The organism is Actinosynnema sp. NPDC050801, from assembly GCF_040673975.1.
Taxonomy (GTDB): Bacteria; Actinomycetota; Actinomycetes; order Mycobacteriales; family Pseudonocardiaceae; genus Actinosynnema.
In genome coordinates, this window is the sequence record NZ_JBFAQZ010000006.1 from 1 (window position 1) to 114,051 (window position 114,051).

Below are 114,051 nucleotides of genomic sequence, written 5' to 3' on the forward strand. Positions count from 1 at the left end.
CGAACGGGCGCATGGTGCCGCAGTTCAGGTGGTGCACCTTCATGGTCTCGGCCTTCCGAGGAGTGCGCCCAGCCGGGCGGCGACAGCGTGCGACGATCGAAGAGCGTGATCGCCGGGAAATGAGGACGCGAACGACCGACGCGACCTCGCATGGTGGTCCCGTAGTAGAACCGCAGGCCGCAGGTTGCAGGTTGCAGGTCGCAGGCCTTGGACCGCAGGACTCAGGCGGTGGGGACGGGGGCGGGGTCGCGGGTGATGCCGATGTCGCCCTTGGTCATGGTGGCGAAGACGAGCACGGCCAGGGTCGTGGCGGCCGCCATGACGGTCACCATCGGCAGCACGCTGGCCGAGCCGCCGGCGCCGACCAGCGGTGCCATGAGGCCGCCCACCAGGAACGTCAGCACGCCCAGCACCGCCGACGCGCTGCCCGCCGCCTCCGGGTGCCGGGACATCGCCAACGCGCCGGCGTTCGGCATGAGCAGGCCGACGCTCATCGTGAGCACGAACAGGGGCGGCAGGAACGTCGCCAGCCCACCACCGACCAGGCCACCGACGAGCAACCCGACGCCGCCGACCGAGGCGCCCGCCAACCCGATCTTGAGCAGCGGACGGGGCATGATCCGGCCGGTGAGCCTGGTGTTGAGCAGGCCGGCCAGGACGATCGCCACCGAGTTCGCGCCGAACACCAGGCTGAACTGCTGCGGCGTCAGCCCGTACACGCCCTGGAGCACGAACGACGCCCCCGCCACGTAGCCGAACAGCGAGCCGAGGGCCAGCGCGGACGCCAGGGCGTAGCCGAGGAACTTGCGGTCGGCCAGCAGCCCGCCGAACACCTTGACCGTGAGCAGCAGGTTCGCCGGCCGCCGCTTGGCCTTGGGCAACGTCTCCGGCAGACCGACGGCCAGCGCGACCAGCAGGGCCGCCCCGACCACGGCGAGCGCGACGAACGTGCCGCGCCAGCTGGTGAACCGCAGCAGCTGCCCGCCCAGCACCGGGGCCACCACCGGCCCCAGGCTGTTGACCAGCATCATCAGCGACATGAACCGCGCCATCGCCAGGCCTTCGAACCGGTCGCGCGCGACCGCCATCGCCACCACGAACCCGGCCGCCACGCCGAGCCCCTGGAGCAGGCGCAGGCCGGACAGCGCGAGGGCGCTCGGCGCGACCGCGCAGAAGAGCGACACCACGACGTAGCTCGCGATGCCGAACAGCAGCGGCCGCCGCCTGCCCCACGAGTCCGACAGCGGGCCCACCAGCAGCTGCCCGACCGACAGCCCGATGATGAACGTGGTCAACGACAACTGGATCTGCGACTCGGTCGAGCCGAACTCGCCCGCGATGGCGGGGAACGCGGGCAGGTACGTGTCGATCGAGAGCGGTCCGAGCAGGCACAGCGTGCCCAGTAGTGCCACCAGTCGGGTTCTGCTGTCCATCCGCCATCCCCCAGGCTCGTCTGTCAAAAGCTTCGCAAGACAAACGACCGGGGGAAAGCGATATGGCACACATCACGCGCCAAGCGCAAGACTTGCGCGAAAATCCGTCAGTAACCCTCGGCCCGCAACAGTTCCAGGGCGCTGGAGAGGTCGTCCGGGTACTCGCTGGTGTAGGACACCCACTGGCCGTCGGCCGGGTGGTGGAAGCCCAACGTCCTGGCGTGCAGCCACTGCCGGGTGACGCCGAGGCGCTTGGCCAGCACGGGGTCGGCGCCGTAGGTCAGGTCCCCGACGCACGGGTGCCGCAGCGCGGAGAAGTGGACCCGGATCTGGTGCGTGCGGCCGGTTTCGAGGTGCACGTCGAGCAGTGACGCGGCCCGGAAGGCCTCGACCACCTCGTAGTGCGTGATGCTCGGCTTGCCGTTGGCCATCACGGCGAACTTGTAGTCGTGCTTGGGGTGCCGGTCGATCGGGGCGTCGATGGTGCCCTTGATCGGGTCCGGGTGGCCCTGCACGAGCGCGTGGTAGAGCTTGTCGACCGTGCGCTCCTTGAAGGCGTGCTTCAACGCCGAGTAGGCGCTCTCGCTCTTCGCCACCACCATGACGCCGGTCGTGCCGACGTCCAGCCGGTGCACGACGCCCTGCCGCTCGGCGGCGCCGGACGTGGCGATCCGGATGCCGGCCGCGGCCAGGCCGCCCACCACGGTCGGACCGGTCCAGCCGGGGCTGGGGTGCACGGCCACGCCGACCGGCTTGTCGACCACGATCACGTCGTCGTCCTCGTGCAGGACGATCAGGCCCTCCACGGGCACCGCCTGCACCTGCACCGGGCGTTCGGGCTCGGGGAGGGTGACCTCCAGCACGGAACCCGCGATCAGGCGGTCCGACTTGCCCGCAGGTTGCCCGTCGAGCACGACGTCACCCGATTCGGTCAGCGCGGCGACGACCGTGCGGGACAGGCCGAGGAGCTTGGCCAGGCCGGCGTCGACCCGCATCCCGTCCAAGCCGTCCGGCACGGGCAGGGTCCGGTAGTCGCCGGTCATGCGCCCGCCTTCTTCTCTGACTGGGATCCGGGCTTCTTCTCCACGCGGGTGCCGTCGTAGTCGCGCTGGAGCAGCGCCATCAGCACGATCACGCCGCCGCCCACGCAGATGGCCGAGTCGGCCAGGTTGAACACCGGGAAGAAGTTGCCCCAGGGGTCGAGCACCGAGATGAAGTCGACCACGCCGCCGCGCAGCGGGCCGGGACCGCGGAAGATCCGGTCCACCAGGTTGCCCATCGCGCCGCCCAGGACCAGGCCCAGGCCGATGGCCCAGCCGACCGACCGCAGCCGGCGCGCGATCCACAGGATGAACACGACGACACCGGACGCGATCAGGGCGAGGATCACCGTCCAGCCCTCGGCCAGGCCGAACGCGGCGCCGGTGTTGCGGATCAGCGGCAGGTAGAGCAGGCCGCCGAGCAGCTCGACCGGCTCACGCCCCTCCAGGTGCTCCACCGCGAGGATCTTGGTGACCAGGTCGAGCGCCAACACGAGCGGCGCGATGACGGCCAGCAGGAGGACCCGTCGCTTCGGCAGCGGCTGGTCCGGCTGGTCCGGCGTGTCCGGCTCGGTGTTGGGATCGGTGCTCACCGGGCCATTGTCCAGCATCGGGGTCAGCGCAGGAACGGCGGGAGCGCGCGCTGGTCGTCCAGCGGCACCCAACGGCCGTCGCGCTGCTCGTACTCCCACCGCGAACCCTCGACGACGAGCGCGCGCAGCGCGGCCACGAAGCGGTCCACGTGCTCCTCGGTGGTGCCCAGGCCGATCGACGCACGCAGCGCCCGTTCGCCGTGGGCGAGGCGGTGCACGGCCACGTGGGCGCAGAACGCGCCGTCGCGCACACCGATGCCGTGCTCGGCGCTCAGCGCCGCTGCCAGGTAGCCGGCGTCCTGACCGCCGACGGTGAAGCTCACCACGCCCACCCGGTCCTGGTCCGGGCCGAACAACGTCAGCTCGTGCACGCCCGGCACGGTCCGCAGGCCCGCCCGCAGCCTGGCCAGCAGCACCCGCTCGTGCTCGGTGGTCTGCTCCCAGTGCCTGCCCAGCACGTCGCACGCCACGGCCAGCGCGTGCACGCCCACCACGTTCGGGGTGCCGGCCTCGTGCCGCTCGGGCACCGCCGACCAGGCCACGCCGAGCCGGTCGCCGTGGTCGGTGACGCGGGCCGTCGCACCGCCGCCCACCAGGTACGGCTCGGCGGCCTGCAACCAGTCCGACCGGCCGACCAGCACGCCCGCGCCGAACGGCGCGTAGACCTTGTGCCCGGACAGCACGGTGTAGTCGACGTCGAGCGCGCGCACGTCCACCGGCCGGTGCGGCGCGAGCTGGGCGGCGTCCAGGGCGATCCGGGCGCCGTGCCTGCGGGCGACGCGCGCCAGTTCGGCCACCGGCCAGAGCTCGCCGGTCACGTTGGACGCCCCCGTGACCACGACCAGGCGCGGGCCGACCGGCGCCTCGCGCAGCGCCCGGTCCAGCTCCAGCACCGCCTGGGCGGGCGACGCGGGGGTGCGCAGGCGGCGCACGTTCGGGCCGCGCCACGGCAGCAGCGCGGCGTGGTGCTCGGTGTCGAACAGGGTCACGGCCGTGTGCTTCGGCAGGCTCCTGGCCAGCAGGTTCAGCGCGTCGGTGGTGTTGCGGGTGAAGACGACGGCGTCGGTGCCGCGGGCGTTGAGGAACCGGCGGACCGACGTGCGGGCCTGCTCGTAGACGCGGGTGCTGACCTGCGAGGCGAAGCCCGCGCCCCGGTGCACGCTGGCGTACCAGGGCAGCACCTCGTCCACCGCGTCGCGGACCTGCTCCAGGCACGGCGCGCTGGCCGCGTGGTCGAGGTTGGCGTACTCGACGCGCTCACCGGTGACCAGCGGCACGCGCAGCGACGCGCCGACCACGCGGGGCAGTGCCGGCTTCTCCGGCCGGACGACGGTGCTGGTGAGGGGAACTGCGATGGTCATGACGCCCTCCGGGGTCCGGGACCCCACCGGAGGGGGAGCCCGCGCTTGCCGGACGCCCTGCGCGCCGGCCAGGTCCTCACCAGGGGCACCCCACCGCGGTAGGAGGGTTGCCGGCCAGCGAGCCTGGGCTTCGCGCTGGCACTCATGACCTTCGGTTCGAAGTTAACCCGGACCGCGCCCCCGCGTCGAGTCCGGTTCACATCCTGGGAGCGTCACGGCAGGCCGACGTCGCCCTTCCAGCGGGCGAACCGGCCCGCCCGGTCGACCGCCCGGATGCGCTGCTCGGTCGCCGTGCGCATGGCCTCGGTGCACACCACCAGCAGCTGGTCGTGCTCCTGCAACCGGGTCGTCGGCTGCGGGGTGAAGCCGTTGTCGTCACGCACCACGAGGCTGACCGACGAGCCGGGCGGCAGCCGCAGCTCCGACAGGTACACGCCGTGCAGCTTGGAGCCGGGCTGGATGCGGACCTGGAGGAGTTCCGCACCCAGCTCGTCCAGCGCCGACGAGTCGACCTGCACCTCCTGCGCCTCCCCGGACTTGACCAGCCCGAGCCACTTGGCCAGCCACGGCAGGCTCGTGCCCTGCACCACGGTCAGCACCACCACCAGCACGAACACCGCGTCCACCAGCCGCTGCGCACCCGGCACGCCCTGGATCAGCGGGATCAGCGCGAACACGATCGGCACCGCGCCGCGCAGCCCCGACCACGAGATGAACACCTGTTCGCGCCACGGCACCCGGAACGGCAGCGCCGCGCTGAGCACCGACAGCGGCCTGGCCAGCAGCACCAGCACCGCGCCCGCGACCAGCGCGGGCACCAGCACGTCGAGCAGGCGTCCCGGTGAGGCGTACAGGCCGAGCAGCACGAACAGCCCGATCTGCGCGATCCAGCCCAACCCCTCGGCGAACGACAGGGTGTCCGCCCGGTGCGGCAGGCGGGCGTTGCCGAGCACGAGGGCGGCGATGTAGACGGCGAGGAAGCCGGACGCGTGCGCGAGGTCGCCGACCGTGTAGGCGAGCAGGCACACGGCGACCGTGGCCAGCGGGTACAGGCCGGTGGCGGGCAGCGCGGCCCGGCGCAGCCCCACGCCGCCGACCCAGCCGAGCACGATCCCGATCACCCCGCCCGCGACGAGCTCGTAGGCCATCAGCAACGGCGCGGTCCACGTGATCGGGTCGGGGGCGGCGAGCAGCACGACGGCGATGTACACCGGCGCGTCGTTGATGCCGGACTCCAGTTCGAGCGCGCCGATGAGCCGCTTGCGCACCCCCACCCCGCGCAGCACGCTGAACACGGCCGCCGCGTCGGTGGACGACAGCACCGCGCCCCACAGCAGGGCCGTGCGCCAGTCCATGTCGAGCAGGAAGTGCAGCGCGAACCCGGTGACCGCGATGCTCACGCCGACGGCCACCGTGGACAACGCGATGCCCAGGCCCAGCGCGGGCTTCACCGCGCTCCACCGGGTGGTCAGCCCGCCCTCGGTGAGGATCAGCACGAGCGCGACGGTGCCCAGCGAACGGGTCAGGTCGGCGTCCTCGAACTGGATGCCGAGCACGGCCTCACCGAGCAGCAGGCCGATGCCCAGGTAGAGCAGGAGGGATGGCAGACCGAGCCTGATCGACACCCGAACCGCGATGACCGAGAGCAGCAGAACGCCGGCGGCGATGCCCAGGTAGCCCGTCACACCGCCCACTCGACCTCCAGGCCGTCGTTCCCGCTACATCACTCGACGGGGTCATTCTCCCTGGCGACACCGAAATGGACGAATCCGGCAACCCCCGCGGCGTCACCAGCCGAACGCCCCTAGCGCGAACGACGTCGAACCGTGCATGTTGACGAACGGGTCCGCCGCCCCGGTCACCTCCACACCCTGCGGGAGAAACCGTGAAGCTGCGAACGATCTCCGTCGCGCTGGTCACGACCGGCGCGCTCCTGGGCTCCGGCCCCGGCTCGGCCACCGCCGCGCCACCTCACGTCCTGGCCGGGCCGGACATCCCGGTGTCCGCCGTCCAGGCCGACCTCGACCAGTTCCAGAGCATTGCGAACGCCAACGGCGGCAACCGGGCGCACGGCCGTCCCGGTTACCTGGCCTCGGTGAACTGGGTCAAGTCCAAGTTGGACGCCGCCGGGTTCACCACCCGGGTGCAGTCGTTCAGCCGCAACGGCGCCACCGGCTACAACCTGATCGCCGACTGGCCCGGCGGCGACCCCGACAACGTGGTCATGGCCGGCGGGCACCTCGACAGCGTGTCGGCCGGCCCGGGCATCAACGACAACGGCACCGGCTCGGCCGGGCTGCTCGAAGTCGCGCTGGCCGTGCGGTCCACCGGCTTCCGCCCCACCAAGCACCTGCGCTTCGCCTGGTGGGGCGCGGAGGAACTGGGCCTGGTCGGCTCGACGCACTACGTGAACTCGCTGTCCACAACGGACCGCTCGCGGATCGACGCCTACCTCAACTTCGACATGATCGGCTCGCCGAACCCGGGCTACTTCGTCTACAGCGCGTCCGGGCAGCCGTCCGGCTCGTCGGCGCTCCAGCAGGTGCTCCAGGGCTACTTCGGCTCGATCGGCGTGCCGACCGAGCTGACCAGCGTGGGCGGTCGGTCCGACCACGCGGCGTTCGCGCGGGCGGGCATCCCGGTCGGCGGCACGTTCACCGGCGCGGAGGGCACCAAGACCTCCGCGCAGGCGCATAAGTGGGGCGGCACGGCCGGCACCGCGTTCGACCGCTGCTACCACCGCTCGTGCGACACCAGGTCGAACGTGAACGCGACCGCGTTGGACCGCAACACCGACGCCATCGCGCACGCCGTGTGGACGCTGGCGGCCTAACCGTCCAGCAGCCGCGCCAGCACCTCGGGTGCGCCGGCCGGGGCGGGGTCGACCTGCACGACCTTGTCCCGGCCGCGCTCGCCCGCGACCACCTCGACGTCCTGCCTGCGCACGTCGAACGCCTTGGCCAGCGCCTTGCGGACGGCCTCGTTCGCCTTGCCCTCCACGGCGGGCGCGGCGACGGCGACGACCAGCGCGCCGTCACCCCACCGGCCGCCGACGGCCTCGCGCTTCGCGCCCGGCTTGACCCGGATCGCGAACCGGAACGCGTCAGGCACGGCACACCACCGCGGTCAGCGTCTCCTCCAACAACTGGCGGCGCGCCTTGACCACGTGCGGGGTGGACGACAGCAGCTGCGCCTGCCCCAGGTAGACGGAGTAGGCGAGCACGGCCCGCTGGTGCGCCACGTCGGCGTCGAACCCGAGTTCGGCGAACAGCTCCTCCAGGTAGCCGATGCGGCGGTCGGTGACGCGGCGCAGCACCGGCTCGACCGCCGGGTCGTCCTTGGCCGCGAGCATGGCCAGCTCGACCGCGCTGTCCTCGACGTGCTCCAGCACGGTGGCGAACAGCAGGCGCAGCTTGTCCAGCGGCTCGGGCACCGACTCGACGATCTCGATGACGGCCTCGGTGTGCTCGCGCTCCCAGCGTTCGAGGGTGGCCTTGAGCAGGGCTTCCCGGTTGGGGAAGTGCCAGTAGGCGCTGCCCTTGGTCGCACCGAGCCTGGCCGCGAGCGGTTCCACGGCGACGGCCGCCACCCCGCCCTCGGCCAGCGCCCGCAGGGCGACCCCGGTCCAGTCGTCGCGCGTCCGCCGTGCCATGACTCCGTACGCTACCGTACGGTAATGGACCATACGGTCCCGTATGGAGGTCGTGATGATCGAGAACGTGCACACCCGGCCGATCCCCGACGCCGCCGGCCTGGTCGACCGGGTGGTGGAGCTCTGGCCCGCCGACCGGTGGCCACCACTGGTGCTCGACCGGCCGCTCGGCGTCGGCGCGGAGGGCGGTCACTCGTTCGTGCGCTACCGCTGCACCGGCCACCTGCCCGGCCGGCGGGCCGAGTTCACCTTCGCGCCCGGCGTCGGCCTGGTCGGCACCCACGTGCTGGAAGCGGTACCGGGCGGGTTGCGGCACACTCTGACCGGTCGGCCGCGCGGCCTGATGCGGTTGTGGTGGCCACTGGCCGTCCGGTGGTTGCACGACGCGCTCGTCGAAGACCTGCTCGACAACGCGGCGCACGCCGCCGGACACCCACCCGTTCACCCGGCCAGGTGGTCGGTCCGGGTGCGGCTGCTGCGCGCGGGTCTCCGGAGGGGCGCCCGGCGACCCGCCTGACCGGATTTCCTCCACAACCACCGGTCTGGTCCGTCTACCCGTTACCGGGACCAGAGGGGGGAGGGTTCGTGACGCCGGACGACCCCGACGACCACGCGGCCACCTTCAGCGACTTCTACCACCGGGAGCGGATCCGGCTGTTCCGCTTCGCCGCCGTGATGTCACCGCACCTGGACCACGAGTCCGCGGTGCAGGAGGCGTTCGTCAGCGCGTGGCGGCACTGGCCGGTGATCACCCCGGAGGCCAGGCGTGCTTGGCTGGTGAAGACGATCCGCAACCTGCTGGTGGACCAGGCCCGCCGGCGGGAGCGGCCGGGCGACCTGACCGACGAGGTCGTGGCCCGGCAGCGCGGCACGTACCGGATCCTGGTGCCCAAGCAGCGGGACGCCGAGACGTGGCACGAGCTGGTCAGCACGCTGGCGGCGGTCGCGAACCTGCCCGACCACCTGCGCACCGCGCTGGTGCTGCGGTTCTGGGACTTCGACGACGACGAGATCGCCGACGTGCTGGGCTGCCGGCGGGCGTCCGTGCGGCGGTACGTGTCGGAGGCGCGGGCGAAGGTCAGCGAGCAGGTCGGCAACGAGGAGCGACGGGTGCGCGGCTCGCAGCGCGGGAAGGGGACGTCATGACCGACGAGCTGGACCCTCGGCTGGACCACCTGCGCGCCGAGTTGGCCGAGGCCATCCCGGAGGATCCCGGTGCGGACGACCTCGGCGTGGCGGCGATCATGGCGCAGGCGTCGCGGTACGACCGGCAGGCGGCCCTGGTCGAGGCCGCGCGGTCCGGTTCGCGGGAGGCGCTGGAGTCGCTGGTCGCCGAGCTGACCCCGTTGGTGTGGCACGTGGCCAGGGGCAACGGCCTGGACCAGGCCACCGCGGAGGACGTCGTGCAGACCGTGTGGCTCAGCCTGCTGCGCCACCTCGACCGCCTGGCCGAGCCGCGGGCCGTGGCCGGCTGGCTGATCGTCGCCACCCGCCGCGAGGCGCAACGGGCCTGGCGCGACCTCAACGGCCGCCCGGCGCTGTCCACCGACTCCGCCGTCGACATGCCCGACGACCGCTGGCTGCCGGAACCGGAGGCCCTGCGCGACGACCGCGACCGCCGCCTCTGGCGCGCGTTCAACTCCATGTCCCGCCGCTGCCAGGAACTGCTGCGGCTGACCGTGCTGGCCGGCCGGGCCGAGTACCGGGCCGTGGCCGAGGCCCTCTCCATGCCGCGCGGCTCGATCGGTCCGACCCGCGGGCGTTGCCTGACCCGGCTCAAGGCCCGGCTGGAAGAGGACGACGTGCGCTGACCGGCTGGCCGGCCGGGGTGCACGATGCCCAGCCCGTGGGTGGCTCTGGTCATGGAGACGTACAGGTCGTTGTGGCCCACGACGAGGCGCCTGCCGGGTTCCCGGTCTGGGCGAGGTCCCCGACGATGGTCATCGACCTGGTGCGTCGACGATCAGTGCCGTCGAGCGTGCACGGCGGCGGCGGGGAAGAACAGTCTTGTCCTTCCCCGCCGCCTCAGCCGCCCGCATCAGGTCGCGGGCGGTGGCCCGCGACCCTCCGGCGCGGCGTCAGACCTTGGTGACCGCGACGCGGACCTTCCGGCCCTCGCCGACCACGCCCTCCGAACCCTCGGTGACCTCGCCGTAGGACACCGACTCGGCCAGCGTCTCCTCCTTCAGGAACGCCTCGAACCGGCGCACCGCGTCCTCCACGTCCGCCGGCAGCTGGAGCGTCAACGCGATCCGGTCCGACACGTCCAGCCCGGCGTCCTTGCGCGCCTGCTGCACCACGCGCACCAAGTCCCGCGCGACGCCCTCGGCGGCCAGCTCCTCCGTCACCGCCGTATCCAGCACGACCAGCCCGCCGCTGTTCGGCAGCGCCGCCGTCGCGCCCTGGTCGGTGGCGACCAGCCGCTGCTCGTACTCCTCCGGGAACAGCTCGATCCCGGCGGCGACGACGCGGCCATCCACCTCCTGCCAGTCACCGGCCTTCACGGCCTTGATGACCTTCTGCACGTCCGGACCCAGGCGCGGTCCGGCGGCACGGGCGTTGACCGCCAGCTGGAAGTGGCCGTGCGCGTCCACGTCCGTGGTCAGCTCGACCTCCTTGACGTTCACCTCGTCCCGCAGGACCTCGGTGAACGCCGCCAGCGGCGCGACGTCGGCCGCGGCGATGACGAGCTTCGCCAGCGGCAGCCGCACCCGCAGCTTGTTCGACTTGCGCAGCGACAACGCGGTCGACGCCACCTGCCGCACCTGGTCCATCGCGGCCACCAGGGCGTCGTCCGCGGGCAGGTCCGCGGCGACCGGGTAGTCGGTCAGGTGCACCGAACGGCCACCGGTCAGCCCACGCCAGACCGACTCGGTGGTCAGCGGCAGCAGCGGCGCGACCACCCGGCACACGACCTCCAGCACGGTGTGCAGTGTGTCGATCGCGTCCTGGTCGCCGGACCAGAACCGGTCGCGCGAACGCCGCACGTACCAGTTGGTCAGCACCTCCAGGAACTCCCGGATCGACGCGCACGCGCCCGAGATGTCGTAGTTGTCCAGCTGCGCGGTCACGCCGGCCACCAGGTCGTGCGTCTTCGCCAGCACGTACCGGTCCAGCACGTGCTGCGACGAGGTCCGCCACGTCCCCTCGACCCCGTCCGCGTTGGCGTACAGGGCCAGGAAGTACCAGGAGTTCCACAGCGGCAGCACGGCCTGCCGCACCGCGTCGCGGATGCCGCGCTCGGTCACCACCAGGTCGCCGCCGCGCAGGATCGGCGACGCCATCAGGAACCAGCGCATCGCGTCCGAGCCGTCCCGCTCGAACACCTCGTTCACGTTCGGGTAGTTCTTGCGCGACTTGGACATCTTCTGCCCGTCGTCGCCCAGCACGATCCCGTGCGCCACGCAGTTGCGGAACGCCGGCCGGTCGAACAGGGCCGTGGCCAGCACGTGCATGGTGTAGAACCAGCCGCGCGTCTGGCCGTTGTACTCGACGATGAAGTCACCCGGGTAGTGGTCCTCGAACCACTGCGCGTTGTCGAACGGGTAGTGCACCTGGGCGAACGACATCGAGCCGGACTCGAACCAGCAGTCCAGCACCTCCGGCACCCGCCGCATCACCGAGCGACCCGTGGGGTCGTCCGGGTTCGGCCTGGTCAGCGTGTCGATGACGGGCCGGTGCAGGTCGGTCGGGCGCACGCCGAAGTCGCGTTCCAGCTCGTCCAGCGAGCCGTAGACGTCCACCCGCGGGTACTCCGGGTCGTCCGACACCCACACCGGGATCGGCGAGCCCCAGAACCGGTTGCGGGAGATGTTCCAGTCGCGGGCGTTCTCCAGCCACTTGCCGAACTGGCCGTCCTTTATGTGCTCGGGCACCCAGTTGATCTGCTGGTTCAGCTCGACCATGCGGTCCTTGAACTTCGAGACCGCGACGAACCAGGACGACACGGCGCGCTGGATCAACGCGTTGTCGCACCGCCAGCAGTGCGGGTACGGGTGGTCGTAGGTCTCGTGGCGCAGCAGCAGACCCGCTTGCTTCAGGTCGCGGATGATCGCCTTGTTCGCCTCGAAGACCTGCTGACCCTCGTACGGCGGCACCTCGGCGGTGAACCGGCCGTGCGCGTCGACCGGCACGACGACCTCGATGCCCGCCGCGTCGGTGACGACCTTGTCGTCCTCACCGAAGGCGGGGGCGATGTGCACCAGGCCCGTGCCGTCCTCGGTGGTGACGTAGTCGGCGGCCAGCACCTGGTGCGCGTTCTCCCGTCCGACGAAGAAGTCGAACGGCGGCGCGTACCGGCGCCCGACCAGGTCGGCGCCCTTGCAGCGGGCCACCACCGACGGCTCCTCGCCCAGCTCGCGCGCGTACGCCGGGACGCGGGCCTCGGCGAGCAGGTAGCGCTCGCCGTTCGCCTCGACCGTCACGTAGTCGACGTCCGGGTGCACGGCGGCGGCCAGGTTGGACGGCAGCGTCCACGGCGTGGTCGTCCACACCAGGGCCAGCTCGCCGGTCTCCAGCCGCAGGCCGACGGTCACCGCCGGGTCCTGCCGGTCCCGGTAGGTGTCGTCCATCTTGGTCTCGGTGTTGGACAGCGGCGTCTCGCAGCGCCAGCAGTACCAGAGCACCCGGAAGCCCTCGTAGACCAGGCCCTTGTCCCACAGGGTCTTGAAGGCCCACATGACGCTTTCCATGTAGTCCAGGTCGAGGGTCTTGTAGTCGTTGTCGAAGTCCACCCAGCGGGCCTGCCGGGTCACGTAGTCGCGCCACTGGTCGGTGTAGCGCAGCACCGACGTGCGGCAGGCGTCGTTGAACTTCTCGATGCCGAACGCCTCGATCTCGCTCTTGGACGAGAACCCGAGCTGCTTCTCCGCCTCGACCTCGGCGGGCAGGCCGTGGGTGTCCCAGCCGAAGCGGCGTTCGACGTGCTTGCCGCGCATGGTCTGGTAGCGCGGGACGACGTCCTTGACGTAGCCGGTGAGCAGGTGGCCGTAGTGCGGCAGGCCGTTGGCGAACGGCGGGCCGTCGTAGAACACGAACTCGTTCGACCCGTTGTCCCCCGCCGGGCGGGACTCGATCGACGCCTGGAACGTCCGGTCGGACTCCCAGAAGCCGAGCACGCCCTCCTCGAGGGCGGGGAAGGACGGCTGGGAGGGAACGGACCCCTCGCCTGCCTTCGGGTAGGCCATCGTGCAGCTCCTCGCGTGCGTCAACCGGCTCACGGGGACGACACGCCGGTCAGGCGCACCGCGGTACCACCCCGCTTGCCAGGGCGCGAAGGCTCTGGCCTCTCTTGTCGACGGCTGTGACGGGCCGCTCCCGTCCGGTTCTACTGAGGCGTGTCCCACCGGGGCACGCGCCCGTTCTTCCGGAGGCTCCCCGGTGATGGCCGGATCAACGCCGTGCTGCCACCCAGGGTAGCCGAACCGCGCAAACCACTTTGAGCAGTTCCCCCACGCGGCTCGTCCGAGCCCGGCCAGGCGGAACCGCGCGGCTAGGCGGGTTCGGAGTGGTCCGCGGCCCGCTTGCGGGCCGCCAGGCCGGCGTCCGGGCGGCACGCCGCGCACGGCGTGAAGCCCAGTTGGCGTGCCTCGTCGACGGGCAGGCCCAACGACGTGCGGGCGGTGAGCACGGAGCAGTCCGCCAGGTGGTAGCGCGGACGTTCGTCCAGCACCCGCACCTCGTCGGTGAGCTCGCTCACGATCAAGGCGTCGGCCGCGTCGGTGTCCTCCTCGCCAGGCTCGACATCCGCCTGATCGGGTGGACCGCTCGGCGCGTCGTCCTCGGCGCCCGCAACCGGGGCCGGTCGAACAGCCGCGTCCGGCTGGTGCCCGACGACTGCGGCGCCGGCAGCCCTGGGACCCGACCGGCGGCGGAGCCACCAGTCGAGCACCAGGACCACGGCAGCGGCCCCGCTCGTCCCCACGGACAACCAGGCCCAGTGGGTCTGGGCGCTGGTCAGCGCGGGCACGAGCAACCCCAGGGCTGCCAGCACCAACAGCAGGACTATGTAGAGCACGTGCAGCAGACTAGATCAGCAACGCCGATCAGCCGGCCTCGGCGCGCGCCCCGAACGAGTACCCGCCCTGCTGGCGGCTGTCGGACGGCGCGGCGGGGCCGCGGTCCTGCAGGTCGCGCAACGAGGACTCCAGCATCGTCTTGAGCCGGGTGCGGTACTCGCGCTCGAAGGTCTGCAGCTTGTCGATCTGCTTCTCGAGCGTGTTCTTCTCCTGGGTGATGTTGCCCATCACCTCGGCGTGCTTGCGCTGCGCGTCGCGGTCGAGCGCGCTGGCCTTCTCACGGGCCTGCCGCTCCAGCGTCTCGGCGCGGGTTCGTGCGTCGTTGAGCATGGTCTCGGCACGCGTGCGCGCCTCGTTGACCATCGTGTCGGCCTTGGACCGAGCCTCGGACAACAGCTGCTCGGACTTGGTCCGGGCCTCCGAGAGCATCCCGTCGGCCTCGGCCTTGGCCTCGCCGGTGAGCCGGTCGGCCATCTCCTGCGCCAGACCGAGCACCTTGGCCGCCTGGACGTGGTGGTCACCACCACCGCCGGGCGAGGTCTGCTCCAGCGCCGAAGGGGGCGGCACCGGTGCGAGCCTGCGGGGCTCGTCCACGACGCGGCTCGGGCCGACGCCTGCGGCAACCTTCGCCCGGGCATCTTCGAGGTCGGCACGCGCGGTCTCGACCTGCTGGTCGAGCTGCTCGACCTGCTGACGCAGGTCGTTGTTCTCCTCGATCAGGCGGGCCAGTTCGCCCTCAACCAGGTCGAGGAACGCGTCCACTTCGTCCTCGTTGTAGCCCCGCTTGCCAATCGGCGGCTTGCTGAACGCGACGTTGTGCACGTCCGCGGGGGTCAACGGCATCAGATCACCTCACGCACTCCTGGGCTGTGGACATCCCTGGTCCCCTCACCTGGGATCGGCTACTCGCATCAGAATGATAACGACCAGCAACAGCACAATAATGGACAAGTCCAGTCCGATGCCGCCGATCCGCACGGTCGGGATGATCCGACGCAGCAAGCGGACCGGAGGATCGGTCACGGTGTATACGGTCTCAAGCGCCACCGCGACCCCACCCGCAGGCCGCCATCCCCTGGCGAAACTACGGACGAGCTCCACGACGACACGCGCCGTGAGCAGCAGCCAGAACGAGAACAACACGTAGTAGACCACGAGCCAGAGGGCATCCACACGTTCAACTGTGCCACCACTCAGCCCTGGCTGAGGAACCCGCCCTCCGCGAGTCGCCTCCGGTCCTCGGCCGTGACGTCGATGTTGGGCGGTGAGAGAAGGAACACCTTGTTGGTGACCTTGTCGATCGAGCCCCTCAGCGCGAACGCCAGACCGGCCGCGAAGTCGACCAGCCGCTTGGCGTCCGCGTCGTTCATGTCGGTGAGGTTCATGATCACCGGGGTGCCGTCGCGGTAGTGCTCTCCGATGGTCCGCGCCTCGTTGTAGCTGCGCGGGTGCAGCGTGGTGATGCGGGCCAGCGGGTTGCTCGCGGGCTCGGGGGCGGGCCGCAGCCTGCCCACGGGCTCGCGCTGCGGCTCCACGGCCAGCGTGCCGTGCGTCTCCGGGTTCCACGGCCGGCGCGGGCGGGAGGCGCGTTCCGGCTCGTAGTCGCCCGCGTCGTCCAGCTCGGCGCGGTAGCCGTTGACCGGGCGACGACGCGCGGTGCGCTGCTCCGGGTACGGTTCGTAGTCGTCCGGGTCGGCGTACTCGGACCGGTAGTCCGCGTAGCGCCGGTCGTCGTCGTAGGCGGCCGGGTCGTCGGCGTACTCGGCGGGAACCATCCCGAAGTAGGCCTTCAGCTTGTGAAACCCGCTCATGGCTCGAGCCCTTCCTCCGCCGAGATCCCTACCCGCAAGGACGTCGCGGCCGTCCCAGAGGTTCCGGACAGTTACGGCGAGGCTAGTCTCCGGCTGCCCAGCAACGCTGTTCCGACACGCACGCACGTCGATCCGTGCGCTATCGCATCCTCCAGGTCACCGCTCATCCCCGCCGAGATCACGGTGGCACCGGGATGATCGGCTCGCAAGCGGGTTACCGCTTCGTATAGAGCGGCAAACGCCTGCTGTGGAGACATCCCGAGGGGTGCGACGGTCATCACACCTCGAAGAATAAGTTCACTCGATCGTGCTACGTGATCGGCCAGTCGCGGAAGGTCACCGATCGGGTGGCCGCCGCGGGTCTCGTCGCCGTCGATGCTGACCTGGAGCAGCACCTCGGTCGGTTCGGTCGCGGCCTTGGCGACGGCGTCGGCGAGCCGGGTCGAGTCGACCGTGTCGATCCGGTCGGCCCAGCGCAGGACGGACTTGGCCTTGTTGCGCTGGAGTGAGCCGACCATGTGCCACCTGGCCGCGGCGTCGGGGCGGAGCTCGGCGAACTCGGCGGTCTTGCGGTTCGCCTCCTGGTCCCGGTTCTCGGCGAACGCGGTGAGCCCGAGGTCGCTCAGGATCGCCACGTCCTCGGCCGGGAAGGTCTTGGTGACGGCCAGCAGCTCCACCTCGTCCCGCGACCGGCCCGCGGCGGCGCAGGCCTCGGCGATGCGCTCGGTGACCTCGGCCAGCGACAGGGCCAGCTCCTCGTGCCGGTTCACGGCTCCATCCAGACGACGCCCGCCAGCCGTCCCGTGCCCGGGTCGCGGCGGTGGCTGAACAGCGACCTCTCCTCGACCGTGCAGCGCGGGTCGATGCCGATCCTGCCCACGCCCGCGTCGGCGAGCTGCTGCCAGATGCCGGCGCGCAGGTCCAGGGCGGGCTTGCCGGACCGGGTCTTGGACGCGCTGCCGGGGAGGTGCTTCTCGACGTCGTCGCGCATGGCGGCGGGCACCTCGTAGCACTGGCCGCAGACGGACGGGCCGAGCAGGACCTCGACCCGGTCCTTGGCCGCGCCCAGTTCGACCATGCGGTCCAGGGCCGCCGGGACGACGCCGACCCGTGCGCCGACGCGGCCGGCGTGGACGGCGGCGATCACGCCCGCCTCCGGGTCGCCGAGCAGCACCGGCACGCAGTCCGCGGTCAGCACGACCAGCCCCAGCCGCTCGCGCGCCGTGACGACGGCGTCCGTGGCCTCCAGCGGCTCGCTCACCGGCCCGTCCACGACGCCGACCGTCCGGCCGTGCACCTGTTCCATCCAGACCAGCCGGTCCGGGCTCAGCCCGATGCCCTCCGCCAGCCGACGCCGGTTGGCGGCGACGGCGGCCGGGTCGTCACCGACGTGGTCACCGAGGTTGAAGGAGTCGTAGGGAGCTTTCGACACGCCGCCTTCGCGGGTGGTCAGGACACGACGGATGCGCACCCCCCAAGCTTCCCAGACCCCGCGAGTCGAACCTCCAGGTCCCGCGAGTCGAACCCTCAAGCCCCGCGAGTCGAACCCTCAAGACCCGCGAGTCGAACCCTCAGGACCCGCGAGTCGAACCTTCGCGTACCCCGAGTTCAACGCTCAGAACTGCGACTCGCCGTCCTGAGCGTTGAACTCGGGGGTCCTGAGCGTTCGACTCGCGGGAGCTGGAGGTTCGACTCGCGAGAGGGGGGAAGTAGAGCGCCGCGCCGTCCCGGGGGACGGCGCGGCGCGGGTAAGGCCGGCGGAGGTCAGCGCCGCATGAACGGCGGCACGTCGACCTCGTCGTCCGGGTCGTCCGTCACCGGCACGGCCCGGTTCGGCAACGACCCGCCGGTGTTCCCCGGCACGCCCGGCGACAGCGACCTCGGCATGGTCGGCTGCGGCGCGGCGTACGGGGACTGACCGTTGCCCGGGCCGGTCTGCGGCTGCTGCGGCACGGTCGGCCGCGGCACGACCGGCTGCTCCACCTGCTGCACGGGCTGCGGCTGGTGCTGCACCGGCTGCGGCTGCGGCACCTGCTGCACCGGCTGGGGCTGCGGGGTGTGGTTCACCTGACCCGCGGTGGCCGAGGCCACGGGCGTGCCACGCGGCGGGCTGGACAGAGCCTGCGGCTCCAACTTCTTGTGTGTCGGCCCGCCACTGTCAAAACCCGCCGCGATCACCGTGACCCGGACCTCGTCGCCGAGGGAGTCGTCGATCACCGTTCCGAAGATGATGTTCGCGTCGGGGTGGGCGGCCTCCTGCACCAGCGAGGCCGACTCGTTGATCTCGAACAGCCCGAGGTCGCTGCCACCGGCGATCGAGAGCAGCACGCCGTGCGCGCCCTCCATCGAGGCTTCCAGCAACGGCGAGTTGATCGCCTTCTGGGCGGCTTGCACCGCTCTGCCCTCGCCACGCGCCGAGCCGATGCCCATCAACGCGCTGCCCGCGCCGGACATGACCGACTTGACGTCGGCGAAGTCGAGGTTGATCAGACCGGGGGTGGTGATCAGGTCGGTGATGCCCTGGACACCGGACAGCAGCACCTCGTCCGCGGAGCGGAACGCGTCCATCAGCGAGACGCCGATGTCGCCGAGCTGCAGCAGCCGGTCGTTGGGGATCACGATGAGGGTGTCGCACTCGTTGCGCAGGGCCTGGATGCCGTCCTCGGCCTGCTTGGCGCGGCGCTTGCCCTCGAACGAGAACGGTCGCGTGACCACACCGATGGTCAACGCGCCGAGCTTGCGGGCGATCGAGGCGACCACGGGCGCGCCACCGGTGCCCGTGCCACCGCCCTCGCCGGCGGTCACGAACACCATGTCCGCGCCCTTGAGGACTTCCTCGATCTCCTCGCGGTGGTCTTCGGCGGCCTTGTGGCCGACTTCGGGATTGGCGCCGGCTCCCAGGCCGCGGGTGAGTTCGCGGCCGATGTCGAGCTTCACGTCGGCATCCGACATGAGCAGCGCCTGGGCGTCGGTGTTCACCGCGATGAACTCGACGCCCTTGAGCCCGACCTCGATCATGCGGTTGACGGCGTTGACACCGCCACCGCCGATGCCGACGACCTTTATCACCGCGAGGTAGTTGTGCGGGGGCGTCATCGGTCCGCCTTCCTGATCGTGTCCGTGCTCATGTGCTGGAGTGGATGACCACCGGTGTCACAGCCCGGACGGATCTCCACCCGGATTGAAACTCTCAACCAGAGGTTCAGAGTTATGTCAACCCCGTATGTTCCTGCTGGACGTTATGCATCGCGAATGCCTCGGTCCAGCAGCCACGCCGTGTTGTGTCCTGACCGGGTGAGCGGTCTTTACTCGCCGGTCACCCCGTCGAGCAGTTCCCGCACCACGTCCAGGTGCCCCGCGTGCCGACCCGTCTCCTCGATCATGTGGATCAGCACCCAGCGCACGGAAAGCTGCTTGTCGCCGCGGAACGCCACCTCGTGGTCGAGGTCGAGGCCCGCGACGAGTTCGCGACTCGCCCTGCACTGCGCAGCGTAGTCGGCGAGCAATCCCGAGATCGTCTCACCCGGCTCGACGCGCCAATCGGCGTCCGGGTCCTCCTTGGTGTAGGGGGCCTTCGACGGCCCTCCGGCCAGGGCCACCTCGAACCAGTAGTGCTCGACCCAGCGCAGGTGCTTGACGATGCCCGCGGCCGTGTTGAGCTGCGACGGGAGCACCGATCGGGCGGCGTCGGCGTCGGACAGCCCGGCGCACTTCAGCTCGATCGTGCCGCGCAGGAAATCGAGGAAACCGCTCAGCAGGACGCGTTCGTCGCCGGTGTAGGGCAGTTCGATCCGGTTGTCCACCGGCGTCTGGGTCATACCCGAAGTATCACCGCGGGAAGGGTCGTGGACGACGGACTTTCCCGGATACGTCCTGTGGCGGGTTTCACCACCTCGCCGGGTTTGCAGGTTTACGAGACGGTCGGCAGCTCGGGGCTGGACACGTCGAACACGCTGCCCTTGCGGGTCAGCAGGACGGCCAGCACGGCGGCCTTGCGGTCGGTCTCGGCCGAAGATCCCCAACGGGCCTCGCGGCCGCCGCTCAGGGACAGCCGCACGTCCGACGGCGAGTCCGCCGTGACGGTCCGCACGTCCTTGCGCAACGCCTCGGGGATCCGGGTCAGCACCTCCACCGCGGCGACGACCGCGTCCTGCGACACCTTCAGCTCCGGCAGCCCGTCCGGCGGCTGCACGACGGTCGCGTAGTCCTTGCCGGTCACGTCGACCAGGTGCGCGCCGTCGGGCACGATGATCACGCCGACCGGCTCCCGCTCGTCCACGGTGAGCCGCACGGTGCCGGGCACGACCCGTTCGACCACGACCCCGGCGACCCGGGGCAGCTCGCGGACCCGCCCGGCGACCGCGTCGACGTCCAGCCGCACCAGCGGCGTGCCGGACTCGACCGCAGCGGCCGCGCGCACCTCGTCGGCGCTCAGGTCGACGGTGCCGCGCACCTGCACCTCGCGGACACCCAGCACCGGCGTGAACCAGACCGTGCAGACCACGATGGTCACCACGGACATGGCGAGGATCGCGCCGAGCCGGCGGCGCACCACCTTGCGCCGGTACAGGCCGGCGCGCGACGGGCGACGTGGCGCGCCGCGGGGTCGACGGCGCGCCGCCGACCGCGAGCCGGGGCCGCCGGCCGCGGCCGGGCGACGACGCGCCTGGGTGGTCATGCCCGGTCCAGCTCGCCGACGATCTCCGGCCCGAGCATGGTCACGTCGCCCGCGCCCATCGTCACGACCACGTCGCCCTCCTCGACCATGCTCGCGACCAGCGCGGGCACCCGGTCGAACGACGGCTCGTAGACCACCTTGCCGACCTCCAGCGACACCAGGCCCGAGACCAGCGCGCCGCTCACGCCCGGCTCCGGCTCCTCGCGCGCGCCGTAGACGTCGAGCACCACCACCGCGTCGGCCAGGCCGAGCGCGGCGGCGAACTCCTCGGCGAACAGCCGGGTCCGCGAGTACAGGTGCGGCTGGAACACCACGACCAGCCTGCCGTCGCCCGCGACCGGGCGGGCGGCGGTGATCTGGGCGGCCACCTCGGTGGGGTGGTGGGCGTAGTCGTCGTACACCCGCACGCCCCGCGCCTGGCCCTTGAACTCGAACCGCCTGCGGACGCCGCCGAACGCGGCCAGGCCGACCAGCACGTCCTCGCGGTCCGCACCCAGTTCCAGGGCGGCGATCAGGGCGGCGATCGCGTTGCCCGCCATGTGCTCGCCGGGCACCGCCACGCGCACGTCCAGCACCTCGTTGCCGTCTTCCCCGGCAGGTGCGTCGCCGGTCGCCTCGCCGGCCAGCTCCACCCTGGCCACGCCACCGGAGTCGGCGGGCCGGTAGTCGATCAGGCGCACCGAGCCGGGACCGGTGGCCGTGCGGCCGTACGCGCGGACCCGGATGCCGAGCTTCGCGGCCCGTTCGGCCAGCGCCGCCGAGCCCGGGTCGTCCGCGCACGCGATCAGCACGCCGTCGGGCTGGATGCGCTCCAGGAACGAGTCGAACACCGCCACGTACGCCTCGACCGTGCCGTGGTGGTCGAGGTGGTCGGCCTCGACGTTGGTCACCACCGCGACCGAGGGCGAGAAGAAGAGGAACGAACCGTCGCTCTCGTCGGCCTCGGCGACGAACACGCCGCCGGTGCCCTGGTGGGCGTTGGCGCCGGACTCGTTGAGGTCGCCGCCGATCGCGAACGACGGGTCCATCCGGCAGTGCTGCAGGGCGACCGTGAGCATGGAGGTGGTGGACGTCTTGCCGTGCGTGCCGGCGACGCAGGCCACCCGGTGGTCGAGCATCAGCGCGGCCAGCGCCTCGGCGCGCCGCAGCACGACCGTGCCGCGTGCGCGGGCCTCCACCAGCTCGGGGTTGTCCTCGCGGATCGCGGTGGACACCACGACCGCCGTGGGGCCGCCGGACAGCTGGTCGAGGTTCGCGCCGGCGTGGCCGACCGCGATCGCCGCGCCCTGCGCCCGCAGCGCGAGCACGGTGCGCGAGTCCTTGGCGTCCGAGCCGGACACCTGCGCGCCGCGGGCGAGCAGGATCCGCGCGATGCCGCTCATGCCCGCGCCGCCGATGCCGACGAGGTGCACCCGGTCCAGGACGTCGCTCACTTCTCGACCACCTCCAGCACCATGCGGGCCAGCACCTCGTCGGCCTCGCGGTGGCCGGTGCTCAGCGTGGCCGTGGTCATCGCGGCCAGCCGGTTGCGGTCGGCGACCAGCGGGACCACGTTCGCCGAGATCCACTCCGGCGTCAGCTGGTCGTCCGGCACCAGGATGCCGCCGCCCGCGGCCACCACGGTGCTCGCGTTGAGCGCCTGCTCGCCGTTGCCGTGCGGCAGCGGCACGAACACCGCGGGCAGGCCCACGGCGGACACCTCGGCCACCGTCATCGCGCCGGACCGGCACAGCACCGCGTCCGCCGCCGCGTAGGCGAGGTCCATCCGGTCCAGGTACGGCACCGGCACGTACGGGGCCGCACCGGGCACCGACTGCACCGCGACGGTGTTCTTGGGCCCGTGCGCGTGCAGCACCGCGATCCCGGCCTGCGCGAACGCGGACGCGGCGCCGGACACCGCGTTGTTGATCGACCGGGCGCCCTGCGAGCCGCCGAACACCAGCAGCGTGGGCGCGGTCGGGTGCAGGCCGAAGTGGGCGCGGGCCTGCTGGCGCAGCTCGGCGCGCTTGAGCGAGGTGATCGAGTAGCGCAGCGGGATGCCGATGATCTCGGCGTCGGTCAGGCCCGAGTCGGGCACGGCCGCGGCGACCCGTTCGGCGAACTTCGCGCCGACCTTGTTGGCGAGCCCGGCCTTGGCGTTGGCCTCGTGCACCACGATCGGCACCCGGTTGCGGGCGGCGAGGTACGCGGGCAGCGCGACGTAGCCGCCGAAGCCGACCACGACGTCCGCGCCGACCCGTTCCAGCACCTCACGCGTGTGGCGGACGGCGCCGCGCACCCGCAGCGGCAGCTTCAGCAGGTCCGTCGTCGGCTTGCGCGGCATCGGCACCGGCGGGATCAGCTCCAGCGGGTAACCGCGGGCAGGCACGAGTCTGCTCTCCAGACCGCGCTCGGTGCCGAGCGCGACCACGCGCGCGTCGGGCCGCAGCCGCATGACCGCGTCGGCCAGGGCCAGGGCCGGCTCGATGTGCCCGGCGGTGCCGCCTCCGGCGACCACCACACACGGACCGGCCTGCTGGGGAACCCCGGTCACGCACTCCTCCTCGCGTCGTTTACCGCTTGTAGTGGCTAGCGCCCGTCACGCCGCCTGGACCTCACGTCCCGGTCCTGGCCGGCCTTTCGGGATTCGCGACGACGGTACTCCGACGGCGGAGCGTGACGACCGGCCATCCTCCGCTCGTCCACGGGCGGCGGCGCGGCCTTGCGACCGCGCGGCGGCGGTGAGGGCCGCACGGGACGGCGCTTCGGCGGCGGCTTGTACACCTCGGGCGCCGGCAGTTTCAGCACCCCGCCGACCCGGCCGGGGCCGAGCGACCGCAGCGCCGAGACCGCTTCCGGCTCGTGACGTGCGCAGTTGGCCAGGATGCCGAACACGAACATGGTCGTGACGACCGACGTGCCGCCGGAGGAGATCATCGGCAACGTGATGCCCGTGACCGGCAGCAACTGCACGACGTAACCGATGTTGATCGCGGCCTGCGCGACCAGCCAGACGGTCAGCGTCGCCGCCACCATGCGGATCCACGGGTCGGTGTTGCGCGCCGCGATCCGCAGGCCCACCACGGTGAGCAGCACGAACAGGCCGAGCACCAGCACGCAGCCGATGAACCCGAGCTCCTCGCCGATCACGGCGAAGATGAAGTCGCTGTGCACGTTGGGCAGGTAGCGCCACTTCGAGCTGCCGTTGGTGAGGCCCTTGCCGAAGAACCCGCCCTCCGCCAACGCGTACAGCGCCTGCAACGCCTGGAGCCCGTCACCCTGCGGATCCGCCGCCGGGTTGAGGAACGTGTGCACGCGCTTGAAGCGGTAGTCCGAGCCGAGCGCGAGCACCAGCGCGCCGGTCACCGCGCCGATCGTGATGATCCCGAAGATCCGCATGGGCGCGCCGACGAACCACAGCAGGCTCATCAGCACGACACCGAGCGTGATCGTGCCGCCGAGGTCGGGTTGGAGCATCACGAGCGCGAACACCAGCATCGCCACCGGCACGACCGGGACCAGCAGGTGCCGGTACTGGTCCAGCAGGGCGCGCTTGGTGACCAGGACGTGCGCGCCCCAGAGCGCGAGCGCGAGCTTCGCCGGTTCGATCGGCTGGAACGAGATCGGCCCGACGGTGAACCACGACTGCGCGCCGCCCAGGACCGAGCCGAGCGGGGTGAGCACCAGGACCAGCAGGATCACGGAGACCAGCATCGCCATCGTGCTGCCGTGCCGGATCGTGCGCAGCGGTATGCGCAGGACGACCAGGAAGACGATCGCGCCGACGCCCACGTACAGCAGTTGCTTCTTGAACACGCTGTAGGCCGACGCGCCCTCCGCCACCTCGCCCGGGGCGGACGCGGACAGCACCATGATCAGGCCGAGCACGGTCAGCAGGCCGAAGATCGCCAGCAGCAGGTGGAAGTCCGCCAGCGGACGACCGAGCCAAGCGGTCAGCGAAGTCCGCACCGCGACCACCCGCTTGGTGCGCCGTGCCGCTCTTGGCGGTCGCTCCACCGGGGTCCGGTCCACCGCAGTCATGCACCCATCGTCTCCCGCGCGGGTCGGTGAAACCCGCCAATCGACCGCGTGTCGCGCGACGCGACCGTGATCACTGCCAAGCACCCGCTCGGCACTGCGGATGGCCCCAGCGTGAGTTTTAAGGTAGTTTGCAACTATGTCCACCGGAGTTACGGAGATCAACTTCAGCGATCTGTCGAACAAGCCGGCCGACTCCGTCCGGAAGCTCCAGGAGTCGCCGAGCCGGACGCTGCTCGTGCACCGTCGCGGTGACGAAGAAGACCTGGTGCTCACGACAGCCAGCAGGGCGCAGGAGGTGCGCGAGGTCGTATCGACCACGACAGCCCTCTTCGTAGCGCTGATGCAGCACAGCGAGGGTGTCCGGGACCTGGTGACCGATGTGCTGCCCACAGCGCTTCCGTGGGTCCGGTTCCTGCCCCGCGAGGACGTGCAGGCGTTCGTCGTGGAACTCGTGCAGACCCTGGAGGCCGCCGACTCGCTGGGCACTCCGGCCCCGGTCGTGCGGCTCATCAGCGAGTGGCAGCACACGGCTGAGGTCCACGCCGATCCTCGACTTCTCGCGATCCTCCAACAGGACGGCGAGGACTTGGGTGACGTTGCCGAACCTGGAGCGGCTACCGCGTGAGCCCGAAGAAAGGCGACGCGGTCGCACCGCCGACCGTGGGCACGGAGTGGCGCATTCGCTACTGCACCAACGAGGCGATCAAGGGTTGGCAGGACCTGGAATCCCGAGCGGCGGAGAACTTGCGCAAGGCCTGGGAGGTCATGCGCAACGACCCCGGACCCGGACCCGGCAAGCCAAGCAACCGCCACCACCAGCTCAGGGGCAGTTTGGGCAGCGGCACACACGGCGGACATGCGTTGCCCCGCTGGCAGATCGAAGTCACCGGCGGCGACCGCATCTGGTACCTGTTGGACGTGGACAAGCACACCGTGTGGGTCCAGTACGCCGGCGCCCATCCCAAGGCCACCGACTAGACCTTCGAACGCTGGACGGCGTCCCGCTTGACACCCGCCAGGAAGATCTCCACGGAACGCCCGCTGAGCTCCGGCGCGGGGCCGGAGGTGTACTTGTTGTCCCGAGCCCGGAACGCGTCAGCTGACGAAGCCACCTCGACGCAGTTGCCGCCCACCCTCTCGAAGACCACGACCGGTCCTTGAGGATCACTCGCCGCGGGGGCCGACCAGTTCCAGCACGGCGTCGGTGAACGCCTGCCCGCGATGCGCGTAGTCGGTGAACATGTCCATCGACGCCGCCGCCGGCGCCAGCACGACCGCGTCCCCGTCCCGCGCCATCGAACGAGCGGCCCGCACCGCGTCCTGCATCGTGGCGTCGGCCAACACCGCCACGGGCACCGACGGCGCGTACCTCGACAGCGCCGAAGCGATCACCTCGCGGTCCGCCCCGATCAACACCGCCCCGCGCAACCGGTGGCCCTCGTCGCGCACCAGCTCGTCCACCGAAGCGCCCTTGAGCAACCCGCCGGCCACCCACACCACGCTCTCGTGCGACCGCAACGACGCCGCCGCGGCGTGCGGGTTGGTGGCCTTGGAGTCGTTGACGTACGAAACCCCACCGGCCGTGGCCACCGGCACCGCCCGGTGCGCCCCGGGCCGGAACGCGCGCAACCCCCGGGCCACCGCCGAGGCCGGCACGCCGTGCGCACGGGCCAGGGCCGCCGCCGCCAACGCGTCCGCGATCCCCGGCGGCCCGCCCGGCTGGACGTCGGCGACCGGCAGCAGCACCTCGTCCGCGGACCCGAACGCCCGGTCCACCAGCCGGCCGTCGTGCACGCCGAGCTGCCCCTCCTCCGGCGACCCGAGCGTGAAACCGACGTGCGCGGCCGCCGGCGACGAGGCCAGGAGCCCCGCCACGACGGGATCGTCCACCCCGCCGACGGCGACCTCGCCGGTCAGCACACCGGCCTTCGCCCCGGCGTACGCCTCGAACGTGCCATGCCAGTCCAGGTGGTCCTCGGCCAGGTTCAACAACACCCCGGCGAACGGCCGCACGGACGGCGACCAGTGCAGCTGGAAGCTCGACAGCTCCACCGCCAGCACCCGGCGACCGGCCAGCAGCGCGTCCACCACGGGCAGGCCCACGTTGCCGCACGCCACCGCGTCGATGCCGGCCGCGAGCAGGATCGACTCCAGCATCCCGACGGTCGTGGTCTTGCCGTTCGTCCCGGTCACCGCGAGCCACGTCGGCGGGTCGGCCAGTTCCAGCCCCATCCGCCAGGCCAGCTCGACCTCGCCGATCACCTCGATCCCGGCCGCCGTCGCCGCCTCCAGCAACGGGCTGGACGGACGCCACCCCGGGCTGGTCACGACGAGGTCCGTGCCGGACGGCGGTTCCACCAGGCCGGGCGTCAGCGTCACACCGGGCAGCAGCTGCTCCAGCGCGGCGAGGCGATCCGCCGAACCGTCGGTCACGGTGACGACCGCGTCGGCCGCCAGCAAGGCCTCCGCCGCGGACCGACCGGTCACCCCGGCGCCCGCTACGAGAACGCGACGACCTTCGAGGAATCCCATGGTCAGCTCTCTACCGCGGTCAGCCACTCACTGTAGAACAGGCCGAGCCCGAGCATGCAGCACATGCCCGCGAGCAGCCAGAACCGGATGATCACCGTGGTTTCCGCCCACCCGGCGAGTTCGAAGTGGTGGTGGAACGGCGCCATGCGGAACAACCGGCGCCGCGACGTGCGGAAGACCGCGACCTGCAGCACCACCGACAGGGCCTCGACCACGAACAGACCGCCGATGACGACCATCAGCAGCTCGGTGCGCGTGGTGATGGACAGGCCGGCGACCAGGCCGCCCAGCGCGAGGGAGCCCGTGTCACCCATGAAGATCTTGGCGGGCGCGGCGTTCCACCACAGGAAGCCGATGCAGCCGGCCATCGCGGCGGCGGCGACCAGCGCCAGGTCCAGCGGGTCGCGCACGTCGTAGCAGCCGGCCACGAGCAGGTTCGAGCAGTTGTAGCGGAACTGCCAGAAGCTGATCACCACGTAGGTGCCGAGCACCATCGCGGACGTGCCGCCGGCCAGGCCGTCCAGGCCGTCGGTCAGGTTCACCGCGTTGGACCAGGCGCTGATCGCGGCGTAGCAGAACACCACGAACCCGACGACGCCGAACGACACCACGGCGATGTCGCGCACGAACGACAGGTTCACCGAGGCGGGGGTGATCCCCTCCTTGTTCGGGAACTGCATGACCAGGACCGCGAAGATGATCGTGGCCACGAACTGGCCGACCAGCTTCGCGGTCTTGTTCAGGCCCAGGTTGCGCTGCTTGCGGATCTTGATGAAGTCGTCCAGGAAGCCGACGACGCCCAGCGACGTGGTCAGCATCAGCACCAGCAGGCCGGACGCGCTGGGCGTCTGGTCCTGGGCGGACGCCGACATGGAGTTCACCAGGTGCGCGCCGAGGTAGCCCGCCCACATCGCGACCAGGATCGCCACGCCGCCCATGGTGGGCGTGCCGCGCTTGGTCTTGTGGCTCTGCGGTCCCTCTTCGCGGATCTCCTGGCCGAAGCCCTGCCGGGAGAAGATCTTGATCAGGTACGGCGTCAGCATGATCGACGCGATCAGCGCGATGGCCGCCGCGATGAGGATGCTCTTCACTTGCTGACCGCCTCCAGGAGAGCCTCGGCAACCCGCCACAGGCCGTATGAGTTGGATGCCTTCACCAGGACGACGTCACCGGGCCGCACCTGGTCGCGCAGCAGCTCGACGGCCGCCGCCACGTCGGGCACCAAGATCGCTTCTTCGCCCCAAGATCCTTCCAGGTGCGCCCCTTGGTGCATAGCGCGGGCGTCCTGACCGACCACGACCAGCTTGTTGATGTCCAAGCGGACCGCGAGCCGGCCGATCTCGTCGTGCGCGCGGATCGAGTCCGCACCCAGTTCGGCCATCGGGCCCAGCACCGCCCAGCTCCGGCGGGCGGGCGTGGTGGCCCGGGAGATGGTGGCCAGCGACTTCAGCGCCGCACGCACCGACTCCGGGTTGGCGTTGTACGCGTCGTTGACGATCGTCACACCGTCAGGACGTTCGGAGACCGCCATGCGATGCGCGGAGACCCGTTCGGCGTTGCCGAGGCTGTGCGCGATCTGCTCGGGGGTCGAGCCGAGTTCGAGCGCGATCGCGGCGGCGGTGAGGGCGTTGCCGACCTGGTGCGGCCCGTGCACGGCCAGCCGCACGGCTGCCTCGCCTTGCGGCGTGACCAGCGTGAAGCGGGCGCGGGCCTGCTCGTCCAGCTCGACGTCCCTCGCGCGGACCTGCGCGTTCGCCTTCTCGCCGACGAGCACGACCTTGGCCCTGGTGCGGTCGGCCATGCCCGCGACGAGCGGGTCGTCGGCGTTGAGGACCGCGATGCCGTCCTCGGGCAGGGCCTCGACCAGCTCGCCCTTGGCCTGGGCGATGCCCTGGCGGGAGCCGAACTCGCCGAGGTGGGCGCTGCCGACGTTCAGCACGGCGCCGACGCGGGGCACGGCGACCTCGCACAGCTCGGCGATGTGCCCGACGCCGCGGGCGCTGAGCTCCAGGACCAGGAAGCGGGTGCTCTCGTCGGCCCGCAACGCCGTCCACGGGTGGCCCAGTTCGTTGTTGAACGACCCGGGCGGCGCGATGGTCGGCCCGAGCGGGGCCAGCACCTGGGCGATGAGGTCCTTGGTGGACGTCTTGCCGGACGAGCCGGTCACGCCGATGACGGTCAGGTTCTCTAGCCGGTCCGTGACGTGCCGGGCGAGCTTCGCCAGCGCCGCCAGCACCGCCGCGCCCGCGCCGTCGGTGTCGCCGGACAGCACGTAGGCGTTGCCCTCGGCCCTGTCGACGGGTGGCGCGATGACGGCGGGCGCGTCGACCGCACGGCCCGCCAGCACGCCGACCGCGCCCTGCGCGACGGCCTGGGCGGCGAAGTCGTGGCCGTCGACCCGTTCGCCGGGCAGCGCCAGGAACAGGCCGCCGGGGGTGAGCTTCCGGGTGTCGAACTCGACGCTGCCGGTGACCACCTCGGCGCCGGTGGCGTGGTGCAGCTTGCCGCCGACGACCTCGGCGATCTCGGCGAGGCTGAGCTTGATCACCGGGTGGCTCCTCTGATCGCTTCGGTCAGTGCGTCCACGTCGGAGAACGGGTGCACGACGCCCGCGACCTCCTGGCCGGTCTCGTGGCCCTTGCCCGCGACCACGACGACGTCGCCGGTGCGCGCGAGGGACACCGCGTGCTCGATGGCGCGGCGGCGGTCGCCGACCTCCACGACCTCGCCGCGCTCGTCGTCCGCCACGGCCAGCGCGCCGTCCAGCATCGCGGCCCGGATCACGGCCGGGTCCTCGCTGCGCGGGTTGTCGTCGGTGACGATCAGGACGTCGCTGCGACGTGCGGCCTCCTCGCCCATGAGGGGCCGCTTCGCGGTGTCCCGGTCGCCACCGCAGCCCAGGACCGTGATGACGCGGCCGGTGGCGCGGGCGCGGACCGCGTCCAGGGCGAGCGCGACGGCGGCGGGCTTGTGCGAGTAGTCCACGACGGCGGTGAAGTCCTGGCCCTCGTCCACGCGCTGCATGCGGCCGGGCACCTGGACGTCGCGCAGGCCGTCGCCGATGGCGTCCAGCCCGATGCCCCGCACGTGCAGGCAGGCGATGGCAAGCAGGGCGTTGGCGACGTTGAAGTCGCCGGGCAGGCTGAGCTCGACGTCGAGCCGCAGGCCGTCCGGGCCGTGCGCGGTGAACCTCTGCTCGCCCGTGGCCGACACCGTGACGTCGGTGGCCGTCCAGTCCGCGGGCTTGGTGGTCGCCACCGTGACGGTGTGGTCCTTGACCAGGCGCGGACCCCACTCGCCGTCCACGCAGACCACCTCGGTGCGGGCCCGGCCGTCGAACAGCTCGGCCTTGGTCCGGAAGTAGTCCTCCATGTCGGGGTGGAAGTCCAGGTGGTCCTGGGAGAGGTTGGTGAACGCGCCGACCCCGAACGCGACGCCGCCCACGCGGCCCAGCCGCAGCGCGTGGCTGGAGACCTCCATGACGACGTCCGTGGTGCCGCACTCGACCATCACGGCCAGCAGTGCTTGCAGGTCAGGGGCCTCGGGGGTGGTGAGGGCGCTGTCGAGCCTGCGGCCCGCGACCCGCGTCTCGACCGTGCCGATGAGCCCGGTGGCGCGTCCGGCCGCGCGCAGCGCCGACTCGATCATGTAGCTGGTGGTGGTCTTGCCGGACGTGCCGGTCACCCCCCACACCGCCAGCCTGGTCGACGGGTAGCCGTAGACGCAGGCGGCCAGCAGGCCGAGCGCGGCGCGCGGGTCCGGGTGGACCAGCACGGGCACGCCGTGGACCTTCTCCGCGCCCTCGGCGTCGGTCAGCACGGCCACCGCGCCGTTCGCCACGGCCTGGGCGGCGAAGTCGGCGCCGTGCACCCGCGTGCCCGGCAGCGCGGCGAACAGGTCCCCCGGCCGCACGTGCTGGGCGCGCAACGTCACGCCGCTGACCTGGACGTGAGCCCGGTCGGGGGCGGTCAGGTGCGCGTCGACGGTCGTGGCGAGCTCGGACACGGCTACGGGCTGGGTGCGGGAAGGGCGAGGCGGAGCGGTCGCGACCTTGCCCTCTAGCTTGGCAGGCACGCGCGGAAGGCTACCGGCGCACGGAGAGTGTTCGTCCGGCACGTCCACTCCGGACCGGCTCACCGCACTCCTCCACTCCTGGAACCCGCATGGCCCACGTCTGGAACCCGAACGGCCCACGCCTGAAACCTGAATGGATTACACATAAGGGGACGTCCGGGGTGGACCCAACCCGCGCCGGCCCGGACGGCGACCGCGCGGGCGAAGGCGTTGGCGGGAACCCGGACTTCAGAGCACCAGCGGCACGGTCGGGCTCTGCTCCGCCGACATCGGGACCTGGTAGCGCTGCGACAGGTACGAGGCGACGTCGCGGAACAGCGGCGCGGCCGACTGCGGGCTCTCGGTCGGGTTGTCCAGCATGATGCCGACCACGAACCGGGGGTTGTCGGCGGGCAGGATGCCGGCGAACGTGATCCAGTAGTCCGAGCTGCTGTAGCAGCCGCACTTGGGGTCGATCTGCTGCGCGGTCCCCGTCTTGCCGCTGATCTGGTAGCCCGGCAGCGCCGCCGGCGTCCCGGTCCCGCTCTGCACCAGCGCATCCGGCCCCGACGCGTTCTGCATCACCGAGCGGAACATGTCGCGCACCGTCTTGGCCGTCTGCGGCGACACCACCCGCTCGCCGTCGGGCGGGCTCATCTCCTTGCGTCCGCCGTCGTCGGACACCTCGGCGCGCACGATCCGCGGCGGGATGCGCACGCCGTCGTTCGCGATCGCCTGGTACATGCTGGTCATCTGCAACAACGTCATGTTCAGGCCCTGCCCGATCGGCAGGTTGCCGAACGTCGACCCGGACCACTGGTTGAGCGGCGGCACGTACCCCGGCTCCTCGCCGGGCAGCCCGGACTGGGTGCGCTTGCCCAGCCCGAACTTGCGCAGCATGTCGGAGTACCGGTCCTGGCCGATCTTCTGCGCGGTCAGCAGCGTGCCCACGTTGGACGACTTGGCGAACACCCCGGTGAACGTCATGTCCAGCGGACCGTGCTGCCACCAGTCGCTGATGGTCCGGTCGGCGACCTTGATCCGGCCGTCGACCTCCAGCACGCTGTCCGGCTGGTAGATGCCGTCCTCGATGGCGGCCGCCGCGGTCACCACCTTGTTCACCGAGCCCGGCTCGAACACCGACGTGACGGCGATGTTGCGCAGCTGGTCCTCGGTCGCCTTGCCGAAGTCGTTCGGGTCGAACGTCTTGTCGTTGGCCATCGCGAGGATCTCGCCGGTCCGGACGTCGAGCACCACCGCCGACCCGCTGCGGGCCTTGGTCTTCTTCGTGTACTCGGTGACCATGCCCTGCAACGCGTACTGCGTGTCCACGTCCAGGGTCAGTTCGAGGCTCTTGCCCGGGATGGCGGCGGCCAGCTCGCGCGACCGGTTCGGGCCGGGGATGACGACGTTGTCGTTGCCCTGCATGGTGTCCACGATCCGCTGCCCGTTGCTGCCGGCGAGCAGGTTGTCCTGCGCGATCTCCAGGCCGAGCAGGCCGCGCGTGGCGGGAGGGTCCTCGTTCTTGCGCCAGTTCGCCGCGCCGATGATGTTCGACGCCAGCTCGCCGTTCGGGTACACGCGCACGGCCCGGTACTCGGAGCCGACGTTGTTGTACTTCTCGGTGATGACGGCGGCCTTGCCCGGGTCGACGTTGTCGACCAGCTCCACGTAGGTGGTGTCCAGGGACAGCTTGGCGAGCATGGTGTCGCGGTCGGTCTTCTGCCCGGCGACCTCCTTGCCCAGCGTCTGCTCGATGAACGCGGCGATGTCGGCGATGCGGTCCTCGAAGCTGCCGATGTCCGGGTCGGCCGCGAGCGCCGTCGCCCACTCCTCGCGCATCCGCGGCGGCACGACGTAGAGCGCGCGCGCCTCCACGCTGAACGCCAGCTGGTTGCCGTTGCGGTCCAGGATCGAACCGCGCGGCGCCGGGATGTCGATCTCCGTGGCGCGTTGCCGCTCGGCCTGCGCGGACAACGCCTCCGCCTGGAAGCCCTGGACCTGCACCAGCTTGACACCGGCCAGCAGCAGCGCGCCCACGAGCAGCAGCCGGCCCACCGCGAGGCGGACCCGGCTGTTGCCACCGCGCCGACGCCCGGGAGCGGGCCCCCGGACGGACAACGGGCGTCGCACGGGTCTGCCCCGACTGGGCCCCGGCATCACTGACCTCCTGGTACCGGTTGGTGCACGGTTCGTGTCCGAGCCTGGTCCGTCGCTAGCCCTGCGGGGGCTGTTGCCCGGCTTGGCCTTCGGTGGGCGGCGGCGTGGTCTGCCCCGGCGCGGTCTCCGGCGCGGCTTGGCCTTGCGCGGTCTGCCCCTGAGCCGCCTGGTCCTGCGTCGTCTGGTCCTGCGTCGTCTGGTCCTGCGTCGTCTGGTCCTGCGTCGTCTGGTCCTGCGTCGTCTGGCCTTGCGTCGTTTGGCCCTGCGCCTGGGCGGGCGGTGGCCCGGCGGACGTCGAGGTGGAAGGGCTGGGCGGCGGCTGGACCGCGGACGGCTTGCCGTAGATCTCGACCGACCCGTCCGGGAGCTGGCGCAACCGGGCCGGGTCGCCCGCCGGGATCAGGCCGAGCTTCGCCGCGGCCTCGGCCAGGCTCAGCGGCGACTCGGCCAGCGCGACCTCCCGCCGCAGCTGGTCGACCTGCCGCGCGAGCCGGGTCTCCTCGGCACGCGCGTCCTGCAGCCGGTACGAGTCCGCGGTCGCCTGGGTGGACAGCCACATGATCGCCGCGATGCCCACGCCGAGCACGACCATCACCATCACCACGAACGGCGCCTTGGGCGCCACCGCCGGCTGCCGGGTGACCGCCGGTCCGCGCTTGGACGACGTGCGCTGGGCCCGCCGGGCGTAGGCGCGCTCGGCCGCGGCGGAGCGACGACGCTCCGGCGGCACGGCCTTCAGCGCGCGCTCGCCCGGCTTGGAGGGCCTGGCCGGGGACGGCACGCCGCCGCCGGTCCGTGCCGGCGCGGTCATGTCGCCTCCCGGATGCGTTCCGCCGCTCTCAGTCGCACCGAGGCGGCCCTGGGGTTCTCTTCGATCTCCTGCTCGTTCGCCTGCTCCGCGCCCCTGGTCACCAGCCGCAGCTGGGGACCGTGCCCGGGCAGTTCGACCGGCAGGTCCTGCGGTGAGGTCGACGTGGCCAGCGCGGCGAACACCCGCTTGACCATCCGGTCCTCCAGCGACTGGTAGGCCTCCACGACGATCCGGCCACCGACGGCCAGCACCGACAGCGCGGCGGGCAGCGCCAGGCGCAGCGACTCCAGCTCCTGGTTCACCTCGATGCGCAACGCCTGGAACGTCCGCTTCGCCGGGTGGCCGCCCGTCCTGCGGGTCGCCGCGGGCACCACGTCGTACAGGAGCTCCACCAGCCGACCGCTGGTGGTGAACGGCTCGCGCTCCCGTTCCCGGGCCACCGCGCCCGCGATCTTGCGGGCGAACCGCTCCTCGCCGTAGTCGCGCAGGATCCGGGTCAGGTCGTCCACCGAGTAGGTGTTGAGCACGTCGGCCGCCGTCGTCCCCGTGCCCGCGCTCATCCGCATGTCCAACGGCGCGTCCTTGGAGTAGGCGAACCCGCGTTCCTCCGCGTCCAGCTGGAGCGAGGACACCCCGAGGTCCATCAGGATCCCGTCGACCTTCGCGCCGCCGACCGCCGAGGCGATCCCGTCGTACGTGGTCTGCACGAACTCCACGCGGTCGCCGAACGGCGCCAACCGCCGCCGGGACAGCTCGATGGCCTGCGGGTCGCGGTCCAACCCGATCAGCCGCAGCCGCGGGTGCGCCCGCAACACCGCCTCCGAGTGCCCGCCCAGACCGAGCGTGCAGTCCACGAACACGGCGTCCCGATCGGCCAACGCGGGGGCCAGCAGGGCCAGGACGCGGTCGAGCAACACCGGCACGTGCCGCGCCTGCTCCACCATGTCCCCTCCCTCGATGGTCACCCCTCACAAATGAAGAAATTCGGGTGTCGTCAGGTCCCCGCCCGCCCGTCGGACCTGGCGCCGGGGAAGGTGCGCCAGGGCCGAAAGCCGAGCGGACCGAGGCCTCACGGCACCCGAAACCTCGAAACAAACGGCCGATCCAGCCGGTCTAGAAGACGCCGGGCAGCACCTCCTCGCGCGCCGTGGCGTAGCTGTCCTCGTGTTCGTCGAGGTAGCGCTGCCACGCCTGCGCGTCCCAGATCTCCAGGCGGTTGATCGCGCCGATGACCACGCACTCCTTGGTCAACCCCGCGTACCGCCGCAGCTCCGGTGCGATCGACACCCGGCCCTGGCCGTCCGGCCGCTGCTCGTCGGTCCCCGCGAACAGGTAGCGCTGGTAGGCGCGGACCGCCTCGTTGGTGAAAGGAGCCTCCGCCACCTTGCGCGCCATCTGCTCGAACTCGGCCCGCGGGAACACGTAGAGGCAGTGGTCCTGGCCCTTGGTGACCATCAGACCCCCCGCTAGCGCGTCCCGGAACTTCGCAGGCAGCGTCAGTCGGCCCTTGTCGTCCAGCCTCGGGTAGTGCGTGCCCAAGAACACGGCGCCCACCTCCCGACGCCGGAAGATTCACTTCCGACCGGCAGTGGAGCCCCCGTCTGCCCCACCGGCCGCCACAGTACCCCACTTTTCACCACAGTCAACGCTGAAACGGGTGGTTGCACGCACCGCGCCGGGACGTTTACGCAGGTAGAACGAAGATGGCTGGGCTGGAGCGTGGTGGGGGACGCCCGCCGTGACCACCTCTGCGGGTGAGTCGAACCGGCCCGAAGTCCACCCGGATGGCGCAGCGAAAACGGGCAAAACCGGTTCACCGGAGCCGGTGGTGGGGAATCGTGGTGAGGTGGGGTGAACCGGCCGGGCTCCCGGGTCGTGGCCACCACGGGTCCGAAACTGTTCAATCGGGTGTAGGGCGCTTCGCCCTGGTTTGACACACTGCGTGAAACGCTCACCGCCACCGCGAACCGGTCGCGGTAGGGCCGCGCCCTGCTCCAGGAGGTCGAGTGACTCCGAGTACACAGCCCGCCGCGCTGCCAGAACACTCCTACGGGGGCGGCGTGCCTGCGGTCAACCAGGGGAACCCCGCCGTCAACCAGGGGAACGCCGTCGGCGGGGCCGACAACCGCGCCACCGCGCACGTCAACAACGGGGGTCACACCCGGCCGGAGGAAGCGCTCGCGGAGCTGCACGCCGTGGTCGGGCGGATCGCCGCCAACGTCGAGAAGGTCATCGTCGGCAAGCCGGACGTCGTCCGGGTCTCGCTGGTCACCCTGCTGGCCGAGGGCCACCTGCTGGTCGAGGACGTGCCGGGCGTGGGCAAGACGTCGCTGGCCAAGGCGCTGGCCAGGTCCATCGACTGCACGGTGAGCCGCATCCAGTTCACCCCCGACCTGCTGCCCAGCGACATCACCGGTGTGTCCATCTACAACCGGCAGGACAACGACTTCGAGTTCCGGCCCGGCCCGGTGTTCGCCAACATCGTGGTGGGCGACGAGATCAACCGCGCCTCGCCGAAGACCCAGTCGGCGCTGCTGGAGTGCATGGAGGAGCGCCAGGTCACCGTCGACGGGCAGACGTACCCGCTCGGCGCGCCGTTCATGGTGATCGCCACGCAGAACCCGATCGAGATGGAGGGCACTTACGCCCTGCCCGAGGCGCAGCGCGACCGGTTCACCGCGCGGGTCTCCATCGGGTACCCGGACCCGGCGGCCGAGCTGGCGATGGTGGACGAGCACGCGGGCCACGACCCGATGGCCGACCTGCGCCCGGTGTCCGACGCCGAGCAGGTGCTGAGGCTGGTCCAGGTCGTGCGGCGGGTGCACCTGTCGCAGGAGATCCGCCGGTACGCGGTGGAGCTGGTCGGCGCCACCCGGCGGCTGCCGGAGCTGCGGCTGGGCGCGTCACCGCGCTCGACGTTGCAGCTCGTGCGGTCGGCCCGGGCGCAGGCCGCGCTGGCGGGCCGCGACTTCGTGGTGCCCGACGACATCCACGCGGTGGCCGTGCCGGTGCTGGCGCACCGCCTGGTGATGACCGCGGAGGCGCAGGCCGCCCGCCGGTCGTCGGCCGACCTGGTGCGCAACCTGCTCCAGCGGGTGCCGGTGCCGCACGCGGCGCTGGACCCGAGCGGGCAGTTCCTGCACAACATCAACCCGAACAACCACCGCTGACATGCGCGCAGCGCTGTCCGGGCTGACCACCCGCGGCCGGTGCCTGCTGGCCGCGGGGTTCGCGGCCGGTTTGTGCGCGATCGTGCTCAACGAGCGCGACCTGCTGCGGGTGGCGGCGTTCGTGGTGGCCCTGCCGCTGCTCGCGGCCTGGCTGGCGCAGCGGGCCCGGGTCGGCCTGCACGCGAACCGGCTCCTGCACCCCAGCCGCGTCCAGGTGGGCACCGCCACGGACGTGCGGGTGGAGCTGCGCAGCGCCGGACGACTGCCGACCGGTGGGCTGCTGCTGGAGGACGCGGTGCCGTACGCGCTGGGCGCGCGCCCGCGGTTCGTGGTGGAACGGCTGCCGCGCAACATCGTGACCGTGCTGCGGTACCCGCTCAAGCCGGTGATGCGCGGCGTGCAGCAGGTGGGTCCGCTGATGGCGCGGATCACCGACCCGTTCGGCCTGGCCGAGTTCGACCGCGAGATGGCGGGCCGCAGCCGGCTGGTCGTGGTGCCGCGGGTGGTGGCGCTGACCGGCCTGCCCAGCGGTTCGGGCATGGGCTCCGGCGACGACGGCTCGATCCGGCTGCGCGCCGGTCAGGGCGAGGACGACGCGGTGGTCCGCCCCTACCGGCACGGCGACGACCTGCGGAAGGTGCACTGGCGCTCGACCGCGCGGCGCGACGAGCTGATGGTGCGGGTCGAGGAACGGCCGTGGCGCGGCGGCACGACCGTGCTGCTGGACCACCGGCTGGTCGCGCACCGGGGCAGCGGTCCCGGCGCGAGCCTGGAGTGGGCGGTGTCGATGGCCGCGTCGATCTGCCTGCACCTGCACCGGTACGGCCACCAGGTGCGGCTGGTCGGCGACGACGGCCGGGTGCTGGCGGGCGGACCGGGTGACAGCGGGTACAACGACTCGGTGGTGCTGGACGCGCTGGCCGCGTTGCCACCGTCGCACCGCCGCGAGCCCGCCACCGGGTTGGACCCCGGCGCGGGCCAGGAGGTCGTCGCGATCCTCGGCGGCAGCACGCCCGCCGTGGTCGACTCGTTGATCCGCAACCGGCCGCGCGGGATGCGCAGCCTCGCGATCGTGATGGACGTCCGCGCGTGGGCGTCCGCGTCGGAGGACCCGGCGCCCGACCCCGCCGACGCCCAGCGGTTGCTGAGCGGCGCGGGCTGGGGCGTGGTCGTGGCGCGGCCGTCGACGCCGATGGGGCAGGTCTGGCAGGAGCTGTGCCACAGCGCGGGCAACCGCGGCCCGGTGGTGCGCACGGAGGTGGGCTGAGTGACCGGCAGAACGGCCGCGGCGGGCAACGGCAACTGGGTGGTGAGCGCGACACCCGCGGTCGCCGGCCTGGCCACGCTGTGCGCGGCGACGGCGTTGTCCAGCGTGCTCGACGGCGTGCTGTGGCTGGTGTACCTGGCCGTGGCGATCGCGGTGGTCGGCGGCGCGGGCGTGCTGCTGCGGGCGACCCGGGTGCCTCCGCTGGTGGTGGCCCTCGGCCAGGTGCTGGCGTTGACGTGCCTGCTGGTGACGATCTTCACCCGCAGCGGTGTGCTGGTCGTGCTGCCCGGTCCGCAGTCGTTGCAGGACCTGCTGGCGGTCCTGGGCGACGCGATGACCGAGGTGCAGACCGGTGTGCCGCCGGTGCCGGACAGCCCCGCCATGCGGTGCCTGGTGATGGTGGCGATCGGGCTGGTCGCGATCCTGGTGGACACCCTGGCGGTCGGCCTGGCCGCGCCCGCGGCGTCGGGGCTGGTGCTGCTGTGCGTGTTCGCGGTGCCCGCGTCGCTGGCCGACGAGATGCTGCCGCTGTGGACGTTCGTGTTCGGCGCGGGCGCGTTCGCGCTGCTGCTGGCCGTGGACGGGCAGCACCGGCACGAGGCGTGGCGCGGGAGGTTGGCGGGCAGCGGGCAGAGCGGGTCCGGACCGGCGGCGACCGCGGTGGCCGGCTTGGCGGTGGTGGTGGCGCTGGTGGCCGGGGCGAGCCTCACCCTCGTGGGCACGGTGGGTCGGCTGCCGGGCACCGGTGACGAGATCGGCGGGGGCACGGGCGGGCTGGGCATCGACCCGATGACCCAGCTGCGCGGCATGCTCAACCAGGGCGCGCCGCGCGAGCTGTTCCGGGTGCGGAACATGCCGAAGACCTCGGCGTACCTGCGCGCGATGACGTTGCGCCAGTACGTGCCGGACAAGGGCTGGGAGCTGGGCGGGAGCATGCCGGAGGGCGTGCCCGCCGGCGGTGCGCTGCCCCCGCAGCCGGGCGACCCCGGCGGTGGCGAGGTCGTCGACATCCGGATCGAGCCGGTGAACTGGGTGGACAACTGGCTGCCCGTCTACGGTCGGCCGCGCGGTGTCGAGGAGGTCGGCGACAACTGGAGGTTCGACCCGGGTCGCGGGATGATCTACAGCGTGCGGCCGCGCAAGTCGGAGCCGTACACGTTGGAGACGGTGTTCGACACGCCCTCGGCGGACACGCTGCGCAAGGCCTTCGGCCAGGTGGACGTCGACCAGGAGTACCTGGACGCGCCGGGTGTCGAAGGGCGGGTCGCCGCGTTGGCGCGGCAGATCGTCTCGGGGCACGACAACCAGTTCGACCGGGCGACCGCGCTGTACCGGTACTTCACCGACGGCACGCAGGGGTTCGACTACACGACGCAGACCTCGACCACGAGCACGTCCGTGGACGCGTTGGAAGACTTCGTGTTCAACGGCAAGAAGGGGTTCTGCGAGCAGTACGCGTCCGCGATGGCGATCATGGCGCGGTCGGTCGGCATGGCTTCGCGGGTGGCGTTGGGCTTCACGGCCGGGTACGCGACCGGGGAAGTGCAGACGATCACGTCGCAGGACGCGCACGCGTGGGTCGAGATCTACTTCCCCGGCTACGGCTGGATGACCTTCGACCCGACGCCGCTGTCGGACGGGCGCGGCGTGACCCCGCCGTACATCTCCGGTCTCGACGCCGACGACGAGGAGGACGGCTCCAGCACGGGTGCGACGACCACCACGACCACCACGGCGGCGCCGGGCACGTCGGCGTCCGCGTCGGCGGTGCCGGACGCGCAGGGCCAGGACGGGACGACGACCGAAGCGGAGCCGACGCCCACGTGGCACCTGGTGACGCTCGGGGTGCTGGCGCTGCTCGCGCTGCTGGCGACGTTGGCGGTGTTGTTCGGCGGTGCGCGGCTGGAACGGCCGGCGTGGCTGCGTTCGGCGGCCCTGGCGGCCGCGGCGGTGGCGTGGGCGGTCGTGCTGGCGTTGGCGGTGGCGCTGCTGTCGTGGTGGTTGGCGGTGGCGTTGCTGGTGCTGGTGGTGACGGCGGCGCCGGCGGTCCTGCGGACGTGGCGGCGGCAGCAGCGGCTGCGGGCGGTGGCCGGGTTGGGGCCGGACGCGGCGAGCGCGGCGTGGCAGGAGCTGGTCGCGGAGTCCGTGGACCGGGGCACGCGGGTGCCGCGCACGGAGACCGTGCGGGTGGCCGCGCGGCGGCTGGTCCGGGCGCACAACCTGGACGAGCAGGGCCGGGACGGGCTGCGCGCGGTGGTCGGGGCGGTGGAGCGGTCCTGGTACAGCACCCAGGCGGCGGCGGACCCGTCGCTGCCGGGTGCGGTGGACGACGTGCGCGAGAGCCTGAACCGCAACGCGCCGCTGGCGCTGAAGGCGAAGGTCCTGCCCCGGTCGGTGCTCCAGCCGAAGCCGCCGTCGGAGGACGACCCGCAGGAGTGACGGCGCAGGAGTTACGGCACCGCGCTGGGCGCTGGGCACGGGGTGCTGCTCAGCGGTGGGCACGGGGTGCTGCCCAGCGGTGGTGTGGGACTCGGTGGGACAAGCACACGGCCCGCCCCGGAGGAACCGGGGCGGGCCGTGTGCGTTGTTCGGTCGTGCGGTTGGGCTGTCGCGCGGACTACTCGTCCTCGAAACGGCGACGGAAACGTTCTTCCATCTTCTGTGAGAACGAGCTGCGGCTGGGCCGGCTTCCCTCTTCGCTGGGCTCTTCGGCACCCTGGTCACCACGACGCAGCGTCGTCACGGTGAGCAGTACGCCGAAGAACATCAACAGGAAGCCGACCACGCTCACCACCGGGATACCAGCGAGCTTCGGCAACATCACACCCGTGACCAGCAGTGCCACACCCACGGCGAACAACGCGATGCCTTGGATGCGACGCCGTCGGGACGGCTTGCGCAGCTTGGCGCCGCGCACAGTGGATGCGAACTTCGGGTCCTCGGCGTAGAGCGCGCGCTCGATCTGGTCGAGCAGTCGCTGCTCGTGCTCGGAGAGTGGCATGGCTCCTCCTCCGGCACAGCGGTCGCGGGCGCCGGGTAATCACGGTTGCCGCCGGTCCCGGCGGACGCCCCGCCCTGGGGGCGTCACAACCAGGATACGATTCGGGAGGCTCGCCGACTACCCAGTCCGTGCCCCTAAGCGGTTCGTTCTGTCACCATCATCCTCACGGGTCAACGGTCAGGCCACCGTGAGGTCGGGCAAGCCGCCTCAGGGGCAACTGTCAAGACCTGCGAAAGCTCCGCCGTTCACTCCCCCGAGGGGGTGATCGAAGGGCCGTGACTACCGGACTGTCGCCCGTAAGGCGGCGGTAACCCTCGATTCACCTCATCCAGTTCAAAGATCGAGCTGACGCGCCTACGGACAGTGATCGAACCCGTACGCCACCCAGGGCCGCCTTTCGAGACCGAGATCACAATTGAGCCCGCGCCCAGCCGATCGCCCGAACCCTGGCACCGGCGGCCCCGGTCAGGCCGAGTTCGGGACCACGAAGCCCGACCCCCGACTCGACCACGGCTCGACCCACCACCCCGGTCGACCAGCCCACGGTCCCCGTGCCCGGCCGACACTGAACTCACGCCCGATCCGGCGCCCAGCCCAACACCGAACCCCCGGCACCTGCTCCGGGCCAGGCCCCCGGCCGCGCCAGTTTTGGCAGTCGAGGCCTGCCCCATCGGCACCCCACCCCGGACCGCTCGTACATCGACTCGGCCCGCGCATCAGGCTCGGTGGTCCAGGCCTGACCCACCGCCACACCACCCCGGGCCGCCCGGCGATCGGCTCGGCTCGGCTCGCACACCATCCCCTGCGGTCTCGGCCTGACCTACTGGCGCGCCAGGCCCGACCGCCCGGCGATCGGCTCGGCCCGCACACCATGCTCGGTGGTCGAGCCCTCACCCGCCGGCACACCATCCGCGGATCGCCCGAAGATCGGCTCAGCCGCACACCACGCCCTGCGGTCTAGGCCCGAGCTACCACCCCGGACGGCCCGCAGATCGGCCCCGCCCACACACCAGACCCGGCGCCCGGAACCCGCACACCGGCGCACCGGGCTCGGTGGTGGAGGCGTGACCTGGCAGCCGCCAGGCCCGACCGACCGAAGATCGGCTTGGCTGGCGCCCGGGCTCGGTGGTCGAGGGTCGGCTCGAACCGCGCTCGGTGGCCCTGCCGAGGGTGGTTGGGGTGGGGGCAGGGGCGGTCGGGATTGGTGAGGGCGGTCAGGGGTAGGCGGAGGTTGGTTGCCTGCTGGGGGCAGGCCGGCGGGTGGCGGGGTTGATCGGGGGCCTTGGGCGGTCGGTGGCTTGGGTGGCGGCTCGCAGGAGGTCTCGGGCGACGGCTGTCGGGGATTGGCGCAGCCGGGCCGGGGCGGTGTGCAGGACCACGGCACCGGCCGCGTGCAGGAGGTCCGCGCGGGGTCTCGGGGTGGTGAACTGCCAGGCCAGGGCCAGGTGGTCCCACCAGGCGTCGGCCGTGCCCAGGGGGCGGCCCTCGGCGGATTTCAGGGGGACGTCCCACACCGGCGCGGGCAGGGGCAGGTCGTCGAGCACCGCCCTGGCCCAGGCCTGGGGCACCGAACGGATGCCGTCGGACAGTTCGGCCAGGACCTGCCTGGCCGGTTCGCCCGCACGGGCCAGGCCCGGTCCGAGGTCGGCCACGGCGACCCCGCCGTGGCGGACCACCTCGGTCAGCACGGCTCGCACGTCGTCACGCGAGCGCAGCGCCTTGGCGGCGTCGACGGCCGCTTTGGCCAGCGGCGCGGTCAGGAACCCCCGGCGCAGCACCGGGTCCGGTGCACTGCGGGTGCGGGTGATGCGGACACCGGCGGCCGGTTCGACCGGGCGGTCGACCAGGATCTGCACCGGGCCGGTGGCGGGCAGCGCGCGCATGCCGTGCAGTTGCAGCGCGTCCAAGCCGGTCAGCAGGGCTTCCGGCCCGCCGTAGCGCAACGCCGCCCGCACCAGTTGCGCACGGCTCGGCGGTGTTCGGGCCAGCAGCAGGATGCCCGGCAGCACGTGCTGCCACGGGCCGCGCGGTCGGCAGCGGACGACCAGTTCCTCGCTCGGCAGACCGAGGCCGAGCAGTTCCGACGTGGTGGCGACGCGGTGCGGGAAGAGGCCGCCCAGGGCGTCCAGGTCGATGGTGGTGCGGCTGGAGGTGTGCATGTGTCCACGATCGGCGGTTCGCCGAGGTCGGTCGACGGCGAGAGCGCGAACTGTGGACAACTGGTCGGGCTGTGGACAACTCACGCGAAAATGAGGCCTTCCGCAGACCCGACCCGTCTGCGGAAGGCCTCGGCGGACGACGACCACCCCTCGTTGGCCGTCGCGTGGCCTCTAGAGCCGGACGAGGTCCTCGCGGATCTCCAGGTCCAGCTCTCGGCGGACGGAGCGGACCTCGCGCCAGGCGTCGTACACGGCGACCAGACCGCCGGCGAGCACGAAGGAGACGGCGAGCGCGACCACACCGTCGAAGTCGGACTTGATGATCACCACGACGGCCGCCCACACCATCACGGCGGTGAACACGAGGGTGCTGGCGAGGCGCTCGGTGAACCGGCGGCGGGACTTGGCCTGCTCGTCGTTGTGGTTCATGACTCCCCCTCTGAACTCGGCTGATGCCTCATTTGTAGGAGGTTCGAGCGGCGAGTTCTGCGTCAGATGACGCACAAGGGGAAATCAGGCGGTGAAGTCGTAGAGCCGGCTCACCCGATGAATGTCGATCTTGCGACGCCCCGTGCTGATGATGCCCTCCTCGCGCAGTGCGCGCAGCACCCGCACGAGCGATTCGCGCGACGTGCCCGCGATGCTCGCGAGGTCCTCCTGGCTCAACGCGATCGCGCCCTGGTCGGCGATCCCGCGCTGCAACGCCATGTCGATGAGGACGGCGGCGACGCGCTGGGTGGCCGTACCGCTGATCTGCACGCGCTGGCGGTCGGTGTCGCGTTGCCGCGTCACCACGACGATCAGCACGGACCACGCGATGCGCGGGTACCGCTGGCACAGACCGGCGAACGACCCGGCGGACAGCACCAGGGCCCGCACCTCGCCCAGCGCCCGCACCGTCGCCGAACGCGGCCGCCCGTCCACCGCGGAGCGCTCACCGACGATGTCCCCCGCCCCACGCACCGCCAGCACCTTCTCGCTGCCGTTGGCGGTGGTCGCGGTCACCCGCAGCAGACCGCGCCGGACGACCAGCACGTGCCGGGTGACCTCGCCCTCGTGGCAGATCACCGAGCCGTGCGGGTAGTCGCGCTCGACACCCGTCGCCGCGAGCACCTCGTGCTCGGAGGGTGTGAGCAGGCCCCAGAACCGATCCACGCCACCACTGTGCCGGGTGATCCACCCGCGCCGCCCGGATCAGGCCGGTGACCACCCGAACGGCTCGACCCCGAGGCCGGGAACCCGAACGCCGCCGGTCACGACCCGCGGTCGGGCTTGGGCTCGTCGGCCCCCGACCGGGCAGGCCCCTGGGTCAGCAGCGACGCCGGGCGGATCGCCGCCGTGCCGAACCTCGACCGCGCCTGGTCGGCCGCCTGCTCCGCCTCGCGCCAGCCCCGCTCCGGCGCGTCGAACATCAGCTGCTCGCCGTCGTCGCCCTCGACCAGCTGCTCGATCCGGACCCCGATCAACCGCACCGCCCCCGGCGGCACCTGCTCGTCCAGCAGGGTCGACGCGGTCTTGTAGACCTCCTGCGTCACGTCCGTCGCCACCCGCAGCGTCTTCGACCGGGTGATGGTGGTGAAGTCGGAGAACCGCACCTTGATCGACACCGTGCGCCCGCGCAGGCCGCGTGACCGCAGCGTCGCCGCCGAACGCTCCGACAGCCGCAGCAGCTCCCGGCGCAGCAGCTCCCGGTCGAAGTGGTCGACCTCGAACGTCTCCTCCGCGCCGATCGACTTCTCCCGCGTGGACGGCACCACCGGCCGGTCGTCGTGACCCTGCGCCAGCGCGTGCAGGTGCTCGGCCAACGCCACCCCGATCAGCCTGCGCAAGCGCGGCAACGGCGTCGCGGCCACGTCGGCCACCGTCTCCAGCCCGACCCGGTCCAGGTGCTCGGCCGTCCGCTGCCCCACGCCCCACAGCGCCGACACCGGCAACGGGTGCAGGAACGACAGCACCTGATCGCGCGGCACGACCATGAGGCCGTCCGGTTTGCACATCCCCGACGCGAGCTTGGCCAGGAACTTCGTCGGCGCCACGCCGACCGAGCAGGTGATTCCGTGCGCCCGCTCCACCTGCGCCCGGACGAGCTGCGCGATCTGCGCCGGGCTGGACCGCATCCGCCGCAACGCGCCGCTCACGTCCAGGAAGGCCTCGTCCAGGCTCAACGGCTCCACCAGCGGCGTGATGTCGCGGAAGATCGCCATCACGCCGCGCGAGACCTCCTGGTACCGGGAGAAGTTCGGCGACACGAACACCGCGTGCGGCGCGAGCCTGCGCGCGTGGGAGGTCGGCATGGCGGAGCGCACGCCGAACTCGCGGGCCAGGTAGTTGGCCGACGCGACCACGCCCCGGTTCGCCGTCCCGCCCACGACCACCGGTCTGCCCGCCAACTCCGGCCGGTCGCGGATCTCGACCGACGCGTAGAAGGCGTCCATGTCCACGTGCAGCATCGAGCAGCCGGTGTCGTCCGGCCAGACGTCGCCGCGGGCGCGGAAGCGATCGACCAGACCGCGCGGCAGGTTTGCGCTGCGGCCCACGACCACCCCCGTTCAGCCGAACACCTGTTCGACACTCTACGACAACCGGTAGACCCGGTGCGCGTTCTCCCACCCGATCAGGCGAGCGATCCGTTCCGCGTCCGCCACCGCGAGAGCATGCGCCCGCAGCCCGGCCGAGAGGAAGTCCGACAACGCGCGCCGGAAGAACAGCGTGCCCAGGTAGTACAGCTCGACCAGCGCGAACGCGTCGGTGGAGAACAGGAACTTCCCGAACGGCACGATCTCCAGCGCCTCCGCCAGCACCCGGCTCGCCTGGTGCGCCACCGAGTGCGTGGCCAGCCCCAGGTCCACGAACACGTGCGGGAAGACCTGCGCCAGGTACCCGGCGGTGCGGTGGAACGGGTAGTTGTGCAGCAGCAGGATCGGCACGCCGAGCGGCGCGGTCGCCCGCAGCAGGCCGGTGAGCAGCGACGGGTCGCACTCGTGCAGCGAGAGGTCGGCGTCGCCGTAGCCGACGTGGAACTGCACGGGCAGCCCGCGGTCCAGCGCCTCCCACACCAGGAACCGGCTGATCACCTCGTCCGCGCACCGGGTCGAACCGGACGTCAGCCACCGATCGGCCGCCGCCACTACCTCCGCGTCCGACGGCCGCGCCGGGTCGAGTGCCAGCCCCACCCGGTAGGCCGCGACCGACTTCGCCGCGACCGCCGACGACGAGTCCAGCGCCGCCCGCACCCGCGCCGGGAACCCCGTGGCGCCCTCGGGCACGATGTCCTCCGCCAACCGCTCCAGCCGCAGCACCGCGAGTTCACGCGAACCGGTGAACTCGGCGGGACCCACGAAGCCCTCCGGCCACGTGCCGCCGTCCACCAGGAACGTCGCGATCTCCGTCGCCGACAGCAACGACCGGTTCACCTCGGCCGCGCCCAGCGACCGCCGCCGCGCCAGGTACTCCTCGGCGGGCGCCAGCGGCGGCAGGTCCAGCAACGGCGCACACCAGCGCCGCACCGCGAGCCCCAGCGACGAGTCGAACAACGACGTGCCCAAGGGCGACCGCGACTCGGCCTCGGTCAGGTTCGACTCGAAGCCGTCCCGGTCCAGGTCGGTGCCCAGCACGCCGTGGCAGTGGTGGTCCACCAGGCGCAACGACGCCACGAACGGCAGCAACGGGTCCACTTGTTGAACAGTAGTGACCTGGTGTAACCACGCACGATGGACACAGCCGAGCGGGAGCACCGACGTGCGCTGGCCACCGACCTGGTGGACGACCTGCTGGAGCAGGACGTGGTGGCGGTCGCGCTGACGTGGGTCGACCACAGCGGCATCACCAGGGTGAAGTCCGTGCCGCTCGCGGGCCTGCCCAGGGCCGCCGCGGACGGGGTGGGCGCGTCTCCCGTGTTCGACGCGTTCCTGCTGGACGACACGATCATCACCGGGCGGCACGCGGGCGGCCCGGTCGGCGACCTGCGCCTGCACCCGGACCTGGACCGGCTCACCGTGCTGGCGGGCCAGCCCGGGTGGGCGTGGGCCCCGGCCGACCGCTTCGACCAGCACGGTGAGCCGCACCCGCAGGACGAGCGGGGGCTGGCGCGGGCGGTGGCCGACCGGCTGACCGTGCACGGCTACGAGGTCCAGGCGGGTTTCGAGGTGGAGTGGGTGGTCGGGCAGGGCGACACCGACGAGTTCCGACCCGCCACCACCGGCCCCGCCTACGGTCACGCCCGCCAGGTCGAGCTGTCCGACTACGCCGCCGACCTGCTGTCGGCGTTGGCCGAGCAGGACGTCGAGGTGCTCCAGTTCCACCCCGAGTACGCGCCGGGCCAGTTCGAGGTGTCCACCGCGCCCGAGGACCCGGTGCACGCGGCCGACACGTCGGTGCTGGTGCGCGAGACGATCCGGGCCATCAGCCGGCGGCACGGCCTGCGCGCGTCGTTCTCGCCGAAGGTCACCGCGGAGGGCGTCGGCAACGGCGGTCACCTGCACCTGAGCCTATGGCGCGACGGCCGCAACCTGTTCGGCGGCGGCGAGGGCTGGTTCGGGTTGACCGACGACGCGGAGGCGTTCACGGCGGGTGTGCTGGGGCGGCTGCCCGCGCTGTGCGCGATCGGCGCCCCGTCGGTGGCCAGCTACCTGCGCTTGGTGCCGCGGCACTGGTCGGGGGCGTTCGCCGAGTGGGGCCTGGAGAACCGGGAGGCGGCGTTGCGCCTGATCGCGGCCCGCGACCTGGAGATCAAGTGCTACGACCTGTCGGCGAACCCGTACCTCGCGGTGGCGGCCACGATGGCGGCCGGTCTGGCCGGGATCGTGGACCGGGCGCGGCTGCCCGAGCCGGTCGGGGTCGACCCGGCCGCGCTGCCGGGGGCCGAGCGCCTGCCCACCTGCCTGGAGGAGGCCGTGGCGGCGTTCGAGGCCGACGAGGTGCTGACGGAGGCGTTCGGCGCCGAGTTCGCCGCGACCATCGTCGATGTGCGGCGCGGCGAGATCGCCCGGTTCGCCGACTGCTCACCGGAGGAGATCGCCGCGCTGACCCGCTGGCGGCACTGAGCGCCTCAGGCGCGGTGCCGGGCTTCGTCCAACGCCTTGCGCAACCGCGCCAACGCCCGGTGCTGGGCCACCCGCACCGCGCCGGGCGTCGAGCCGACCGCCTCCGCGGTCTCCTCGGCGGACAGGCCGAGGACGATGCGCATCACCAGGATCTCGCGCTGCCGGTCCGGCAGGACGCCCAGCAGCTGTCCCATCCGGTCGGACAACTCGCCCTGCAACGCCCGCAGCTCCGGGCCCGGCTCGGCGCCCGCGCTGTCCGGCAGCTCCGGCACGCACTCGGCCCGGTTGCGCGCCGACGCACGGTGCGCGTCCGCGACCTTGTGCGCCGCGATGCCGTACACGAACGCCAGGAACGGCCGGCCCTGCTCCCGGTAGTTGGGCAGCGCCTTCAGCACCGCGAGGCAGACCTCCTGGGCCACGTCCTCCGCCGACGCCGACGACCGCTGACCACGCCCGATCCTGGCCCGGCAGTACTTCACGACCACCGGTCTGATCTCGGCCAGCAACGCCTCGACCGCCCGCCGGTCACCGCGGACCGCCGCGGATACGTACGACTCCGGCCCTCCCTCCGCACGTGCCGGCGAGGAGGACGGGACGTCCTCGCTCCGCACGGGCACCACCGTCCTCACCGCGTTACCGCGAAGTACCGGCAAGATTGAAAACCCGACCACCACTGCTGTCATCGCGAGCTCCTCGGCGTCCGCGCGCTGGACGACTCTCGGGGGCACATGCGAACGCGACGCCGGCCCTACGCGGTGATGACGCCGGTCACAGAAAGTTACTCCAAATGGATGCGTTTGTTCCCCGTTTGGGTGAACAAGCGCCTCATTGAATGCGCGGAGTAACCAAGGATCGCTCGATTTCCCGTCTCAGCCGGGTCAGCGCCCGGTGCTGCGCCACTCGGACGGCGCCGGGCGAGGCGTCGACCGCGTCGGCGGTCTGGTCGGCCGAGAGTCCGACCACCACCCGCAGCACCACGATCTCCCGCTGCTTGTCCGGCAGCAGCCTCAGCAACTCGCCGATCCGCTGCGACAGCTCCACCCGCAGCGCCGACTGCTCCGGGCCCGCCTGCTCGTCGTCCGGTGCGTCGGGCAGCTCCGGCACCGGCTCCGCGCGGTTGCGCAACGCCGCGCGGTGCGCGTCGGCCACCTTGTGCGCGGCGATCCCGTACACGAACGCCAGGAACGGCCGGCCGTGGTCCTTGTAGGTGGGCAACGCGGTCAGCAGCGCCAGGCACACCTCCTGGGCCACGTCGTCCGCCGAGGTGAACGAGCGCTCCTGCCTGCCCACGCGGGCACGGCAGTAGCGCACCACCAGGGGGCGGACGGTGCCCAGCACCGAGGCGATCGCCCGGCGGTCACCGACGACGGCCGCGCGCACCACGTCGTCCAGGTCTTCGGGCGCGGGTCCGGCCATCAGCCGGCCCCGGCTAAGTGCGGGTCTCCCATGACGGGTCCTCTGCGATAGGCGGCGGAACCTCCGTTCTACCGCACTCAGGCAGGCTTTCGGCCCAGTACGTGCAACCGGGCCGCCACATCGCGCAAGGGAGACCGGGTCGAGGCGGCCAGTTCCAGCTCGGCCAACGCCTCGGCGGCACCGGGATTCGCCTCCAGCACCGCGCCCGGCACCAGGTCCGACACCACGCCGTGCCCCTGCACCAGCTCCACCTTCAAGCCCGCCGCCAGCACCAGTGCCTCCAGCCCGGCCACGTCGAACCGGCGCAGCAGCGGGTCGCGGGTGCCGGCGAGCTGACCGGCCTCGTCGTCCAGCAGCCGCCGCGCGTCGACCAGCCGGCCGGCGATCGCCCGGTGCAGCACCGCCGCGTACCGGTTCGCCACCAGCAACGACACCGCCCCGCCGGGGGTCACCGCGGCGGCCAGCGCGGCCAGCGCGGCAGCCGCGTCGTCCACGACCTCCAGCAGCCCGTGCCCGAGCACCAGGTCCGCCGAGCCGTCCCGGTCCAACGCGTCCGTGTCGCCCTGAACAGCGGTGATCCGGTCCAGCACGCCCTCGTCGGCGGCACGGCGGTGCAACGTGGCCAGCGCGTCCGGGCTCGGGTCCACCACGGTGACCGAACACCCGGCCACGGCCAGCGGCACGGCCCACACGCCGCTACCACCGCCGACGTCGAGCACCCGCGGCGGTTCACCGCCCCGGCGGTCCCGCGCGGCGGCCAGCTCGGCGTCGAGCACCCTGTGTACGGCGTCCGGTCGCATGGACGTAGAGCGTAAGGGCCGTAGGCTGCACTACGTGCATACGGTGGCGGTGCTCAGCCTCAAGGGTGGCGTTGGGAAGACGACGGTCGCGCTCGGTCTCGCGTCGGCGGCGCTGCGGCGTGGCGTCCGGACGCTGGTCATCGACCTCGATCCACAGTGCAACGCCACCTCGACGCTGGAACCCGAGGACACCGAGGCCAGCATCTACGACGTCCTCCAGGACCCGAGCGAGGACACGCTGCGCAAGGCGATCGCCCCCAGCACGTGGGGTGACGGCGTGGACGTGTTGGCCGGCTCGGAGGACGCGGAGTCGCTGAACCACCCCGACCCGGGCGAGACGCGGCTGGGCAGGCTGCGCGAGGCGCTGCGGCTGTTGCGGGACGACGAGGAGCCCTACCAGCTGGTGCTGCTGGACTGCCCGCCGTCGCTGGGTCAGCTGACCCGGTCGGCGCTGGTCGCGGCGGACCGGGCGCTGCTGGTGACCGAGCCCACCATGTTCGCGGTGGCCGGTGTGCAGCGGGCGTTCGAGGCGGTGCAGGCCGAGCGGGAGCACAACGAGGAGTTGCAGCCGCTGGGCGTGGTGGTGAACCGGGTGCGGCCGAGGTCGCACGAGCACCAGTTCCGCATCGACGAGCTGCGCGACATCTTCGGTCCGCTGGTGATGCCGGTGGCGTTGCCCGACCGGCTCGCGGTGCAGCAGGCGCAGGGCGCGTGCATGCCGATCCACGAGTGGGGCACGCCGGGCGCGCGCGAGGTCGCGTTGGCGTTCAACCTGCTGCTGGCGCGGATACTGCGCATCAGCCGGAGCAGACGCAGGGCGGTCCACCACGACTTCAACGACGAGGAGATCGAGGAAGCGGTGGACGCGTGAGCGAGCTCGCGGGCGAACCGTTCACCACAGTGCTCCGCGCTCCCGCCACACCGAGCGCCGGCGAGGCGTGCACGTGAGCGCGACCGCCCTCCTGGCGTTCACCGCCGCGGCGGTGCTGCTCACGATCACGCCCGGCCTGGACACCATGATGCTGTTGCGGATGGTGCTGGGCGGCGGGCGCAAGGCCGGCCTGTTCGGCGGGTTCGGCACCACGCTCGGCTGCCTGGTGTGGGGCGCGGCGAGCATCGCCGGGTTGACCGCGCTGCTGGTGGCGTCCCAACTGGCCTACGACGTGGTGCGCTACGCGGGCGCGGCGTACCTGCTGTGGCTCGGCGGTTCGGCGCTGTGGAAGTCGTGGCGCGGCACGTACGACCGGCCGGGCGACGTGCTGGCGATCACGCCGGCGCAGGCGCTGCGGACCGGGTTCACCACGAACCTGCTCAACCCCAAGATCGGTGTGTTCTACCTGAGCCTGCTCCCCCAGTTCCTGCCCTCCGACCAGGCGTCGGCCGGGTGGGGCGCGCTGCTGGTCGGCGTGCACGTGGGCATCGGGCAGGTGTGGCAGATCGTCGTGGTGTGGCTCGCCGGGCGTGCGGTGGTCGTGCTGACGAAGCCCGCGGTGCGGCGGTGGACCGAGCGGCTGACCGCGTCCGTGCTGGTCGGGTTCGGCCTGAAGATGGCGTTCGACAGCGGTGCCCGAGGGTGACACGGTCTTCCTGGCCGGCCGTCGCCTGGACGAGGCGCTGGCCGGCCGCCGGCTCGTGCGCGGTGAGCTCCGCCACCCGAAGTGGTCCACCGCGGACCTGAGCGGGCGGGACGTGCTGGCGGTGCGTTCGGTCGGCAAGCACCTGTTCACCCGGTTCTCCGGCGACCTGAGCCTGCACAGCCACTTCCGGATGGACGGCGCGTGGCACCTCTACCGGCCCGGCGAGCGCTGGCAGCGGCCGGGCCACCAGGTGCGGGCGCTGCTGGAGGTGCCGGACCGGGTCGCGGTCGGGTTCGCGCTGCACGACCTGGAACTGCTGCCGACCGACCAGGAGTCGCGGCTGGTCGGGCACCTGGGGCCGGACCTGCTGGGCGACTGGGACGACGACCGGGCCGCCGAGGGCGCCGCCAGGCTGGCCGCGGACCCGGACCGGGAACTGGGTCTGGCCATGCTGGACCAGCGGGTCGTGGCCGGCGTCGGGAACCTCTACAAGGCCGAGGTGTGCTTCCTGCTCGGCGTCTCGCCGTGGAGCCCGGTGTCGGCGGTGGACCCGGCGGAGGCGGTGCGGCTGGCGCGCAAGCTCCTGCTGGCCAACGCGTGGCGGCCGGAGCAGAGCACGACCGGTCTGATGGGGCGCGGGCGGCAGCACTGGGTGTTCGAACGGGGTGGCCGGCCGTGCCTGCGCTGCGGGACGAAGGTGCGCGTCGGCGGTCAGGGCGCGGGGGTGCTGGAGCGTCCCGCGTACTGGTGCCCGCGCTGCCAGCCAGGGCCGATCGCTTAGGGTTACCGCCGTGGTCTACAAGAGCGTGGTGCGCAAGGCGTTGTTCCGGATGCACGGCGGTGACGCGGAGCGGGTCCACGAGACCACCCTCGGCGTGCTGGAGAAGCTGACCCCGGCGGCGAGGCTGGTGCGGCGCAAGCCCGCGTCGGCGCGCACGGTGTTCGGCGTGCGGTTCCCCAACCCGGTCGGCCTGGCCGCGGGGCTGGACAAGAACGGCCGGGCGCTGCCCGCGTGGGGCGCGCTCGGGTTCGGGTTCGTCGAGGTCGGCACGGTCACCCGGCACGCGCAGCCGGGCAACCCCAGGCCGCGCCTGTTCCGGCTGCGCGACAGCGAGGCGATCATCAACCGGATGGGCTTCAACAACGACGGCGCGCTGGAGCTGGCCAACCGGCTCGACCGCCTCGGCCCGCTGCCCGTGCCGCTGGGCATCAGCCTGGGCAAGTCCAAGGTCACGCCGGTCGAGGACGCGGTGGAGGACTACCGGACGTCCCTGCGCGCGCTCTACCGGCACGGCGACTACTTCGCGATCAACATCAGCTCGCCCAACACGCCAGGCCTGCGCAGCCTCCAGGACCGCGGCGCGCTGACCGAACTGCTGTCCGCGCTCAACGTGACCGCGCGGGAGCTGGCCGGGTCCGAGCCGCGCAAGCCGATCCTGGTCAAGATCGCGCCCGACCTGACCGAGCAGGCCATCGCCGAGCTGCTGGAGGTGTGCGCCGCGCACGAGGTCAGCGGGCTGATCGCGACCAACACGACGTTGTCGCGCGACGGCTTGGCCCCCGCCGACCAACGGCTGGCGCACGAGGCGGGCGGGCTGAGCGGCCGGCCGTTGACCGCCCGTGCCCGCGAGGTGGTGCGGTTCGTCAGCCGGGAGACCGACGGCAGGCTGCCGATCATCGGCGTCGGCGGCATCGCGAGCCCGGACGACGCCGCGCGGATGCTGGACGCGGGCGCGAGCCTGCTCCAGGTGTACACCGGGTTCATCTACGAAGGCCCCGGTCTGGTCCACCGGATCAACCGGGGGTTGAGGCACGCGGCGCCGACTCCGGCCTCGCGGGGCTAGACCTTCCGGGCGGTCCGGAGCCAGCGCAGGATCGGGTGCAGGATCACGACCAGCAGCGAGCCCCAGACCAGGCCGCCCAGCTCCATGTCGCCCAGTTGCAGCGTCAGGTCGCCCACGCCGGCGACCAGGGCGGCGCCGCCGACCAGCGCGTTGCCCGGGTTGGTCAGGTCGACCCGGTTCTCCATCCACACCCGCACGCCGACCAGGCTGATCAGGCCGAACAGCACCAGGGTCGCGCCGCCGACCACGCCCGCCGGGATGGTCGCGAGCACGGCGGTGACCTTCGGCGAGAACGCCATCAGCGCCGCGGCGGCCCCGGTCACGGCGTACGCGGCGGTGGAGAAGACCTTGGTCACACCCATCACGCCGATGTTCTCGGAGTACGTCGTGGTGCCCGATCCGCCGCCCAGACCCGCCAGGGCGGTGGACACGCCGTTGGCGATGATCGAGTCGCCGACGTTGCCGTCGAGGTTGCGGCCGGTCAGCGCGCCGACCGCCTTGACGTGCCCGACGTTCTCCGCGACCAGCACGATCACCACCGGCAGCACCAGCAGGGTGACCGACGGCCGCAGTTCCGGCGCGTGGAACTCGGGCAGGCCGAACCAGGCGGCACGACCTATGGCGGCCGTGTCGACCAGGCCCAGCCAGAAGCCGAGCGCCCACCCGACGACCACGCCGATGAGCACGGAGAACCGGAACGACACGCCGCGGCCGAGCACGCCGCACAGCAGGATGATGCCCATGGTCACCGCGGCGGGCAGCGGTTGCTCGCCGAACGAGTCGGTGGCCCGGTGCGACAGGTTCAGCCCGATCAGCACGACCACCGCCCCGGTCACCACCGGCGGCATCACGGCCTCCAGCAGCCGCACGCCCAGCGCCTTGACCGCGACCCCGATGATGACCACCAGCAGGCCGGCCGCGAGCACGCCGCCGAGTTGCGCGGCGATGCCCTCGTCACGGGCGACGGACAGCGGTGCGATGAACGCGAACGACGCGCCGAGGTAGCTGGGCACCCGGTTGCGGGTGATCACGAGGAACAGCAGGGTGCCGACACCGGAGAAGAGCAGCGTGGTGCTCACCGGGAGACCCGTGGTGGCGGGGACGAGGATGGTGGCGCCTGCCATCGCGACCAGGTGCTGGACGCCGAACCCGACGGTGCGCGGCCAGCTCAGCCGTTCCTGCGGCGCGATGGCGTCACCGTCGGTGGGGCGGCCATCACCGCGCACGGTCCACAACGCCACTCAATGACCTCCCCGGCGACCAGGACGGACCGCGCTGTCCGACCCAGGGATCCTGCCACGCCATGTAGTGGCTGCGGCTATATAACGGTCTGATAATCACACGATCGCAGCAGCGTACGCCACCATGGCCGCGAGTTCAGCCCAACTCTGCTACGCAACGTGACCTAATCCGCGTTCGTGCAGATGGCCGCGCGGGTCCGTGCCGTGATCCGCCGCGAGGTGTCGGAGCGGTCGTTCAGCGCGACAGGTCGCGCAGCCCGGACGCCAGACCCGCCAGGTGGTCCGTCGCGTCACCCAGCACCTGCCGGGGGTTGGACGCGGTGCTCTCGGCGAGCACCCGGCCCGCCGCGGCGACCAGGCCGCAGTAGCCGTCCACGCCCTCGTCCAGCTGGGCCCGCAGTCTTCGCACGCCCTCCACGAGCGGGGCGCGGTCCAGCGGCGGCGCGGTGTCGCGCGCGCGTTCGACGGCCTGCAACTGGCGGGACACGGCCCGGATCGCGGACGAGGCCTCGACGCCGGTGGCGCGGGCCTGCTCGACCGAGTCGGTCGGGATGGAGGTCAACGCCGCCGAGTCGAGCTGGCGCAGCAGCTCCCGCAACGTGTCCTCGGCCTCGTCCAGCCGTTCCATCGGCTGGCGCGCCGCCGAGGAGCGGGCGGGCATCGGCTCGCGCACCGGGGCGACCTCCAGCTGCCGCCGCTGGGCGTCGATGCCCCTCATCCTGATGTTCGTGCGCACGGCCAGCACGGACGTGCCGGCGAAGCCCAGGGCCGCACCGACCCCGACACCCGCGGCGAGCGTGCCGACGATGGCCAGCGTGCCGACCACCGCGAGCAGGGCCAGCACGATCAACCAGAAGGTGAGCACGCGGCTCGACCGGCGGTACCGCCGGTCGAGCTTCGCGCGCGGGTCGTTCCAAGCGGCGTAACGCCGCTTCACCTGGTCCGCGAGTTGCCCTTGAAGCTGACCACCGATGATCTGGACGATCTCACCGGCCGCCTTCCGCCGGGGTTCCATCGCGGACACCATCCCCTCAGCCCTGGCTCGCCGGCGGGTTCTGCTGCATCTGCTGGGTCGGCTGCGCCTGCGTCTGCTGCACCCGTTGCTGGATCTCCTGCTGGATGCTCGCGCTCGCACTGGCGGGCTGACCGCTGGTCACCTCGCCGGCCACCTTGCCGCCGCCCATCGAGGCGCGGATCTGCTCCAGCCGCGAGTGGCCCGCCATCTCGGTGGTCGACTGCTGGACCTCCAGCATCCGGCCCTGCACCGAGTTCTGCGCCAGCTCCGCGGAACCGAGCGCGGTGGTGTACCGCTTCTCGATCTTGTCGCGGACCTCCTCCAGCGAAGGCGTGTTGCCCGGCGCGGCCAGCTCGGTCATCTGGCGCAGCGAGTGGGAGACCTGCTCCTGCATCTTCGCCTGCTCCAGCTGGCTGAGCAGCTTGGTGCGCTCGGCGAGCTTGGTCTGCAGGACCATCGCGTTGCGCTCGACGGCCTGCTTCGCCTGCGTCGCCGCCTGCAACGCCTGGTCGTGCAGCGTCTTGAGGTCCTCGATGCTCTGCTCGGCGGTCACCAGCTGGGTGGCGAAGCCCTGCGCGGCGGTCTCGAACTGCGTCGCCCGCTGGTCGTCGCCCTTGCCCCGGGCCTCGTCGGCCAGCACGAGCGCCTGGCGTGCGGACGCCTGGAGCTTCTCCACCTCGCCGAGCTGGCGGTTGAGCTTCATCTCGAGCTGGCGCTGGTTGCCGATCACCGCGGCGGCCTGCTGCGACAGCGCCTGGTGCTGCCGCTGCGCCTCCTCGATGGCCTGCTGGATCTGCACCTTCGGGTCGGCGTGCTCATCGATCTTCGATGAAAAAGCCGCCATGAAGTACTTCCATGCCTTCACGAAAGGGTTGGCCATCTCCTACGCCTGCCTTCTCCGCACTTCCCTGGCTCGCGCTCGTGATTGGCAACGACCCGGTGCCGGTGTTGGTTCCATCGTGTCAGTTGTCCCGCGCTGCTTCCACCGACCTGGGGAGATATCCGGGATCACCCTGAGTCACCCCCGACTTTCGTCGGCATGGTCATCCTGCCCGCCCGCCCCGGAGGGGACGCGGCGACCCCGTGGGGGGTTGCCAAGTCGTTGCACGCCCAAGCCCGCCGTGAACGCCGAAAGCCGAGCCGGTCGGACCGGCTCGGCTTCGGCACGTGTGCGCTGGGGTTACGCCGCCACCACCGCGTTGCGCGGCTTGCTGATCGAGGTCGACAGCCGGTGCGTGAGCACGGGCTGCAACCGCAGGTCGGACAGGTCGTTGCCGATCACCGCGGGCACCATGGTGCCGCCCTCCAGACCGGATGGCGCGGGCGCGCCGGTCCGCTCGGCGAGCTCCGCGGGCGTCGGCACCGGCTGCTGGACCGCGCCGATGTCCGAGGCGACCAGGTGCAGCAACTCCCACAGGGGCAGGTCCAACGCCTCGCAGATCGCGGCCAACAGCTCGCTGGAGGCCTCCTTGCGGCCACGCTCCACCTCGGAGAGGTACCCCAGGCTGACGCGGGCGGTCCTGGAGACCTCGCGCAGCGTGCGGCGTTGGGTGGTGCGGGCATGGCGGAGCCGATCACCGATCGCCTCGCGTAGCAGCACGGTCATCGCGCGCCTCCTTCCGGCCGGCCGTGCCACCACGTTACCGACCCGTCCCGTCGACGGGCAGTCACTTCGGTGCACGTCCGCCAAGGGCGAACGAGTGAACTGCCGGGTAAGTTCCCGCGTGCGTGTTCGGATGTGACCGAAAACGCGCAGCTCACGTCACTCGACGGGGATCTTGAGGTGGGCTCGCAGGAGGTTCAGAACCGCTGTTGTGGAACTCGTGCGCACTTGGTCACGGTCACCACCCAGAGTGAGCGATCGAACAAGTGATCCGGACGGACCGGACAAACCGAGGTGGACGGTGCCCGGCGGGACGCCGTCCTGCGGGTCCGGGCCGGCCACTCCCGTCAGCCCGAGGCCCCACGTGGCGCCGCAGCGCTCGCGTGCGCCGACGGCGAGCTGCCGGGCCACCTCGGGGTGCACCGCGCCGTGCTCGGCCAGCAGCGCGGCGTCCACGCCCGCGAGCGTGTGCTTGAGGTCCGTCGCGTAGACGACCAGCCCGCCGCGCACCACGGCGCTGGAGCCGGGCACGGAGGTCAGCTCGGCGGTCACCAGGCCCGCGGTGAGCGACTCGGCCGTGGCGACCGTCTCACCGCGTTCCCTGAGGGCTCGGACGACGTCTTCGGCGCTCACGCGCCCGCCACCGCGCGCTTGCCCCTGGCGCGCAGCCGGAAGGCGCGGATGACGTAGTCGACGCCCGTGACGACGGTCAGCACGACGGCCGCGCCCATGGTGACCACCGAGAGCGCGTCCAACCAGGCCGGCAGCGGCAGCACGTACAGGCCGATGGCGACGATCTGCACGAGCGTCTTGGCCTTGCCGCCGCGGCTGGCCGGGATCACGCCGTGCCGGATGACCCAGAAGCGCAGCAGCGTCACGCCGAGCTCGCGGACCGCGATGACGACCGTCACCCACCACGGCAGCTCGCCCAGCAGGCTCAGGCCCACCAGCGCGGCGCCGGTCAGCGCCTTGTCCGCGATCGGGTCGGCGATCTTGCCGAAGTCGGTGATCAGGCCGTGCTTGCGGGCCAGGTTGCCGTCCACGTGGTCGGTGACCGACGCCACGGCGAACACCCCGAACGCGGCCAGCCGCCACCAGGGCTGGTGGCCGTCCTCGGCGAACAGGAAGTAGAGGAACACCGGCACGAGCGCCAGCCGGGACATCGTCAGCACGTTGGCGATGTTCAGCACCGGCACGCGCGCGGGTTCGGTCACCTCGGGAGCACCTCGATCGCTGTCACGACCAGGTCGACGCCCTCGGACTCGTCGACCCGGCAGCGCACCATGTCGCCGACCTCCAGGCCGTCGGCGTTGGTGATGACGCACTCGCCGTCGACCTCGGGCGCCTGGTGGGCGGCGCGGCCGACGCAGTCGTTCTCGTCGTCCTCCGCGGTCTCGACCAGGACGACGACCTCGTCGCCGACGCGCTCCTCGGCGCGCTGCGAGGTCAGCTCCTCGACCAGGTTGGAGATGCGGGCGACGCGCTCGGCGATCGTGTCGGCGTCCAGCTTGTCCGGCAGGCCCTCCGCCTCGGTGCCGTCCTCGTCGGAGTAGCCGAACACGCCCACCGCGTCCAGCCGGGCGGCGGTGAGGAAGCGCTCCAGCTCGGCCACGTCCTGCTCGGTCTCGCCCGGGAAGCCGACGATGACGTTGCTGCGGATACCCGCACGCGGCGCGAGGGAGCGGATCTGCTCGACCAGGCCGAGGAACGACTCGGTGGACCCGAACCGCCGCATCCGGCGCAGCACGGGCTCGCTGGAGTGCTGGAAGGACATGTCGAAGTAGTCGGCCACGCCCTCGGTGGTGGCGATGGCCTTGACCAGGGTGGGCTTGGTCTCCGCGGGCTGCAGGTAGGACACCCGGACGCGGTCGATGCCGGGCACCGCGGCGAGCCGCTGGACGAGCAGTTCGAGGCCGCCCAGCTCGCGGGGCAGGTCCTTGGCGTAGGAGGTGGAGTTCTCCGAGACCAGGAACACCTCGCGCACGCCCTGCTCGGCCAGCCACATCGCCTCGGCCACCACCTCGTCCGGGTGGCGTGACACGAACGCGCCGCGGAACGACGGGATGGCGCAGAACGAGCAGCGGCGGTCGCAGCCGGAGGCGATCTTCAGCGGCGCCACGGGGGTGTCGGCGAGGCGGGTGCGCAGCACGCGCGGCCCCCAGCCGTGGCCCGGGACCTGCACGTCCTCGGCGGCCTTGGGCCGCTGCACGGGGGTGAGCGGCAGCAGGGTGCGCCGGTCGACCGGCTTGTGCGACTCGATGGCCTCGCCGGCGAGGACGTCGTCCAGCCGGTCGGCGAGGTCGGCGTAGTGGTCGAACCCGAGGACGGCGTTCGCCTCGGGCAGGCTGTCGGCCAGCTCGGCGCCGTAGCGCTCGGCCATGCACCCGACCGCGACCACCTTCGCGCCGCTGTCGGCGGCGGCGAGGAGGGTGTCCACGGAGTCCTTCTTGGCGGACTCGACGAAGCCGCACGTGTTGACCACGACCACGTCGGCCTCGTCGTCGACCAGCTCCCAGCCACCGGCGGTGAGCCGGCCGGCGAGCTCTTCGGAGTCGACTTCGTTGCGGGCGCACCCGAGGGTCAGCATGGCGACGCGCTTGGACGTGGTGGGGGAAGACACGGTGCTCAGCGTAACCGGCGCTGCCCCCCTCCCCGTCCGCCCGTGCGGTGAAGCGGTCCAGGTCAGCTGCCGAGCGGTGCCGCGCGAACCACCGCGCGTCCGGCGCCGGGGGCCGAACCCGGCGTGGTCCGGCTTCCTGCCGTGGCGGGGAACGGGCCGGGCGTGCGTTCGGCGACCACAACCGCCAGGTCGGACCGCTCCCCGCGGCACCGCGGGGAGAGCTTCGCCACGTCGGCTGCCGAGTGGGGGCCGGCCGTGGCCGGAGGTTACGTTTGCACCGTGAACGACCCGATCAACGTGCGTCGCGCCCGCACCGGCGACGTGCGGGCGATGAAGGCCCTCATCGACGCCTACGCCGGCAAGGTGCTGCTGGCCAAGCCGCTCGTGACCCTGTTCGAGGACATGCAGGAGTTCTGGGTCGCCGAAGAGGACGGCGTGGTCCTCGGGTGCGGTGCGCTGCACGTGCTGTGGGAGGACCTGGCCGAGATCCGCACGGTGGCGGTGTCGCCGACGGCGCTGGGGCGGGGCATCGGCCACCGGATCGTGCACCGGTTGATCGAGACGGCCCGCGAGCTGCAGCTGGAACGGCTGTTCGTGCTGACCTTCGAGACCGACTTCTTCGGCAAGCACGGCTTCGTGGAGATCGACGGCACGCCGGTGTCCCCCGAGGTCTACGAGGAGATCATGCGATCGGCCGACGAGGGCGTGGCGGAGTTCCTCGACCTCTCGTACGTGAAGCCGAACACCCTGGGCAACTCGCGCATGCTGCTCCATCTCTGACTCTTCGAGTATTCACTCGAAGAGTCTTGACTCCGCGAACGTCCACCCGCCAAGATCGACCTCGTGGAGCAGTTGACGGTCGACGAGCTGGCGGTCCGCGTGGGCCTGCCCGGCAGCACCATCCGCATGTACCAGACCAAGGGAGTGCTGCACCCGCCCCGCAGGCAGGGCCGCGTCGCCTACTACGACGCCTCCCACCTGGAACGCCTCACGCTCGTCCAACGCCTGCAGTCCCGCGGCTTCTCGCTGCCCGCCATCGCCGAACTGGTGAAGGCCCGCGAGAAGGGCGCGAGCGTCGCGGCCGTCCTGGGCGTCGGCGACGCGGAGGGCCCGGACGACTGGGTCCGGATCAAGGTCCGCGACATCAGCCGCCTCGTCCCGCTCGGCGACGTCCGGCCGCGCGTCCTGCGCCGCGCGATGCAGCTCGGCCTGGTCCGCTGGCGACGCGGGTGGCCGCACGTCCGCCGCTGGGCGCTGGAGGCGGGCAACCGGCTCGCCGCGCTGAGCGTGCCCAGCGACGACGTGCTGGACAAGTTCGCGAACCTGCGCACGGCCACCGACGGCATCGCGGCCGACTTCGTGGAGGTGTTCGAGCGCAGGCTCTGGCCGCAGCTGGCGGACAACGCCGACCAGGACGACCAGCTCGACCGGGTGCGCGCGCTGCTCGTGGAGCTGACCTACACCGCCGAGACGGTGGTCATCGGCACGCTGCGCGAGTCCATCCGCGAGGCGGCCGAGCAGTTCGCCCGCCGCCACCAGCTGCTGCCCGGCGACGACTTCCAGCCCGCCTGGGTGGAGGAACCGGTGCCCATCGCGGAACGTCTCATCAAGACCGATGAGGACGACGAGTTCCCCGACGAGCCGGCGATCCAGCGGTTCCTCGACCGGGGCGACGACCACGACGAGCCGGGCCGGTGACCGGGCTCGTGCCGGACCCGGCCTGGCACGTCCAGGTGCAGGACGAGGGTCTGGTCGTGCACGCGGGAGCGGACCTCGCCTACCTCCTCTCTGATGTGCCCAGCGCCGAAGCGCGGCTGCTGGTCGAGTTGTTCGAGCCGGTGCGGAGGGGTACGGCTCGCCCGCTCGACCCGGAACGGCTCAGCGGGCCGGTCCGCGCGCAACTGCGGTCGTTGGGCGCGCTGCGCCCGGCGGGCCTGCCCGTGCCGGACGAGCCGCTGAACGTCGGCGTGCGCGTCGTCGGCACGGCACCCGCCGGGCTCGGCGACCACTTCCCGCCCCACGGGGGCGAAGCCGACGTGGTGCTCGTCGTGCGCACCAACGGCACGCTGGCCGACCTGGCCGCGTTGCGGGAGCCCAAGCCGCACCTGCTGCTGGACCTGGCCTACCACCACACGGCGTCGCTCGGCCCGTTCGTGGTGCCGGGCGCAAGCGCTTGCCTGGGTTGCCTGGCCGTGCGCGCACGGCACCGCTGGGGCGATCCGCGACCGCCCCAGCGGCCCGCCGCGACGACCGCCGACTTCCCGTTGCGCTGGGCGAAGCACGCGATCACGAGGCTGGCCGCCGGTTCGCTGGCCCTGCTGGACCGCGTCGTGACGCTGCACCTGGACGAGTTCACCACCACCGCCGAGGACGTGCTGCCGGCGGCGGACTGCGAAGCGTGCCCCCGGTTCGAAGTGGGCCGGGTAGACCTGCCGTGGGGGAAGATCCATGACGACCGCTCTGCGCCTGCCTGATCCATTCACGCCCGACACGACGGCCGCCACCGCCGCCACGCCGACGTGCAGCTGTTGTTGTTGCTGCTGCGCGGTGTCCGCGGTCGGCGGGGCGATCGCGTTGCCGTCCGGCCTGGCCAACGACCTCGCCGAGGCCCGTCAGCCGCGCCGCAAGGCGCTCTGGGTGCTGCCCGCGACGCTCTTCCTGCCCTGGGTGCTGGCCTCGCCGTTCCTGGAACCCGGGGAACGCTGGCCGCTCTACGCCCTCGCGGGTGCGGTCTGCACGCTGCTCTGGACGTTCTTCGCGGCGAAGCTCACCGGCGCCGCCGGTCCCGCGCGGGGGTTGGGGCGCCTGGGGATCTGGGTGGCGCTGTTCGCCGCCGAACTGGTGGTGTCCCTGCCGCTGCTCGGCGCGCTCGGCGCGCTCGGCGCACCGGTCGCGGTCCTCGGCTACGCGCTGCTGGTGGGCCTCGCCGGCCGGCAGGTCCACCGCTACTACTCGCGGCGGGCGCCCGCGTGATCACCCCCGCGTCCGCGCTGCTGCCGCGGGCCGTCGGCTGGCGGCAGGGCGTGGTGGCCCGCCTGCACCCGGTGCCGCGCACGCTGTCCGACGTGGACGTTCACGGCTTCGCCGCGGTGCCCGGGCCGTTCGCGACCGGCGGCACGTCCGGTGGTGCGGCGTTCGAGCCGGAACAGGCGAAGCTGGCCGCGATCGCCGAGGCGGTGGAGCGGTACTCCGCCTCCCGCAGTCCACTGGAGACCGTCGGCGAACCGGACGGGCCGTGCTGGCGGTTGGACGACTTCAGCCTCCACACGCCGGCCCAGCGGGCGCGCCCGGACTTCCGGTACCGGTACGCCGAACCGCGCTACACCAAGGCGTGGACGCTGCCGGACAACGAGCCTGTGTGGGTGCCCGCCGGCCTGGTCGGGTTGCGCGAGGAGTTCGGCCTGCCGGCCACGTCGTCCGGCCTGGCCGCGGGCCCTTCGGCGGTGAACGCGCTGCTGCGCGCGACGCAGGAGCTGGTCGAGCGGGACGCGTTCACCACCACGTGGCTGCACGGCCTCGCCCCGCCCCGGCTGTCCTTGCTGGCCGAGCTGCGGACCGGCGACGTGCGGGCGTTCGACCTCACCCCCGCCTACAGCCCGCACCCGGTGGTGGCGGTCGCGGGCACGCTGCCGCTCGCGGGTCGACCGCGGCCGACGCTCGGGCTGGCGTGCCGGGCGACGGTGGCCGAGGCCATCGGCAAGGCGTGGTTGGAGTGGACGCAGGGCACGGTCTTCATCGCGGCGCGGTCGACCGACGAGGTCCACCGACCGGACGAGGTCACCGACTTCGACCGGCACGCCCTGTACTACGCCGATCACCTGGACGAGTGGCACGCGCTGCCGTGGTGGCGGGGCGTGCCGGGGCCACCTCCGCGCGGCTCCACCGCCCGCAGCGACGCCGCCCAGCTCGAAGAGCTCGTGCGCGCGCTCGGCGTGCGCCTGGCCTACCGGGAGCTGACCACGCCCGAGGCGGCGGCGGTGGGACTGCGGTGCGTGCGCGTGCTGTCCCCCGACCTCACGCCGCTGCACGCCGACCACCGGTGGCCGCACCTGGGCGGTCGCGCGGCGGACGTGGCGTGGCGCTACCCGGGCCGCTCGGGCCGGTTCCCCAATCCCGCACCGCATCCGCTGGGGTGAGCATGACGCCGTTCGACGACTTCTGGACCGCCAGCGGCTACTCCGCGCTGCACCAACGCCGACTGGGTGAACGACTGCGCGAGTTCCGACCGGACCAGGTGGCCGGGGGCCGGGTGACGGCGGACCCGTTCGAGCTGCCGGGCGCGCCGCAGTTCCTGGACCGGCCGCGCGACCGGCTGCAACGGCTGTTCCGCGCCCGCCGCAGCACGCGCGAGTTCAGCCCTCGGCCGTTGTCGGCACGGCGGTTCGGCGCGGTGCTGGCCGCGTTGGCCGACGAGGACGGCCGCGCGTACCCGTCGGCGGGCGGGCTGCACCCGGTGCGCGCCTACGCGTTCCTGCGCAACGTCGAGCACGGGTTGAACGGGCGGGTGGTCCGGTACGACGCGCGGCGGCACGCCGTGCAGGACGTCGGGCCGGCGCCGGACTGGGTGCGGCTGCGCGAAGTGCTGGCCGCCGACGCCGAACCGGCGGTGGTGCTGGTGCTCGTGCTGGCGGACCAACCGGTGTTGGCCAAGTACGGGCAGCGCGCTGGGCGGTTCGGCCTGGTCGAAGCGGGCGCGGCGGCGCAGTCGGTCTGCCTGCGGATGGCCCAGCAGCGGCTCGGCGGGTACCTGCTCGGCGGCGCGGCGGACGCCGAGGTGTTGGCGTTGCTGGGACTGCGCGGTCAGCCGGTCCGGCTGGCGGCGGTGATCGCGTTCGGCCCGACGTTCACCCGTCGTTGACGTGGTATGAGCCGATCGGGGCTGTTGTGCGTTGATCACGGGCCGGTAAGAACCCCCTCAAGCCCGAAAACCGAGGGGAAGAACAGTGCTCGCGAAATCCCTGCGCAACGCGTTCGCCGTCGTGGTCGCCTCGCTCGCCCTGCTGGCCGGCGCCGGCGTCGGCCAGGCGGCCATCAACGCGCCCGCCGTGACCGACGACTACGTCTTCAGCAAGTCCCTGTCGCAGTTCAGCTCGCTGCGCGCGCAGCGACCCTACAGCGACCAGCTCGACTGGTCGTCGGACGGCTGCTCCTGGTCGCCGGACAACCCGTTCGGGTTCAAGTTCCTGCCGGCCTGCCACCGGCACGACTTCGGCTACCGCAACTACAAGCGGCAGGGCCGGTTCACCGAGTCGACCCGGCTGACGATCGACAACAAGTTCAAGTCCGACCTCTACAACCAGTGCGCGGGCAACTGGGCGTGCAACCGCACCGCGGACCTGTACTACCAGGCCGTGCGCGAGTTCGGCGCCAGCTGACCGGTGGGCGGCAGGGGTCCTCGACCGGGGGATCCCTCGCCGCTTTCCGGTTGACGTGTCCGGCAGGGTTGATCGACGTGGGACACGACGAGATCGCCGCGCTGCGCCGGATGGCCGACCTGATCACACCGATGGCCTTGCGGGTGGCGGTGACCCTGGGACTGCCCGACCGGCTGCTCGGCGAGGGCGCCGCGGTCGACCGGCTCGCCCCCGAGCTCGACGCCTCGCCGATCGCGCTGGAGATGCTGCTGAGCCACCTCGCCACGGTCGGGGTGGTCGAGCGCACGGCCGTCGGCTACCGGACCACGGCGTTCGGCGCGAACCTCTGCTCCGACGCGGGCAACGGCCTGACCACCAGCCTCCTGCACCTGGACCACGCGGGTGGCCGCGCGGACCTCGCGTTCGTGGAGCTGGCGCACAGCATCGCCACCGGCGAGGCCGCCTACCCGCGCCGCTACGGCCGGGACTTCTACGACGACCTGGCCGCCCACCCGCACCTGCGCGAGTCGTTCGACCGGCAGATGACCCAGCGGTTCGGCGAGCAGGTGCCCCGGCTCGTCGGCGGCGTCGACTGGGCCCGCTTCCCCACCGTCGTGGACGTCGGCGGCGGCAACGGCACCTTGCTGGCCGCCGTACTGAAGGCCAACCCCGGGGTGCGCGGCCACGTGGTCGAGCTGGCGCCGACCGCCGCCGAAGCCGACCGCGCGTTCCGCGCCGAAGGGCTCGCCGAACGGGCGCGGGTCACCGCCGGCAGCTTCTTCGACCCCTTGCCGCCTGGGGCGGACGCCTACCTGCTGTGCGACGTCCTGCACAACTGGGACGACGACCGCGCCGGCCGGATCGTGGGCCGCTGCGCCGAGGCCGCGGCGCCCACGAGCCGCGTGCTGGTCATCGAGCTGGTCGGCGGCCGGCACGCGACCAGCGCGATCGACCTGTCCATGCTGGCGATCTTCGGCGGCCGGGAGCGCCGGGTCGAGGAGTTCCGCGAGCTGGCCGCGCCCCACGGCCTGGTCCTGGAGGCGGTGACGGAGCTGACCGAGGAGCGCAGCCTGCTGGAGTTCAAGCCCGGCCCGTGACCGCGCCCGACCGGCTCAGACCTCGTCGTCCCCGTCGTCGACCGGCCCGGAACCGCCGCGGATCAGGTAGACGACCGAGTCCAGCTCGTCCGGCTTGATCAGCACCTCGCGGGCCTTCGAGCCCTCCGACGGTCCGACCACGCCGCGCGTCTCCAGCAGGTCCATGAGCCGACCGGCCTTGGCGAAACCGACCCGCAGCTTGCGCTGCAGCATCGAGGTCGAGCCGAACTGCGAGGTGACGATCAGCTCGGCCGCCTGGATCAGCAGTTCGAGGTCATCGCCGATGTCGGCGTCGACCTCCTTCTTCTCGGCCGCCTTCGCCGCCGTGACGCCGTCGGTGTACTCCGGCTGCGCCTGGTCCTTGGTGAAGTTGACGATCTCGGAGATCTCGTCGTCCCCGACGTACGCGCCCTGGACCCGCACCGGCTTGGAAGCGCCCATCGGCAGGTAGAGGCCGTCGCCCATGCCGATCAGCTTCTCCGCGCCCGGCTGGTCCAGGATGACCCGCGAGTCGGTCAACGACGACGTGGCGAACGCCAGCCGGGACGGCACGTTCGTCTTGATCAGACCCGTCACCACGTCCACCGAGGGCCGCTGCGTCGCGAGCACCAGGTGGATGCCCGCCGCACGCGCCTTCTGCGTGATCCGGACGATCGCGTCCTCCACGTCGCGCGGCGCGGTCATCATCAGGTCGGCCAGCTCGTCCACGATCGCCATGATGTAGGGGTACGGCCGGTAGACCCGTTCGCTGCCCGGCGGCGCGCTGATCTCGCCCGACTTGACCTTGCGGTTGAAGTCGTCGATGTGCCGCACCCGGTTGACCTGCATGTCCTGGTAGCGCTGCTCCATCTCCTCGACCAGCCAGGCCAGCGCGGCGGCGGCCTTCTTCGGCTGGGTGATGATGGGCGTGATCAGGTGCGGGATGCCCTCGTACGGGGTGAGCTCGACCATCTTCGGGTCGATCAGGATCATCCGGACCTCGTCCGGGGTGGCGCGCGCCAGCAGCGACACCAGCATCGAGTTCACGAAGCTCGACTTGCCCGAACCCGTGGAGCCCGCGACCAGCAGGTGCGGCATCTTGGTCAGGTTCGCGGTGACGAAGTGGCCCTCGATGTCCTTGCCCAGCCCGATCACCATCGGGTGGTTGTCCTTGACCGTGGACGGCGAGCGCAGCACGTCGCCCAGCCGCACCATCTCGCGGTCGCTGTTGGGCACCTCGATGCCGACCGCGGACTTGCCGGGGATCGGGGCGAGCAGCCGCACGTTGTCCGTGGCGACCGCGTAGGCGATGTTCTTGGTCAGCGCGGTGATCTTCTCGACCTTCACGCCCGGGCCGAGCTCGACCTCGTACCGGGTGACCGTCGGGCCGCGGGTGAAGCCGGTGACCTGCGCGTCGATGGAGAACTGGTCGAGCACGCCGGAGATGGCCTCGATCATCAGGTCGTTGGCCTTGCTCCGGGCCTTGGGCGCGTCGCCGTCCTTGAGGATCGTCGGCGGGGGCAGGCGGTAGTCGCCCTCGACCGCGCGCACGGCGATGGCGGCGGGCTTCGGGGTCTCCGGGGTCGCCTTGGGCTTGGGCGCGGGCTTGGGCGGTGGCGGCGGCTCCTCGTCCAGCGGCAGTTCGGGCTGCTCGTCGTCGGCGACGGCGGCGACGGCCTGGCGGCGGCCGCGGGACGGGCGGCGCAGCTTGGCCGGCTGCTCCTCGACGTCCGGGACCGGCGCGGCGTCCTCGTCGCCGAAACCGTCGAGCTGGTCGGGCTTGCGGTGCAGCAGGGCGCCGAGCTTGGCGGGCACCTCGCGGACCGGCACGTGCACCAGCAGCAGCACGCCGTAGCCGAAGATCAGCACGAGCAGCGGCCCGGCGACCCACGGCGTGAGGCCCTGGGCGAGGAACCCGCCGGAGAGGTAGCCGAGCGCGCCACCGGCGTCACGACGGGCGAGCGGGTCCATCGGCAGGCCGCCGGCGAGGTGGAACATGCCGAGGAACCCGACCGCGACCAGGGCGGCGCCGATCACCAGGCGGGGTCGTGCCTCGGGGGTGGGGTCGGTGCGCATCAGCGCCACGCCGATCGCCAGCAGCACCACGGGCACGATCACCGCCGGGCCGCCGACGGAGCTGCGCACGGCCACGTCGACCCACTGGCCGACCGGTCCGCCTGCCTGCCACCACACGCCCGCGGCGGTGATCACGGCCAGCGAGATGAGCACCAGCGCCAAGCCGTCACGGCGGTGCGCCGGGTCGAGCTCCTTGCCCCTTCCGACCGCGCGGACGACCGACCCGACACCGCGGCCGAGCAGGCCCCAGAGCTTGCGGACCGAGCCGGAGGACTTCTTCGCGGGAGCGCGCTTGGCGGGAGGACGTTTCGCGGCCGGTCGGGACGCGCCGGACCGGGCCTTCGACCCGGATCCGGTGCTGCGGGTCGTGCCCTTGCGCGAAGTCCCAGGTCGGCCGGCCATGGTGCATACGGTAGTCCCTCTGACCACAGCCGCCCCAACGTTCACGGTGGACGTGACGTGCGCTGCCCGGTGCGTGCGGATGCCCGGAAGCCGGTGCGGTGACGGGTCGGCACACCGTAGCCTGCCGTCGTGTCCACACCACTGCTGTGGCGCGTGCTGACCGCAGTCGACCAAGGGGTCGTCGGCCTCAGCGGACGACTCGAAGTCACCGGTGACATCCCGGCGGACCTCAGGGGACGTCCCCTGCTGCTCGCGTCCAACCACATCGGCAACCTCGACCCCTTCGTGCTGATCGCGGCGTGCCGCAGGATCGGTGTCGCGCCGCGCTTCCTGCTCGCGGGCGGGTTGCTCGACGCGCCGGTCCTCGGGCCGCTGCTGAAGGCGTCCGGCCACGTGCGCGTCGACCGCTCGGCGGCGGACGTCGGCGACGCCTACCACCGCACCGTCGAGGTGCTGCAACGCGGCGGCGACCCGATCGCCATGTACCCGGAGGGGCGGATCAGCCTCGACCCGGGCCTGTGGCCGGAGCGGGGCAAGACCGGTGCGGCGAGGCTCGCGCTCAGCGGCGGCATCCCGGTGGTCCCGGTGAGCCAGTGGGGCGCGCACGAAGCCGTGTACTGGGGCAACACCGGGGTCAGCGGGTGGGCCGACGCCAAGCCCTACCTGACCTCGTACGTGCGCGGGCTGCGGAAGCGGCCGACGTTCAAGGTGCACTTCGGCAAGCCGGTGGACCTGTCCGGGCTGGAGGACGGCAAGCCGGGCGACGCGCGGCGGGCGCACGAGCGGATCATGCGCGCCATCACCGCGGGCCTGGTGCCGTTGCGACTGGACGAGCCGGACCTGCCGAAGTTCCACGACCCCACCCGGCCCACGACGGGCAAGAGCCCGTGGCGCCCGCCGACCGGCGAGGACGGCATGCCGTGACCGGCGACGAGCCGTTCCCGGTGCCGCTCGGGCACGTGCTGGACGGACCGCCACGCCTCTGAGACGCCGCCGAACGAACCGGCGACCATGGGCATGCCCGCGCGGCGGCCGAGGATCAGTTCAGGAACGCGAGCACGCGCTCCATCAGCAGCACCGCCGCCACCTCGTCGTAGGACGACAGGCTCTGGTCGGCGAACAGGTGCCGGTCGCCGGGGTAGAGGAACAGCTCCCCGTCCGCCGCGCCCGCCACCAGGGCACGCGCGGCGTCGAGGTCGCCGTCGTCCACGAACAGCTCGTCGGCCGCCATGGCGTGGACCTGCACCGGCACGCTCGCGGGCCACGCCGGGCCGAACTCCGACACCGGCACGCACGCGCTGAACAGCAGCGCGCCGGCCGCGCCCGGCTTGGTCTGCGCCAGCATCTGCGCGGGCAGCACGCCGAGCGAGAACCCCGCGTACACGACGTCCGAGGGCAGCCCCTCGGCGGCGACGAGGCCGCGTTCGGCGATCGTGCCGAACCCGACCTGCTCGGCGTAGTCCAGGCCGTCACCCAGGTCGACGAACACCCGGCCCTCGTACAGGTCCGGCACGTGCACGGTGTGCCCGGCCTGCGCCAACTGCTCGGCGAAGGCCGCGACACCGGGCGTCAACCCGTGCGCGTGGTGGAACAGCAGCACCTCGGCCACGTCAGGTCCTCCCAGCCACGCGCATCACGGGCGGTCAGTTCACGGGGATGATGGTCGGCACGATCATCGGTCGCCTGCGGTAGGTCTCGGCGACCCAGCGGCCCACCACGCGGCGCACGGCCTGGGCGATGCGGTGCGAGTCGGTGATCCCCTCGGCCTCCGTGCGGGACAGCTCCATCTCCACCAGGGAGATGGCCTGGTCCAGGGCCTTCGGGTCGTCGGAGAACCCGCGGCCGGACACGGTCGGCGGTGCGACCGCGCGCCCGTTGTTGGAGTCCACCGCCACCGTGATGGCGATGAACCCGCCCTCGCCGAGCACGAGCCGGTCGGACAGGGTCGACTCGCCGACGTCGCCCACGGACAGGCCGTCGACGTAGACGTGGCCGACCTCGACCTTGCCGCTGATCGCCGCCTTGCCGTCGACCAGGTCGACCACCACGCCGTCCTCGGCGATGACGACCCGCTCCGCGTCCACGCCCGTCGCCACGGCCAGCGCCGCGTTCGCCCGCAGGTGCCGCCACTCGCCGTGCACCGGCATCACGTTCGACGGCCGCACGGCGTTGTAGAGGAACAACAGCTCACCGGCCGGCGAGTGCCCGGAGACGTGCACCTTGGCGTTGCCCTGGTGGACGACCGTCGCGCCGAGCCGCGCCAGGCCGTTGACCACGCCGAACACCGCGTTCTCGTTGCCCGGGATCAGCGACGAGGCCAGCACGATCGTGTCACCGGCCTTGATCGAGATCTGCCGGTGCTCGCCGCGCGCCATCCGCGACAACGCCGACAGCGGCTCGCCCTGCGACCCGGTCGACACGAACATCACCTGGTCCTCGGGCATCTCCATGGCCTCGTTGAGGTCCACGAACAACCCCTCCGGCACGTTCAGGTAGCCCAGTTCCGCCGCGATGCCCATGTTGCGCACCATCGACCGGCCGACCAGCGCGACCCGCCGCCGGTACTGCACGGCCACGTCCAGGACCTGCTGCACGCGGTGCACGTGGGAGGCGAAGCACGCCACGATCACGCGCTGGTTGGCCTTGCGGACCACGTTCTCCAGCACCGGGCCGATCTCGCGCTCCGGCGCGACGAACCCCGGCACCTCGGCGTTGGTCGAGTCGACCAGGAACAGGTCGACGCCCTCGTCGCCGAGCCGGGAGAACCCGGCCAGGTCGGTGAGCCTGCCGTCCAGCGGCAGCTGGTCGAGCTTGATGTCGCCGGTGTGCAGCACCAGCCCGGCGGTCGTGCGGATGGCCACCGCGACCGCGTCCGGGATGGAGTGGTTGACCGCGAAGAACTCCAGGTCGTACGGCCCGTACGAGCGGCGCTCGCCGTCGGTGATCTCGAACAGCCGGGGCGTCTGGCGGTGCTCCTTGCACTTCGCCGCGAGCAGCGCCAGCGTGAACCGCGAGCCCACCACCGGCAGGTCGGGGCGCAGCTTCAGCAGGAACGGCACCGCGCCGATGTGGTCCTCGTGCCCGTGCGTGAGCACCAGCGCCTCGATGTCGTCCAACCGGTCCTCGATGGCCCGGAAGTCCGGCAGGATCAGGTCGACGCCCGGCTGGTCGTCCTCGGGGAAGAGCACGCCGCAGTCCACGACGAGCAGCCGGCCGGCGTGCTCGAACACCGTCATGTTGCGGCCGATCTCGCCAATTCCGCCCAGTGCGACGACGCGCAGACCTCCGTCGGGCAGTGCGAGCGGGGGTGAGTTCGGGTTGATCACGCGTTGACTCCCAATTCGGCCTCGACGGCCTTGATGTCCTCGGTTGAAGCGGGTACCAGCGGCAGCCTCGGGTCGCCCACGTCCAGACCGCGCAGCCGGAGCGCGGTCTTGGCGTAGGTGACGCCGGGCATCCGGCTGAAGGGCCGCAGCAGCGGCAACAGCGACTGGTGGATCGCGGTCGCGCCGGCGACGTCGCCGGAGGAGAACGCGTCGAGCATGTCGCGCAGCCGGTCCGCGGCGATGTGCGAGATGACGCTGACGAAGCCGACCGCGCCGACCGACAACCACGGCAGGTTCAGCGGGTCGTCACCGGAGTAGTAGGCCAGGTCGGTGGCCGCGATGACCTTGCTGCCCGCGAGCAGGTCGCCCTTGGCGTCCTTCACCGCGACGATGCGCGGGTGCTCGGCGAGCCGCAGCAGGGTCTCCACCTCGATGGGGATCACGGTGCGCGGCGGGATGTCGTACAGCATCACGGGCACGCCGACCTGGTCGGCGACGGTGGTGAAGTGCGCGTGCACGCCCTCCTGGGTGGGCCGCGAGTAGTACGGGGTGACCAGCAGCAGGCCGTGCGCGCCCGCCGCCTCGGCCTGCTTGGCCAGGTGCACGCTGTGCGCGGTGTCGTACGTGCCCGCGCCGCTGACCACGGTCGCGCGGTCGCCGACCGCCTCGACCACGGCGCGGATCAGGTCGGCCTTCTCCGCGTCGCTGGTGGTCGGGCTCTCACCGGTGGTCCCGTTGACCACGAGACCGTCGTTGCCCAGCTCGACCAGGTGTTCGGCGAGCTGCCGCGCCTTGTCCAGGTCCACCGCCCCCTCCGCGTCGAACGGGGTGACCATGGCGGTGAGCACGCGCCCGAAGGGGCGGCCGGGCGAGGCGGTAGGACTTCCGGTCATATGCGGAAATCTACCGCGTCACCCTCGGCAAGCTGCGACTACATGCTCCGGTCGAGGGCACGCACCAGCCGCACCGCTTCGTCCGCGCCGTCGTACTCCACCCGTGCGGCGGCCCGGCCGAACACGTGCACCAGCAATTCCGAGACCTGCCCGGTCAGCACCACGGGGTTCGCGCCACGCCTGGCCACGACCACCTCGCCGTCCGGGCGGCGCAGCACGACCCCTACCGGGCTCTTGCGGTACATCAGCCGGGCGGTGGGCGCGAGCCGCCGCCAGAGCACCGCGTCTCGTACCGGATCGGGTGAACGGGGCTCCCAGTCGGGGCGGGCCCGGCGCACGTCCTCGTGGTGCACGAAGTACTCGACGGAGTTGACCAGCTCGTCGACCAGCGCGTACGGCGAGAACCGGGGCGGGCCGACGCGGACCAGTCCCACCAGCTCGTCCCACGGCCTGGCCGCGTAGGCGTCCTGGACCCGCCGGGTGTGCGCGGCCAGCGGCTTGGCCAGGATGCCCGCCGCCGCGTCCGGGCGGCGTTCCCGCAGCACCAGGTGCGCGGCCAGGTCACGGGTGCGCCACGGGTCGCACAACGTGGGCGCGTCCGGCCCCACCTCGGCGAACAACTCGGTCAACAGCCTGCGTTCGTCCTGCGCGACGCCCATGGGGCCACGTTACTTGGCGTACACCTGGTCCTTCAGCGCGGTGCCGTCCTTGTTCCACAGCACGCAGACCACGTCGCGGAACTGCTTGCCCGACGACGAGGAGGACGACGGGTCCTCCGCCCAGATGCCCGAGGTGGGCACGACGGCGAGGTAGCGCAGCGTGGACTGCTTGTCCTCCACCGGGACGCGCTCGGACATGAAGTACATCGTGCAGAAGTCCTCGGCGTAGTTGCGCAGCCACTGGTCACCCGGGTAGGGCATCTTGTCCGACCCGAACGGCTCGGCCGCCGCGAAGACCTCGACCCGGTGCGGCTCGTCGCAGTCGGTGTAGTTGACCGTCGTGTTGGGGTCGACCAGGTTGTCGCCGCACTGCCCGCTGCCCGGCTTGAACTGGGCGGCCTCGATCGTGCCGCCGGGACCGTAGGTGACCGTCTGGGCCATCGCGGCGGGCGGCTGGTCGGTGAACAGCCACCGGCCGAGGAACACGCCGCCGACCAGCAGCACCACCGCCGCGATCGCCGTGGCGGTGATCAGCAGGCCCTTCAGCCACGGCTTCCGCACCGCGGTCGGCTGGGTGTAGTGCATGGTCGGGTTCTGCGGCGGCACGCCGAAACCGGTCGGCGGCGTCGGCTGGGCGACGGCGCGTTCCAGCATGGCGCGCGCCTGGGGACCGGTCAGCCTGGCGTTCGGGTCGGGCATCAGCAGGCCGGTGATCACCGCGCCGAGCACGCCGTGCGCCCTGGTCACCCGCGGCATCTCGTTCATGATCGCGTGCAGGGTGGACGCGGTGGTCGAGCGCTCGTAGGGGTTCGCGCCCTCCACGGCGTAGCAGAGCGTCGCGCCCAGCGCCCACAGGTCGGAGGCGGGCGAGGCCTCGTTGCCGTGGATGCGCTCCGGCGACATGTAGGCGGGCGAGCCGATCAGGCTGCCGCTGGTGGTCAGCCGCGGGTCGTCCACGGCCTGGGCGATGCCGAAGTCGGTGAGCTTCACCCGGCCGTTGGGCGTGATCATGAGGTTGCCGGGCTTGACGTCGCGGTGCACGATCCCGGCCTGGTGCGCGGAGTCCAGGGCGGACAGCGCCTGGACGGCCATCGAGACGACCCGGTCCTGCGGCATCGGGCCGTGCGCGCTGACGAGGGTGGACAGCGTGGCCGCCTCGACCAGCTCCATCACGATGTAGGTCATGCCGCCCTCGGCGACCACGTCGAACACCGTGACCACACTTGGGTCGTTCAACCGGCCCGCGGTGCGCGCCTCGCGGAGCACCCGCTCCTCCAGCACCCGGCGCTCCTCCAGCGCGATGCCGTCGGGCAGGTGCAGCTCCTTGATGGCCACCTGGCGGCCGATCACGTTGTCCTGCGCGCGCCAGACGACGCCCATGCCACCGCGCCCCAGCTCGGCGAGCAGGGTGTACCTGCCCGCGATCACTCGGGGTCGGTCGCTCACACCTTGCGTCGGACCAGTCACCGTCACTCCTCGAAACCCCGACCGCGGACCGGCGGAACGCTACTTCAGACCCCGCGTCGCCCGATCCGGTTTCACGGTTTCGTGACTTCGTGGCCCGAGGCGCGCAACGCCTGCACGGCACGGGCCAGGTCACCGGTCTTCACCAGCAGGTGGTCGGTGTCGTAAGTGGACAGGGCGAACAGGCTCACGCCCGCCGCGGCCAGTTCGCCGGACAGGGCGGCCATGATGCCCGTGAGCGTGAACTCCAGCGGACCGCGCACGGTCAGCAACCGCCAGCCCGGCTGCGCGGTCTCCGACCGCGGCGCGTGCTCGACCGGGCACACGATCGACAGCTCGTCGGGCGTCCTGGTCACCGAGACCAGGCCGGGCACGTCGAGCAGCCCGGCCGGGACCGGTGCGTCGGCGGGCAGCCGCGCGACCGCGTACTCGCCGGGCTGGACGTCGACGATCAGCCGCTTCACCGGCCGTCAGCCTTCGGTGACCAGCGGGCTGGACGCGACCTCGGTGCCGTCGGACAGCGTCGAGATGGTGAAGTCGGCGAACACGTTGGCCGCCGCCTTCTGCAGCTCGCGCAGGCACTCCACGGCCAGGGCGCGGATCTCCACGTCGGCGTGCTCGGTGGCGCGCATGGCGATGAAGTGCCGCCACGCCCGGTAGTTGCCGGTGACCACGATGCGGGTCTCGGTGGCGTTGGGCAGGATCGCGCGGGCCGCCTGACGGGCCTGCTTGCGCCGCAGGGTCGCGCTGGGCACGTCGGAGAACTTCTCCTCCAGGCCCTTGAGCAGCTCGTTGTAGGCGTCGACGCTGGCCTGGGCGGCGGCGAGGAACTTCTCGTGCAGCTCGGGATCGTCGGCGATGACGTCCGGCTCGACCATGGCGGCGTTGCGCTCGGGCACGTACCGCTGGGACAGCTGCGAGTACGAGAAGTGGCGGTGCCGGATCAGCTCGTGGGTCAGCGACCGGGAGATGCCGGTCAGGTAGAAGCTGACCGAGCCGTGCTCCAGCACGGACAGGTGGCCGACCTCGATGATGTGCTTGATGTAGCCGGCGTTGGTGGCGGTGGCCGGGTTCGGCTTGGTCCACGACTGGTAGCAGGCGCGGCCGGCGAACTCCGCCAGCGCCTCGCCGCCGTCGGCGTCGGTGGACCACGGGACGCCGTCCGGGGGGAAGAACTCCGTCTTCGCGATCAACTGCACCTTCGGCGCCACCGTCTCAGCCATGGCCCGAACCCTAACCGAAGCCGGTGGCCGCGCTCCTCGACGACCGACCGTTCGGCCCTGTGACCTGCGCCCGTTCGCCGTGCCGCCACGGTGCCACCGCGATGCTGTCAAGAACGACATCATGAATTCCTTGACTGATGTCAGATTTGACGTCATGGTGGTGTCATGGATCTGTCGCCGTACATCGCAGCGCTGCGCGAGGACCTCGCGACGGCCGCGTCCGCCGGGGACGACAACACCCGGCGCACCGCGGCCCTGCTGTCCGCAGCTTTGGAGCCCGCCGCGCGGCTCGCACTCATGAACGCACTGTCCGACCTGGCCGCGGAGGTCACCGCGGCCCTCGACGGCCCCGTGGTCGACGTGCGGTTGGACGGACGGGATGTGCAGGTGGTCGTCACCGGCGCGGCCGCTCGGGAAGAACACGAACCGGAGCCGCGGGAAGTTCCCCGGCCCTCCGCGGGCGACGCCACGCGCGTCACCCTGCGGCTGCTGGACGAGCTGAAGGCCAAGGCCGAACAGGCCGCCGCGGCCCAGGGCATGTCGTTGAACACGTTCGTCGCCCAGGCCGTGCAGGGCGCGGTCGGCGGTCGGCGCGGTGGCGGCCACAAGCACTGGGGACCGCCGAAGGACCAGTCGGGCGGCGACTCGTCGTCGTCCTCCCGCGTCCGCGGCTGGGTGCAGGGCTGAGGGGGGATCATGGAATCGGATGTCGTGCGGCAGCAGAGCTTCGAGGTCGAGGGTGTCGTCGAGATCGACGTGGCGCTGCTCGCCGGTCGGGTGCGGGTGCACCTGCTGGACGAGCCGGGCGTGCACGTCGAGGTCAAGCACGACCCCTCGGCGGGCGAGTCCTGGACGGCAGGCCTGTCCGGACTGCTGAGCTGGGTGAACGACCAGTTCGGCAACGGGAAGGGACAGCCCGCCGGTCCGGCGGAGGCGGTGCGGGACGCGCGGCTGGAGCTGTCCGGCACGCGGGTGGCGGTGCACTCCTCCAAGGCGCTGCCGCTGCGCGCGGTGCCGCTGAGCGTGACCGTGCGGGCGCCGGTCGGCTCGCACGTGATCACCAAGGCGGGGTCGGCGGACGTGACGGTGACCGGCGCGGCGGGACGGCTGGAGGTCCAGACCGGCACCGGTGACGTGACCGCGGACCGGGCCGACGCGTCGTCCCAGGTCAACTCGGGCTCGGGCAAGCTGAGGCTCGGGCCGATGCTCGGCGGGCTGCGGGCGAAGACCGGCAGCGGCGACATCGAGGTGTCGTCGGTCGGCGGGAACACCGTGGTCTACACCGGCACCGGCGACGTGTGGCTCGGCGCCGTGCAGGACGACGTGCAGGTGCGGACGGGCAGCGGTGACGTCACCGTGGCCGACGCCGCGTCGGGCCGGCTCCAACTGGGCACCGGCTCGGGCGACGTCCGCGTGGGCGTGCGGCCCGGTGTGGCGGCGCGGGTCGACCTGGCCTCCAGCTCGGGCGCGGCGCGCAGCGACCTCGACGTCTCCGACACCCCGCCGGAGACCGAGCCGTCGCTCGTCATCACCGGCCGGACCAGCAGCGGCACGGCCCTGGTCACCACCGCGACCACCACCTGACCGACCGGCGTCCCCGAACCAGCCGCGGCGTGCGCACCCCCGATGCGCGCGCCGCGGTGCTCATTCCAGGAGGCGCCGGATCCGCTTGGTGAGGGCGTCGTCGGGTCCGTACAGGGCGGTGGCGGCCTCCATGCTCACGCGGTACAACTCCACCGCACGACCATCCGGGTACTTGGTGTGCGACACCGCGGCCAACAGGTGCGACACCAATGGCGGCGTCCCCGTCAGGTCGAACAACAACATTTTCAAGGCCGTCTCGGCGAACAAGTGGGGGTCGTGAACGGCCCCCTCGGTCAGGTTGCGGAGCGCGGCTTGCAGGAGACGGTGCATCGAAATCGTGTCGCCGGTCCGCCGGACCAGTCCGTACTTGACCAACAGGCCGATGACGCGCGTCCACCGCACCGGATCGGCCGCCGCGTCGACGAACATCGGGACGTTCCGACGGAGGTACTCCCTCAACCGGTCGAGCGGTATGTCATCGGGGGCGAGGTAGGCGCTGATGCCGACCACGGCCATGGTCGCGGGCTCCTGTCGCGCCAACCGCTCCAGCGACAGCGACCAGACCGTGGTGACAGTGTGCGGGTGGTCGGGCACGTCGCCCTCGGCCAACAGGGCGGACTCGTGCGTGTCGAGCAAGGTCAGGTACTCCTCGACGGGGAGCGCCGTCTCCTCCAGGTACGCGGCGGCTTGGGCCAGTCCGAGCGGCAGGTCGCCCAGCACGTCCGCCAATCGGCGCGCCTGGTCGGCGGTCATCGCGGGCACCCGCCCGCGCAGGAAGTCCACCGACTCCGGGCGGTCCAGCGTGTCCAGCTCGACCGTGCGGCCGAGGCTGCCGAACCCCGTGTTGCGGGTGGTGATCAGCACGTGGCCGCCCACGGGCAGGTGGCCGTGGAGGTCGCCCGGGTGGTCGGCGTTGTCGAAGATGAGCAACCACCCCGGTTCGTTGCCCAGCACCGAGCGCAGATCGGCCGTCGCGGGCAGGCCGAGCGCCGCCCTGAGGCGCTCGAAGTGAGCCGGGATGACCTCGGGCTGCTCGGCGGGGATCCAGAACGCCCACCGGTAGTCCGCCCGGTGGCGGTACGCGTACTCGATCGCGGTCTGGGACTTGCCCACCCCGCCCAAGCCGTGCAGTGAGTGCACGGACACGACGCTCTTCGACAGGCCGTCTCGGATCCGGGTCAGGACCTCCTCGCGACCGGTGAAGTTCGGGTTGCGCGGCGGGAGGTTCCAGATCAGAGGAGCGGCCGGGACGGGCAGGGGCGGCGAGTGGACGATGATGTCGCGCCCGGCTTGGTAGAGCCGGCTGCCGTCGCTCGCCTCGGCCCGCTGCCCTTCGGTCACCGTCCGGACTGTAGACCCGCCACCAGCAGGGAAACCACGGCGTCGAACGCCGCGTCGGCGTCCGGGGCGGACCAGTCGCCGGCGTGGGCCGGGTCGTGGAAGCGAGCGGTGGCGTCGAACACGGCCTTGGCGCTCACGGCCGGGTCGGGGGTGGTGAAGTCGCCGGACGCGACGCCTTCGGCGACGATCCTGGTCAGTTCCGCCACCATGTCCGCGATGTGCTGGGCGACCACGGAGCTGTTCTCCTTCACCAGCACGGAGAACGTGGCGAACAGCTCCGGGTCGCCCAGCGCCTTCTTGCGCTTGGCCTCGAAGAGCGCCGCCAGCCAGTCGCGCAGGCGTTGCGGCGCGGGCGTGCCAGCGGCGGCCACCTCGGCCAGGCCCGCGTGGGCCCGGTCGAGCCAGCGCTGGGTGACGGCCTCGCGCAGCGCCGTCTTGGTGGGGAAGTGCCGGTAGACGCTGCCGTGGCTCACGCCCAGCGCCCGGGCCACGTCCACGACCGTCGCCTTGGCCGGGCCGTAGCGGCGCAGGACGTCCTCGGTGGTGCCGAGGATGACCTCCGCGGTCAGCGCTTCCGCCACGTGGTGCTCCCCTGGTGTCGCCGGCTGGTCCGGTCCATTGTGCGCGCACCGGCCGCCGGCGCGGCCCGAGGTCAGTGCTCGCTGTCCAGGTGCGCCATCTGGGCCGGCGCGTACCGCTCGCCCGCCACCGCGTCGGCGGGGACCGCCGACTGGATCCGGGTCAGGTCGGGCTCGGTGAGGGTGACGTCCAGCGCGCCGAGCGCCTCGGTCAGGCGGTCACGGCGGCGGGCGCCCACCAGCGGGACGATGTCGTCGCCCTGGGCCAGGACCCAGGCGATGGCCAGCTGCGCGACCGTGACGCCCTTCTCGGCGGCGACCGCGCGCAGGGCCTCCACCAGCGCCAGGTTGCGGTCGAGGTTGTCGCCCTGGAAGCGCGGCGAGACGGCGCGGAAGTCGGCGACCTGCCTCGACGCCGTCCAGTGGCCCGAGATCAGGCCGCGCGACAGCACGCCGTACGCGGTGATGCCGATGCCCAGCTCGCGGGCGGCCGGGAGGATCACCTTCTCGATGCCGCGGGAGATCAGCGAGTACTCGATCTGGAGGTCGACGATCGGGTGGACCGCGTGCGCCCGGCGCAGCGTGTCCGCGCCGACCTCGGAGAGGCCGATGTGGCGGACGCGGCCCTTCTCGACCTCCTCCTTGATCGCGCCGACCGTCTCCTCGATCGGGACGGCCGGGTCGAGGCGGGCCGGGCGGTAGACGTCGACGTGGTCGGTGCCCAGCCTGCGCAGCGTGTAGGCGAGGAAGTTGCGCACGGCCTCGGGGCGGTTGTCGTTGCCGTGCCAGCCGCCGTCCGCGTCGCGCAGCGCGCCGAACTTGACGCTGATCGCCACGTCGTCGCGGTTGCGGTCGCGCAGGGCCTGGCGGATCAGCAGCTCGTTGTGGCCCATGCCGTAGAAGTCGCCGGTGTCGAGCAGGGTGACGCCCGCGTCGATGGCGGCGTGGACGGTGGCCACGCTCTCGGCCTCGTCGGCCGGGCCGTACAGGTCGGACATGCCCATGCAGCCGAGGCCGAGCGCGGACACCTCGGGGCCGGTCGAGCCCAGGACGCGGCGACGGGTCACGCGGTTGGTGGAGTTCGTCATGACTCCACTATGCGTGTTGGACTGACAGATTTCAACTTCTGTCAGTCCACCGGGTGGCCGACGTCACCGCGCCACCGCCGTCAACACGGGTGCGAGATCGCCCTTGGGCACGACTTCCACGTGGTCCAGCTCCAGCCAGTCGGCCATGTGCCGCAGCTCGGCGGCCAGCTCGACCGCGACCCGGCCCACGTCCGCGGTCGGCTCCGAGTACGCCGCCTGCACCCGCAGCACGCCGGCGGCCCGGTCCGCCTTCAGGTCCACCCGCCCGACCAGCTCGCCGTCCAGCAGGAACGGGAACACGTAGTACCCGTGCACCCGCTTCGGCGCGGGCACGTAGATCTCGATCCGGTAGAAGAAGTCGAAGATCCGCTCCGTCCGGGCCCGTTCCCAGATCAGCGGGTCGAACGGGCACAGCAGCGCGCGGCCGGTGATCCGGCGCGGCACGCGCGCCTCGACGTGCCGGTACGCGGGCACGCCCCAGCCCTGCACCTCGACCGGCTCCAGCACGCCGGCCTCCACCAGCTCCGCCACGGCCTGCCGACTGCGGCCCGGCTGCAGGCGGTAGTAGTCGCGCAGGTCCGGCTCCGTCGCCACGCCCAGCGCCGTCGCCGCACGGGTGACCAGCTCGCGCGCGCCCTCCTCCGCCGAGATCGACGTCCGACCGGCGAGCACCTCGGGTGGCAGCACGCGTTCGCTCAGGTCGTACAGCCGCTCGAAGCCGCGCCGCGACCCGGTCGTCAGGACGCCCTCGCCGAACAGGTACTCGCACACCTTCTTGACCTCGGACCAGTTCCAGCCCCAGTGCTCCTTGGCCCGCGGCCCGCCACCGGCCAACGCCTTCTCGATCGCGCCCGCGCCGACCGGCCCCAGCTCCTTCACCACCGCCAGGATGTCGTCCACGAGCTGCGGCGAACCCTCGGCGATCGCCGTGTAGTTCTTCCACCAGCCCGCGCGCTTGGCCCCGGAGTGCAGCAGCGCCCAGTCCTCCACGGGCACCAAACTCGCCTCGTGCGCCCAGTACTCCACCAGCAGCCGCGGCTTGCGGGGGCTGTGCGACCACGCGGCGTCGTCGACCAAGGACGGCGCGTAGGCGCCGAGCCTGCTGAACAACGGCATGTAGTGCGCGCGGACGGCGACGTTCACCGAGTCCAGCTGGAGCAGCCGCACCCGGGACAGCACCTTCTGCAGGTGCCGCCGGGTCGGCGCGGAAGCCGGCCGCGGATCGGCGAAACCCTGTGCCGCCAGCGCGATGCGGCGGGCGACGTCTGCGCTCATCTTCTGCACGGCTGGATACTCCCACTCAGGTCCGACACTCCAGCTCCGCCTGCTCGGCGCGCTCGGCCCGGTCGGCCCGCACGACCAGCACCACCGCCACGACCACCAGCAGACCGCCGAGCAGCTGGAACGGCCCGAACGCCTCGTCGGCCAGCCACACCCCGAGCACCACCGCGATCACCGGGTTCACGTACGCGTAGGTCGCGACCGTGGACACCGGCAACTGGCCGAGCACGTACACGTACGAGCTGAACGCCAGCAACGACCCGAACACCACCAGGTACCCCCAGGCCACCCACGACGACGTGGTGATCGAGCCGAACGACACCCGTTCCCCGGCGACCAGCCCCACCACCGTCAACGCCGCCCCACCGGCCAGCATCTCCACCGCCGACAGGGCGAACGGGTTCGCGGGCGTGTCCAGCCGACTGCTCAGGAACGACCCCAGCGCCCACCCGAACGCCGCCAGCAGCACCACCCACGGCCCCCACCACGACGACTCGCCCATGTCGTCCAGCAACAGGGCGGCCAGCCCGACCAACCCGATGGCCACGCCGGCGTACGTCACCGCCCGCGGGCGCTCACCGGCGAACCGCCGCATCAGCACCACGTACAGCGGCACGGACGCCACCAGCAGCGCCGCCAACCCCGACGCCACGGACTGCTCGGCCAGCACCACCAGACCGTTGCCCCAGGCGGGCAGCAGCAACCCGAGCAGCACCGCCGACCCGAACTGCCGCCGCGTCATCCGCAGCCCGCCCCGCCAGGCCACCAGCAGCGCCAGCACCGCGCCGGCTATGAGGAACCGCGTCCCTCCCGACAACAGCGGTGGCATCGACTCGATGCTGAACTTGATGGCCAGGTAGGTCGAACCCCAGACCACGTACACGACGCCCAACGCTGCCCAACGCACGACGCCACGCTTTCACGCCACACCGGGCGGAATCACGCGGGTTTCCGCCGCTAGGGTTCCGACATGGCCGACGCCACAGTGCGCACCGCGCAGCCCGACGACGTGGCGGAGATCGCCCGCATCCACCGCGACACCTGGCGCACCGCCTACCAGGACCTCCTGCCCGCCGAGGTGCTCCAGGCGATCGACGTGGACGAGACCGCGCCGGCGTGGGCCGAGGCGGTCGGCCGCGGTCAGGTGTTCGTCGCCACCGAGGCCACCTGGACGGTCGGCTTCTGCGTCGCCGGGATCGCGCCCGAGGAGGAGCTGGCGCACGCGGACGGCTCGCTGCCCGCCGACGCGGCGACGACGGCGCTGGTGAGCGTGCTGGTGGAACCGCGCTGGGGACGGCGCGGGCACGGCGGCAGGCTGCTCGCCACGGCCGCCCACCACCTGCGCGAAGCCGGCGCCACGAGGGGCATCGCGTGGGTGCCCGAAGCGGACCAGGCCTCGATCGGCTTCTACGGCAAGGCGGACTGGGCCGCCGACGGCACGGTGCGCACCCTGGACGCCGGTGGGCGACCGGTGCGGGAAATAAGGGTTACCGGGGGGTTGTCCCTACTGCTCGAACCTTGACCGCGGAGGTAGCCTCGCCGGGTGCTCGGGTGGTTGTGCCTCACGTTCGGCGTTGCCTTCGGCTCCGCGCTGTTACCCCTGATCAGCATCGAGGTCTTCGTGATCGGGCTGGTGACCCAGCAGCCGGGCATCTCGTGGTGGTGGATCGGGCTCGCGGTGGCCGTGGGCCAGGTGCTGGGCAAGATGTTCTACTTCCTGGCCGCGCGCGGCTCGCTGCGCCTGCCCGCGATCATGAAGCGCAAGGAGAAGCAGGCCAAGCCGTTGTCACCGTGGCGGCAGAAGTGGCGCACCCGGTTGGAATGGGTGCGCGTGCGCTGCCACCGGCACCCGCACTGGATGTTCGGCACGCACGCGGTGAGCTCGGTGGTCGGCCTGCCGCCGTTCATGTTCACCACGGTGCTCGCGGGTCTGGCGGGCATGTCGTCCTGGCTGTTCATCTCCACCGGCATGGTCGGCCGGTTCGCCCGGTTCAGCGTGCTCGCCGCCTCGCCTGCCGCGGTGGCCGGCTGGTGGGTGCACTGACACCGGTCGGCGCGCCGGCATCGCGCTGGTGGAGCACCAGGCGCTGCTCGGGCAGCGTCAGCCCGTAGTGGTCGTGCAGCTCGGCCTGCTCGGCCTCGGACAGCTCCCGGTCGCCGACCTTCGGCGCGTCCTCGACCTCCCGCTCCTCCACCGGCACCACGAGCCTGCGGTCGCGCACCTGGGCGCCGCGGATGGGCACGAGGGTGGTCCCGGTGTCCCGGCGCACGGAGGCCCACAGCGGCCGACCACCGGCCAGCCACAGCCCCGCGACCGGCCCGATGGGCCGGCCGTGCCGATCCAGCACGTCACAGTCGTAGAGGCGGTCGACCGCCACTGCACGATCCATGCCTCATCGGCTACCCGGCCATCTGGGTGATCGCACGCTGAACCACCCGGTCGTGTGACCGCCTAGGGTTGGCGACCGGCCTCGTCACCCACTCGTCGGAGATGGCGGCGCACGACGAGCAGCACGGCGAGGCCCACCGTCCCCACGAGCGCGCTGATGACCAGCCCCAGGCGCAGCGCGTCCACCCCGCTCTCCGGGCTCACGTCGGCCGACAGCACGACCGCCGGCTTCGGCGACGCCGTCGGCCAGTCGAACGTGCCGGACGCCGCCGCCGACGACGACGTGGACGGCTTGGTCGTGGTCGCCGACGAGGACGCGGCCGACGACGTCGTGGTGGCGGTGGTCGTAGTGGTGGTCGTGGCGGACGGTGCGGTGGTGGGCGACGGCGTGGACGGTTGCGCCGGCGCACCGCCCGTCGTCGTGGCGGCCACGGGCGCGCCGGTGCACGGCACGCCGTCGACGGTGAACGACGTGGGCGCGGGGTTGGCGCCCGACCAGGTGCCGTTGAAGCCGACCGTCACCGACCGGCCCGTGCCCACCGCGCCGTTGTAGCCGGTGTTCCTGACCCGCACGGTGCTGCCGGACTGGGTGAACACGCCGTTCCACGTCTCGGAGGTGACCCGCTGCCCGGCGGTGAACGCCCACTCCAGGGTCCAGCCCGACAGCGGGTCGCCCAGGTTGGTCATGGTGACCCGCGCGCCGAACCCGCTCCGCCACTGGTCGGTGACCTCGTAGTCGACGTCGCAGCCCACCGCGGCGCCCGCCGTGGCCGTCGGGGTGACGAGGCCGACCGCGACCAGGGCGGTGGCGACGGCGAGAGCCACCCGGACGATCCGAGCGAGGTGCATGGGGACTCCTGGGGACGTGCGGCGGGTCGCCTGATTCTTCCCCAGGAGGTGCGCGTGGTCAGCCGAGTGCGAGCGCGACGCCCACGGCGGTCGCGATGACCACGCAGGCGACGGTCAGCCTCATGTTCTCGCAGGTTTTAGCCACATCACCCACGGTAACGACGCTCACCGAAAGATCCAAGGCAAGAAGACGTTAATACCGGATGAATCGCATCTCACTCAGCGTCTTGCGCACGATTCGTCGGCGACTGGAATAGGTCGATGGCCTGGCGCATGGTCTCCCGCGCCCGACCCCGGTCCCCGGCCAGGTCGTAGGCCTGCGCCAGCAGGAACCACGCCCGCCAGTCCTCGCGACGCGCCTCGACGTCGGCCAGGCGCTGCTCGAACCACGCGTCGGCCGCGTCCCGGTCCACCCGCCCCGACGGACGACGCGGCAACCCGGACGTGTCGAGGAGACCGCCCTCGGCGTCGAGCTGCCGCGCCATCCGCTCGGTGGTGAAGCCGAACCTCAGGTTCGTCCACGCGATCCACGCGCCGATCAGCGGGAGCACCAGCACGCCGACGCCCAGGCCGATGCCGACCGGGTCGCCGGTGCCCAGCAGCACCACGGCCCGCCCGCCCAGCAGCACGAAGTACACCGCCAGCGCGGCGGTGATCAGGAACGCGACGGTGCGGGTCGTCATCGGCTCGCGGACCCGCTCAGAGGCTCATGTACTTGTCGAGCCCCACGGACAGCCCGGGGTGCCCCGCGATCGACCGCACGGCCAGCAGCACGCCCGGCATGAACGACTTGCGGTCCAGCGAGTCGTGCCGCAGCGTCAGCGTCTCGCCCTCCGTGCCGAACACGACCTCCTGGTGCGCGATCAACCCGGCCACCCGCAGCGAGTGCACGCGGACGTCGCCCACGAGCGTGCCCCGCGCGCCGGGGGCCTCCTGCGTCGTCGCGTCCGGCATCGGACCGAGGCCCGCCGCCTCGCGCGCCTGCGAGATCAGCCGGGCGGTGTGCGCGGCGGTGCCGGAGGGCGCGTCCACCTTGCGCGGGTGGTGCAGCTCGACGACCTCGACCGACTCGTAGTACGGGGCGGCCAGCTCGGCGAACCGCATGGACAGCACCGCGCCGATGGCGAAGTTCGGCGCGACCAGCACACCCAGCTCCGGCTTCGGCTCCAGCCACTCCGCGACCGTGCCCAGCCGCTGCGCGTCGAACCCGGAGGTGCCGACGACGGCGTGGATGTCGTTGTCGACGCAGAACCGGATGTTGTCCATCACCACCTCGGGGCTGGTGAAGTCGACCGCGACCTCGGCCCCGGCGTCGGCCAGGTTGAACAGCCAGTCGCCCGCGTCGACCATGGCGACGACCTCCATGTCCGGCGCGGCCTCGACCGCCCGGCACACCTCGGCGCCCATGCGGCCCCTGGCGCCGATGACGGCCACGCGGAGGGGTTCGGACCTGCTCGCGGGGTCGGGCGAAGATGCCGAGGACTTGCTCGCGGGGTCGGGCGGGGACTGGGAACTCAAGAGATCACCTCGTGCACCTGGGACGGCAGATCGTCGGCGTGAGCGTAGGGCCCGACCACGGCGGCGGCGATGGGGCGTCGCAGCAGGTCCCGCGCCAACGTCGCGACGTCCGCCGCGGTGACCTCGTCGATGCGCGCCAACGTCTGCTCGACCGACAGGTAGTCGCCGTAGTTCAGCTCGCCCTTGCCGATGCGCGACATCCGCGAGCTGGTGTCCTCCAGGCCCAGCACGAGCCCGCCGCGCAGCTGACCCTTGCCGCGGGCCACCTCCGCGTCGCCCAGCCCGTCACGGGCCACCGTGGACAGCACGTCGCGCACCACGCCGGCCACGTCGCCGAGCCGGTCCGGCTGGCAACCCGCGTACACCGACAACGTGCCCGCGTCCGCGTAGAGACCCACCGACGAGTACACCTGGTACGCCAGGCCACGCCGTTCCCGGACCTCCTGGAACAGCCGCGAGCTCATGCCGCCGCCCAGCGCGGCGTTGAGCACGTTCAACGCGAACCGGCGCTCGTCGTGCCGGTCGAGCCCGCGCACGCCCAGCATCAGGTGCGCCTGCTCGGTGTCGTCGGAGTGCAGCACCAGCTTGCTGGAACCGGGGATGCGGGCCCGGCCGGCGCGCGGTGCGACGGGCGTGCCGACGCGGTCGAGCCGGTCGCCGATCTGCTTGCGCGCCAAGCGCATCACGTGCGCGTGGTCGATGTTGCCCGCCACCGCGAGCACCATCCGCGGCAGCGTGTAGCGCCTCTTGTAGAAGCCGAACAGCGCGTCGCGGTCCATGTCGCCGATGGACTGCTCGGTGCCCAGCACCGGCCGCCCCAGCGCGTGCTCGCCCAACAGGGCGTCGAGGAACGCGTCGTGCAGCAGGTCTTCCGGGTCGTCGTCGCGCATCGCGATCTCTTCGAGCACCACGCCGCGCTCGGTCTCGAAGTCGCGCCGCTCGCACAGCGCGTCGAACACCACGTCGCACACCAGGTCCATCGCCAACGGCAGGTCCTCGTCCAGGACGTGCGCGTAGTAGCAGGTGTGCTCCTTGGCGGTGAAGGCGTTCAGCTCGCCGCCGACCGCGTCGATCTCCTCGGCGATCTGCGCCGCCGTGCGGTTCGCCGTGCCCTTGAACAGCAGGTGCTCCAGGTAGTGCGCGGCGCCCGCGACCTCGACCCGCTCGTCGCGCGACCCGACCTGCACCCACAGGCCGACCGACGCCGAACGGACACCGGGGATGCGCTCGGTGATGACCCGCAGCCCGGACGGCAGCAGGCTGCGGCGCACGGCCACGCCGCCGTCACCACGTTCCAGCGCCACCGTGCTGCCGGGCTTCTGGAGGTGCCCGAGCCTGCGCGCAAGCGGACGGCCGCGGGTGCCGGAAGCACCCGCGGCCGTCCCGTTGACGCTCGTCGTCACTGCGCCGGGGCCTCGGAGACCTCGGCGGGTGCGGCGTCCTGCGCGGGGTTGTCGGCGGCCGGGGCCGACTCCGCGTCCTCGTTCACCAGCACCAGGCTGATCTTGCCGCGCTGGTCGATGTCCGCGATCTCCACGCGGAGCTTGTCGCCGACGTTGACCACGTCCTCGACCTTGTTGATGCGCTTGCCGTTGCCCAGCTTGGAGATGTGGATCAGGCCGTCCTTGCCCGGGAGCAGGGACACGAACGCGCCGAACGCCGCGGTCTTCACCACGGTGCCCAGGAAGCGCTCGCCCACCTTCGGCAGCTGCGGGTTCGCGATCGCGTTGATCAGGTCGATCGCGGCCTCGGCCGACGGGCCGTCCGCCGCGCCGACGTAGATCGTGCCGTCGTCCTCGATGGAGATGTCGGCACCGGTCTGCTCGGTGATCGAGTTGATCATCTTGCCCTTCGGGCCGATGACCTCGCCGATCTTGTCGGTCGGGATCTTGACCGACGTCACGCGCGGCGCGAACGGGCTCATCTCGTCCGGGCTGTCGATGGCCTCGGCCATGACCTCCAGGATGGTCAGGCGCGCGTCACGCGCCTGACCCAGGGCGCCCGCCAGCACGTCGGACGGGATGCCGTCCAGCTTGGTGTCGAGCTGGAGCGCGGTGACGAACTCCTTGGTGCCGGCGACCTTGAAGTCCATGTCGCCGAACGCGTCCTCGGCGCCCAGGATGTCGGTCAGCGCGACGTACTCCGTCTTGCCGTCGACCTCGTCGGACACCAGGCCCATCGCGATGCCCGAGACCGGCGCCTTGAGCGGCACGCCGGCGTTGAGCAGCGACATCGTGGACGCGCAGACCGAGCCCATCGACGTCGAGCCGTTGGAGCTCAGCGCCTCGGACACCTGGCGGATCGCGTAGGGGAACTCCTCGCGCTTGGGCAGCACGGGCATGAGCGCCCGCTCCGCCAGCGCGCCGTGGCCGATCTCGCGGCGCTTGGGCGAGCCCACGCGGCCGGTCTCACCGGTGGAGAACGGCGGGAAGTTGTAGTGGTGCAGGTAGCGCTTGTGCGTCTCCGGGGACAGCGAGTCGATCTGCTGCTCCATGCGCAGCATGTTCAGCGTGGTGACACCCAGGATCTGGGTCTCGCCGCGCTCGAACAGCGCCGAGCCGTGCGCCCGCGGGATCAGCTCGACCTCGGCCGACAGCGACCGGATCTCGGTGAGGCCGCGGCCGTCGATGCGCACCTTGTCGCGCAGGATGCGCTGGCGCACGAGCTTCTTGGTCAGCGAGCGGAACGCCGCGCCGACCTCCTTCTCGCGACCCTCGAACTGCTCGGCCAGCTTCTCCAGCACCGACGCCTTGATCTCGTCGATGCGGGACTCGCGCTCCTGCTTGCCGCCGATGCTCATCGCCTGCGCCAGCTCGCCGGACGCGGCCTGCTCGACGGCCTCGAAGGCGTCGGCCTGGTAGGCCGGGTAGGTCGGGAACTCGCCGGTGGCCTTCGCGGCGACCTGCGCCAGCTGGGCCTGCGCGTCGCACAGCACCTTGATGAACGGCTTGGCCGCCTCCAGGCCCGCGGCCACGACCTCTTCGGTCGGCGCCTGCGCGCCGTCGCCGATCAGGTCGATGACGTTCTCGGTGGCCTCGGCCTCGACCATCATGATCGCGACGTCGTCACCGACGACACGGCCGGCGACGACCATGTCGAACACGGCCTTCTCCAGCTGCTCGTGGGTCGGGAACGCCACCCACTGGCCCTCGATCAGCGCCACCCGGACGCCGCCGATGGGGCCGGAGAACGGCAGGCCCGCGAGCTGCGTGGACGCGGACGCGGCGTTGATCGCCACGACGTCGTACAGGTCCTGCGGGTTCAGGCTCATCACCGTGATGACGACCTGGATCTCGTTGCGCAGACCGTCCACGAAGGACGGGCGCAGCGGCCGGTCGATGAGCCGGCAGGTCAGGATCGCGTCGGTCGACGGGCGACCTTCGCGGCGGAAGAACGAGCCGGGGATGCGGCCCGCGGCGTACATCCGCTCCTCGACGTCCACCGTGAGGGGGAAGAAGTCGAAGTGCTCCTTGGGGTGCTTCGACGCGGTCGTCGCCGACAGCAGCATCGTCTCGTCGTCCAGGTAGGCGACGACCGAACCCGCCGCCTGGCGGGCCAGGCGACCGGTCTCGAAGCGGATGGTGCGCGTGCCGAACCGACCGTTGTCGATCGTGGCTGAAGTCTCGTGGACCTCGATGTCCGTCATATGTGGTACTCCTCGTCATGCGGGTCACAGCGCGCTCAGGGCGCGGGATCGCGGTTCGGACGAGGCCGGTCTTCGATCGAAGTCCCCTGGGTTTCGTCTACCAGGGGGCCACTACCGAGGACCGGCGAACTGTCGTCCCGGGCGCCGCGCGTGCTTCCCTCGTCTTTGTTTGTGCGAATAACGCCGAAGGGGAGTGACCGTGGTGGTCACTCCCCCTCGGCACGTCTCACCTGCGCAGGCCGAGCCGACCGATCAGGTCGCGGTAGCGCTGGATGTCCACCTTCGAGAGGTAGTTGAGCAGCCGGCGACGCCGGCCGACCAGCAGCAGCAGGCCACGACGCGAGTGGTGGTCGTGCTTGTGCGTCTGGAGGTGCCTCGTCAGGTCGGCGATGCGCTTGCTCAGCAGCGCGACCTGGGCCTCGGCGGAACCGGTGTCCGTGTCGTGGACGCCGTACTCGGCGAGGATGGTCTTCTTTTGCTCGGTGGTCAGTGCCACGTGCTCGTTACTCCTTGTACTGGTTAAGTCCCGTGCGGCCCCGCGTGAGCGGGGTAGTCGGTACTGGCCGCCACGGACCGCAGCCAGACCCAAATGTCGAGGTTACCAGCAGTGGCCGCGCGCTACGCGTTTGACGTGCGCAAGGGCACTCGGTCGAGCACGGTGTAGCCCTCGGCCGGGTCGCTGCGCACCAGTGCGACCTCCGTGGCGGTCCACTCACGGCCGGTGAAGTCCACGAGCGGCAGCGCGGTGCCGCGGGCCACGGTGAGGTGCGGTCGCCAGTCGGGCGGCACGCGTGCCGCCTCGCCCAACTCGTGCAGGTCACCGTCCACGCCGATCCACAGCACCTGCCGGAACGTGCCGCTGCCGCGCAGCCGGAGCACCGGCGCGGCCACGCGGTCGAGGCCGTCGAGCGGGTCGGCGGGCGCGGTCTCGCCGAAGAAGCGGACGGTGACGTGCCAGCGGGCCGGGTGCTGCCAGCGCAACCGGGGGTGGGCCCGGCGCAGCGGGCGCAGCGCGTCGTGCAGCTCGTCGACGGCGTCGGGGGGCGGGAAGACGGCGGAGAAGAGGCTCACCGGTCAGGCTTCGGGGACCTTGCCCGCACGGCGGAGCAGCTCGGCCAGGGCGGGGAAGTCCTCGCCCAGCACGTCCGCGGCCTGCGACAGCTCACGGCGGTCGGCCAGGCGGCGCAGGAACGGGAACACCACGGCCTCGGCGTCGGCGGCGTTCACGGGCAGTGAGTCGCGGCTCACCGTCGGCTTCGACTGGCGGACGTCCTCCAGCGCGCGCTGCAACGCCTCGGGGGCGCCGGAGGCCACGTCAGGGGTGAGGACCTTGCGCTCCAACATGATCATCCGGGCCAGCACGGAGGGGTTGCCGATCTTGGCCCGCCGGCCGCTCATCACCTGGCTCAGCATGGGGGCGCTGATGCCCAGCACGTCCGCGAGCTGGGCCTGGGACACGCTGAACGCGACCACGAGCCGACGTACCCGGTCGCCCAAGGGTTCCCCGTACCACTCTCGCTGCAACGCGAGGTTGCGCTGGACGATCTTGTGGTCCTCCACCTTCGCCTCTCCCCTGACCGACGGACGTCACAGGCATCTTGCCAGGTCGTCCGGTGTCACACGGCGGGTTCCACCCACCTGGTTCAACCCGTCAGGCGTCACCCGGATCCGTCAGGAGGTCACGCGTCGTGGCCACGTCGCGGTGCATCTGCTCCAGCAGCGCCTCGACGCTGTCGAACTTCTCCATGTCCCGCAGCCGGTCCACGAAGTCCAGCGCCACCCGCTGCCCGTAGAAGTCCTCGTCCACGTCGAGCACGAACGCCTCGACCCGCCGTTCCCGGCCGGAGAACGTCGGGTTGGTGCCCACGCTCACCGCGGCCTTGAGGCGGCGGCCCGAGCCGTGCACGAACCAGCAGGCGTACACGCCGTCCGCGGGCACGGCGGCGAACCGCGTGGTGGACAGGTTGGCCGTCGGGAAGCCCAACTCCTTGCCACGCCCGTCACCGCGCACCACGATGCCCTCCAGCCGGTGCGGCCGGCCGAGCGCGTGCGCCGCCGCCGCCACGTCGCCGGCGTCGATGCACGCCCGGATGTAGGTCGACGAGTACGTCACCCCGTCGTCGGTCACCAGATCCGCCCCCTCGGTCACGAAACCGAACCGCTTGCCCAACGCGCGCAACAGGTCCACGTTGCCCGCCGCCCGATGGCCGAACGTGAAGTTCTCACCCACCACCACGGCCGCCACGTGCAGCCGGTCCACCAGCACCTCGTGCGCGAACTCGTCGGCCGGGGTGCGCGCCACCTCGGCGGTGAACGGGATCACGCAGAACACGTCCACCCCGAGCCCCTCGACCAACTCCGCGCGCCGGCGAAGGCTGGTCAGCTGGGCCGGGTGGCTGCCCGGTCGGACCACTTCGGACGGGTGCGGGTCGAAGGTGATCAGGACGCTCGGCACACCCTTGTCGGCGGCCGACTCGACCGCCCGGTTGATCAGCGCCTGGTGGCCCCGGTGGACACCGTCGAACACCCCGATCGTCACCACGCAACGACCCCAGCCGCCCGGCAGGTCGTCGAGCCCTCTCCAGCGTTGCACGGCGGCAAGCCTAGGCGGTCGGCCCCGGCGCGCCGTTCGAGGTCGGACTAGCCGTGCCGTCCGGGGTGGGCCAGTCGCGCCGTTCGAGGTGGGCCAGTCGTGCCGTTCGAGGTGGGCTAGCCGTGCCGTTCAGGGGTGGGCTAGTCGCGGCGGATGTCACGCCCGGCTTGGTGGATCGTGCTGCCCTCGCGCGCGACCGCGGTCTGGTTGACGGTGGTCGGCGAGTTGATGGTGACCGAGCCGAGCTCGCCGGCCTGCACCACGCCGCCGGTCACCGTGCCGTTGACGGTGTTGTGCACGGTGGCCGTCGGCGGTTGGGGCTTCGCCGCCGGCTCGGCGGTCGGTCCGGCCGCACGCGGGGCCGGTGCCACGCGCAGGGCGATGACCACGCCCAACGCCGTGAGCAACACGACCGTCACCCACGCCCACGGGTTCGCGCCGCCGTCGGTGGCCAGGTTGATCGCCACCCCGGTGGCCGAGGTCACCACACCGGCCGCGGCCGGCCACACCCATCTCGCCATGGTCACCACGGTAGGCCCTGCCCGGGCCGCTTGGTAGGCGTTCCGGGCACCGGACCCCCGTTCGGCGACGAGCCCACCGAGCCTCCCTGACCGGAGCGGACCTCGGCCCCCTCGACCTCAACCGACGGCGAGCACCACCAGCGGCTTGGCGATCGGACCCTCGTCCTTCGCCAGGGCCACCACGTGGCCGTCCGGGCCGAACACGCCGTACGTGCCGGCCAGGCCACCGGCGGCCAGGCGCTGGCCGTGCGACAGGGCCAGCGCCTCGCGCGTCGCGATCTCACGGCGGGGGAAGGCGGTGGACACGGCGGCGTCGAGGTCCAGGGACAGGCCCGGCGCGCTCTCCAACTGCTCCAGGGTCTTGGCCACGCGCAGGTCGAACGGGCCGACCCTGGTGCGCCGCAGCGCCGCCAGGTGGCCGCCGACGCCGAGGTCCGCACCCAGGTCACGGGCCAGCGCCCGCACGTAGGTCCCGGACGAGCACTCGACCATCACGTCCAGTTCGGTGACGCCCTCCTCGCGGCGGACCGACAGCACGTCGAAGCGGTGCACCGTCACCGGGCGCGCCGGGATCTCCACCGCCTCGCCCGCCCGGACCCGCGCGTACGCGCGCTTGCCGTCGATCTTCACCGCGCTCACCGCGCTGGGCACCTGCTCGATCGGACCGGTCAGCTTCGCCACCCCGGCCCGGATCGCGGCCTCGTCCACTTCGGACGCGTCGGCGGTGGACAGCACCTCGCCCTCGGCGTCGTCGGTCGTGGTGGCCGAGCCGAGGCGGATCGTCGACAGGTACGCCTTGCTGTCCAGCGCCAGGTGGCCCAGCAGCTTGGTGGCCCGCTCGATGCCGAGCACGAGCACGCCGGTCGCCATCGGGTCGAGCGTGCCCGCGTGCCCGACCTTGCGGGTACCGAGGATGCGACGGACCTTGGCCACCACGTCGTGGGAGGTCATGCCGTCGGGCTTGTCGATCACGACGAGGCCGGGCGGGACGGTCGGCCCGGAAGAACTGACACGAGAAGATGCGGACACGGTGGAGGATCCTAGGCCTCGACGAGAGCCTGCTCGTCCACTCCGCCCACGACGGTGCGGTCGCCGGCTCCACCCGCGGTTGTCCGGTTGCCGGCTCCACCCGCGGTTATGCGGTTGCCGGCTCCGCCCGCGGTCATCCGGTTGTCGACTCCGCCCGCGGCGACATCCCAACGACGTCGGCGCAGTTGCACGGGCACGGCTTCACCGCGGTCCTCGGCGGCGAACACCGCGGCACGTGCCCGGCGCCACCACACCACCGTGCGCCACACGCCCACCAACAGCACCGCGACCACCGCGAGGAACGCGATCCGGTACGCCTGCGGCGCCGCCACGGCGGGCTCCACCACGTCCAGCAGCACACCGACGGCGAGCGCGGTGAACGTGATCGCGGCGAACCCGCCGACGTTGGCCACACCGGTCGCCGTGCTGACCCGGTGCAACGGGTTGTAGTCGCGGACCAGCGCGAACGCCACGCCGGACACCGGGTTGCCCACCGCCAGCAGCGCGAACAGCAGGTACAGCACGGGTGTCGGCAGCACGCCGCCCGGCCAGCCCAGCAGCACCGCCCAGCACAGCACGGCCGCGGCCAGGTAGGAGCCGACGATCGGCATCCGCCACTCCGGCCGGCTGCCGATCACCGTGCCCATCACGGGTCCGGTCACGATCGCCACCAGCACCAGCGTGCTCAGCACCGCCGACGCCGACGGCCGCGACAGGCCCTGCGCCTCGACCAGGTACGGGAAGCCCCACAGCAGGCCGAGCACCGCGGGTGCGGACATCGACGTGAAGTGCACCCAGAACCCCAGGCGGGTGCTCGGCTCGCGCCACGCCTGGCCGACCTTCGCGCCCACCGCGCGCCACGGCACCGGTTCGACCACGGGCTGCGGCACGCCGGCGGGCACCTCGCGCACGCGCCACGCGACCACCGCCGCGTACGACGCCGTGGCCAGGCCCGCGATCAGGAACGTCGCCGTCCAGCCCGCGTCGTCCAGCAGCAGCGTCAGCGGCACGGTCGCGACCAGGTTGCCCGCACCGCCCAGTGCGGCGGACAGCGTCATCACCAGGGTGAACCGGCGGGGCGGGAAGTGGGCGGCGGCCAGCCGCAGCACGCTGACCCAGGTCATGGCGTCGCCGACGCCGAGCACGGCACGTGCGGCCAGGCCGAGCGGGTAGGACTCGGCGATCGCGAACAACGCCTGGCCGACGCCCATGAGCAGGGCGGCGGCGGTGAGCACGCGGCGCGGGCCGAAGCGGTCCACCAGCAGGCCGGTGGGGATCTGCATCAACGCGTAGAGGCCGATCTGCAGCACGGTGAACGTGCCGAGCGCGGCTGGTCCGACGGAGAAGCGGTCGCTCGCCTCCAGCCCGGCCACGCCCAGCGAGGTCCGGTGGAACAGGGCGGCGACGTAGACGACGACAGCGGTTGACCAGATCAGCCACGCGTGTTTGGTGGCACGATCGACCGGCAAGGTGGATCTCCTAGGCTTTCCGTGCGGCGGCACCCCCAGTATCGAGAAACAGTTGCCTACTGTTAACGATTCCTGAGGGTGCCGCTCACCACATCACGCCTGGTCACCGGGTCACCACACGGCGCCGACCCGCGCCCACTCCCCCGAACGGGTCCGCAGGAGCACCAGGACGAGCCGCAGCACCATGAACGCCGACAGGCCGCTCCAGATGCCGGTCAACCCCCAGCCGAACGCGTAGGACGCCCACACCAGCGGCAGGAAACCCAGCGCCGCAGAGGCCAGCGTCGCGGTCCGCAGGAACTTCGCGTCACCCGCGCCGAGCAGCACACCGTCCAGCGCGAACACCACGCCCGCGATCGGCTGCAACCCCACGAAGAACCACCAGGCGTGCGGCACCTCGTCCAGCACCGCCCGGTCGCTGGTGAACACCTGCGGCAGCGTGCCGGACAGCGCCGCGAACACGACGCCGAGCAGCACGCCGAACCACAGCCCGTACCCGGTGACCTGCCAGGCGAACCGGCGCGCCTGCTCACGGCGTTGCGCGCCGAGCGCCGCGCCCACGATCGACTGGGCGGCGATGGCCAAGGAGTCCAGCACGAGCGCGAGGAACGTCCACAGCTGGAGCACGACCTGGTGGGCGCCGACCGCGCCGACCGACGTGCGCGCGGCCACCGACGCGGCGGACAGGAAGCACGCCTGGAAGGCGAGGCTGCGCAGCACCAGGTCCCGGCCGAGGCCGAGCTGGGCCCGCATCCGGTGGCGATCCGGCCGCAGGCTCACCCGCTCGGCGCGCAGCGCCTTGAAGAACAACCCGGCCGACAGCACCTGCGCGACCACGTTCGCGATCGCCGAACCCTCCAGGCCCCAGTGCGCGCCGTGCACCAGCACGGGGCACAGCACGGCCGAGATGCCGTTGCCGACCAGCACGTACCGCAGGGGCCGACGGGTGTCCTGCACGCCGCGCATCCAGCCGTTGCCGGCCATCGTGACCAGCACGAACGGTGCGCCGAACAGCGCGACCCGCAGCCACGCGACGGCGTTGTCGGCCACCGCGCCCTCACCGGCCAGCAGCCGTGCGGCGGGCCCGGCCAGCAGCTGGCCGAGCAGGATCACGAGCGCGCCGACGGCCAGCGCGAGCCAGGTGGCCTGGACGCCCTCCTCGACGGCCTCGGTCCGGCGCCCGGCGCCGAACAACCGCGCCGTGCGGGCCGTGGTGCCGTAGGAGAGGAACGTCAACTGGGTCGCCACCTGGGTGAACAGCACCCCGCCGAGCGCGAGGCCGGCCAGCGGCAGCGCGCCGAGGTGGCCGACGACCGCCGTGTCCACCAGCACGTACAGCGGCTCGGCGGCCAACACCACCAGCGCGGGCGCGGCCAACCCGATCACCCGCCGCGCCGGAACCCGCTCCTCCACCCGATCCCCTCGATGCCCGACTGCCGCAGCCCGAACGTACGACCCACCCGGGAGTCCTACCCCCACACCACGCGTGTCCTACCTCCAGAACGCGCGAGTCCTACGTTCAGGACACCCGTGTCCTACGTTCAGGACCCCTGAATTCAACGCTCAGGACGCGGCGACCGTCTCCAGGGCGGCACGCAGGCGCGTCAACACCTCGTCGGCCTGACCGGTGGCGGTGAAGCCCGCGGCCAGCCGGTGGCCACCGCCGCCGAGCAGCTGCGCCACCTCGCGCACGTCCACCGCGCTCACCGCGCGCAACGACACCGACCACGACGACGGCCGCAGCTCCTTCAGCACCGCCGCCACCTCGGCCTCGGCCGTGGTCCGCACCAGGTCGACCACGCTCTCCACCTCCTCGGGCCGCAGCCCGGAGGCGTCCTCCAACGTCACGACGGCGTGCACGAACCCCAGCCCGCCGGCGGCCTCGCGCTCCAGGCACGCCCGGCTCAGCACCTTCGCCAACATCCCGAGATACCCGAACGGGTGAGAGTCCATCAACGGCCGGGCCACCGCCTCGGCGTCCACCCCGGCCGCGAGCAGCCGCGCGGCCACCTCGTGCGTCGTCGCCGACGCGTGCCGGAACGACCGCGTGTCCGTCACCAGACCGGCGTAGACGCACCGCGCCACCGGCTCGTCCAGCTCCACGCCCAACGCGTCCAGCAGCCGCAGCACCACGATCGCGGTCGCCTCGGCCCGGTCGTCCACCACGTTCACGTGCCCGAACCCGGGGTTCGACACGTGGTGGTCCAACACCACCACCACACCGGCGGTGGACACCCGATCGGCCAACGGGCCGAGCCGCCCCACGCTGCCGGTGTCCAACGCGACCAGCACCGGCGGCGCGGCGGGCACGGCGGACGCGGGCACCAGCAGCCCCGCCACGTCCAGGTTCCGCAACGTCTCCGGCACCTCGTCGGGCGCACCGAACGACACCCGGACCACCGCGCCGCGGCGGTGCAGGACCAGTCCCAGCGCCAACGCGCTGCCCAACGCGTCCGCGTCGGGGTTCACGTGCGCCAGCAGCGTCACGTCGGTGGCCGTGGACAGGACGCGGGCGGCCTCGGCCAGTGCGGCGCCCAGGTCTGTGGAACCACCGCGGGCGGTGGAGTCACCCCGGTCGGTGGGGTCGACCGGGCCGGTGGAGTCGCCCAGGTCGTTCGGGCTCAGCTCATTGTGCACGGCGAGAACGCTAGTCGGCGTCCTCGGCCTCGCGCGGAGGCTTGTACGGGTCTGGCTCGCCCGCGGGTTCCGCGCCGTGCGCGATGCGCGCCACCTCGGCGTCCAGCTCCCGCGCCTTGGCCAGCAGCTCGTCCATCCGACGCGCCTCGGCGGGCACGGTGTCGGTGATGAACGTCAGGGTCGGCGTGAACCGGACACCGGTCTGCTGGCCCACCATGGTGCGCAGCACGCCCTTGGCGCTCTCCAGCGCCGCCGCGGCGCCCGCGAGGTCCGGCTCGGAGTCCAGCCGCTCGCCGAGCACGGTGTAGTAGACCGTGGCGTCGTGCAGGTCGCCGGTCACCCTCGTGTCGGTGATGGTGACGCGGGCCAGCCTCGGGTCCTTCACCTCGTGCTCCAACGCGGAAGCCACGATCTGCGAGATCCGCTTGGCGAGCTTGCGAGCCCGTGCCTGGTCGGCCACGGCGCTCCCCTCCTGTCGTTGCGATGAGTCGCCTCGGGGGGCGACGTCTGCTAGTCGTCCTCCGGCCCGACCAACCTGTGGCGGGCGGAGAGAAGTTCCAGTTCGGGCCGTCCGGCCACGAGCCGCTCGCAGGCGGCCATGACGTCCCTCACATGCTCGGCGTCGGCGGCGACGGCCGCCACTCCGATCAGGGCGCGGCGGTGCAGGTCCAGGTGGCCCGCCTCGGCGACCGACACCTCGAACCTGCGGCGCAGCTCGGCCACGACCGGCTTGACCACCGACCGCTTCTGCTTCAACGAGTGGACGTCGCCGAGCAGCACGTCCAGCTCAAGGGCACCGACGTACACGGATCATCACCAGGTGTCGTGGTCAAGGGTGCGGGGCCGTCATCGCTGACGGCCCCGCCCCTGGCTGAAGACGATCAGGCGCGCGGCTTCTCGCGCATCTCGAACGTCTCGATCTGGTCGCCGACCTTCAGGTCGCTGTAGTTGCCGAGCGTCAGACCGCACTCGAAGCCCTCGCGGACCTCGGTGGCGTCTTCCTTGAACCGGCGCAGCGAGCTGATGGGCAGGTTCTCCTGGATGACGTTGTTGTCACGCAGCAGACGTGCCCGCGCGTTGCGGCGGATCTCGCCCGACATCACGAGGCAACCGGCGATCGTGCCGACCTTGGAGGACTTGAAGACCTCGCGGACCTCCGCGCGGCCCAGCTGGACCTCTTCGTACTCCGGCTTGAGCATGCCCTTCAGGGCCTGCTCGATCTCGTCGATCGCCTGGTAGATCACCGTGTAGTAGCGGACGTCCACGCCCTCGCGGTTGGCGAGTTCGGTGGCCTTGCCCTCGGCCCGGACGTTGAAGCCCAGGACGATGGCGCTACCCGCGACGGCGAGGTTGATGTCGCCTTCGGTGATGCCACCGACGCCGCGGTGGATGACCCGCAGCTCGACGTCGTCGCCGACCTCGATCTTCATCAGCGCGTCTTCCAGTGCCTCGACGGTACCGGAGTTGTCGCCCTTGATGATCAAGGTGAGGGCGCTCGTCTCCTTCAACGCGGCGTCCAGGTCTTCCAGGCTGACGCGCTTGCGCTTCGCGGCGTTCATCGCGTTGCGGTTGCGGGCCTGGCGGCGCTCGGCGATCTGCCGGGCCACCCGGTCCTCCTCGACCACGAGGAACGTGTCGCCCGCGCCGGGCACCGAGGTGAGGCCGATGACCTGCACCGGACGCGACGGCGTCGCCACCGTGACGTCCACGCCGTGCTCGTCCACCATGCGGCGCACGCGACCGTAGGCGGCACCCGCCACGATCGAGTCACCCACGCGCAGCGAACCGCGCTGCACCAGCACCGTGGCCACCGGACCGCGACCGCGGTCCAGGTGCGCCTCGATGGCGACGCCCTGCGCCTCCATCTCCGGGTTGGCCCGCAGGTCGAGCGAGGCGTCGGCGGTCAGCAGGATCGCTTCCAGCAGGCCGTCGATGTTGATGCCCTGCTTCGCCGAGATGTCGACGAACATGGTGTCGCCGCCATACTCCTCGGCGACCAGCCCGTACTCGGTGAGCTGCTGCCGGATCTTGTCCGGGTTCGCGCCCTCTTTGTCGATCTTGTTGACCGCGACCACGATCGGCGCGTTGGCCGCCTGGGCGTGGTTGATCGCCTCCACCGTCTGCGGCATCACGCCGTCGTCGGCCGCCACCACGATGACCGCGATGTCGGTCGAGTTCGCACCACGCGCACGCATGGCGGTGAACGCCTCGTGACCCGGGGTGTCGATGAACGTGATCAGGCGCTCGTTGCCCTCGAGCTCCGTGTTCACTTGGTAGGCACCGATGTGCTGGGTGATGCCACCGGCCTCGCCCTCGGCGACCTTCGCCGTGCGGATGGTGTCCAACAGGCGCGTCTTACCGTGGTCGACGTGACCCATGACGGTCACGACCGGCGGACGGATCTGGAGGTCGTCCTCACCGCCGGCGTCGTCGCCGTAGGTGATGTCGAACGTCCCGAGCAGCTCGCGGTCCTCCTCCTCGGGGGACACGACCTGCACGTTGTAGTTCATCTCGGAGCCCAGGAGCTCCAGGATCTCGTCGGAGACGGACTGCGTCGCGGTGACCATCTCGCCGAGGTGGAACAACACCTGCACCAGCGAGGCCGGGTTGGCGTTGATCTTGTCGGCGAAGTCGGTCAGCGAAGCGCCGCGCGGGAGCCGGATCGTCTCGCCGCCGCCCTTGGGCAAGCGGACGCCACCGACCGACGGCGCCTGCATGTTGTCCATGTACTCCTGGCGCTTCTGGCGCTTGGACTTGCGGCCACGACGCGCCGGACCACCGGGACGGCCGAAGGCACCCGCGGCACCGCCGCGACCACCGGGACCGCCACCACCGGGACGACCGCGGAAACCGCCGCCACCACCGGCCGGTGCGCCACCGCCACCGCCGCCACCACCGCCGGGACGGAAGCCACCGCCGCCGCCACCGCCGCCACCAGGGCGGAAGCCGCCACCGGCGCCGCCGCCACCGCCGCCACCGGGACGGAAGCCACCGCCGCCACCGCCACCGCCGCCACCGGGACGACCGCCGCCGCCACCGGGGCCACGACCGCCGCCACCGCCACCGGGACCGCCGGGGCCACGACCGCCGCCGCCACCGCCACCGGGACGGGGCGCCGGACGACCGGGCATCATGCCCGGGTTCGGCCGAGGCGGCATGTTGCCGGGGTTGGGCCGGGGACCGCCGGGACCGCCACCGGAGCCACCCGGACGGGGGCCTGCCGGACGCGAGTCACCGGGCTTGGGGCCGGACGGCCGCTCGCCGCCACCCGGCGAGGCCGGGCGAGGCGCCTGCGGACGAGGCGCCGGAGCGCCACCGCCCACGCCGAACGGGTTGTTGCCCGGACGCGGGGGCCGCGGACCGGCGGGCTTGGGAGCCTGCGGGCGCGGCGGGACCACGGACGGGGGGGTGTTCTGCGCCGCGGCGGGCTGCTGCTGCGGTGCGCGCGGGCCGGGACGAGGGCCGGGGCCACTGGTCCGCGGCGCCTGCTGAGGTGCCTGGGGCTGCTGCGGCTGCTGCTGAGGTGCTGCGGCAGCCGGCTTCGCGGCCTGGGCGGGTGCCGGGGCCGAGGCCGCGGCGGGCGCCTGGGGCTGCACGGCGGGCGAGGCCGGGGCGGGTGCCTGGGGCTGCGCGGCCGGAGCGGCCGGGGCGACCTCGGGCTTGGCCGCCGGCTTCGGCGCCATCGGCTTGGGACCGGGCACGGGGCGCGGACCCGGCTTGCCGGCCGGAGCCGGCGGACGCGGGGTGCCCTCGCCCTTGGTCTCGCCCGAGGTCGGGCTCGACTGCGCGGGCTTCGGCGGCACCGGGCGGGCACCGGCCGACTTGGGCTTCACGTCGCCCTTGGCGTAGGCGTCACGGAGCCGCCGAGCCACCGGGGCCTCGACGGTGCTGGACGCGGACTTCACGTATTCGCCCTGGTCGGCGAGCTTGGTGAGTAGTTCTTTACTCGTGACACCGAGCTCTTTGGCGAGCTCGTGCACGCGGGCCTTACCTGCCACTGCACTCCTCTGTGAGGGAGGCCGGCGGGCAAGTCCCGTCGACCTCGTCTTAACGTCGCGCGTTCATGTCTTCAGCTTCACGGCTGACTCATGACGGGTCGACCTGCTTCCTTGCTTCCTGCTGGTCACGGGGCGATCCCGCGACCTCCTGCCCACACTGCTCGAGGTGACCGCGCACGCGTTCCACGTCGAGCGGCCCCTGGACCCGGAAGGCCCTGGGGAACGCCCGTCGCTTCTCGGCGTTGCGGAGGCAGTCCGGATCGGGGTGCAGCCATGCTCCCCTACCGGGCAACCGTCGATGTGTGTCCGGGACCACAGTCCCGTCCACGACCACCACGCGCAGCAGCTCGGAGGGCAACGTCCGAGCGCGGCATCCGATGCACGTACGAACCGGGCCGATGTGCGTGAGATCCGATCCCCGACGTTGAACCACTGAGAAGTCTATCCCCTGTTGCTTATTCAGCCGAACCGGATGCCGATTCGGTCGAACCGGATGCCGATCCGGCCGCCGGACCGCTTGCCGACGCGCCCGCCGCGGCGGCCCCACCGGTGCCCGCCGGAGCGGCCCCGACGGCCTCCGCGTCGCTGCGGATGTCGATGCGCCAGCCGGTGAGCCGGGCGGCCAGCCGGGCGTTCTGGCCCTCCTTGCCGATGGCGAGGGAGAGCTGGAAGTCCGGGACCACGACACGTGCCGTCTTGGCGCGCTCGTCGAGCACCCGCACGGATACAACCTTCGCCGGCGACAGGGCATTCCCGACGAAGGTGGCCGGGTCGTCGGAGTGGTCGATGATGTCGATCTTCTCACCGGCCAGCTCGCTCATGACGTTGCGCACCCGTGCGCCCATCGGCCCGATGCACGCGCCCTTGGCGTTGACGCCGGCGACGGAGGTGCGGACCGCGATCTTCGAACGGTGACCTGCCTCACGTGCCACTGCGGGGATCTCGACGGTGCCGTCGGCGATCTCCGGCACTTCGAGCGCGAAGAGCCGGCGCACGAGGTTCGGGTGGGTGCGGGAGAGGGTGATCTGCGGGCCGCGCGCGCCGCGGGACACGCCCACGACGTAGCACTTGAGCCGCGAGCCGTGCTCGTAGGACTCGCCGGGCACCTGCTCGGCGGGCGGCAGCACGCCTTCGGTGTCCCCTATCTGGACGACGACCATGCCGCGGGCGTTGGCGCGGGCGTCGCGCTGCACCACGCCGGCGATGATCTCGCCCTCCTTGGCGGAGAACTCGCCGAACGTGCGCTCGTGCTCGGCGTCGCGCAGGCGTTGCAGGATGACCTGGCGGGCGGTGGTGGCGGCGATGCGGCCGAACCCCTCGGGGGTGTCGTCCCACTCCTCGGCCACGGTGCCGTCCGGGTTGAGCTCCTGGGCCAGCACCCGCACCATGCCGGTCTTGCGGTCGATCTCGACGCGGGAGTGCGAGTGGTGGCCCTCGGTGTGCTTGTAGGCGGTCAGCAGGGCGGTCTCGATGGCTTCGAGAACGGTGTCGAAGGGGATGTCCTTGTCCCGTTCGATCGCCCTGAGAGCGGCGATGTCGACGTTCACTCCGACTCCTCCTTCAGGTGCTTGCCATCGAGGAGCGCGAGCTCTTCGACGGGCGGCTGCTTGAACTCGACTTCGACGACGGCGCGCTCGATCGTCCGGTACTCGACGCGGCGCAGCTCGCCCTTGACCAGCAGCACGACGCCGGTGTCGTCGGCGTCGCCGACGCGGCCGAACCACTCGACCTGCTCCGGCTGCTTGACCTTCACCAGGCGCAGCCGGTTGCGCTTCCAGTGGCGTGGCCTGGTGAGCGGGCGGTCCGCGCCGGGCGAGGTGACCTCGAGCGTGTACGGCCCGGCGATCAGGTGCTCGTGGGCGTCGAGGGCGGCGGACACGGCGCGACTGGCCTGCGCCACCTCGTCCAGGCCGATCCCCTCGTCGCCGTCCACGACCACCTTGACCAGCCTGCGACGCCCAGCCTGGTTCACGTCGAGCAGTTCGAGGTCGAAGCCGATCGCCTCGACCGCCTCCCGCACGACGGGTGCTAGCTGCGCGGCGAGTTCTCCGCGCGGCGGGCTGGACACGTGGTGACTCCAAGTTCTCTTCGAGTGCAGAGGGCACGGCAACCCCGGCCGACGCTGCACTTCGCCGGCCGTGGTCGCCCAGACTATCTCGTCCGGCGGTCCCCCACGTGCCGCGGACGTGGACGCGGGTTCGAGGGGACGGCTTTCGGTGGAGGTAGCGGCTCCGGGAGGCGGCGCGGGCGGCTCTGGCAGGATCGGGACACGTGATCGGAAGAACGGCGTTCAGCAGGCGCGCGGTGCTGCTGGCGACGGCGACGGCGCCGTTGGCAGTCGCGTGCACCACACCCCCGCCACCTCCACCGCCGCCGGACCCGCTGGCGGAGCTGGTGAAGGCGGCGCTGTCGGACGCCGCGCTGGCCACGGCGGTCGGCGCGCCCGAGACGGCGGCGGTGCGCACCGAGCACGCCGTGCGGTTGCAGGCGGAGGTGGACCGGGCCACGCCGCGGGTGCCGGGGTCGTCCGCGCCACCGACGACGACGGCGTCGGTGGCGCCGCCCGCGGGTGCGGCGCGTGAGGCCTTGGTGCCGGCGTTGCAGGCGGCGCAGAAGCAGGCGGGTGACCTGGTGGCGTCGGTGGAGTCGCACCGGGTGGGGTTGGTGGCCTCGGTGGCGGCCGGGTGCGCGAGTTTGGTGGAGGCGTTGTCGTGAGCGTCGAGGCGGTGCAGGTCGCGCTGGCGGCGGAGCACGCGGCGGTGTGGACGTACGGGTTGGTGAGCGCCTTCATCTCGGTGCCGCAGCAGTCGGCGTCGGTGGCGGACGGCGCGAACGCGCACCGGGCTCGGCGGGACGTGACGGAGCGGTGGTTGCGCGACGCCGGGGCCACGCCCGAGCCACCGGCGGCGGCCTACCTCCCGCCGCAGCCGGTGGACAGCGCGACGTCGGCCATCGCGGCGCTGGTGGCGGTGGAGACCGACGCGTGCGTGGCGTGGCGCGGGGTGCTGGAGCGGACCGGGGACGGGGCGCTGCGGACGTCGGCGTTGGACGCGTTGACGGTGTCGGCGGTGCGTGCGACGCGGTGGCGCAAGGCGGCGGGGCTGACCCCGACGTCGATCGCGTTCCCCGGTGCCGGAGTCGGGTGACGGGTCGGGGGGATGGCCCGACGCCCTTCCGTCGCGGAAGGGCGCTGGGGGTCAGGCGTTGAGGTCGGCGGCGAGGCGGAAGGCGTCGTTGCTGATCCGCTTCATCATGCGGTTGTGCGCGGACTCGTCGGGGCCGTGCTTGATCGAGTCCGACTCGATGATGATCACGTCGCGGTCGTCCTGGCGGGCCGCGAAGCCGCCGTTGGCCAGGGTGGTCAGGTTCGGCACGCGGACCGCGCCGTCCTTGACCAGGTCGTTGACGTTGCCGGTGCCGTCACGGGTGGTCAGGTCCTTCAGCTTGGCGGCGTCCTCGACCGTCTTCATCCGCACGACTGACACGGACGTGTAGACCGTCACCCCGTCGGGAGTGGTGGTCGTGTACAGGCCGCGAGTGAGCTGCTGGCACGGCGTGCTGGTCAGGAACGTCTTGGTCTGCCCGTACGCGTGCACCGCGCAGTCGCTGTCCTTCAACGGCTCGGGCACGTCCGGCGAGGCGCTGAAGGCGAACTCGCCGGCGGGCGCGGACGTCGTGGCGGGTGTGCCGGTGTGGTTGTTCTTCGGCATCACGACCAGCCACACGAGCCCCGACACGACGGCCACGCCGAGCAGACCGAGGCCCTTGAGCACCATCCCGCGACGCGAGCGCGTCGCGGCCGCAGGCCGCCGGGGTGGCGGCGGCGGTGGAGGCGAGCTCAGCAGCGAGTCCAACTGCCCGATCTCCGACCGCCACAGCGGCGCGGTGTCCGACGGTCGGAGGGGCGGGATCCGCTGCGTCACCTCTTCGGGTGATTCGGGAGGAACCGACACAAAGACCCACGGTAACGGAAGAGGGTCACGCGAGCGCTGTGAGCACCAGATCCACATCCTCCACCGTGTTGTACAGGTGAAACGCTAGCCGGACCCGTCCGGCTCGCATGCTGGACCGCACCCCCGCCGCCGCGAGCCGTTCACCGGCGGACGGCAGGTCGAGCGACACGATCGCCGACCCGCGGGCAGGCAGACCGAGGCCGGTCAGCACCGCGTCGGCCAGCGCCACGTCGTGGTCCCGCACGGCCGCGAGGTCGAGGGAGGCGAGGTACGGCAGCGACGCCGCGGCACCGATCTGGGACAGCCACACCGGCGAGATGTCGAGCCGCCGGGCGTCGGGCGCGAGGCGCAGCGGAAGCCCGTACACCGTGCTCCAGGGGTCGTCACCGGCGAACCAGTTCGCCGCGACGGGCACCGTGCGCTCCAACGCCGACGGTGAGCACGCCAGCCACGCGCACCCGCGCGGCGACATCAGGAACTTGTACCCGACAGCCACGACCCAGTCCGCCCACCCCAGGTCGAGCGGCATCCAGCCGACGGCTTGCGAGGCGTCCAGCAGCACCGGCACGCCGGTCGCCCGCAGCCCCTCCAGGTCGACCACGCGCCCGTCCGCGGACTGCACGACGCTCACGGCGACGAGGTCGTGCGCGCCCGCCTCGGCCACGACCTCGTCGAGATCGACTTCGGTGACCCGCAGGCCGCGGGACGCGAACGGGAACGTCAGGCTGGTGAACTCGCCGCGCGCCACGAGCACCGACGCGTCGGCGGGCAGCCCGGCCGCCACCAGGGCCACCAGCTGGGAGGCGGAGGCGCCCATCGCGACGCGGTCCGACGGCACGCCCACGAGTCGCCCGAACGCCTCGCGGGCCGTGGTCACGTGCGAGTCGATCGCACCGGGGCCGTCGCCGCCGACCGTCCACCGGCGCACGGCGTCGGACACGGCGGACGCCACCGGGGCAGGGGGGACGCCGATGCTGGCGGTGTTCAGGTAGCCGAGGGGGGCGTCGAAGGTCGTGCCGAAGGCTGAACGCATGGGATCATCACACGGTCTCGGCGATCCCGCCGTCCACCGAATTGCGGTTCTTGCGCCGGGCGTAGACCTGCTTGCGGGTGCGGGCGACGACCTCGCCGGAGGCGTCCAGGACGTCGGTGGCGAACCACACCAGGGCCTTGTTGTCGTCCGCGGCCCGGGAGCGCAGCTCGTCCAGGTGCTCGTCGGTCAGGTGGAACTCGGCGTGCACGGTGCCGCGGCCCGGCTTGACGAACTCGATCTCGCCCGCCCGGTCCCACACCAGGTGCTCGCGGCCGAGGTGGTGCAGCACGAGCAGCATCCAGAACGGGTCGGTCATCGCGAACAGCGAGCCGCCGAAGTGGGTGCCCACGTAGTTGCGGTTCCACCAGTGCAGCCGCATCCGGACCTTGACGTGGCGGTAGTCGTCGGACAGCTCGACCACGCGGATGCCGGCGAACAGGAACGGTGGCCACAGGTTCATGCCGCGGCGCAGACGGGAAGCCTTCACGACGGCTATGTTACCAGCGGGTAATGGGTGGTCGGGTGGAATCAGTGCAGGGTGATGACGTTCCCCGTCACCTTGGCCGCCGCGTCCGAGCAGAGGAACGCGACCACGTCGGCGACGTCCTCGGGTTGCGAGACGTCGTGCTGGGCGCGCACCGCGTCGTTGACCCAGCCGGTGTCGGTGACGCCCGGCTTGACCACGTTCGACGTGATGCCGTGCGGCCACAGCTCGGCCGCCGCGGACATGGCGTAGTTGTCCAGCGCCGCCTTCGCCGCGCCGTAGGACACCTCGCTGGGGAAGCCGAGCGGGCCGCCGGAGGTCAGGCCGACGATGCGGCCCCAGTTGCCGCCGCGGGCGATGTGCCGGCGGGCGAACTCGGCGATCAGCAGCGCGCCCGCGCGGGCGTCCACGGCGAACTGCGCGTCGAACGTCTGCGGCGTGACGGCTTGGAGGACTCGGCCGAACCGGTCCTCCGCCACGGCCAGGAACGTGTCCTGAACCCAGCTCGAGGCGTTGTTGACCAGGATGTCGACCGGTCCGAAGATCCGCTCGGCGGTGTCGAACAGCGTGGTGGGCGCCGAGGTGTCGGTGAGGTCGATCTCCAGCGCGTGCGCCTTGCCGCCCGCCTCGGTGATGGCCGCGACCACGTCCTCCGCGTCCGACTCGCGGGCGGTGAAGTACTCGCCCGGCAGGCTCGGGTCGGGTGCCGGTGCGAAGCGCAGGAACGTGATGAGGACGTGGGCACCTTGCGCCGCCAGGGCCTTGGCGGTCGCGGCCCCGATGCCCTGGTTGGCGCCGGTGACGATGGCGGTGTGGATCACGGTCGGCATCCTGCCCGATCGGGCGACGACGGCGCACGGGGTTTCCCGGCGGCCGTTCGTAAGCTCTGGAGGCATGCGCAGCGAAGAGATCGAGATCCGCACCGGCTCGACCGAGGTCGTGCACGACCTCACCCGTGCCTGCGAGGACTTCCTGGCCGACGTGGACGGCGACGGGCTGCTGCACCTCTGGGTGCCGCACGCCACCGCGGGGCTGGCCGTGCTGGAGACCGGCGCGGGCAGCGACGACGACCTGCTCGCCGCGCTGCGCGAGCTGCTGCCCGCCGACGGCAGGTGGCGGCACCGCCACGGGACGCCCGGTCACGGCCGTGACCACGTGCTCCCCGCGCTCGTGCCGCCCTACGCGACGATCCCGGTGCTAGGCGGTGTGCTGGCGCTGGGCACCTGGCAGTCGGTCTGCCTGGTCGACACCAACGTCGACAACCCCGTGCGCAAGGTCCGGCTCACCTTTCTCGCCGGGTAGCAGCAGCACGGCCAGCCCGACCGCGGCGAGCGCCACGAACACCCACACCTGGGCGGAACCCGGCGAACCGCCGTGCAGCAGGGCGCGCAGCCCCTCGGCGGAGAACCGGAACGGCGTCCAGGACCACAGCAACGCCCGGTAGGCCGGGTCGAGCAGCTGCGGCACCTGGCCCGCGACCGCGGGCGCGATCAGGTACAGCGGGCCGAGCACGGCCATCGCCCGGATGCCGAGCAGCCTCAGCAGCGCACCCTGGACCAGCGCGAACGCCACCCCGACCAGGGCGAGGTAGCCCAGCACGTCCCACCCGAGCGGCAGGGACGAGTCCCACAGCGTGAACAAGCCCGCCACGACCGCGACGCCGAGCGCGGTCGTGGCGGCCACGCCCGCCAGCCGGCCGAGCGCGGTCGGCTTGCGGGCCAGCAGCACGAACGCCGCCCCGGCGACCAGGCCCGCGATCCACAGCAGGGCGCTGGCGGCCAGTGGCGCGGTGCGACCGGCGGCCGACGTCGGGTGCAGCGTGACGACCTCCACCGGCATCCCGGCCCCCTGCGCGACGCCGCCGAGCACCTGTTGGGCGACCTGCGTGCCGGACGGGTTCACCGCGCCGGAGAGCACCACGGTCGCGCCGCCGGGCGCCAGTTCGAGCACCCCGTAGACCTCCTGGCGGGCCAGCAGCTCCCGCGCCTCGCCGGACGTGGTCACCCGCCACGAGACCTCCGCCACGTCACCGCCGGCGAGCTTGTCGGCGACACCGCGCAGCGGCGGTGGGGCGCCGGCGTCGACGGCGACCGCGAGCGGCACCGCCTGCGGGTGCACCGTCGCCTGGACCCCGAACGTCAGCAGGCCCAGGACGAGCGCGATCAACGAGCCGACGACGGCGGTGGCCACCGCGATGACCTCCGGCGGCCGGTCGTGCAGTGCGGCCATGGTGTCCTCCCAGTTAGTTCATCAAGTGTTGAATTAGACGTTACGTCGTACCGCCCGACGAAGTCAACGTGCGCTGAATTAATCGGACCGGCCCGGCGTTCGGAGGACACCGGGTACGGTTTGGCCGTGACTTACCCAGGTGACGGGCAGTCCGGCTGGGGCGGCCAGCCCGGCCAGGGCGACTCGGGCCCGCAGGACCACGGCTACCCGCAGCAGGTCTTCCCGCAGAGCTACGGCAGTTCGTACGGTGGGCTCGGCGTGTTCTCCGGCGGTGACGAGCCCCCGCCGAAGAAGAGCAAGGCCAAGTTGTGGCTGGTGATCGGCGCGGTCGTCGTCGTCCTCGTCGGCGGTGGCGTGACCGCGTACGTGCTGACCCGGCCGGACTCGACGACGGTCGCGCAGAACACCACCGGCGCCTCGCCCACCACGACGACCTCCACCACGGCGAAGACGACGGAGTCGAGCGCTCCGAACCTCACCTGCGAGCCCCTCAAGCCCGGCTGGAACTGCCTGCCCGTGCAGGCCCTGTCCTACAGCTACGACGTGCCCAAGGGCTGGTCGCCCACGCCCGACAGCGCGCCGGTCGAGGCGATGCAGGACGTGAAGCTGACCGGCCTCACCGTCACCGGCGCCTACGACTGCGGCGACCACGGGTTCAACCGCGGCGGCGCGGGCGGCGTCGTGGTGCCGCAGACCGACCTGACCGCGGTGGCCAGGGACTTCGCCGAGAAGCTCGCCACCCAGTACTACAAGTCCGCGCCGAAGTCCGAGGTCAAGCTCGGCGAGCCGAAGCCGGTGAAGGTGCCCAGCCCCTTGGGCGACATCGAGGGCATCCAGGTCGACGCCACCGCCACCACCTCGGGCGACCCCTGCCTGGCCACCAAGGGCATGGTGAAGGTGCTGGTGCTCAAGGGCGACAAGGGCTTCCACGTGTTCATGGCCAACGGCGACCTCGAAGGCGGGCCGGCCGAGCCCAAGCCGCCGACCGAGGCCGACCTGCAGGGCATGGTCGACTCCGTGAAGCCGCTGAGCCGGTGAGCTACACCGGGCTGGGCGTCTACCAGCAGCAGCCGCCGAAGCGGCCGAGCCGCGCGCCGTTGTGGATCGCGCTCGCCGTGGTCGCCGTGCTGGTCGTCGGCGGCGGTGTGACGGCGCTGGTGCTGAACTCCGGTGACGACCGGACCGCGTCGCCGTCGCCCACGTCGGGCTCGTCGGCGTCGTCCGCGCCGCAGCCGGACTGGCAGCCGGTGGACGACTCCCAGGCGGGCCTGGTCTACGAGCTGCCGCCGACCTGGGAGTCCAGCGGCGGCGGCGCGTCCGGCCGGATCAGGCTGACCACGTCGTACGTGTCCCGGCCGTTCCAGTGCCAGGGACGGGACATGATCCAGGCGCAGGCGGCGGCGGGTTCGGTCATCGACGACGACCCGGAGCAGGTCGCCACCGAGCTGGTGAACCGGATCGCGGCGGGCGGGTACACCGTCGCGGGCGCGCCGCCCGAGATCGGCGAGCCGCGCGTGGAGTCCGCGGACGAGGACGTGGTCCGGCTCAGCGTCGAGGTGACGCCGAAGTCCGCCAGCGCCTGCTACGCGCCCAAGGCCACGGTCAGCGCGGTGGCGCTGCGCAACGGGTCCAAGGTGTCGGTGTTCGTGCTCAACGTCGCCGAGGGCGGGCCGCACGCGGCCGAAGGACCGTCGGAGGACGACGTGAAGCGCATCCTGGGCAGCGTGCGGCTGCCGTGAACACCCTGGTGCTGTGGGACATCGACCTGACGTTGATCGACGCCCGCGGCCTCGGGCACGACTGGTACCGCACCGCGTTGCGCGCCGCGGCGGGACTGGACCTCGTGCACGTGCCCAGCTTCCCCGGCCGCACCGAGCGGGCCATCACGCGGGAGCTGTTGACGGCGCACGACCTGGAGCCCACCGAGGAGCTGGTGGCCAGGCTGCACGCCGAGTTGATCGACGTGGCCACGCGGGAGCGCGACCTGCTGCCGGCACGGGGGCGCGCGCTCCCCGGCGCGCTGACGGCGCTGGAGGCGTTGGCCGCGCGGGAGGACGTCGTGCAGTCGCTGGTCACCGGCAACCTGGTGGAGATCGCCCGGTTCAAGCTGGCCGCGTTCGGGCTGGACGAGCACGTGGACTTCGAGCTCGGCGGCTACGGCTCGGTGTCCGAGCACCGGCCCGAGCTGGTGCTGGAGGCGGTGCGGCTGGCCTCGGCCAAGCACGCCCGCGAGTTCCGGTGCGTGGTCATCGGCGACACGCCGCACGACGTGGACGCCGCGCTGCACCACGGCGCCGTCGCCATCGGCGTGGCGACGGGCCGCAGCGACGTCGCCGAGCTGCGGGAGGCCGGCGCGCACGTCGTGCTCACCGACCTCACCGACACGACGGCCGTGCTGGCCGCCGTGCTCGGCTAGGCGGTCAGCCCCGGACGACCCGGAGC

General features: G+C 72.1%; 118 protein-coding genes and 1 riboswitch (1 of these 119 only partly in view). Of the genes, 33 read left to right on the top strand and 85 right to left on the bottom strand.

The genetic code is table 11. The features are described from left to right. Positions 1-221 precede the first annotated feature (221 nt). From AB0K14_RS14960 to AB0K14_RS14980, 5 genes are all read right to left on the bottom strand, one after another. Positions 222-1,433, bottom strand: a complete 1,212-nt coding sequence (locus AB0K14_RS14960; RefSeq protein ID WP_360465881.1) for a multidrug effflux MFS transporter — start codon at positions 1,431-1,433, stop codon at positions 222-224. Positions 1,434-1,540: 107 nt separating this feature from the next. Beyond that, a complete protein-coding gene (locus AB0K14_RS14965; RefSeq protein ID WP_360465878.1) occupies positions 1,541-2,476 on the bottom strand; it encodes an RluA family pseudouridine synthase in 936 nt (311 codons plus the stop codon). Beyond that, entirely contained in the window at positions 2,473-3,066 is a 594-nt protein-coding gene (gene lspA / locus AB0K14_RS14970; RefSeq protein ID WP_360465875.1) for a signal peptidase II, read from the bottom strand. The genes AB0K14_RS14965 and lspA overlap by 4 nt, the downstream gene beginning before the upstream one ends. A 23-nt stretch (positions 3,067-3,089) precedes the next feature. Further along, positions 3,090-4,427 (bottom strand): aminotransferase class V-fold PLP-dependent enzyme, encoded by a 1,338-nt coding sequence (locus AB0K14_RS14975; RefSeq protein WP_360465872.1) that lies wholly within the window; start codon positions 4,425-4,427, stop codon positions 3,090-3,092. Positions 4,428-4,463: 36 nt separating this feature from the next. Continuing rightward, a riboswitch (SAM riboswitch) is annotated at positions 4,464-4,577 on the bottom strand. 62 nt (positions 4,578-4,639) lie between these two features. Further along, positions 4,640-6,121 carry a potassium/proton antiporter gene (locus tag AB0K14_RS14980; RefSeq protein ID WP_360465869.1) on the bottom strand — a complete coding sequence of 494 codons (1,482 nt, stop codon included), beginning with the start codon at positions 6,119-6,121 and terminating at the stop codon, positions 4,640-4,642. Positions 6,122-6,312: 191 nt separating this feature from the next. On the opposite strand from AB0K14_RS14980, the gene AB0K14_RS14985 reads away from it, so the two are divergent. Further along, on the top strand, positions 6,313-7,260 hold the full coding sequence (locus tag AB0K14_RS14985) for a M28 family metallopeptidase (RefSeq protein ID WP_360465867.1): 948 nt from the start codon (positions 6,313-6,315) through the stop codon (positions 7,258-7,260). Here AB0K14_RS14985 and AB0K14_RS14990 read toward each other — a convergent pair. Both AB0K14_RS14990 and AB0K14_RS14995 read right to left on the bottom strand, forming a co-directional pair. Further along, a complete protein-coding gene (locus tag AB0K14_RS14990; protein WP_360465864.1) occupies positions 7,257-7,538 on the bottom strand; it encodes a DUF167 domain-containing protein in 282 nt (93 codons plus the stop codon). The two genes, AB0K14_RS14985 and AB0K14_RS14990, sit on opposite strands and share 4 nt — an antisense overlap. Next, positions 7,531-8,079 (bottom strand): TetR/AcrR family transcriptional regulator, encoded by a 549-nt coding sequence (locus AB0K14_RS14995; RefSeq protein ID WP_360465862.1) that lies wholly within the window; start codon positions 8,077-8,079, stop codon positions 7,531-7,533. Before AB0K14_RS14995 ends, AB0K14_RS14990 begins: the two co-directional genes overlap by 8 nt. A 55-nt stretch (positions 8,080-8,134) precedes the next feature. Here AB0K14_RS14995 and AB0K14_RS15000 point away from each other — a divergent pair, with 55 nt between their 5' ends. The 3 genes from AB0K14_RS15000 (at position 8,135) to AB0K14_RS15010 (ending at position 9,890) form a co-directional block, all read left to right on the top strand. Continuing rightward, complete coding sequence (locus AB0K14_RS15000; RefSeq protein ID WP_360465859.1) at positions 8,135-8,596, top strand: SRPBCC family protein; 462 nt, start codon at positions 8,135-8,137, stop codon at positions 8,594-8,596. A gap of 68 nt (positions 8,597-8,664) precedes the next feature. Next, positions 8,665-9,225 carry a sigma-70 family RNA polymerase sigma factor gene (locus AB0K14_RS15005; RefSeq protein WP_360465856.1) on the top strand — a complete coding sequence of 187 codons (561 nt, stop codon included), beginning with the start codon at positions 8,665-8,667 and terminating at the stop codon, positions 9,223-9,225. Positions 9,226-9,323: 98 nt separating this feature from the next. Beyond that, on the top strand, positions 9,324-9,890 hold the full coding sequence (locus tag AB0K14_RS15010; protein WP_360465884.1) for a sigma-70 family RNA polymerase sigma factor: 567 nt from the start codon (positions 9,324-9,326) through the stop codon (positions 9,888-9,890). 267 nt (positions 9,891-10,157) lie between these two features. Here AB0K14_RS15010 and ileS read toward each other — a convergent pair whose 3' ends face one another. The 13 genes from ileS to ftsW form a co-directional block, all read right to left on the bottom strand. Further along, positions 10,158-13,265, bottom strand: a complete 3,108-nt coding sequence (gene ileS, locus AB0K14_RS15015; protein WP_360465853.1) for an isoleucine--tRNA ligase — start codon at positions 13,263-13,265, stop codon at positions 10,158-10,160. A 305-nt stretch (positions 13,266-13,570) separates the two neighbouring features. Beyond that, the gene (locus tag AB0K14_RS15020) at positions 13,571-14,095 is read right to left on the bottom strand and encodes a hypothetical protein (protein ID WP_360465850.1); all 525 of its coding nucleotides are present in this window, start codon (positions 14,093-14,095) and stop codon (positions 13,571-13,573) included. A gap of 28 nt (positions 14,096-14,123) precedes the next feature. Then, entirely contained in the window at positions 14,124-14,939 is an 816-nt protein-coding gene (locus AB0K14_RS15025) for a DivIVA domain-containing protein (protein ID WP_360465848.1), read from the bottom strand. A gap of 45 nt (positions 14,940-14,984) precedes the next feature. Continuing rightward, positions 14,985-15,269, bottom strand: a complete 285-nt coding sequence (locus AB0K14_RS15030; protein WP_033437765.1) for a YggT family protein — start codon at positions 15,267-15,269, stop codon at positions 14,985-14,987. A 20-nt stretch (positions 15,270-15,289) separates the two neighbouring features. After that, positions 15,290-15,907, bottom strand: coding sequence for a cell division protein SepF (locus AB0K14_RS15035; RefSeq protein ID WP_360465845.1), 618 nt, complete (start codon positions 15,905-15,907; stop codon positions 15,290-15,292). Between the two features lie 71 nt (positions 15,908-15,978). After that, entirely contained in the window at positions 15,979-16,677 is a 699-nt protein-coding gene (locus AB0K14_RS15040; RefSeq protein ID WP_360465842.1) for a YggS family pyridoxal phosphate-dependent enzyme, read from the bottom strand. Next, positions 16,674-17,378 (bottom strand): peptidoglycan editing factor PgeF, encoded by a 705-nt coding sequence (gene pgeF / locus AB0K14_RS15045; protein ID WP_360465840.1) that lies wholly within the window; start codon positions 17,376-17,378, stop codon positions 16,674-16,676. Before pgeF ends, AB0K14_RS15040 begins: the two co-directional genes overlap by 4 nt. Positions 17,379-17,671: 293 nt before the next feature. Next, positions 17,672-19,003 carry a cell division protein FtsZ gene (gene ftsZ / locus AB0K14_RS15050; protein ID WP_360447583.1) on the bottom strand — a complete coding sequence of 444 codons (1,332 nt, stop codon included), beginning with the start codon at positions 19,001-19,003 and terminating at the stop codon, positions 17,672-17,674. 209 nt (positions 19,004-19,212) lie between these two features. Beyond that, on the bottom strand, positions 19,213-19,725 hold the full coding sequence (locus tag AB0K14_RS15055) for a DinB family protein (RefSeq protein WP_360447581.1): 513 nt from the start codon (positions 19,723-19,725) through the stop codon (positions 19,213-19,215). Between the two features lie 92 nt (positions 19,726-19,817). Beyond that, entirely contained in the window at positions 19,818-20,585 is a 768-nt protein-coding gene (locus AB0K14_RS15060; protein ID WP_360447579.1) for an FtsQ-type POTRA domain-containing protein, read from the bottom strand. After that, positions 20,582-22,018 carry a UDP-N-acetylmuramate--L-alanine ligase gene (gene murC, locus AB0K14_RS15065; protein ID WP_360447577.1) on the bottom strand — a complete coding sequence of 479 codons (1,437 nt, stop codon included), beginning with the start codon at positions 22,016-22,018 and terminating at the stop codon, positions 20,582-20,584. The genes AB0K14_RS15060 and murC overlap by 4 nt, the downstream gene beginning before the upstream one ends. Then, positions 22,015-23,118, bottom strand: coding sequence for an undecaprenyldiphospho-muramoylpentapeptide beta-N-acetylglucosaminyltransferase (gene murG, locus AB0K14_RS15070; RefSeq protein WP_360447575.1), 1,104 nt, complete (start codon positions 23,116-23,118; stop codon positions 22,015-22,017). The genes murC and murG overlap by 4 nt, the downstream gene beginning before the upstream one ends. A gap of 35 nt (positions 23,119-23,153) precedes the next feature. After that, positions 23,154-24,605, bottom strand: coding sequence for a putative lipid II flippase FtsW (gene ftsW / locus AB0K14_RS15075; RefSeq protein ID WP_360447573.1), 1,452 nt, complete (start codon positions 24,603-24,605; stop codon positions 23,154-23,156). Positions 24,606-24,741: 136 nt separating this feature from the next. Here ftsW and AB0K14_RS15080 point away from each other — a divergent pair, with 136 nt between their 5' ends. Together AB0K14_RS15080 and AB0K14_RS15085 are read left to right on the top strand one after the other, a co-directional pair. Then, the gene (locus tag AB0K14_RS15080; RefSeq protein WP_360447571.1) at positions 24,742-25,230 is read left to right on the top strand and encodes a hypothetical protein; all 489 of its coding nucleotides are present in this window, start codon (positions 24,742-24,744) and stop codon (positions 25,228-25,230) included. Then, positions 25,227-25,583 carry a hypothetical protein gene (locus tag AB0K14_RS15085; protein WP_360447569.1) on the top strand — a complete coding sequence of 119 codons (357 nt, stop codon included), beginning with the start codon at positions 25,227-25,229 and terminating at the stop codon, positions 25,581-25,583. The genes AB0K14_RS15080 and AB0K14_RS15085 overlap by 4 nt, the downstream gene beginning before the upstream one ends. On the opposite strand, the gene AB0K14_RS15090 is transcribed toward AB0K14_RS15085, so the two are convergent. The 9 genes from AB0K14_RS15090 to mraZ form a co-directional block, all read right to left on the bottom strand. Then, a complete protein-coding gene (locus tag AB0K14_RS15090) occupies positions 25,580-25,753 on the bottom strand; it encodes a DUF397 domain-containing protein (protein WP_360447567.1) in 174 nt (57 codons plus the stop codon). The genes AB0K14_RS15085 and AB0K14_RS15090 overlap by 4 nt on opposite strands. 16 nt (positions 25,754-25,769) lie before the next feature. Then, on the bottom strand, positions 25,770-27,137 hold the full coding sequence (gene murD / locus AB0K14_RS15095; protein ID WP_360447565.1) for a UDP-N-acetylmuramoyl-L-alanine--D-glutamate ligase: 1,368 nt from the start codon (positions 27,135-27,137) through the stop codon (positions 25,770-25,772). Between the two features lie 2 nt (positions 27,138-27,139). Further along, entirely contained in the window at positions 27,140-28,228 is a 1,089-nt protein-coding gene (gene mraY, locus AB0K14_RS15100; protein ID WP_360447563.1) for a phospho-N-acetylmuramoyl-pentapeptide-transferase, read from the bottom strand. Then, the gene (gene murF / locus AB0K14_RS15105) at positions 28,225-29,685 is read right to left on the bottom strand and encodes a UDP-N-acetylmuramoyl-tripeptide--D-alanyl-D-alanine ligase (protein ID WP_360447561.1); all 1,461 of its coding nucleotides are present in this window, start codon (positions 29,683-29,685) and stop codon (positions 28,225-28,227) included. Before murF ends, mraY begins: the two co-directional genes overlap by 4 nt. Further along, positions 29,682-31,211, bottom strand: a complete 1,530-nt coding sequence (locus tag AB0K14_RS15110) for a UDP-N-acetylmuramoyl-L-alanyl-D-glutamate--2,6-diaminopimelate ligase (RefSeq protein ID WP_360447559.1) — start codon at positions 31,209-31,211, stop codon at positions 29,682-29,684. Before AB0K14_RS15110 ends, murF begins: the two co-directional genes overlap by 4 nt. A gap of 228 nt (positions 31,212-31,439) precedes the next feature. Continuing rightward, positions 31,440-33,350 (bottom strand): penicillin-binding protein 2, encoded by a 1,911-nt coding sequence (locus AB0K14_RS15115; RefSeq protein WP_364338141.1) that lies wholly within the window; start codon positions 33,348-33,350, stop codon positions 31,440-31,442. A gap of 55 nt (positions 33,351-33,405) precedes the next feature. Next, on the bottom strand, positions 33,406-34,161 hold the full coding sequence (locus AB0K14_RS15120; protein ID WP_360447555.1) for a hypothetical protein: 756 nt from the start codon (positions 34,159-34,161) through the stop codon (positions 33,406-33,408). Continuing rightward, positions 34,158-35,105 carry a 16S rRNA (cytosine(1402)-N(4))-methyltransferase RsmH gene (rsmH, locus tag AB0K14_RS15125; RefSeq protein ID WP_360447607.1) on the bottom strand — a complete coding sequence of 316 codons (948 nt, stop codon included), beginning with the start codon at positions 35,103-35,105 and terminating at the stop codon, positions 34,158-34,160. Before rsmH ends, AB0K14_RS15120 begins: the two co-directional genes overlap by 4 nt. 169 nt (positions 35,106-35,274) lie before the next feature. Then, entirely contained in the window at positions 35,275-35,706 is a 432-nt protein-coding gene (gene mraZ / locus AB0K14_RS15130) for a division/cell wall cluster transcriptional repressor MraZ (RefSeq protein WP_106613421.1), read from the bottom strand. 461 nt (positions 35,707-36,167) lie between these two features. Here mraZ and AB0K14_RS15135 point away from each other — a divergent pair, with 461 nt between their 5' ends. The 3 genes from AB0K14_RS15135 to AB0K14_RS15145 are packed head-to-tail and all read left to right on the top strand — an operon-like array spanning position 36,168 to position 41,037. Next, the gene (locus AB0K14_RS15135; RefSeq protein ID WP_360447552.1) at positions 36,168-37,331 is read left to right on the top strand and encodes a MoxR family ATPase; all 1,164 of its coding nucleotides are present in this window, start codon (positions 36,168-36,170) and stop codon (positions 37,329-37,331) included. 1 nt (position 37,332) lies between these two features. Next, a complete protein-coding gene (locus tag AB0K14_RS15140; RefSeq protein ID WP_360447550.1) occupies positions 37,333-38,598 on the top strand; it encodes a DUF58 domain-containing protein in 1,266 nt (421 codons plus the stop codon). After that, positions 38,599-41,037, top strand: a complete 2,439-nt coding sequence (locus AB0K14_RS15145; RefSeq protein WP_360447548.1) for a DUF3488 and transglutaminase-like domain-containing protein — start codon at positions 38,599-38,601, stop codon at positions 41,035-41,037. A 178-nt stretch (positions 41,038-41,215) separates the two neighbouring features. Here the strand turns inward: AB0K14_RS15145 and AB0K14_RS15150 are convergent, their stop codons facing one another. The 6 genes from AB0K14_RS15150 to AB0K14_RS15175 all read right to left on the bottom strand — a co-directional run bounded on the left by AB0K14_RS15150 (position 41,216) and on the right by AB0K14_RS15175 (position 47,432). Beyond that, the gene (locus tag AB0K14_RS15150) at positions 41,216-41,599 is read right to left on the bottom strand and encodes a DUF3040 domain-containing protein (protein ID WP_033437744.1); all 384 of its coding nucleotides are present in this window, start codon (positions 41,597-41,599) and stop codon (positions 41,216-41,218) included. 1,214 nt (positions 41,600-42,813) lie between these two features. After that, the gene (locus tag AB0K14_RS15155; protein ID WP_360447545.1) at positions 42,814-43,758 is read right to left on the bottom strand and encodes a hypothetical protein; all 945 of its coding nucleotides are present in this window, start codon (positions 43,756-43,758) and stop codon (positions 42,814-42,816) included. A 171-nt stretch (positions 43,759-43,929) separates the two neighbouring features. Further along, a complete protein-coding gene (locus AB0K14_RS15160) occupies positions 43,930-44,187 on the bottom strand; it encodes a hypothetical protein (RefSeq protein ID WP_360447543.1) in 258 nt (85 codons plus the stop codon). Between the two features lie 84 nt (positions 44,188-44,271). After that, the gene (locus AB0K14_RS15165) at positions 44,272-44,913 is read right to left on the bottom strand and encodes a Crp/Fnr family transcriptional regulator (RefSeq protein ID WP_360447541.1); all 642 of its coding nucleotides are present in this window, start codon (positions 44,911-44,913) and stop codon (positions 44,272-44,274) included. 98 nt (positions 44,914-45,011) lie between these two features. Continuing rightward, positions 45,012-46,295 (bottom strand): DNA polymerase IV, encoded by a 1,284-nt coding sequence (locus AB0K14_RS15170; RefSeq protein WP_360447539.1) that lies wholly within the window; start codon positions 46,293-46,295, stop codon positions 45,012-45,014. A gap of 36 nt (positions 46,296-46,331) precedes the next feature. Then, positions 46,332-47,432: an amidohydrolase family protein gene (locus tag AB0K14_RS15175; protein WP_360447537.1), complete on the bottom strand. Its 1,101-nt coding sequence runs from the start codon at positions 47,430-47,432 to the stop codon at positions 46,332-46,334. Positions 47,433-47,468: 36 nt separating this feature from the next. On the opposite strand from AB0K14_RS15175, the gene AB0K14_RS15180 reads away from it, so the two are divergent. Continuing rightward, complete coding sequence (locus AB0K14_RS15180) at positions 47,469-48,800, top strand: glutamine synthetase family protein (protein WP_360447535.1); 1,332 nt, start codon at positions 47,469-47,471, stop codon at positions 48,798-48,800. Positions 48,801-48,805: 5 nt separating this feature from the next. Here AB0K14_RS15180 and AB0K14_RS15185 read toward each other — a convergent pair whose 3' ends face one another. The 3 genes from AB0K14_RS15185 to AB0K14_RS15195 form a co-directional block, all read right to left on the bottom strand. After that, positions 48,806-49,411 carry a sigma-70 family RNA polymerase sigma factor gene (locus tag AB0K14_RS15185; protein ID WP_360447533.1) on the bottom strand — a complete coding sequence of 202 codons (606 nt, stop codon included), beginning with the start codon at positions 49,409-49,411 and terminating at the stop codon, positions 48,806-48,808. A 214-nt stretch (positions 49,412-49,625) separates the two neighbouring features. Further along, complete coding sequence (locus AB0K14_RS15190; protein WP_360447531.1) at positions 49,626-50,216, bottom strand: sigma-70 family RNA polymerase sigma factor; 591 nt, start codon at positions 50,214-50,216, stop codon at positions 49,626-49,628. A gap of 77 nt (positions 50,217-50,293) precedes the next feature. Continuing rightward, a complete protein-coding gene (locus tag AB0K14_RS15195) occupies positions 50,294-51,016 on the bottom strand; it encodes a methyltransferase domain-containing protein (protein WP_360447529.1) in 723 nt (240 codons plus the stop codon). Positions 51,017-51,050: 34 nt separating this feature from the next. On the opposite strand from AB0K14_RS15195, the gene AB0K14_RS15200 reads away from it, so the two are divergent. From AB0K14_RS15200 to AB0K14_RS15215, 4 genes are all read left to right on the top strand, one after another. Then, positions 51,051-51,887, top strand: coding sequence for a ParA family protein (locus AB0K14_RS15200; RefSeq protein WP_360447526.1), 837 nt, complete (start codon positions 51,051-51,053; stop codon positions 51,885-51,887). A gap of 73 nt (positions 51,888-51,960) precedes the next feature. Beyond that, the gene (locus AB0K14_RS15205; protein WP_360447524.1) at positions 51,961-52,593 is read left to right on the top strand and encodes a LysE family translocator; all 633 of its coding nucleotides are present in this window, start codon (positions 51,961-51,963) and stop codon (positions 52,591-52,593) included. Continuing rightward, a complete protein-coding gene (locus AB0K14_RS15210) occupies positions 52,580-53,374 on the top strand; it encodes a DNA-formamidopyrimidine glycosylase family protein (RefSeq protein ID WP_360447522.1) in 795 nt (264 codons plus the stop codon). The genes AB0K14_RS15205 and AB0K14_RS15210 overlap by 14 nt, the downstream gene beginning before the upstream one ends. Before the next feature lie 10 nt (positions 53,375-53,384). Next, positions 53,385-54,437, top strand: coding sequence for a quinone-dependent dihydroorotate dehydrogenase (locus AB0K14_RS15215; RefSeq protein ID WP_360447520.1), 1,053 nt, complete (start codon positions 53,385-53,387; stop codon positions 54,435-54,437). Here AB0K14_RS15215 and AB0K14_RS15220 read toward each other — a convergent pair. From AB0K14_RS15220 to rimO, 7 genes are all read right to left on the bottom strand, one after another. Next, a complete protein-coding gene (locus tag AB0K14_RS15220) occupies positions 54,434-55,678 on the bottom strand; it encodes a solute carrier family 23 protein (RefSeq protein ID WP_360447518.1) in 1,245 nt (414 codons plus the stop codon). The two genes, AB0K14_RS15215 and AB0K14_RS15220, sit on opposite strands and share 4 nt — an antisense overlap. 235 nt (positions 55,679-55,913) lie before the next feature. Next, positions 55,914-56,693: a hypothetical protein gene (locus AB0K14_RS15225; protein WP_360447516.1), complete on the bottom strand. Its 780-nt coding sequence runs from the start codon at positions 56,691-56,693 to the stop codon at positions 55,914-55,916. Between the two features lie 16 nt (positions 56,694-56,709). Continuing rightward, positions 56,710-57,573, bottom strand: coding sequence for a PspA/IM30 family protein (locus AB0K14_RS15230; RefSeq protein WP_360447514.1), 864 nt, complete (start codon positions 57,571-57,573; stop codon positions 56,710-56,712). Positions 57,574-57,873: 300 nt separating this feature from the next. Further along, complete coding sequence (locus AB0K14_RS15235; RefSeq protein ID WP_360447512.1) at positions 57,874-58,299, bottom strand: helix-turn-helix transcriptional regulator; 426 nt, start codon at positions 58,297-58,299, stop codon at positions 57,874-57,876. Between the two features lie 156 nt (positions 58,300-58,455). Continuing rightward, a complete protein-coding gene (locus tag AB0K14_RS15240; RefSeq protein ID WP_360447510.1) occupies positions 58,456-58,929 on the bottom strand; it encodes a CinA family protein in 474 nt (157 codons plus the stop codon). Then, positions 58,926-59,510, bottom strand: coding sequence for a CDP-diacylglycerol--glycerol-3-phosphate 3-phosphatidyltransferase (pgsA, locus tag AB0K14_RS15245; protein WP_360447508.1), 585 nt, complete (start codon positions 59,508-59,510; stop codon positions 58,926-58,928). Before pgsA ends, AB0K14_RS15240 begins: the two co-directional genes overlap by 4 nt. Next, complete coding sequence (rimO, locus tag AB0K14_RS15250; protein ID WP_360447605.1) at positions 59,507-60,883, bottom strand: 30S ribosomal protein S12 methylthiotransferase RimO; 1,377 nt, start codon at positions 60,881-60,883, stop codon at positions 59,507-59,509. The genes pgsA and rimO overlap by 4 nt, the downstream gene beginning before the upstream one ends. A 312-nt stretch (positions 60,884-61,195) precedes the next feature. Here rimO and AB0K14_RS15255 point away from each other — a divergent pair, with 312 nt between their 5' ends. The 8 genes from AB0K14_RS15255 to AB0K14_RS15290 all read left to right on the top strand — a co-directional run bounded on the left by AB0K14_RS15255 (position 61,196) and on the right by AB0K14_RS15290 (position 67,367). Next, complete coding sequence (locus AB0K14_RS15255) at positions 61,196-61,696, top strand: amino-acid N-acetyltransferase (RefSeq protein ID WP_360447506.1); 501 nt, start codon at positions 61,196-61,198, stop codon at positions 61,694-61,696. 63 nt (positions 61,697-61,759) lie between these two features. After that, positions 61,760-62,614 carry a MerR family transcriptional regulator gene (locus tag AB0K14_RS15260; protein WP_360447504.1) on the top strand — a complete coding sequence of 285 codons (855 nt, stop codon included), beginning with the start codon at positions 61,760-61,762 and terminating at the stop codon, positions 62,612-62,614. Next, positions 62,611-63,390: a hypothetical protein gene (locus AB0K14_RS15265; protein WP_360447501.1), complete on the top strand. Its 780-nt coding sequence runs from the start codon at positions 62,611-62,613 to the stop codon at positions 63,388-63,390. The genes AB0K14_RS15260 and AB0K14_RS15265 overlap by 4 nt, the downstream gene beginning before the upstream one ends. After that, entirely contained in the window at positions 63,365-63,889 is a 525-nt protein-coding gene (locus AB0K14_RS15270) for a hypothetical protein (RefSeq protein ID WP_360447499.1), read from the top strand. The genes AB0K14_RS15265 and AB0K14_RS15270 overlap by 26 nt, the downstream gene beginning before the upstream one ends. Continuing rightward, positions 63,886-65,052 (top strand): YcaO-like family protein, encoded by a 1,167-nt coding sequence (locus tag AB0K14_RS15275; RefSeq protein WP_360447497.1) that lies wholly within the window; start codon positions 63,886-63,888, stop codon positions 65,050-65,052. Before AB0K14_RS15270 ends, AB0K14_RS15275 begins: the two co-directional genes overlap by 4 nt. 2 nt (positions 65,053-65,054) lie before the next feature. Next, complete coding sequence (locus AB0K14_RS15280) at positions 65,055-65,774, top strand: SagB/ThcOx family dehydrogenase (RefSeq protein WP_360447495.1); 720 nt, start codon at positions 65,055-65,057, stop codon at positions 65,772-65,774. Between the two features lie 85 nt (positions 65,775-65,859). Beyond that, complete coding sequence (locus AB0K14_RS15285; protein WP_360447493.1) at positions 65,860-66,291, top strand: phospholipase; 432 nt, start codon at positions 65,860-65,862, stop codon at positions 66,289-66,291. A gap of 110 nt (positions 66,292-66,401) precedes the next feature. Further along, a complete protein-coding gene (locus tag AB0K14_RS15290) occupies positions 66,402-67,367 on the top strand; it encodes a methyltransferase (protein ID WP_360447603.1) in 966 nt (321 codons plus the stop codon). A gap of 15 nt (positions 67,368-67,382) precedes the next feature. Here the strand turns inward: AB0K14_RS15290 and AB0K14_RS15295 are convergent, their stop codons facing one another. Continuing rightward, on the bottom strand, positions 67,383-69,824 hold the full coding sequence (locus AB0K14_RS15295) for a DNA translocase FtsK 4TM domain-containing protein (protein WP_360447491.1): 2,442 nt from the start codon (positions 69,822-69,824) through the stop codon (positions 67,383-67,385). 129 nt (positions 69,825-69,953) lie between these two features. Here AB0K14_RS15295 and AB0K14_RS15300 point away from each other — a divergent pair, with 129 nt between their 5' ends. Continuing rightward, a complete protein-coding gene (locus tag AB0K14_RS15300; RefSeq protein WP_360447489.1) occupies positions 69,954-70,748 on the top strand; it encodes a lysophospholipid acyltransferase family protein in 795 nt (264 codons plus the stop codon). Positions 70,749-70,863: 115 nt separating this feature from the next. Here the strand turns inward: AB0K14_RS15300 and AB0K14_RS15305 are convergent, their stop codons facing one another. From AB0K14_RS15305 to thyX, 7 genes are all read right to left on the bottom strand, one after another. After that, positions 70,864-71,433, bottom strand: coding sequence for a dienelactone hydrolase family protein (locus AB0K14_RS15305; RefSeq protein WP_360447487.1), 570 nt, complete (start codon positions 71,431-71,433; stop codon positions 70,864-70,866). Positions 71,434-71,467: 34 nt separating this feature from the next. After that, the gene (locus AB0K14_RS15310; RefSeq protein ID WP_360447485.1) at positions 71,468-73,150 is read right to left on the bottom strand and encodes a ribonuclease J; all 1,683 of its coding nucleotides are present in this window, start codon (positions 73,148-73,150) and stop codon (positions 71,468-71,470) included. Next, entirely contained in the window at positions 73,147-74,043 is an 897-nt protein-coding gene (dapA, locus tag AB0K14_RS15315) for a 4-hydroxy-tetrahydrodipicolinate synthase (RefSeq protein ID WP_360447483.1), read from the bottom strand. The genes AB0K14_RS15310 and dapA overlap by 4 nt, the downstream gene beginning before the upstream one ends. A gap of 38 nt (positions 74,044-74,081) precedes the next feature. Then, on the bottom strand, positions 74,082-74,702 hold the full coding sequence (locus AB0K14_RS15320; RefSeq protein ID WP_360447481.1) for a TIGR03085 family metal-binding protein: 621 nt from the start codon (positions 74,700-74,702) through the stop codon (positions 74,082-74,084). A gap of 9 nt (positions 74,703-74,711) precedes the next feature. After that, positions 74,712-76,148 (bottom strand): serine/threonine-protein kinase, encoded by a 1,437-nt coding sequence (locus AB0K14_RS15325; protein ID WP_364338153.1) that lies wholly within the window; start codon positions 76,146-76,148, stop codon positions 74,712-74,714. A 92-nt stretch (positions 76,149-76,240) separates the two neighbouring features. Further along, the gene (locus AB0K14_RS15330) at positions 76,241-76,630 is read right to left on the bottom strand and encodes an ACT domain-containing protein (protein WP_360447477.1); all 390 of its coding nucleotides are present in this window, start codon (positions 76,628-76,630) and stop codon (positions 76,241-76,243) included. A 6-nt stretch (positions 76,631-76,636) separates the two neighbouring features. Beyond that, positions 76,637-77,389, bottom strand: coding sequence for an FAD-dependent thymidylate synthase (gene thyX / locus AB0K14_RS15335; protein ID WP_360447475.1), 753 nt, complete (start codon positions 77,387-77,389; stop codon positions 76,637-76,639). 165 nt (positions 77,390-77,554) lie between these two features. On the opposite strand from thyX, the gene AB0K14_RS15340 reads away from it, so the two are divergent. Together AB0K14_RS15340 and AB0K14_RS15345 are read left to right on the top strand one after the other, a co-directional pair. Beyond that, the gene (locus AB0K14_RS15340) at positions 77,555-78,076 is read left to right on the top strand and encodes a toxin-antitoxin system HicB family antitoxin (RefSeq protein ID WP_360447473.1); all 522 of its coding nucleotides are present in this window, start codon (positions 77,555-77,557) and stop codon (positions 78,074-78,076) included. A 9-nt stretch (positions 78,077-78,085) separates the two neighbouring features. Beyond that, positions 78,086-78,973 (top strand): DUF4097 family beta strand repeat-containing protein, encoded by an 888-nt coding sequence (locus AB0K14_RS15345; RefSeq protein WP_360447471.1) that lies wholly within the window; start codon positions 78,086-78,088, stop codon positions 78,971-78,973. A 60-nt stretch (positions 78,974-79,033) separates the two neighbouring features. On the opposite strand, the gene fxsT is transcribed toward AB0K14_RS15345, so the two are convergent. The 5 genes from fxsT to AB0K14_RS15370 all read right to left on the bottom strand — a co-directional run bounded on the left by fxsT (position 79,034) and on the right by AB0K14_RS15370 (position 84,168). Then, positions 79,034-80,314 carry an FxSxx-COOH system tetratricopeptide repeat protein gene (gene fxsT / locus AB0K14_RS15350; RefSeq protein WP_360447469.1) on the bottom strand — a complete coding sequence of 427 codons (1,281 nt, stop codon included), beginning with the start codon at positions 80,312-80,314 and terminating at the stop codon, positions 79,034-79,036. Beyond that, positions 80,311-80,895: a TetR family transcriptional regulator gene (locus AB0K14_RS15355; RefSeq protein WP_360447467.1), complete on the bottom strand. Its 585-nt coding sequence runs from the start codon at positions 80,893-80,895 to the stop codon at positions 80,311-80,313. The genes fxsT and AB0K14_RS15355 overlap by 4 nt, the downstream gene beginning before the upstream one ends. A 71-nt stretch (positions 80,896-80,966) precedes the next feature. Next, positions 80,967-81,980, bottom strand: a complete 1,014-nt coding sequence (locus tag AB0K14_RS15360) for an aldo/keto reductase (protein ID WP_360447465.1) — start codon at positions 81,978-81,980, stop codon at positions 80,967-80,969. A gap of 63 nt (positions 81,981-82,043) precedes the next feature. Next, on the bottom strand, positions 82,044-83,255 hold the full coding sequence (locus AB0K14_RS15365; protein WP_360447463.1) for a crosslink repair DNA glycosylase YcaQ family protein: 1,212 nt from the start codon (positions 83,253-83,255) through the stop codon (positions 82,044-82,046). 25 nt (positions 83,256-83,280) lie between these two features. Then, entirely contained in the window at positions 83,281-84,168 is an 888-nt protein-coding gene (locus AB0K14_RS15370; protein ID WP_360447461.1) for an EamA family transporter, read from the bottom strand. Positions 84,169-84,231: 63 nt separating this feature from the next. Here AB0K14_RS15370 and AB0K14_RS15375 point away from each other — a divergent pair, with 63 nt between their 5' ends. Beyond that, a complete protein-coding gene (locus tag AB0K14_RS15375) occupies positions 84,232-84,783 on the top strand; it encodes a GNAT family N-acetyltransferase (protein ID WP_360447459.1) in 552 nt (183 codons plus the stop codon). A gap of 21 nt (positions 84,784-84,804) precedes the next feature. After that, positions 84,805-85,305: a hypothetical protein gene (locus AB0K14_RS15380; RefSeq protein WP_360447457.1), complete on the top strand. Its 501-nt coding sequence runs from the start codon at positions 84,805-84,807 to the stop codon at positions 85,303-85,305. Here AB0K14_RS15380 and AB0K14_RS15385 read toward each other — a convergent pair. From AB0K14_RS15385 to rimP, 21 genes are all read right to left on the bottom strand, one after another. Further along, complete coding sequence (locus tag AB0K14_RS15385; RefSeq protein WP_360447455.1) at positions 85,253-85,651, bottom strand: hypothetical protein; 399 nt, start codon at positions 85,649-85,651, stop codon at positions 85,253-85,255. The genes AB0K14_RS15380 and AB0K14_RS15385 overlap by 53 nt on opposite strands. A 62-nt stretch (positions 85,652-85,713) precedes the next feature. Further along, positions 85,714-86,499 carry a cellulose-binding domain-containing protein gene (locus tag AB0K14_RS15390; protein WP_360447453.1) on the bottom strand — a complete coding sequence of 262 codons (786 nt, stop codon included), beginning with the start codon at positions 86,497-86,499 and terminating at the stop codon, positions 85,714-85,716. A gap of 215 nt (positions 86,500-86,714) precedes the next feature. After that, on the bottom strand, positions 86,715-87,182 hold the full coding sequence (locus tag AB0K14_RS15395; protein ID WP_360447451.1) for a tetratricopeptide repeat protein: 468 nt from the start codon (positions 87,180-87,182) through the stop codon (positions 86,715-86,717). A gap of 16 nt (positions 87,183-87,198) precedes the next feature. Continuing rightward, positions 87,199-87,933, bottom strand: coding sequence for a 4-hydroxy-tetrahydrodipicolinate reductase (gene dapB, locus AB0K14_RS15400; protein WP_360447449.1), 735 nt, complete (start codon positions 87,931-87,933; stop codon positions 87,199-87,201). A gap of 80 nt (positions 87,934-88,013) precedes the next feature. Further along, the gene (locus AB0K14_RS15405; protein ID WP_360447447.1) at positions 88,014-89,420 is read right to left on the bottom strand and encodes a pitrilysin family protein; all 1,407 of its coding nucleotides are present in this window, start codon (positions 89,418-89,420) and stop codon (positions 88,014-88,016) included. Further along, positions 89,417-91,663: a polyribonucleotide nucleotidyltransferase gene (locus AB0K14_RS15410; protein WP_360447445.1), complete on the bottom strand. Its 2,247-nt coding sequence runs from the start codon at positions 91,661-91,663 to the stop codon at positions 89,417-89,419. The genes AB0K14_RS15405 and AB0K14_RS15410 overlap by 4 nt, the downstream gene beginning before the upstream one ends. Before the next feature lie 226 nt (positions 91,664-91,889). Next, positions 91,890-92,159 (bottom strand): 30S ribosomal protein S15, encoded by a 270-nt coding sequence (rpsO, locus tag AB0K14_RS15415; protein WP_360447442.1) that lies wholly within the window; start codon positions 92,157-92,159, stop codon positions 91,890-91,892. Between the two features lie 122 nt (positions 92,160-92,281). Then, the gene (locus AB0K14_RS15420; protein WP_360447440.1) at positions 92,282-92,734 is read right to left on the bottom strand and encodes a 2'-5' RNA ligase family protein; all 453 of its coding nucleotides are present in this window, start codon (positions 92,732-92,734) and stop codon (positions 92,282-92,284) included. Positions 92,735-92,737: 3 nt separating this feature from the next. Beyond that, positions 92,738-93,223, bottom strand: a complete 486-nt coding sequence (locus tag AB0K14_RS15425; protein ID WP_360447438.1) for a helix-turn-helix transcriptional regulator — start codon at positions 93,221-93,223, stop codon at positions 92,738-92,740. A gap of 91 nt (positions 93,224-93,314) precedes the next feature. Further along, positions 93,315-94,256: a bifunctional riboflavin kinase/FAD synthetase gene (locus AB0K14_RS15430; protein ID WP_360447436.1), complete on the bottom strand. Its 942-nt coding sequence runs from the start codon at positions 94,254-94,256 to the stop codon at positions 93,315-93,317. Positions 94,257-94,396: 140 nt separating this feature from the next. Further along, a complete protein-coding gene (locus AB0K14_RS15435; RefSeq protein WP_360447434.1) occupies positions 94,397-94,777 on the bottom strand; it encodes a hypothetical protein in 381 nt (126 codons plus the stop codon). 117 nt (positions 94,778-94,894) lie between these two features. Beyond that, the gene (gene truB / locus AB0K14_RS15440; RefSeq protein WP_360447432.1) at positions 94,895-95,806 is read right to left on the bottom strand and encodes a tRNA pseudouridine(55) synthase TruB; all 912 of its coding nucleotides are present in this window, start codon (positions 95,804-95,806) and stop codon (positions 94,895-94,897) included. Between the two features lie 11 nt (positions 95,807-95,817). Then, positions 95,818-97,275, bottom strand: coding sequence for an MFS transporter (locus tag AB0K14_RS15445; RefSeq protein WP_360447430.1), 1,458 nt, complete (start codon positions 97,273-97,275; stop codon positions 95,818-95,820). 111 nt (positions 97,276-97,386) lie between these two features. Next, entirely contained in the window at positions 97,387-98,688 is a 1,302-nt protein-coding gene (locus AB0K14_RS15450; protein ID WP_360447428.1) for an MATE family efflux transporter, read from the bottom strand. A 150-nt stretch (positions 98,689-98,838) separates the two neighbouring features. Beyond that, entirely contained in the window at positions 98,839-99,813 is a 975-nt protein-coding gene (locus tag AB0K14_RS15455) for a bifunctional oligoribonuclease/PAP phosphatase NrnA (protein ID WP_360447601.1), read from the bottom strand. A gap of 109 nt (positions 99,814-99,922) precedes the next feature. Then, positions 99,923-100,372 carry a 30S ribosome-binding factor RbfA gene (gene rbfA / locus AB0K14_RS15460; protein ID WP_360447426.1) on the bottom strand — a complete coding sequence of 150 codons (450 nt, stop codon included), beginning with the start codon at positions 100,370-100,372 and terminating at the stop codon, positions 99,923-99,925. Between the two features lie 50 nt (positions 100,373-100,422). Continuing rightward, positions 100,423-100,719, bottom strand: a complete 297-nt coding sequence (locus AB0K14_RS15465; RefSeq protein WP_360447424.1) for a DUF503 domain-containing protein — start codon at positions 100,717-100,719, stop codon at positions 100,423-100,425. A gap of 74 nt (positions 100,720-100,793) precedes the next feature. Further along, complete coding sequence (gene infB / locus AB0K14_RS15470) at positions 100,794-103,910, bottom strand: translation initiation factor IF-2 (protein WP_360447422.1); 3,117 nt, start codon at positions 103,908-103,910, stop codon at positions 100,794-100,796. Positions 103,911-103,998: 88 nt separating this feature from the next. Further along, a complete protein-coding gene (locus AB0K14_RS15475) occupies positions 103,999-104,457 on the bottom strand; it encodes a YlxR family protein (RefSeq protein WP_364338163.1) in 459 nt (152 codons plus the stop codon). After that, positions 104,366-105,457, bottom strand: coding sequence for a transcription termination factor NusA (gene nusA, locus AB0K14_RS15480; RefSeq protein ID WP_360447418.1), 1,092 nt, complete (start codon positions 105,455-105,457; stop codon positions 104,366-104,368). The genes AB0K14_RS15475 and nusA overlap by 92 nt, the downstream gene beginning before the upstream one ends. Beyond that, entirely contained in the window at positions 105,454-105,978 is a 525-nt protein-coding gene (gene rimP, locus AB0K14_RS15485) for a ribosome maturation factor RimP (RefSeq protein WP_360447416.1), read from the bottom strand. Before rimP ends, nusA begins: the two co-directional genes overlap by 4 nt. 203 nt (positions 105,979-106,181) lie before the next feature. Between rimP and AB0K14_RS15490 the strand changes: the two genes are divergently transcribed. Beyond that, the gene (locus AB0K14_RS15490) at positions 106,182-106,625 is read left to right on the top strand and encodes a hypothetical protein (RefSeq protein WP_360447414.1); all 444 of its coding nucleotides are present in this window, start codon (positions 106,182-106,184) and stop codon (positions 106,623-106,625) included. Continuing rightward, on the top strand, positions 106,622-107,056 hold the full coding sequence (locus tag AB0K14_RS15495; protein WP_360447412.1) for a ferritin-like domain-containing protein: 435 nt from the start codon (positions 106,622-106,624) through the stop codon (positions 107,054-107,056). Before AB0K14_RS15490 ends, AB0K14_RS15495 begins: the two co-directional genes overlap by 4 nt. Before the next feature lie 51 nt (positions 107,057-107,107). Here the strand turns inward: AB0K14_RS15495 and AB0K14_RS15500 are convergent, their stop codons facing one another. From AB0K14_RS15500 to AB0K14_RS15515, 4 genes are read right to left on the bottom strand one after another with little or no spacing between them, the layout of a single operon-like run. Further along, positions 107,108-107,863, bottom strand: coding sequence for a hypothetical protein (locus tag AB0K14_RS15500; protein ID WP_360447410.1), 756 nt, complete (start codon positions 107,861-107,863; stop codon positions 107,108-107,110). A gap of 25 nt (positions 107,864-107,888) precedes the next feature. Next, positions 107,889-108,896 carry an aminotransferase class V-fold PLP-dependent enzyme gene (locus AB0K14_RS15505; protein ID WP_360447408.1) on the bottom strand — a complete coding sequence of 336 codons (1,008 nt, stop codon included), beginning with the start codon at positions 108,894-108,896 and terminating at the stop codon, positions 107,889-107,891. Positions 108,897-108,903: 7 nt separating this feature from the next. Further along, entirely contained in the window at positions 108,904-109,383 is a 480-nt protein-coding gene (locus AB0K14_RS15510; protein ID WP_360447406.1) for a DUF4442 domain-containing protein, read from the bottom strand. A 41-nt stretch (positions 109,384-109,424) separates the two neighbouring features. Next, a complete protein-coding gene (locus AB0K14_RS15515; RefSeq protein ID WP_360447404.1) occupies positions 109,425-110,201 on the bottom strand; it encodes an SDR family oxidoreductase in 777 nt (258 codons plus the stop codon). Positions 110,202-110,274: 73 nt separating this feature from the next. On the opposite strand from AB0K14_RS15515, the gene AB0K14_RS15520 reads away from it, so the two are divergent. Continuing rightward, positions 110,275-110,682 (top strand): YjbQ family protein, encoded by a 408-nt coding sequence (locus tag AB0K14_RS15520; RefSeq protein WP_123746036.1) that lies wholly within the window; start codon positions 110,275-110,277, stop codon positions 110,680-110,682. Here the strand turns inward: AB0K14_RS15520 and AB0K14_RS15525 are convergent. Beyond that, complete coding sequence (locus AB0K14_RS15525; protein WP_360447402.1) at positions 110,578-111,609, bottom strand: ABC transporter permease; 1,032 nt, start codon at positions 111,607-111,609, stop codon at positions 110,578-110,580. The genes AB0K14_RS15520 and AB0K14_RS15525 overlap by 105 nt on opposite strands. Before the next feature lie 126 nt (positions 111,610-111,735). On the opposite strand from AB0K14_RS15525, the gene AB0K14_RS15530 reads away from it, so the two are divergent. Genes AB0K14_RS15530 through AB0K14_RS15540 form a run of 3 tightly spaced genes read left to right on the top strand, consistent with a single transcriptional unit; the run spans position 111,736 to position 114,025 of the window. Continuing rightward, positions 111,736-112,647, top strand: coding sequence for a hypothetical protein (locus tag AB0K14_RS15530; protein ID WP_360447400.1), 912 nt, complete (start codon positions 111,736-111,738; stop codon positions 112,645-112,647). After that, positions 112,644-113,348 (top strand): hypothetical protein, encoded by a 705-nt coding sequence (locus AB0K14_RS15535; protein ID WP_360447398.1) that lies wholly within the window; start codon positions 112,644-112,646, stop codon positions 113,346-113,348. Before AB0K14_RS15530 ends, AB0K14_RS15535 begins: the two co-directional genes overlap by 4 nt. Beyond that, positions 113,345-114,025 (top strand): haloacid dehalogenase-like hydrolase, encoded by a 681-nt coding sequence (locus tag AB0K14_RS15540; RefSeq protein WP_360447396.1) that lies wholly within the window; start codon positions 113,345-113,347, stop codon positions 114,023-114,025. Before AB0K14_RS15535 ends, AB0K14_RS15540 begins: the two co-directional genes overlap by 4 nt. 4 nt (positions 114,026-114,029) lie before the next feature. On the opposite strand, the gene AB0K14_RS15545 is transcribed toward AB0K14_RS15540, so the two are convergent. After that, positions 114,030-114,051, bottom strand: the 3' end of a protein-coding gene (locus AB0K14_RS15545; RefSeq protein WP_360447394.1) for a proline--tRNA ligase. The gene runs 1,724 nt beyond the window's last position; only the last 22 of its 1,746 coding nucleotides appear in the window; the start codon falls outside the window, past its right edge; its stop codon occupies positions 114,030-114,032.

Excerpts from the sequence above, each read along its gene's own strand:
- AB0K14_RS14960 (WP_360465881.1), bottom strand. The coding sequence starts at position 1,433 with ATGGACAGCAGAACCCGACTGGTGGCACTACTGGGCACGCTGTGCCTG.
- AB0K14_RS14965 (WP_360465878.1), bottom strand. The coding sequence starts at position 2,476 with ATGACCGGCGACTACCGGACCCTGCCCGTGCCGGACGGCTTGGACGGG.
- AB0K14_RS14975 (WP_360465872.1), bottom strand. The coding sequence starts at position 4,427 with ATGACCATCGCAGTTCCCCTCACCAGCACCGTCGTCCGGCCGGAGAAG.
- AB0K14_RS14995 (WP_360465862.1), bottom strand. The coding sequence starts at position 8,079 with ATGGCACGGCGGACGCGCGACGACTGGACCGGGGTCGCCCTGCGGGCG.
- AB0K14_RS15000 (WP_360465859.1), top strand. The coding sequence starts at position 8,135 with ATGATCGAGAACGTGCACACCCGGCCGATCCCCGACGCCGCCGGCCTG.
- AB0K14_RS15010 (WP_360465884.1), top strand. The coding sequence starts at position 9,324 with ATGGCGCAGGCGTCGCGGTACGACCGGCAGGCGGCCCTGGTCGAGGCC.
- ileS (WP_360465853.1), bottom strand. The coding sequence starts at position 13,265 with ATGGCCTACCCGAAGGCAGGCGAGGGGTCCGTTCCCTCCCAGCCGTCC.
- AB0K14_RS15025 (WP_360465848.1), bottom strand. The coding sequence starts at position 14,939 with ATGCCGTTGACCCCCGCGGACGTGCACAACGTCGCGTTCAGCAAGCCG.
- AB0K14_RS15035 (WP_360465845.1), bottom strand. The coding sequence starts at position 15,907 with ATGAGCGGGTTTCACAAGCTGAAGGCCTACTTCGGGATGGTTCCCGCC.
- ftsZ (WP_360447583.1), bottom strand. The coding sequence starts at position 19,003 with ATGACGCCCCCGCACAACTACCTCGCGGTGATAAAGGTCGTCGGCATC.
- AB0K14_RS15055 (WP_360447581.1), bottom strand. The coding sequence starts at position 19,725 with ATGACCCAGACGCCGGTGGACAACCGGATCGAACTGCCCTACACCGGC.
- AB0K14_RS15060 (WP_360447579.1), bottom strand. The coding sequence starts at position 20,585 with ATGACCACCCAGGCGCGTCGTCGCCCGGCCGCGGCCGGCGGCCCCGGC.
- ftsW (WP_360447573.1), bottom strand. The coding sequence starts at position 24,605 with ATGACTGCGGTGGACCGGACCCCGGTGGAGCGACCGCCAAGAGCGGCA.
- AB0K14_RS15080 (WP_360447571.1), top strand. The coding sequence starts at position 24,742 with ATGTCCACCGGAGTTACGGAGATCAACTTCAGCGATCTGTCGAACAAG.
- murD (WP_360447565.1), bottom strand. The coding sequence starts at position 27,137 with ATGGGATTCCTCGAAGGTCGTCGCGTTCTCGTAGCGGGCGCCGGGGTG.
- AB0K14_RS15115 (WP_364338141.1), bottom strand. The coding sequence starts at position 33,350 with ATGCCGGGGCCCAGTCGGGGCAGACCCGTGCGACGCCCGTTGTCCGTC.
- AB0K14_RS15120 (WP_360447555.1), bottom strand. The coding sequence starts at position 34,161 with ATGACCGCGCCGGCACGGACCGGCGGCGGCGTGCCGTCCCCGGCCAGG.
- rsmH (WP_360447607.1), bottom strand. The coding sequence starts at position 35,105 with ATGGTGGAGCAGGCGCGGCACGTGCCGGTGTTGCTCGACCGCGTCCTG.
- AB0K14_RS15140 (WP_360447550.1), top strand. The coding sequence starts at position 37,333 with ATGCGCGCAGCGCTGTCCGGGCTGACCACCCGCGGCCGGTGCCTGCTG.
- AB0K14_RS15150 (WP_033437744.1), bottom strand. The coding sequence starts at position 41,599 with ATGCCACTCTCCGAGCACGAGCAGCGACTGCTCGACCAGATCGAGCGC.
- AB0K14_RS15155 (WP_360447545.1), bottom strand. The coding sequence starts at position 43,758 with ATGCACACCTCCAGCCGCACCACCATCGACCTGGACGCCCTGGGCGGC.
- AB0K14_RS15160 (WP_360447543.1), bottom strand. The coding sequence starts at position 44,187 with ATGAACCACAACGACGAGCAGGCCAAGTCCCGCCGCCGGTTCACCGAG.
- AB0K14_RS15180 (WP_360447535.1), top strand. The coding sequence starts at position 47,469 with ATGGACACAGCCGAGCGGGAGCACCGACGTGCGCTGGCCACCGACCTG.
- AB0K14_RS15190 (WP_360447531.1), bottom strand. The coding sequence starts at position 50,216 with ATGGCCGGACCCGCGCCCGAAGACCTGGACGACGTGGTGCGCGCGGCC.
- AB0K14_RS15195 (WP_360447529.1), bottom strand. The coding sequence starts at position 51,016 with ATGCGACCGGACGCCGTACACAGGGTGCTCGACGCCGAGCTGGCCGCC.
- AB0K14_RS15225 (WP_360447516.1), bottom strand. The coding sequence starts at position 56,693 with ATGGAACCCCGGCGGAAGGCGGCCGGTGAGATCGTCCAGATCATCGGT.
- AB0K14_RS15230 (WP_360447514.1), bottom strand. The coding sequence starts at position 57,573 with ATGGCCAACCCTTTCGTGAAGGCATGGAAGTACTTCATGGCGGCTTTT.
- AB0K14_RS15235 (WP_360447512.1), bottom strand. The coding sequence starts at position 58,299 with ATGACCGTGCTGCTACGCGAGGCGATCGGTGATCGGCTCCGCCATGCC.
- rimO (WP_360447605.1), bottom strand. The coding sequence starts at position 60,883 with ATGCTGACCCTCGGGTGCGCCCGCAACGAAGTCGACTCCGAAGAGCTC.
- AB0K14_RS15270 (WP_360447499.1), top strand. The coding sequence starts at position 63,365 with ATGACGACCGCTCTGCGCCTGCCTGATCCATTCACGCCCGACACGACG.
- AB0K14_RS15280 (WP_360447495.1), top strand. The coding sequence starts at position 65,055 with ATGACGCCGTTCGACGACTTCTGGACCGCCAGCGGCTACTCCGCGCTG.
- AB0K14_RS15290 (WP_360447603.1), top strand. The coding sequence starts at position 66,402 with ATGGCCGACCTGATCACACCGATGGCCTTGCGGGTGGCGGTGACCCTG.
- AB0K14_RS15295 (WP_360447491.1), bottom strand. The coding sequence starts at position 69,824 with ATGGCCGGCCGACCTGGGACTTCGCGCAAGGGCACGACCCGCAGCACC.
- dapA (WP_360447483.1), bottom strand. The coding sequence starts at position 74,043 with ATGACCGGAAGTCCTACCGCCTCGCCCGGCCGCCCCTTCGGGCGCGTG.
- AB0K14_RS15320 (WP_360447481.1), bottom strand. The coding sequence starts at position 74,702 with ATGGGCGTCGCGCAGGACGAACGCAGGCTGTTGACCGAGTTGTTCGCC.
- thyX (WP_360447475.1), bottom strand. The coding sequence starts at position 77,389 with ATGGCTGAGACGGTGGCGCCGAAGGTGCAGTTGATCGCGAAGACGGAG.
- AB0K14_RS15340 (WP_360447473.1), top strand. The coding sequence starts at position 77,555 with ATGGATCTGTCGCCGTACATCGCAGCGCTGCGCGAGGACCTCGCGACG.
- AB0K14_RS15345 (WP_360447471.1), top strand. The coding sequence starts at position 78,086 with ATGGAATCGGATGTCGTGCGGCAGCAGAGCTTCGAGGTCGAGGGTGTC.
- AB0K14_RS15360 (WP_360447465.1), bottom strand. The coding sequence starts at position 81,980 with ATGACGAACTCCACCAACCGCGTGACCCGTCGCCGCGTCCTGGGCTCG.
- AB0K14_RS15365 (WP_360447463.1), bottom strand. The coding sequence starts at position 83,255 with ATGAGCGCAGACGTCGCCCGCCGCATCGCGCTGGCGGCACAGGGTTTC.
- AB0K14_RS15375 (WP_360447459.1), top strand. The coding sequence starts at position 84,232 with ATGGCCGACGCCACAGTGCGCACCGCGCAGCCCGACGACGTGGCGGAG.
- AB0K14_RS15385 (WP_360447455.1), bottom strand. The coding sequence starts at position 85,651 with ATGGATCGTGCAGTGGCGGTCGACCGCCTCTACGACTGTGACGTGCTG.
- AB0K14_RS15390 (WP_360447453.1), bottom strand. The coding sequence starts at position 86,499 with ATGCACCTCGCTCGGATCGTCCGGGTGGCTCTCGCCGTCGCCACCGCC.
- AB0K14_RS15395 (WP_360447451.1), bottom strand. The coding sequence starts at position 87,182 with ATGACGACCCGCACCGTCGCGTTCCTGATCACCGCCGCGCTGGCGGTG.
- AB0K14_RS15410 (WP_360447445.1), bottom strand. The coding sequence starts at position 91,663 with ATGACGGACATCGAGGTCCACGAGACTTCAGCCACGATCGACAACGGT.
- AB0K14_RS15435 (WP_360447434.1), bottom strand. The coding sequence starts at position 94,777 with ATGGCGAGATGGGTGTGGCCGGCCGCGGCCGGTGTGGTGACCTCGGCC.
- AB0K14_RS15505 (WP_360447408.1), bottom strand. The coding sequence starts at position 108,896 with ATGCGTTCAGCCTTCGGCACGACCTTCGACGCCCCCCTCGGCTACCTG.
- AB0K14_RS15520 (WP_123746036.1), top strand. The coding sequence starts at position 110,275 with ATGCGCAGCGAAGAGATCGAGATCCGCACCGGCTCGACCGAGGTCGTG.
- AB0K14_RS15525 (WP_360447402.1), bottom strand. The coding sequence starts at position 111,609 with ATGGCCGCACTGCACGACCGGCCGCCGGAGGTCATCGCGGTGGCCACC.